Genomic DNA, 115343 nt, shown 5'->3' with positions numbered 1-115343 from the left:
GTACCTCGCCGCGGCCTCCGTGCTCGCCATCACCCCCGGTCCGGGCATCTTCTACGTTGCCGCGCGCACGCTCGCCGGTGGTCGTCGGGAAGGTATCGCTTCCAGCTTCGGCACGGGGTTGGGGGGCATGATCCACGTCCTCGCCGCAAGCTTAGGTGTTTCCGCGATCGTGCTCGAGAGCTCGGAACTGTTCTCCGCATTAAAGCTGTTCGGCGCGGTCTACCTCGTCTGGCTCGGCTTTCGCACCTTTCAAGCCGCCCGCCTCACGGGAGCGACTGGCGGCGATGACGGCGCCGCAGTGGGTCCAGTCGGACCCCGGCGGGCGTTTCGTGAAGGGGTACTGGTCGAGGCGTTCAACCCGAAGACGGCAATCTTCTTCCTCGCCTTCATTCCGCAGTTCGTGAATCCGAGCGCAGGGCTCGTAGCTCTGCAATTCGTGGTGCTTGGCTCCGTGTCCATTGCGCTCAACACGCTCGCCGACATCGTGGTTGCCGTCGTGGCCAGCGGCATTAAAGACGGCGCGGCAGCGCGTCCCGGGTTGATCCGCCGCCTGAGGGAGGCGTCAGGCGGCGCGATGATCGCGCTGGGCGTCGGCCTCGCTCTGGCGAAACACCCTGCTGCCTGACTTTGAATCTGATCGGTTGGGCATCCTTCAGGGTTGGCGGGTACCTTGCGGAAGCAGTTGGATGGCTGCGAGCCAGTTCGGTCATTGCACCTATTCAAGTCATGTCTCAGGAGGCGCGGCACCGCCGTTTGGGTGAACGTCGGCTCATAAATGAGAGAAAAACATAGCGTGAGAGAAACGTGAGTACGACTGCCTCGCCTCGCTCATGCCCATCATTTCGGCCCTCGCGAATCAACGCACGGTAGAAGCCAGTCAGCCGAGAATGACGCCCGTTTCATGGAAGGAAAGCCAAGCCATGCGCCAAGCATCGCCCCGCTTTGCACTCGATTATTTGGCGACGCCCGGACTTGACGTCAGGGCACTTTTCGCTTTTGCCCGCGACCAGGGCCTAACCGATGTCCAGATCCGCAGCCAACCGGGCAGCAATGCTATTGCACGCGGCATGCCGGCGGCGGACGTCCGGTCTGCGGCCGCCGACACAGGCGTTGGGATTATTTCCGTCAATGCCCTCCAGCGCTTCAATGAGTGGACCCCCGCCCGCAGGGCCGAGGCGAGCAAGCTCGCCGATTATGCAGCGGCCTGCGGAGCCAAGACGCTCATGCTGGTGCCGGTCAACGACGGCTCCTGGCCCGCCAATGTCGAGCGCCGCGGCGATCTCCGCGTCGCCTTGAAGGCGCTCAAGCCGATCCTCCAGTCGCGCGGTCTGATCGGTCTCATCGAGCCGCTGGGCTTCCGGACCTGCTCGCTTCGATCGAAGAACGAAGCGGCTAAGGCCATTGCCGCCATTGATGGCCAATCCGTCTTCCGCCTCGTGCACGACACGTTCCACCACACGCTTGCCGGGGAGACGTTCTTCTCCTCCGAGCTGACCGGTCTCGTCCACATTTCAAGCGTGAACGATCCGATCCACTGGATTTACCCGGATCGCGTCCTAGTCGGTTCCGACAATGGCAGCCAGATCCGGGCGCTGCTTGATGGCGGCTATGGGGGGCCCTTCTCATTCGCACCGTTTGTCGACGCAGCCCACCCGCTGGACGACCTCGCAGGCGCACTTGCCGCGAGCATCGCTCTCTTCCGACACGGGCTATTGACGCGAGTGCCGGCGTGAGACGCGGGAGTAAATTAGGGCTGCCTGGGGCGCCTTTTGGCGTCCCCCGGAGAAGTCATTCGAGACGCCTCCTGTAGCAATATCTCTCGCAGCCAGATGCTTGCCGGATCACTGTTGTGAAGGGCGGGCCATTGAAGGGCCTCGGTGAACGTGGGTAGTGGCAGCGGAAGGTCGATGATCCGCAGGGGGAAGGTTTTTTTGAAATGCTGAACCAGCCGGAAGGGCATGGTCGCTATACGAGCTGTGCCTGAGACCATCGGCGGGATCATGCTAAAGGCCTGCACAACGATCTCGACACGTCTCTTGAGACCATGCTCAAGAAAAAACCGTTCCTCGATTGAGGGCTTCAGCGTCCGCCCGAACTTGACCGCAACGTGCCTCATCGACATGTATCTCTCGAATGTAAGCTGCCGTGGCAGCTGCTTGTTCGTGGAGCAGCCCACGCACACGAGCGTCTCGTCGAACAGCGCCGCTCTTGGATGGGCGCTTGACATGAACAATTCTGGAAAAATCAGAAAATCGACGTCACCGCGCCGGAGAAGCTCATCGGGGTCGTCGTCGATAGGCAACAATTCGAAGCTGACGGCGGGTGCTTCGCGTGCAACCCGCTCCACGACCTTTTCAAAAAACACGAGTGTGGCGAAATCGGAAAGAATGATCCTGAAACGGCGATCGGATTGAGCCGGATTAAACGGATCCCAAGAGATAATCGAGCACTGGATGTTCAGCAGTGCGCTGCGAACCGCGGGGGCGAGTGTTTCCGCACGCGGGGTTAGAACACGTTCGCGGCCGCTCGTCGTAAACAGTTCATCGTTGAAATAGTCGCGCAGCCGGGCGACGGCCGCGCTCATGGCCGGCTGACTAAGGTTGATGCTGCTTGCCGCCGCCGTGAGGGTCCGCTCGGTCAGCAGTGCGTCGAGCACGACGAGAAGGTTCAGATCAAGGCCCTTGAAGCGCATCTTTCACTTATCCATAGCGTGGATGCTCGCGATCTAAACAATCGATTTTACCAAACTTCCAGGGCGCTGCATAGATGACCGCACTTGACATGCGCCCGATCACGCCACTGCTTCTGCAGCGTGTGCCGGGAAATGACTTGTAAGTAGCCGATCATGTCGAACTCTCCGCCTTCTTCCAAAAGGCCTATGGGCGACAGGGGCTTTCAGGCGGTTGTAGCTGGGCCGGTGCAGGGCCGAAGGTTCGCGCAATCGGCTCTGATGTGCACGGCGTAGCAGCTCACTAGGACCTGCTGCGCCATTTCTTCACGGTTGGCGAGGTTGATTTCTTGGTAGGCGAGCTCGGATCGTACAGGATGCATCCGGATCTTGAGAGACTCGGAATGAGTCATTCTATCCGCATCATGCGGCCGGTGCTGCAGCAGCGTGGCATTCCATTCGCTTTTGGCATGGTTCGGCACCCGTTGCGAAACCATCTTGAGAGGTTCTGCAGAGACGGCCAGACGACCATAGTGCCGGGCGTTCGCATCGCCACACATGCGACCGCCAATGCGCTCGAGGTTTGCGATCAGGCACTGGGATTTTGTCCGCTCGGTTGCAGCCAATCGGCCCTCCATACCACGCCGCGATCCGCGTGATTTTCGATCCTTTGCACCGCGCTCGCCGTGCCCAGAAACGGCAAGTAGCAACTGCAACAGATAGGCTGGAGTCTGATGCTTGATCACATAAGAGCCGGAGCGAAGGGACGCGGCTCGTGCCCAGCAGGGACAAACAACCGAGACCTAAGCTTTGATTTCGCCAAAGGCATACTCATTACTTTGGTGATAATTGGGCACTTGTTACAATATTTAATCTACCAGGGCACCGACGCTTTCTGGCTGTCGCCGTATTTCAAGTCGATCTACATGTTTCATATGCCTCTATTTATGGCGATAAGCGGATACCTTTCTTCTGGGGCAATTTTGCGAAAATCGTTCACCCAGGGTGTCGGTGAGCGGGCAATGCAGCTACTACTGCCAATGCTATTTTGGTGTACGTTGATTTGGACGTTAAAGTCCGCAGTTATTTTTCCTACGAAGAGTTTGACTGGTACTCTGTTAGATTTGTTGACGGAAGTTATTGGAACTTACTGGTTCATATGGGCCGCATTTATTTCGTTCATTCTGATTAGAGTTCTTACAACGTTCAACCGTCTATCGATGTGGATCATAAGCGCATCTGCAATTGCGGTCGCATTCGCACCCATCACGTTATCAATAACCCCGTTGTTAAAATACACTTACCCATTTTATTGTTTAGGGTTCCTGTTTGCCCAGCCGATCGGATGGCAGAATGGTGTCATCTGGCGTTACAAATCGATTTTTGTTGTCTTATTTTCGATAGCGGCTTTCATATGCTTCCTCGGATGGGGCAAGGAGACTTATGCCTACAACAATCTCGTTTTAATTCATGATGAACAGTCAGCTAAACGAGTTTTTCTGATGTTCTCTGGCTCTTTGGCGGCTTCTGCGGTAGCAATGCAGTCTATGTTCCAATGCTGGAGACTTGTCTATTCGACTAGAGTAGCTCGCTTTGTCGCGGTGCAGCTTGGTCAGAGCACGCTGCTGCTTTACCTGGTCCAGGGTGCCGTGTTTCGCCTCATGGATTTGATACAGTTTGGAGAAGTCTGGAATCTCACGACCAGAATCGCCTTCGCAACTGTGCTTGGAGTGGCGATTGTCGTCATAGCGATGGCAATTCGCAGTATTGCGCGCAACCTCGGATATGTGTCGCGGATCGTTGTCGGAGCGCCGCCGCACCCAAGTCCGCTCAAATCTCAATCTGTAATCGATTAGCCACGTGAAAAATTCGCATCTGTAATCGACATGTTTCATAGCTCCGGACCTATCCGATCGACTGTTGTACCGGTCGGCCATTCGCTCATCGGCCGCGCTATCCCCATAACTACGACGAGCACGTCCTCCACGCGCGCGGGCGGCAGGTCGGGACACAACACCTCTGAGTGGGACCGTAAACGAGCGCCCATAATGGTCACGATGACAAACAACCACGTTACGGACAGATGAGGCATGCGTTTCAAAGGCCTTGATCTGAACCTTCTCGTCGTGCTCGACGCACTGCTGACCGCGCGCAACCTCACGGCGGCGGCAAGCAGCATCAACCTTAGTCAGCCGGCCATGAGCGCGGCCGTCGCCCGGCTGCGCAACTATTTCAACGATGAACTGTTTACGATGAGCGGCCGCGAACGTGTTCTAACCCCGCGTGCGGAAACACTCGCTCCCGCGGTTCGTGGCGCACTCTTGCACATCCAATGCTCGATTATTTCTTGGGATCCGTTTAATCCGGCTCAATCCGATCGCCGCTTCAGGATCATTCTTTCCGATTTCGCCACACTCGTGTTTTTTGAAAAGGTCGTGGAGCGGGTTGCACGCGAAGCACCCGCCGTCAGCTTCGAATTGCGGCCGCTCGACCACGACCCCGATGAGCTTCTCCGGCGCGGTGACGTCGATTTTCTGATTCTTCCGGAATTTTTCATGTCAAGCGCCCATCCAAGAGCGGCGCTGTTCGACGAGACATTCGTGTGCGTGGGCTGCCCCACGAACAAGGAGTTGCCACGGCAGCTTACATTCGAGAGATACGTATCGATGAAGCACATTGCGTTCAGGGTCGGCGGTGCCCAGATGCCCTCCATCGAGGAACAGTTTTTGCTTGAGCATGGTCTCAAGAGACGTGTCGAGATCGTCGTGCAGGCCTTTAGCATGATTCCGCCGATGGTCTCAGGCACAGCTCGTATAGCGACCATGCCCTTCCGGCTGGTTCAGCATTTCAAAAAAACCTTTCCCCTGCGGATCATCGAACTTCCGCGGCCACTACCCACGTTCACCGAGGCCGTCCAATGGCCCACCCTTCACAACAGTGATCCGGCAAGCATCTGGATGCGGCAGATAATGTTGCAGGAGGCATCCCGCATGTGAAGTCGCGGGCACTCCTGGTCTTAGTCTCGATTTACTCAGCGCCTCATACGGGTGCGAACCGGCGTGTAAAATTGGGTCTGACGCAAATTCGATGATTTTGCATGACGCGTGCCACGTGTTTCCCCACGCTGGCAGCCGGCAACACCAAAAACGTGAAGTGGAAGAAGTACTTTTACCGCAAGCTGTGCGAGGCTGAAGGTTTTCGCCATGCGCCGCACCGAATTGCGGGGATCCTGAGCGTGAGATAACTCATCTCGTCGTCCTGCCGAATTCCGGTAAGCCGCCTTACCAAGGGCAGGCGGCGCTTGAGATTCCGCCGCTGGAAAGCCGCCGCGCGGGTCTGTCGACGTTCAATCGCGGCTGGATCACAGTTGGTGAATACAACTACGATATCGCCGAACGATCCTACTATTTCGGGCCGAATCAGAAGCCGCGGGGCATATTCGGCCCCGAGCTTCATGTAAGAGATCAGGCGCGCGATCCGCCCGATGCTCGCCGCAAGACAAAGCTGCATAGACCGCACGCTCTGACGGTTAGCAGCGGCCGTGTGGCCACGTAGCGTGTTCTCGCCTGTTGGAGGATCTTTCAAAATTCAGGTGGTTATACCTACACTGCAGCGACATTGTCGCCGTGCCAGAGCGGTCGACGGCGAGGCGGTCCGGTTCGGCACTCTCTTAGTTTCTCTCGTCGGCACCATCATTCGAAACGCCCCCGCCGGTCGAAATCGACCGGACAACAGCGTCCGATCACCCGGAGACGAGGCCTGCAACCGCCAAAAATCGTGCGTAGGATCGCACAGCGCGGCTGATGATTGCATCTTTCCCGCGCTGCACTGATGGCCTCTCTGTCAGGTGGTCTGAGGTTCGCGCTTCGGGCCGAGCAAGAACACTGTCAGGGCGGCGAGGAACGAGGCAACGGCGCTGTACGCAAGGGCACTGGCGACGCCGGCATTGTCCATCAGCAGTCCGCCGAAAATCGCGCCCGCTGCGATGGCCACCTGGAACGTTGCGGCCATCAGCCCACCGGCGCTTTCGGCCTGTTCGGGAGCGGCGTGCAGCACCATCCATGTCTGCAGTCCCACCGGCACCGCGCCGAAGGCAAAGCCCCATACGGTAACCGCAATCGCCGTGGCCCAAGCCGATGCTCCCAGCGTCAGCAGCGAGACAGTGGCCATCGCTATGAGCAGGGGCGGCAGCGCCGCGGCTGCCTTGAGGCTGTGCTCGGCCAGGAATGCGCCGGCCAAATTGCCGAAGAAGCCGCCGATGCCAAAGGCGAGCAACACGAGCGAGATCGTCTCGATATCAAGCGCGGGAAACTTCTCAAGGAAGGCGCGGATATAGGTGAAGCTGGCGAAATGCCCGGAAGCGACCAACAGGACGACCAAGATCGCGACTTTGATCATCGGATTCTTGGCCACATCCAGCAGACTGCGGAAGCTCGTCACTCCAATCGGAGGCAGCCTCGGAATGGTTATGAGTTGCACTACCAGCGTAACGGCGCCGACGACTGCAGCGATCATGAAGGCGGTTCGCCATCCCCAGATGTCGCCGACATAGGCGCCGATTGGAGCCGCGCAAACGGTAGCGCCGGTAACGCCGGTGAGGATGATCGACATGGCGCGCCGCAGGAGGTGACTTGGAACGAGCCGCATCGCCAGCGCTGCCGAAATCGACCAGAACCCTCCGAGCGCTATGCCGAGCACGACGCGGGCGGCCAGGAGAACCGGCAGCGACCCCGCGACGGCCGATAGAACGTTCGACAGGATCAGCAGCAGCGTCATCGCCCATATGACAATCCTGCGGTCCAGGGGCCTTGTGATGACGGCCATCGTCGGCGCCGAGATCGCCCCCACGATGGCGGTCGTTGTCAGCGCCTGTCCAACTGCACCCTCGGTGATAGAGAGATCATGTGCGAGCGGCGTCAGCACGGAGGCAGGCAGAAACTCTGCCGTCACAAGCCCGAAGGTGCCTAAGGCAAGCGAAATGACTGCACCCCATGCGGGACCAGACCGTTGATCTGGCTGTTCTGGGTCATGCAGAACTCCGTCCATGAAGCCCGTAGCGGATTCGGTCATCAACAGGGTCTCCAGTTTGGATGTGCTGTAAACTCGGGTGGCTGCGTTGACCCGCATTAACGCCAGAAGCGCCATTCCCTGCGGCATTGCACGGACGAGGGGATGTTCATCGCTTCGCGATTTTTTGTGACGGTGCGGCGTGCAAATCGATCGCCCTTTCCTTGGGCCGGACGACGATGTCGTCGTCGGAAAGCACGTCATCTTGCGATTCGTCGGCGATTGTCGCCATGATCCGATGGCGGACAGCTTCGGGGGGACCGCGCGTCGCCACCTTGGGAGGACGCGCTCGCGACGGTGAAAAAATACTTCAGTTCGAACACTTCGCGGGGGGTCTGCATGTATGTGTTCGACGTCACCCGGCTTACCGTCGCCTGATGCACGTTGATCGCGTCGGCGACAGTCCTGAGACCGAGAGGCCGCACTTGGTCGACGCCGTGTTCCAAAAAGGCATCCTCCTGCCGGAGGCGGGTAAGCGACAATTGGGCGAGCGCCACGGCTCCGTCAGTCTCGAACCAGCCATCGCAAATCAGATACCGGAGCAGGGACGTCTGGAGGGGACGTTCGGCGCAAACGTGCACGGTCTCCTTGGGCGCTGGTATGGAACTTCGCGTTTTTGCCAGGGTTCTGTTCATCGCTTTCGACGTGCTTTGATGGGCTCTAACGGATAACAGCAAGCGCTATGCCATTTCATTTGGGGGCACCGAATCGGACTATCTTTTGCCGAAGCCCTGTCGGCTTGAGCAGGGCGCCGTGCCTTGACCGAGACGGCGCGCGCCGCACAATCGCTTGGTCACCCGGACCGCAAAGGTGCTATACTGTCGGAGTAGTCAGAACTTCCGCACCGGCTAGGGAAGACGAAAACCGTTCCGGACGGGCCGAGCCGATGCATTGCCGCACGCCGGCATCGACCGCGTAAGGCTTTGTCTCTAGCGTGTAATTGCGTGCGCAGGCTGCGATCTGCGAAGACGCGGCCGTCGCGCCTACGATCGCGCTGTTGCTGCTCCCCCTGTCGAGGAAGGCCTTTGACACCTTCGAGCTCTTCAGCACGGCGCGCCGGTCTCCACGCCGTGAGGATCGAGTCCGGCTGGGCGTCACGGCGTTTGCATGATTGAGATTCCTTGATTTGCCCCCTCGTGCGCGCCTATCCGAAAACATTGTTGTGTCCCGAAGGCTGACAAGAATGTCGCAAGCGCGACCAAAAGATCGCCACGGCCCACAGGGGCAATTGCGACCAGTGGCCTTCTTCGGAAATCGGGGGAGCAATACCCTTTCCTCGTCGACTTCGGACGCGGCTCAGCCGTGCCCGCCGCGCCGCTAGGAACGACCTAACCTTGGCGGATGGCGGCTGGCCGATCACCCGGGTATGTCCGCGTCGATAAAAGAAAAGCGTCTGGTCTCAGCCAGGCGGACCTCGCGAAGGCCATCGGTATCAATGTGGTCGAATTCCTCGATCACGCCGAGACGATCGGTTTCGCTCCAATGGAACCTGCTGGCGCGGATTCGACCAAGTTCCCAACCGAAAACACACGAAACGCGGCGGCTTCCGACCGCCGATCAATGGGCCAAGGCCCGGTCGCTGTTACCCTCGAATGAGTCCGCCATGCCGAGGCGGCTCGTCGATAGCCGCGGGTTGGCGCCTCTCCGGGGCGCGTTGGCTGCACGTTCCGCCCCTTGGACCCCCTTCCGGCAACAACATCCGGCCGCCAAAGCTCGCCCTTGTCAGTGCTCGATTACCACGCCGAGATGCCTGCTGGGGCTCCCGGTGCACGGGCACATTTATCGATTCGGCACGGTGTTGAGCGCGCGGAACCCGCCGCACGCGTTCCGATCGCTTGTTGTGCTCACCCGATCACGCGACCTGTCCCCACACGTCTTGAGGACCATTCCCCTGCGGCTGGCTCATTGACCTATGGGCGGTTCCAGCCCGCCCGAAACCCTCGCCACCAGCTTTTTTCCCCGCCGCATGACGCGGCTTCCTCGCGCGCGCTTCGCTTCAAAAAAGCTGCCCGCTCGGGTCCTTCGCTGCCGCTGCGGCCCTGCGGGGTTCGGGCGGTCCGGACGCGCCCATCACGGTCCGCCATCGCAGGGGAATGGTCCCCGGCGACAGCAAAAGGAGACAGGAAAATGACCGCGATCGGTTACGTCAACAAGCAGGAAAACGGCAGCTACAAAGGCCAGCTCAGGACACTCAGCGTCCGCGCCGACATCGACATCGTGCCCAATCGGAGCAAGTCCGCCGACAACCATCCCGACTTCCGGGTGCTGACGCAGGGCGTGGAGGTCGGCGCCGGCTGGATCCGAACCGGGGAGACTTCCGGCAACGACTATGTGAGCTTGTCCATCGCCGCACCGGAGTTCGGTCCGCGCAAGCTCTACGCCAATCTCGGCCGCGCCGCCGGCCAAGACGATCAAGACACCTACGCCGTCATCTGGAACCCGGCCGACTGACCGGCCGGCTCAAGCCCTCGCGCCGCAACTCGGCGCGGGGGTTTCCCGCCGACGCTCGCCCGAAGGGGCGGCGAAAACTCCCACCCGACTCTTCGCCCGTCCCCACGACGACCTCGTTCGCCGATCCTCGCGGTCGCTTGTCCGAAGCGAAACGAGGACCATCATGGACGACGAAAACGACCGCGCGGCCCGCGCCAAGAAGGGCAGTCCGTTTCTGAACACCGCGCAGGCTGCCTTCTATATCGGCCTGTCCCAGCGCACCCTGGAAAAGATGCGGCTGACCGGCGGCGGCCCGAAATACCGCAAGCACGGCCGCTATGTCCGCTACCACATCGACGAACTCGACGACTGGTCGAAAGGCCGCCCGCCAGAACCTGGCTCCGACGATGACAAGGGCGGTTCCGGCTCAGCCGACGAGGGAGACCGCTCATGAGCCGGCGGCCTTCCATCCATCTGATCGGCAGCCGTTTGCGGCGCGTTCGGGCGCGCAAGGCAATCGCCATCGCCGCGATTGGCCTGAGCCTGACAGGCTTCACGGCGCTCCCAAAGCCGTCTCCCTTGCTGGTCTGGAACGCCTCGGCTAGCGCGCCGGTCGGTCTCTATCGCGTTGGGTCTGGCACGCCTGCGCGCGGCGATCTTGTGCTCGCCCGCCCGCCTGGCTTCGTTGCCTATCTCGCCGACCAACGCGGCTATCTGCCTCGCAATATACCGCTGGTGAAGCGTCTCGCCGCGCTGCCGGACGAGCATGTCTGCGCCTTTAGTAATGCCATCATCATCGGCGGCGAGATCGTCGCCCGTCGGCTCAAAATCGACACGCAAGGCCGTCCGCTGCCCTGGTGGAACGGCTGCCGAGCGCTCGCCCATGACGAGGTTTTCCTGCTCGGCAACGAGAAAAATCACTCCTTCGACAGTCGATATTTCGGGCCGGTGCCGGCCGAAAACATCATCGGGAGGCTGGTGCCGCTATGGACCGAATGACCCTCCTGATGCTCGGCATGATCGCCGTCGCGCCATGCGCCTGTTCCGCCTCGACCGGCGCTGAGCCAGCCGTCATCTCCCAAAGTCCGCAGCTGCAACGATGGCAGCACTTCGTATCGGAAGCAAGCGCACGCTTCCACATTCCCCAGGCCTGGATTTGCGCCGTCATCGATGCCGAAAGCCGCGGCAAGACCGTCCTCGATGGCCGTCCCATCACCTCCCGCGCCGGCGCCATGGGCCTCATGCAGGTGATGCCCGGCACCTATCAGGAGATGCGCGTCGAGCACGGTCTGGGAGCCGACCCGCACGATCCGCGCGACAACATCTTGGCCGGAACCGCCTATCTCAGCGCCATGTATAAGCGTTTCGGATTCCCCGGCCTGTTTGCCGCCTACAACGCTGGACCCGAGCGCTATCAAGGCCATTTGAAGCTTCGAAGGCCGCTGCCGAAAGAGACCGTTGCCTATCTGAAACAGCTTGAGGCGACGGGGATTTCGGCGGCCGACATGAACGAATTCAAAGGCCAATCCACAACTTCAAAGGGGCGGAACGCTCCCTCCGGACGCTCTTTGTTCTTCCTTCGCGACGGTGTTCGCGCCGGTGAAACGAATGGCGGCCTTTTCGTGCCGCTCGGCAGGGATCGCGCGCGGCCAAGGAAGCACAATGGCTAGCGTTGTTGAGGGCATCCGGGAGGGGCCGGGGACGCTTAAGGCGAGGGGCGCGTAAGGCAAGATAAAGGCACCGCCTCCATGAGGCGGCGAGGCCTTTGTCTGCACATCGTTTTTGCCGGAGGCTGCCGGCGGCGCCAGGAGGGTGGGCCAGCGAGACTCAGGTTTCGCTTGAATTTGCCCGGAGGCTGATATGCAGGACGATGAGTTCAGGCCGAAGCTCGGCAAGATCGGCTCGCGCGGCTCGAATGCAGGCAAGCGCTATGCCGGCCAGGTCAAGGCAGCGATCAACCGAGCCGGCGGCCGCCTCCAGCACGGCGGTCGCTTCACGGGGAGCCGGACAGGCCGCGGCGGGGCGGCGGCCGCGCTGCTCAAGTCACGCGACCGGTATGCCGCCTTCCGGCAGCGGCGGGTGATGGTCAAGGCGCGGATTGTGAAGCTGGCCGGCAAGGGTGCGGACGGGGCGCGTGCGCATCTGCGCTACATCCAGCGCGATGGCGTCACCAGGGAAGGCGAACCCGGCAAACTCTATGGCCCCGGCAGTGATCGCATCGACAGTAAGGCCTTCGTCGATCGCGCGGATAGCGACCGGCATCAATTCCGCTTTATCGTCGCACCGGAAGACGGCATTGAGTATGACGACCTCAAGCCGCTGACGCGGCGGCTCATGGCGCAGATGGAGGAGGATCTCGGCACCAGGCTCGACTGGGTTGCCGTCGACCATTTCAACACCGGCCATCCGCACACCCATATCATTGTCCGCGGCAAGGATGATCGCGGCGAAAACCTCGTCATCGCGCGGGAGTATATTTCGAGCGGCATCCGCGAACGGGCGGCCGAACTGGTGAGCCTCGACCTCGGTCCCCGCACCGACCGCGAGATTGAACAGCGCTTGCGCCAGGAAATGGAGCAGGAACGCTTCACCAGCATCGACCGGCAGCTGCTGCGCATGCGCGATGAGGACCGACTTGTTTCTACGGACGGCCGCGACGCCTTTCGCCAGACGCTGCATCAAGGCCGTCTGCGCAAGCTCGAGCGGATGGGCTTAGCCGAGGAGGTCGACCCGGTCCGCTGGCGCCTGGATGATGAGCTGGAAGCCACGCTGCGCCGCACCGGCGAACGCGGCGACATCATCAAGACCATGCACCGCGAACTGACTGGCAAGGGGCTCGCTCGCAGTGCCGCCGATTACCTTGTCCACGATCGACGTGAAGAGCCCTCCCCACCGGTCGTCGGCCGCCTCGTCGCGCGCGGGCTCGCCGACGAAATCAACGATCGGCATTACCTCATCGTCGACGGCGTTGACGGCAAAAGCCATTGGATAGACATCGGCAAAGGCGAGTTGACAGAACCGACGCCCGACGGCTGCATCGTGCGTGTCACGTCGAGGGATACCAAGCCCAGGCAAGTCGACCGTACAATCGCCGACATCGCTACCGCACACGGCGGCCGTTACAGCGTCGATATGCACCTCAAGCATGATGCGTTCGCCACCGAAAGCTTTGCCGAGACGCATATCCGCCGGCTGGAGGCGATCCGGCGCTCCACCGGCGGCGTGGAGCGCGAGCCGAATGGCACCTGGATCATCGCGCCGGATCATCTCGATCGTGTCGCGGAATACGAGCGCCTGCGGGCCAGGGTCGAGCCTGTGATAGTCGAGAAGCTCTCATCAATGCCGCTGGAACGCCAAGTCAGCTTCGAAGGCGCCACCTGGCTCGACCGGAACCTGGTTGCCGAGAGACCGGAGCCGTTGCGCAACTCAGGCTTCGGGCATGAGGTGCGGGAGGCGCATGCCCGTCGGCGGCAGTGGCTGATCGCGCAAGGCCTCGCGCACGAAGAACAGGACCGGGTCGTCTATCGTGCCAACATGATTTCGATCCTGCGCCAGCGCGAGCTGAACCGTGTCGCCGGCCAGCTGTCGGATCAGCTCGGTCTCTCGTATGCCGAAGCGCAGCCTGGAGAACGAATAGAAGGCACGCTGCGCCGATCGGTCGAGCTTGCCAGCGGCAAATATGCCGTGATCGATAAGTCGCGCGAGTTCACGCTCGTGCCATGGAGGCCGGTGCTTGATCGGTACATCGGAAAGGAGGTGTCCGGGATCATGCGCGGGGAGGGGGTTTCATGGACCATCGGGCGGCAGAGGAGCGGGCCGAGTGTTTCGTGACATGGCTGCACGGAATCTTCGTCCGCGCAGCAGAAAGCGCGCTCCGTCGAGAGCTGCATGGTTAGCCGGCTTACTTAGAGGTATGGATATCGTGACGATTTAAACGGCTGATAATGCAAGATTATCATTCGTTTCGTCGGCATGACAGGTGCAGCGCTTTTTGTCCATTTTTGTTGCTAAAAGCGCCGCCGTGATTCATCGTGCTTTCGATGATTCTGCGCCCCAAATCTCTCTCGCGCCACCCCGGCACGCTTCTTGGCGCGGTAGCCGTTACTCCACCGGTCCCCGTCCCGACTTGGCTGCGCCGGTCCGTCCCTGATGCGCAAGGCCTTGCGGGAAAAGATGTTGACGACGTCGCGTTCGCCGCCGGCGCCGCCATCGCCGCGCTCGATGCTGTGGTCCGCCGGCAGGAGCGGTGGGCCGGCGCCTGGCGGCAGCGGCTGGCGCTTTCGGCCGCCGCGGCAACGGCAAAGCAGGCCGGCCGCGTCGAGGACGAAGCTGCCTTGCGCGATGCCGTATTGCTCACAAGACCGGGCGACAATGTCGGTCCCGCCGGCCTTTTCCTTCTTGCTTGGCGGCGGCTGGCATCTCGCCCAGCGGACGATCTGCTGACGGAGAAAAATGTCGCGGCGGTGCTGGAAGATCTAGGTCTCACGCTCAACGATGAGGCGGTCAGCGATCTGACGGACGATCTGCGACAGCTTGCCGCCAACACCGGCAAGGTCGAAACGCTGGTCGGGGCCTTCGCGGCCGCGGAGCGTTACGGCTTCCGGCGCGTTCTCGGAGCCTGGCTTGCCGATGTCTTGCTCGCGCAGCGGCTAGGCTGGACACATGCAATCCCTTTGTTGGGCGCCGAAGCGACCTTCGTTGTGGGTACGGGCCGGGCGCGTCGACCAGTGACTGCCGCTCTGGCTGCCGGCGCCGAAACGGAAGCCGATTGGGCCAAAAGCCTGCTGGCCGCGCAGGCGCGCGCTGCGCTGCGCGCCATTGATCTTTTCGCCGAACTCGAGCGCCGCGCGGACCGGCTGCTTGCGGTTGCGCCGAAACTCCGGGCCAAGGCGGCGGATAGTGTTGTCGAAAAGCTGCTCTCTGACGACGCGATCGTTGCCTCGGAAAACATCGCTGGCATGAGCGACCGCGGATTGCGCCGCCTGTTCGACCGGCTGGTCGAGCTCGGCGCCGTCCGCGAGCTGTCCGGCCGCGCCACCTTCCGCATCTACGGGCTGTGAAGACAATGGCGGAGAGTGCACGTAGGCGAGGAGGGAGCCGGCCAGATGACCGTCGATCAGCTGACCAGCTGTTTGACCGGGAACTGGATCATCTGCCGCCGGAAGCGCGTTGGCGTGAATGGATGCACCGGGTCGAAGCAACGATCTTCGCCGCTAGCGAGCCGGTCGACCGCGAAATGCTCGCCCGCATCGTCGGGAAAAGCTGCAGCATTGATCTTCTCATCGACGACATCCGCGAGGAGCTGCGCGGCCGCCCTTACGATCTGGTTTCGGTCGCCGGCGGCTGGAAACATTTGACCCGGCCTGCCTATGCAGACGCCATCCGCGCTGCTGTAGGTGGAAATGGGAAGACGGCCGACCTTACGCAGTCGGAGGTTTTGGTGCTGATGTGCATCGGCTACTTCCAGCCGATCACCCGCGCCGAACTGTCGTCTTTCTTCGGCAAGGAGATCAGTCGCGATTTTATTGGTCATCTGCGCGGTGCCGGCCTGATCGCTTCCGGTCCGCGTAGCCCGACGGCGGGCGCGCCCTACACCTATGTGACGACAAAAGAATTCCTGCTGGAGTTCGGGCTCGACACGCTGCGCGACCTGCCGGATTTCGAGGCGCTCGAGGATGCCGGATTGCTGAGCAAGGAGAAGCTGCTGGCGGGCGACATCATGCCAGAGTTTTCAATCCAGCAAAGCGGCGATGTCGAGACAGAAGACTAGCTGCGCAGCCGGCCTGAGGCTGCTGGACGGCCGCATCGCCGTACAACGGCAACATAGGCAACATAAAGGAGGAGTTTCGCATCAATCGAAGATGTGAGACTGCTGCGCTGCGGGGTATGATCAAAGGATGGATTCGCAGCGCATCGAAGATCTAAAGAGGTTTTATTCTGCAATCGACCGGCTCAGCACTTGCCCGGGCGGTGCAAGAACCCTTGCGAGCGGCAGCGGCAGGCTCGACTGGCCACAGCGCGGCGTGTATTTCTTCATGGAGGACGGCGAGGTCCGTTCGGATACCGGAGCGGGTCCGCGCGTCGTCAGGGTCGGCACGCATGCGCTCAGACCGAACTCAGGCACGAAGCTGTGGACGCGCCTTTCGCAGCATCGGGGCCAGGCGCAGAGCGGTGGCGGCAATCACCGCGGATCAATCTTCCGCCTGATCGTCGGGACGGCACTCATCGCCCGCAACGGGCATGCCTGCGCGACCTGGGATGTTGAGAAGTCGGCGAACCCTAAAATCCGGGCGGCCGAGCTTGCGCTCGAACGCGAGGTGAGTCGGTTCATCGGCGCGATGCCGCTCGTGTCGATGGGCGTCAATGACGAGCCGGGACCCGGTAGCCTCCGCGGCTATATCGAGCGCAACGCTATCGCGCTCCTCAGCAACTACGGGAGGCAGGCGGCTGACATGCCATCGGCAGGCTGGCTCGGGCATCATTGCGATAGGGAAAGGGTGAGGAAATCGGGCCTATGGAATTCCAATCACGTCGATGAGATGTATGACCGCAATTTCCTGAGCTGCCTCGAAGACCAGGTGCTGGTGATGGGACAGACTGCATGATCGTCGTGATCCAATGTGCGGCGCGCAAGAGGTCGGATGCTGGATACCTTAGGACCAGCGACGGACGGCGCGTCGTGTTCGTGGCCGACCCCGCGGCGGCGCCTGCTCTGGGCGGCGTGCTGTTTGCGCGGCCTGACGATGTAGCGAAGAGCGGGCGCACATGGCGGGAGGAGCTTGTCGCCTATAATCGGAACCCGAAGGGGAACCCGCTATGTCTGCTGCCGGCGTTCGAACTCTACCAGAACGAAGCCTACCGGAGGCTCGCGGCGAAGGTCGGCGTCTCGAACCTGTTCATCCTGTCGGCGGGATGGGGCCTTATCGCGGCGGCGTTTCTTACGCCCTGCTACGACATCACTTTCACGGCGCATGCGAATGCGTACAAGCGCAGGCGCAAAAGCGAACGCTGTCAGGATTTTTCGATGCTGCCGCAAGGCAAGACGGAGCCGGTCCTATTCTTCGGCGGCAAAGACTACCTTCCGCTGTTCGACCGTCTCACGGGCGGCAACCAGGGACCGCGCATTGTCTTCTACAATTCGGCGAGCGAGCCGCAGATCGGGAACGGGCGAGCCGTGCGGTTCATGACGAGCACCCGGACCAACTGGCACTATGAATGCGTTGACGCGTATCTTTTAGGCGCGCTCGACCGCGAGACTGGAGTTCCGGCATGACTGAGAAGCTCAGTTCGGGCAAACCTGGCAAGTTTACCCCGAAGCGCCGCGCCACCTTCACGCGCCTTGTGCACGAGGGTGGAGAAGTGGGCGAGGCTGTTGTCGCCAAAAACGTCAAGCAAGCGGAAGCGCTCGTTTTCGCAGGGCGGGGTCCCAAGGGCATCGCGGCGCTCAAGAATCCTCTCGCGAGTTACAGAGAGCGCATCAGCGAGAAGGCGGGGTTCAACATCGACGCGAAGGCATTTCCTTTCGAACTCGGCTATGTGTTCGTAACGCTGAAGGCGCAAGGCAAAGGCCTGTCCCACCAGTTGGTGGACGAAGCGATCCGTCTTGCAGCAGGCCGAGGCTTGTTCGCGACAGCACGTACCGACAATGCACGGATGCTGAGCACGCTTGAGAAGGCCGGGTTTGATAGGAAGGGCAAGCCGTATGGCGGGAGAAGCCCCAAGCGCCGGATACAAATTCTCGTCAGACCCGGTGAGAAAAGTGATGAGGCAACTGAACCATAGGCCAGCCGCCATCTCGGACCAGTGCAAACGTTTGCTTCGTGCTGGACCCTGGCTAGCAGGCGCAACGAATTTACGTGGCGACATGTAGATGTCTGGAAATTGCTGACCCGATCCCAGCTAATCCGCTGCCGACATCAATCGGATCGTACACCTGTGATCTCAGAAACGATTGCCTTGACCCGCTGCCACTCGTGCGGGGCCAGTCGCTCCCGAAATGCCTTGTACAGCAGCCCCATTGTATCCTCGATTGCCTGCCCGATCTCCTCGTCGCACGAGTGGGCAGGCACCTTGGCGTAAATTATCTCGAGCCGCCGCTGTAACTCACCGCGCCTCACAGCTAGCGCCTCGAGCGCGTTAATCTCTTCCGGTTCGGCGATCGTGATCGCGGATGCGATCCGTTTCCGAAGCAATGCTGTTTCCTCCATAAGGGGTTCGACAATTGCAGCAGTGGGAGCGTCCTCCACTTCGAGCAGAGCGACCGCTTCACCCAGCGCCGTTAGCGCCTTGGTGATGTTCTCGACGGAAAGCTGATTGGCTTTCGACGTCCGGTAGGCTTGCTTGCCTAGCGGCGTTGCAATCTTCTCATCGAGTTCGTTGCGCATACTCTCCCATGCCTGGTTCTCCTCAAACCCGTCTCGACGGGCGTTCGGAATCGCAGCCCTTGGGTCAACAAAGATCTCGCCGACATACCAGTCGGCGAATCTTGAGTAGGAGGAGCGCGGTGTGTCGACGAGATGTGACTCGGCAAAGATTTCCCGCATGACTTTGGTATCGTCGATTTGAATGTTGCGAATGCGCACACGGATGCCTTTCCAGGGATCCTTGACGGCACCCGATGCACGTTTCCTGCTCGTCCAACCCCACCACCGGCCTGTGGGAGAGACAGGGTAATCGACCCCGGTCATTGGAGCACGTGTGTGCTTCACGGCAAGCGTGTCGACGTAGGGCTTGAAAAGCTCGACTGGCAGTCCCTCGCCGTCCTTCACGAAAAGGCGAATGCTCTCGAGGTTGAAGCCCGCATCCCTTGCTCTCTGCTGGATCTGCTCCGCGAACTGAAATGCGGGGTCGTATGGAAGCGGCGCAACCTGACTAAGGTAGGTTCGCATGGCATCTACGTCCAGGCACTCGTCTGGCGGGTTATAGAGTCCCTCCAGCCGGACCTTAAAATAGTGCTTATTTGTGTCCTCCGCGTCGTGGCGTGTAGCGGTGACGCATTCTGCGAGCGTCTCGGCAGCGTCCTTCTCGTAGGTCCCATCCGGAGACAACTTTGCACGGAGCATCGCGGCGTCGAAGACGACCTTCGTATACTGCTTTTGACCCGGCGCCTTTGTTGTAAAGATCAGCTTGTCACAGAAGACGATGCCGGCGAGTCGGCCAATGCCGCGGAAACCCGCATTGTTGCGGTAGTCTTTGTTAGAGGCGCCGATCGCCGCAAGCACACTTGCAGCGTTCTCCGTCCGGAGGCCGCCGCCATTGTCAAGGATAGTAAGCCCCTTGCGGTCGGCGTCCATCTCCACATCCACACGGGCCTCGTCTGGTTGGATAAGCCCGTCTTCAATGGCTTGGCGAAGCGAATCGAAGCCGTTTTGAACATACTCGCGGATAGCGTTTCGACTCTCTCCATACATTCCGAAGGTCAGAGATTCGATCACGAAGGCCCCAAAGCGCGGCTCGAAGGGGACAATAGTTTCGGTCATTCTAGGTCCTCTCCGTCGGTCAGGTCATCGTTGTCAACGAGATCATCGTCCTCATCCGGCACTTCGTCGGTCTCGCCACCAGGATGTTTCGCGGTTGGCGGGCGGGCTGCGCGTGGAGCTTCGGCCGCTGAAACAGTTTCGACCGGCGCAACACCACCACCCGGATCAACGTCGATCGTGACTTCCGCCACGGGCTGGGCGTCTGCATTGGCCATGGGGGCGTTCTCGGGCAAGGGCTCGTCCTCAACTCGTTTGGGTTGTCTTAAGGGTTCGAACCGATCGACGCCGGTGCTAGAGAGGATGGTCCGCTCCTCGTCTCCTTCTGCATCAACAACTCGTAGTATGGAGAGCGGGATCCCGTGATGACGCCCAATCACTGAGACAAGCTCAGAAACAGTGGCCTTTTTTGCGCCGCCTAACATTTTGGAGAGCGCGAGTTCAGGCTGGATGGGAGGATCGGTAAGTACACCTTGCGGTCCCACGTAGATCTGGCCGACAGCTACGGGAGTTGTTGTGACAGACTCTGAGGCGTCGATGCGGACGTCGATCCAATCCGTGGAGGCGGATGGACGGTAGAGCGCCGGTGATCGCACGCGCTTGAGTTCGCGCGACACAGCGCCGATGGTTCGATCGACACCCTTGTCTACACGCCATTCCAGCAGTTCCTGAAGGAGCTGGCCGACGGGCGTGGCGCGTGCGACCCCTTCCTCGAAGTAGGCGGCCACGAGCATGCCTCCGACGATTGCCGATGCATGAAGTGAATTCACCTTATCGATTCCGTCGAGCAGGCGCCGAGCGAGGGTCGCTGCGGCCGAAGGCCCGAGGTGGGCGTTGTCGTAAAGTCGCTTCGCGAGCACAGTGAGGTCAGCCGGGTCCATTGCCGAGATGCTTTCGGCGGTGAAGCTGTCAATTGTGGCTTCGACTTCCGGCGCTTGGCCCTGGAGATCAGCGATGGTCTTAAGCACCGCCGCCCTATCCTCATCCGCTCGCGCGGCCTTGATTATACGGTTGGCCTCTAAAAGTCCGAGGGTGTCGACGGCATCGCGTTTCGCTGCCCTTTCGGCGATGCCTGGTGGAGGGCGGGTTGCTGCCTCTAGACGCGCAAGATCCATTCCAAACGTGACGGCTGCAAGCCGGCCGAAGCGGTTCTTGTCAGCCAGCCACATCACTCCGCCCATATACAGTTCGTCAAGTAGTATGAGGGCGGCGTTGGCAGTGGTACGCATCTCTAGGGTGAGCATGGGATGCGGGACGGGAACCGGATTCCACCTCCCCCTTAGTCGGCGAAGGTCCTCGGAAGGCTCTCGTTCTAGCCCCGAGGAGAACCAATCCTCCTTCCGGTCACGCGTCAGCACGACGACGGTGGCTGCCGCCCTTGTGCTGGCGTCGGCAATGACGTCCTCCCAGAAAATCAGGTCCCCGAAACGGTTGGTGACCTTATGCCCATCCTCGAAGCCTGGCGGCACCTCGTGGCCGTAGCGTGCACCACCGCGTTGCTTAAGGCTCGCGAATGCATCGAAGGCACGCGTCGCCGCCAATGCATGAGTGTTCATCCATTTGATAACCTCGAAAGCGGCTGCCTCGTAGTTCCAGCCTTGCGCGATCCTCATCGCGCTTTCGACATTTGCGGCCGCGGCTTCAAGGTCGCCGACAAAGGACATCTCTGGCTTGTCTGGCACCAGGGGTCCGTCGGCATATACGCGCATAAGGGATTTTAGGTCCTTCAGAGCTTTCTCGACGGCCGAGCACTTCTCGGCAATCTCGTTGACCTGTGTCTTGCGCTGGTGATGGCGGTAAAACTCGTGGACACTCCACGCCGGGACGTGGATGCGCCCGTTCAGCGTGGACGCCCAGTCAATGAACACCGCGCGCGATGAAGGGCCAACAGCCGCTAACCACATGAGCAGCGAGGTATCTACGTACACATGCGTCTTCGAATCGGCGAGCGCGACCTGCGCACGAGCGATGAAACCCTCAGCCGGTTCGACCTCGACCGGTATCAACATTGGTGCGCACGTTGGCGCGATTGGTAGATCGTCAGCATCCGCCCTCCCCGGCCGCCTTCTGGAAGCACCTCGTCATACGATCGACCAGCTGGCTTTCCAAGTAGAGGGCTGGCGAAAACTCAACGATTGGTTTCGGCTCGACCAGACGCGTCGAGATATTCTAACGCCGGTTGACCTATTTTCGTTAATCGAGGCCGACTTGACAGGTCTTTCCACCGCAGATCACCTTGTCAGCGCCCAGTGTCGTTAGGACACGAGAACGTGGAAGGCAAACAAGAGAACCAAGACATCCTTCGGGTCGAGCTCGACCGAGGGACGTAGCGCCTTCGAACTGGCGCCACCTAACTACTGATCAAGGCGCATCATCATTCGATCAATCAGAGACTTGGCTGCAACCCGATTTGCAGAGCATTCATACACTAGATCAAAAAAGTTCTGGTAAATTGCCCGCTGCTTCGGCGGGAGGCGCATCAGAGGACTGGCTACCGGGGAAAGGTCCTCCATCAGTTCGCCAAGTCGAGCACGAATTCTTCCAATCGCGGCAGCATGCGTATCCGCAGCGTCTTTTAGTATGTCCATGCTCGCTATCTTGGTAAGGCGCAACAGCATCTGATCGGTCAAGAGTGCGAGGCGTTCCCGTTCCGCCGCGCTGACACCGCCTTGGCTGATAACCGACAGCGTGTCCTCGGCTGATTGGGCCTGCAGGTCGAATTCCCGCGCCCATTTTCTGCGTACCGAACTCGTCCGACAGCGCCGAGCAATGTCTCGGGCAGTCGGTGTGAGATGGTTCAACAGATTGTGGTAGTGCGCGTTCTGTTCGAAATGATCACGCCGCCCGTTCGGGACGACCTTCCTGTCGAGCACGTGCACCTCGCCCACAGACCAGACGTTGAACCGCGGTTCCGGAAACAGATCTTCAAGAAGCGTGTGGTCACCGACCTGGACGTTGCCGGCGCGAAGCCGGAGACCTTTCACAAGCGTTCCGGTCGGCACCGCCCCTTCGTACTCGTGATGCAGCACCCAGCCGACGGCCGCGACGACGCCGTCGATGCCGGGTATTTCGATTAGGGTCACATCATCGAAGGTAATATCCGCCTTGTTGTCCAAAACAAATCGATCGCGGTGCGGACGACAAAGCGGCTCTTCGGCGCCGTCGATGCGAATGTCCAACACACCGAGACCCAAATGACGTGAAAGTGCGTCGGTGATTTGCCCGCCGAAACGGAAATCTGGTGAGAACGGCAGGGGAGCGACCTGGCTCAGATAGTCGCCAATCGCCGTCGGGCTCATCAAGCGATCGTTCCGCAGTCTGACAATGCCCCTCATTTCAACTTCGAAAAATCGCTCCGGTGCGTCGGAGATTTCGACGCGTTGCAGCGTGGTCACTTGGCGGATCAGCTCCGCGATACCTGTATCCTCTTCCAATGCGCGCAGAGCTACCTTCAGTTGGCGGCAATCCCAACGCAGTTCGGAAATTTTGGCCTCACCCGGAACGCGCGAACGGAAGATCAGCTCCTGCGCGTATGCGAGCCCTGCGAGCCGGCCTACGCCGCGAAATCCACGGGCCGGTGTCCCACGCTTGGCACTGCCACCAAGTGCGGTCAACTTGCGACCGAATTCCTGGAAAGGAACGCCGCAGCCGTTGTCTCGAATTCGGACCGTCCGGCTACCAGGCTCTACCGAAATCTCGACACGGCCAAGCTCGCTGGCAGCGAGCTGGCCAGCCGCGCGAGCCGCATCGACCGCGTCAGCTGCGTTCTGAATGTATTCGCGGTACACGGTCATAGGGTCGACGTACATCGCGCTCGAGACGAGCTCGAGAACATCCTTGCCGATCACGATCTCCGGCAACTCGTGGCGTTCGGCCGTCCCGCGACTTGTTGACGCCGCCCGGGCGAGCTTGATTGCAGCCGTCGCGTTCATGCGGCGATCCCTTCCTGCGTCTTCGATTTGCAGACCGGCGAGGGCTCCGGTTCTTCATGGTCAAGGCCTGCGTCCTCGACCCGTTCATCCTCCGCCAGACCTGTTTCGGCAGTTGGCTCGCCCCTGGTAAGCTCCTTCTGCTTCGCCCAAATTGCAAACAGTTCGTCTTTAGGCACTGGCACGTAGAAGCGAAGAACCCGCTTCAGTGCCGCCGTTGTGGCCTGCTCCGCCAGCCCCGCAAACTGTCGAGGATCGCACGACGACAGTAACTCCAGCAGCTCGCGTCGTTCATAGCCATCGAGCCTGTTGAACTCGGCCCGGTACGCAGCGAGCCGCTCCTCGGGATCGAAACGTTCGTACCAATCGCGATTGAAGATGAAGTCGTGCGGGAGAGCCAGGATACGCTCGTACTCCTCGAACGTGTTGCCGAAGGCCCGCTTAAAAAAGGTGGGTTCGCCGCTGACGATGCCGTGGGTCGCCTGCAGGATGAGCTGCATCGAGCGGAGCTGGTAACGGGTCCACTTGCTGCCGATGTGACCACGGTCGGGCCGGTCGGTCGGCTGGAAGCGCATTGGAAACGACCAGATGCGTACGCCTAACTCCTCGTTGAGAGTCACGTTGAGCCGCATCCGCTCAAACAAGTCCGCAGGGTTGTCATGGAAGTTATAGAGCATGTAGTTCGAGAGCTCGGTGAGGCCGTATTCGGCGGCGTACCGCACCGCCTGTTCGTACGGCTTCCTCACACCGAGATGGTCAAACGCGATCCTCAGCGGCTTGAGGCAGATGGTCGCCAGTTCGCGCAGGTACATGGGATCCTTGCAGAGGATCCGGGCATCAACACCCTGATTAAAGTCGACCCGGCGCTGGACAGGCACCCGCATCCCTTCGCGCTGGAGCTTGGCGCCTGGCGTGAACCCGAGATCGCGGATTTCGGCGATGATCTCCTTGAAGCGCGGGCTTGCGACGACATTGTTGTCCATAAGGGTCAGGTCCTTCTTCGGACCGTAGAGCGCGTCGATGGCCTTAATGAGCGCCGTCAGTGACTCCGTGTCCCGCTGCGCGCCCTCCAGTTTTGGCACTCCGCAGAAGTGACATTTTCGAATACAGCCGCGGGAGGTGTACGCGAAGTAGGCATCACGAACCGGATACTTGTAGTCGATCTGATCGAGGATGCCGTAGTCGGGGACCAGATCCTCGATCGGGCGGCCACCGGTGTCCTCGGCGTAAAGCTCCTCTGAGAACTCATCCAACTGGAGCGCAACGGCCGGCGGATCCGAAAGCAGCCCTTTGATGAAGCGTATGCCCTGCCAGCGTCTCTCCTCAATGAAGCGCTCGTGCATCAATGAGGCGGCAATCCCGCCGACGAAAACTTTGTCGGCTTGACCGTTGGCAACCTCCAGCGCGAAATCGATCGTCTGCGCAATCTTCGGGTACTCGAAAGAGAAAAGTGTCGTGATGTAAATTCGGTCCCACGCCTGGTTCAGAACTGAGCGATCTTCCCCTTTGATGAATCGGACGCGATCTCGTTTCCCTCGCGGTCCATGATATTGGGCAATTTTCATAAGGCCGAGCGGTGGATACTTATTCTTGTAGCCGGGCTCGATCAGCAGAATATTCTTGTTAGCCATTGACCACCTTATAACGAGCGCGCTTCCGAACTTCGCGAATAAATTCTACCGCCTGCTTGACGCCGCCTTGGCCGCCAAAGCCCTTGAGGGGGCCGGAGGTGGACCAATCGATCGTTCCGGCGAAATCAGAAAGTGCGGTGATGAACGCCCGCTTGTCACATGATCGTCCAGCGTCGCGGCATTCGTTGACAATATCCGCCGCGATGCGAAAAAGCGCATAGACCCCCACACCCTTTGTCAGCATATGCTTGCGTGGACTGGCCCACTCCTGCGGGAGCACCACGCCAACCGCACGCCAGAAATCCAGCACGATACGCAGCGCTTCCTCGACCGAGTCCTTCGAAGACAGTTTGGTCGCCTTCAGGAACGCGTGGATGGCTTGCTGCATCATTCGCAGCGAAACGATCCTTTTCAGTCCGGAGGTCGTCTTGCCGCCTAGGTTCAGGCGCCGATGCCACGGCGAGTCTTCTTGGTTGTTCAGCTTGAATGCAATGAAAAGCTCGGGACGTTCGAGGGCCAGATCCTCGGCAAGTTGTGCTTCGTGGTAGTCGAGCAGACTGGTGCTCAGTCCCTTGGCTTTGCTGTTGATGATGCTGAAGACCTCCATTTCCTCGCGCTCGGAAAGCTCGATAAAGCACATGAATGGGAGGGGAATCGGCAGGTCGCCCAGGTGACCGAGGCGGTGCTGGCAGTCGACCTGTGCCATGATCTTCTGGGCGCCGGCCGAGATCTCCAAGCGAATGCGACCGTCCGGAAGCTCTTCGATCCGCCATTCGTCATTTAAGGCCGGCCGCAGGTTCAGCGTCAGCGGGATCGTCGAACTTTCGGGTTCCTTGATGTAGCGCCGAAAGTCCTGGCTGTGACGGTCGTTGAAAGGACGTTGATACCCGCGGCGGCTATCCTCATCGAGGATGTCGGCAAAGCTCAAGCGATAAAGAACGTCTGCCGGCGCGAAGCCGAGCAACACAGGCCTATGCGCCGATTGGCCTTTCAGGCAGTCGATAACAATAGCGGTTGTCACTGTTCGAATCCGACGACAAATTGCAGTTCCAGACTGCACATTCTGCAGTCTGGAACTGCAGGTCAAGGCGGAATTTTGTCTGCACGGCAACTTTTGCGGGCAATCCAACAAGCCGTTTTGCTATTCCCCCTAAAAGTTCGCTCGCGCTCAGTGCGGAGCAATGTTTTTGGGTCGAGGCTAAGGCACGGATTCGATCAGAGAAAAGGTTCGGCGCGATGCTGCACGATTGCGACAATACGATCCCGAATAAGATCTCCGTTGGGAGCCGCCTCCAGAGGTATAGCAACATGGGGAGCCGAGTCGAAGGTCCGTCGAGCGCAGTTTGCCATCAGTTGCGCGGCACGGGAAACCGGCAGTTCGATCGTCCGCGCAAGCGCGAGAAAATCATCGGGGGTCAAACGGTCGTCCTTGCCATTGAGCTTTAACGCCATCCGGTCGTGTTCGAGGCCCGGGAAAAGCCGGGTGGTTACCGCATCGTAGACGGGGGCGAACCGGACTTGCGTGAAGCCATCGGCGCCGTCTTCGGCAATTTTGAGCAGTGCCAAGTTTTTCAGATGCATGTCGCCATCAGCGATCAGCCAGGCGAAGACAGCACGTTGGAACAGGATTTCTATGTCGGCAACGGGATCGGTGGACAAGGGGCGCAGGCCGCGCGCCATTCGCTCCACGGTGCCATCGTATTTGCGGGCCGCCGGGAGTTCGAGGATCGAGCAGAAATCCTCAAGTGCAATTCGATGGATGTCGTTATGGGAACGGCGAATGTCGAACCGTTCGATCAGTAGGGCAGGTGGCATCTGGTCGGGCATGCGCACGAGGACCGCCTCCGGAACATCGAACGCGGCCTCGCGCGCCAGCATCAGGCAGATCCATTCCACGATGGGCAGGTCGTCAAAACCGCTCGTCCCGGCAGGCTTCAGGATATGGGTGAAAGGCTCGGTGATTGCTGGAACCAGATCACCGTCCTGCCTGAGGCACATCGGCGCCTTGATCTGTACGCCGGACAGCCGCGGTGTGTTTGCGTCCGCGAACAGGCGCGCAAGGTTATCCTGGAAGGTATCCTCGAGAGAACGTCGGGTCGGCCCTTTGTATTGGCCAGTGAAGAGTCCGCCAGCCTGGAAGTGAGCAAGACGCCCCTGCAGAACATCCTGCGGGACAGTTGCCAAGTCGACGGAACCGTCGACGATCGTTATGTTGGACATGTAGCGACGGCTCGTCCGGAGAGTTTCCCGTTCATCGCGATCATCGAGAACGTGTGCTAGCCAGCCTTCCGGAAGCAGCGATTCGATAAAAGGGGGTAGGCTGCCTGGGCGTGTCGGGCGGATCAATGGCGGCTGTCGACCCGCGGCCGCCGTCCAGCGCCATTCCACACCATCATGGATCAGTCGGCCGACAGGTTCCCCGTGCCAAGCTACGACGAGATCAATTTGCGCCCTGTTGACGGGTGCCTGGACCGGTCGAGCCGCGTTGAGAAAGGCTTCTGCGGCTTCGGCCTCGCGAGTCCATCTGTTGGCGCGCGCCAGAGCCCAAATGGCATCGGCCGCAGAGCTTGCATTCCCATACTCTTCGATCAACCGGTCTGCCATGCTTCGGCGCATAGCAGGGTCGATTGCACTTGCATGTTCGCTTCGTAGACGGAAAGCTTCCAGAAAACGCTGGCCGGGTGATGAGGCCGTGATATGGAACTCGCCCATGTCGTCGCCAACGATGACCGGTACCGTCGAGGGGTTGTCAGGCGCCTGGTTCTGTATGATTTCGAGACCCCGGATTCGGCTTCGCTGGTTACGACGCCCACTTAGGAAGAGGCGGCCGTCCACTGTAGGCGCGAGCTGGAATGCACTCGGGCCCGACAAAAAGGCGTGAGGGTAAAGGTAGGCAGCGATGCGGACGGCGTGGTCCATTACCGTCTTGTTTACGTCGTCGTTGGCGTCCACATAGACGCCGCGCAGCAAGCTCACGAGCGAGCCGGCCTGCGCGGCCATATAGGCTCGGTGCCTGTCGAGATTTTCACCGACGAGATGGAGCGGCATGACTTTCCCGTTTTTCAGATACGCGAAAGTTATACCGGATTCGCCCGTCTGTCAGCGAGAATGTTCCTGAAAAGCCCTCAAAGGTCTTATGATCGCGTAAAATCTCATTTCCTGATGGGACAGTTTGCGAATATTCGCGACTTGTGTCATCAAAGAGTGGAAAGGAGAAAGATCGTGGTCCACTCCATCCCAGCCGACGTGCTCAAACATGTTAGAGACGCCAGTGGCATGAGTCAGGCGACTCTCGCACGCGCGATGAACACTGTTCCCAGCGTGCTCTCCAAATTGGAGAAGGCAGATGAGGTCGAGCCGGAAATTGCTGAACGCTATTTGGCCGCAATCGGTACCCAGACCGCGACCGAAGTGAGCGAACACTACGCGCGAAACTGGCTGCGCGCAAAGCCACCATCCTTCCTGCATCCCGACCGAGAGGCGCTTTGGACGATCGATAGGGCCGCCCGAGACCTCCTTGCGTTCCAGGAACAAATGACGGACCCGATTCTGCGCGGACCGATCGATCTGCTTCGGAATGAACTTCAGATAACGGAAGCCTATCTGGACCGTCGTGACCACATTATGGCCTGGGTAGGGGATATCGGCGTCGGAAAAACCATGGCGCTTACCTATGCAGTTGGACTCCTGGTTGGCGATGGCCGCAGCGGACGCCGGCCTGCGTTCCCGGTGGGGCCTGGACGTACCACGGTCTGCGAAACGGCCATACGCGTCGCACCTACATTTGGTGTTCTTGTCGATACCGTTACGGAGGAGGAAGTCGTTAGACTGACGAAACAATTGGTCGCCAGTCTCGTGCCTGGGGCGAGTGGCGGCGGGCTGTCAGCCGAACTAGGCCGTCTGATCCGCAATATGGCTGGCATGAGGCCGGTCAGTCACATGGAAAATGATGAGCCGATTACCAAGGACCCAATCGTTGACCTTCTGAAAGAGGGCCTTGGCATCGACGAGGTTACCGATCGAATTGTGGGCGGAATGAGTCTGGCCGCTCGAAAGGAACGCCAGATGATTCTTCCGGAGGGGCGAGAGGATGGCCTGCTTTGGGTGTCAAATCTGGTATCGGCGATCAATAGTGGTGCGGAACCGCGCTTCAGTATCCCTCGACGCATCACCGTCCTGATGCCTTCGAACAATCTTAGTGCTGATGGTCAGACCCTATCCGTCATCGATACTCGCGGCGTGGAAGGCGTAACCCAGCGTCCTGATATCACCGCGTACGCAGAGGACTCCCGGACTCTCCTAGTACTCTGCACCAAATTCGCAGATGCCCCGAACACGACCGTCCAACGTCATCTTCAGGAATCGCAGGACGCGGCATCCGACGCGGCTGAGCGCTATCGGCAATGCATCCTTGTCTTGCCGCGCGGCGACGAAGCCCTTGAAATGCCTGGCCTTGATGGTCCTGTTATCTCCCGTCAGCAGGGCTACGGCCTTCGGCGCAAGGAGATTGAACAGGCTCTGGCCAATGTGGGCCTACCACCGACACCGGTTAACTTCTTCGATGCAAAAAACGACGACGCCGGCAAGATCTGGACGGCTCTTCGCGGTCAAATCGCTCGCATGCGGGCTGCCTATGCCGCTCGCGGCGTGAATGCGGCAGACGGCGTTCGAAACTTGATCGAGAATGTCGATGTCGTTCGCACGAGCGAAGCACGTCGGGAAATCGAGCAGGATCTGGCGCGCGTCCTGCACGCGGTCGGCGACCTTCCAGAAACAGTACGCCCCGCCTACCAGAACCTCATCGACCAGCTTGCGGTGGGGCATCACAGTTCAATTGCCGCCTCGATCTATCGGCGAGGCGATTGGGAGAATTTCCAGGTTGATCACATCTTGGGTACGGGGGTCCGGGTCGATGCCAATTTGCGTTCGCAAGCTCTCGTGCAACGTATCGAGCACAAGCTGATGGACCTCGAAAGCAAGTATGAGGATCTTGAAGCGATCGGCCAGAATCTGAGGGCACTTCGGGCGCGGCTAAGTGAGAGCCGACAGGAGTTTCTGGCGGCGGCGCGCACCATCGGCCGCGACGCCTATGGTGAACTGTTGTCGGACGCGGATATCTGGACACAGACGGCGGAACGTTACGGCCAAGGGGCCGGGTACAAACGCGACATCACGGCCGCGTGGCGCAATTGGTTTGAAACAACCGAGGGCGTGCGCCAGACGGCATCAAAGGTTAGTGAGCGCCTTCAAGATGCCTGGAGCGTCTGGGTACTCGAACCCCTCATGCGCGCAACGAGAGTTCAGCCTGACAGCGAGCCTGGCGGAGCCTAATTGCCCAACTCCATGCTGACAGCCAAATTCGAATATTGGTAAAACGCGTGACTGTTAGCCGGCGCTGTCACTTGAAGAATCGTCGAAGAGCAGCTGTTTGCGGCCGTCGACGGGCTCTCCCCCAAGGATGTGGCGCTTCACAAGTTCATGCACACGTCTCACATATTCGACCTTGTCCTTCGACAGCGGGCCTTTTTCTGCATGGTGCGTGACGGTGCGCGCCTTGTTGACTTTGCCGATCCACCGGACAAGCGTCGACTTGGCGCCTTTGCCGTAGAAATTGTAGCGATCCTTGAAAAGCTCCCAATTGCTGTCATGAAGCACAATGCCAAGATAGTCGATCAGATACAGATAGCGCCAACGCTCGTGCTCGCCATTGTCGTTGTTATAGTTCTTGTCGGCTTCAATCCGGATTGCCTTTGGCACGCCGGATAGCCACCACGCATCTTTCTCCTCACCAAACTTGGCCTTCAGCGTGGTCAGGACATCGTCGAAAAGAATTTGGTTGATCTCATCGATCATGATGCGAGCCTGTCGGGTTCCCTCGGCATCCTGGTTCTCCAGGTAGCGTTTGACCTCGGGGAGATCGAATGAGGGATCAGCGGTATGGATGATTGCCATCATCTGCAGGGCGTTTTGATCGACGCTGGCAAGCGAGCTGCCGCGGTTGCGAAAGCGGGCGATGTCAGATGGCGACGCATCATGAAAATAGGTGACTACGTGTTGCGCCAGCGGTCTGACGAGCTCGACGATATCGTCGGCTTCAAGCGACACCACGCGCGTTCCGTCGCGCTCGATGAAGACGATGAGCTTGCGGAGAAGAACAAGCAGTGCCCGCAGACCCAGGTTTGTGCAGAGATAGCCGCCCTTGGCATCGCCCAGTGCCCAGTGTTCCGGCACGCCATCCGCAAAAATGGCGAAGTAGCCCGACAAGGTGGAAGTCGCCTTTTTCATCATGGCGGCCGAGTCATCTGACAACGTACCCAGCGGGCCCGGGATCAGCCTGACACTACCCTTCTTGCCACCCGACTTGTGAACCGATCCGAGGAGACTGTTGCCCTCGATGCCATCCGCGAGAGAGGTGAGGGTCAGACACTGGAAATTGTCCTTCTGCTGACCGACTGTGAGTATGCGGTCACGGACCGGTGACTGCTTTTCCTCGTCCAACTTCAGCACGATGCGCGCGCACATCGCGTCCAGCCGCTTGCGGGGGTCCTCATCATCGATGTTGAGCGACGAGATGATTTCATTCACGAGATTGCGCTGAACCTTGACCTGCTGCGTATTGATGTCAACGAACATCTCTATTTCCTGCCGGACCGGCAGGTTCTGGTAAGCCAGAACGGAGACGACGGACCGATCCTCATCGGCATCGCGGCCTGCGTACGCGTAGCCATAGAGCCGATGCTGCCCATCGATGACCCATGCGGACCCGTATTGGCCGGGAAGATCGAGAGTGCCAGTCGCGGTATCTCCGAACGTTTCCTGGCTGTTGAAATTCAGGCCATCGAGCTTAACGTTGACGACGATGTTGGTTGGGAACGTGCCGCCGCGATCGAGATAGGCGCCGATTGATCGGAGCCGCGTAGGCTTCACCATGCGCTGGTACGTCTCGAGGTCTTCGTTGGATGTAGCGCCCATATGACTGATGTACGCGATGCGCAACAGGTCGTGGGGCGACATCAGGAAGCTGTAGAAGGTCGTATTGCCGACTTTGCCGCGGTTCGCCGGGACGCGCGTACGCAGGCCCTCAACTTTTTCACCCTTGAGATAACGGCCGAGAAACTGGTATCGCGCCGCCGATTTCAGAATGCTGGTGAGCTTAAAAAAATACGCGACGTCGGCCTCTGTGATAATCGGCACGCCTGCTGCCGCGGCACGTTGCCGGTCGGCAGTGCGGATGTCGACGTTTCGTGTTGCGATCGCGATTTTGACTTTCAGCTTTGGATCCCGGCCAAACGTCGAATGCACCGCGGTGACGACGTCTTCTCTGATCGCCCCAATCTTGTCGAGCAACTGCTTTACGGACTTGGTTGCAGTATCCTGTGCATGTGTGCATTCGACGACGAAAACCGTCTCATCGTCCTTCGCAAAAACATCGAGCTGCCGCCGTGACCCATCCTTCCCCATGATGTAGAAATTTCGATCAGGGTTTAGCGCCTTGAAGCCCATCCGGTAAAGCAGCGTCCAAACATCATCCTCGAGCTGCCGATCGATAGGCTTGGCACGCTCAAGGCGAAGCGACCGCTTGTTTCGCTTCGCGAGCGTCCACCCGTCCGCCTCTTCTGCCGCAAGCTTCATGTCTAGCGCGGCGGCTGAACCGGCCGACACCGTCTTCTCGTCCACCTTCTTCGCTCGCACGACGGACGCAACGCGCAGTTCGTCATCCGAAACCAACATCCCCAAAGAAGCCGCCATCGTCCTTCCCCGCATGCTTGCCGCATCAGTTTGACGCAAGTAATCCAATCCGACCCACCATTCACGTATTGCAGTAGAGTATCTACAGCACATATGCCCAAATCGTTGCGCTGTCTTTCTCGGCTCAGTAGAAGCGCTCCCACAAAAGTACCTGGAGCCGGCGGCACATGGCGCTCGGACAAAGACCCGCAATGTCGTTCGGCACATCGATCCGGCGCTATCTGGCGAAATTCCGCCGGATCATTTCTGAGGACTCGTCAAAAGAGGTACCCATGCCCGCCCTATTTGAAGACAAGAAAAGGGATAGGACGTCGCCAAAGAAAGCAGGTGAAGACGATTTTGCGTTTTACGACAGCTCAGCTCGCAAGCCTTTTGCCCTTTATCGTCAGCTCGTAAACGGATGGTTGGCGGAGTTCCCGCAAACGGAACAGGCCGACTTGGTCAAACGATTACGCGGCGGTTCGAACGTTCAATATCAAGCGACAATGGCCGAAATTGTTGTTCACGCAGCATTGCGCCGACTCGGGCATAACGTGGAAATTCATCCTTTCTGTCCGCATCCAACACGTAGACCAGACTTCTTGGTCAAGGATGCGAACGGAGGTCCTTTGGCCTTCGTAGAAGTCACGACATTCGGGCCGGACTTGGAGACAGTGGGCCGCGACAACCGTGAGGCAGCAATTTATAATGCTTTGGAAACGGTGAAGCTGCCAGCCGGATGGCTGATGGGTTACAGCGTCGAAAAGCACGGCAAATCATCACCCAGTCTTGGCAAGCTCAGGTCTGAAGTCGAAGCGTGGGGGGCACAGGAGTGTGGCGACAATGTTCAGCACATGCCCAGTCGCATTTTCGACGCTACTGACTGGAAGATCGAACTCACACTTCATGGTGGGTACGACAAGGAGAAGCTGTATGAGCGCAAGATTGCGGCTGCCATGAGCGGTGTGCGATCGGTTGCGCCGCATCTTGACCTCCGCCAGGCCCTTGAGATCAAGGGACAAAGGTACCGAATTTCCGAAACACCGTATCTAATCGTTGTTGCCGACTGCAAAGGATCGATTCCCGTAGGCGACCATGTTGCCGACGCACTGATTGACGCCTTGTTTGGAAGTCCCTGCGTTCATTTTCGCCGCCGGCCCGACGGCGGATTTGATACCGAAAATGACCGGACAAATGACGGCTACTGGGGACGCCACGGCGCTCCGCGCAATCGCAATGTGAGCGCCGTCGTCATATTTCCAGAGCCCAATCTTTGGAAACTGCGCGACGAACGTTGGCAACCACTCATCGCTTACAATCCGTTTGAAGCCAACCCGCTTTCTAGGGGACTGTTGCCGTTGCCTGGCTACGATCTCGATAGCGAAGCAGAATATGTGCGCAAAGGCGGCACGCAGCTTGCGGACATATTAGAACTTCCGGCGGCTTGGCCACCGGACGATTGAATGTTTATACCGCGAACACGATGTTCGCTTTTTGTGCTTCGAAAGTCGCATAAATGGCATTATCGAATTGGGAGTGATGTCCCGAATAATTGGCATCTCCAGTTGCCGCCCGGATAATCATTGGCGACGAACACCTCGAGATGGTCGACACCCTAAGCTTCATCGGTGAATCATATTTAAGCGGCAAGGGATCCTTCCCGAAATCGAGCGGCAGCGCGGGTCTTGCCGGCCGGCCGCATCGACTCGCCACGCCTCCGCTAGATCGAGCGGCGTAGCGCCTCCAACATTGAGTTCGCAGTGCCGCTGTCCTAGCCGGCGAAGATCGTGTTCGTCATCCCCGCGGTTCCGGCGGCGATGCACCCACCGCTGGCCCTCATCTGATGCGCGCTTCGCCCTGCGGACAGCAGACAGCGAAGCCGCCACGGCCGCGAAAATCTCGCAATGTCGGCTCGATTCCAGGTCCCGTCCGCCACTTTTGCGGGGTGATCCGTGCAGGTGCCTGGCGTGGATCGTGCCAACCATCCCCTGACCGCATCATTGCCAGCGTCCTCCTTCAGCCGGCCGAGCCTCGCGACGCCGGATCGATCATAACGATACTCTTCGAAGAACATTCTCTTTGTAGCAAGCGTGACGGTCTGCGCTGTCTTACCGAGTTTCAGCCTTTGCCATCGCCTCCTGTCCTCCCTGCCGCGCGTCACTCTAACCTGCTCTCATCACCTCACCTCACGCGGGAAAGAGTGTCGTTAACGTCATCCTGTGCGGGAAATGTCACAGCGATAAGACAGAACGCAGAAAAGCCGTAGTGGCGTCCTGCCAAGCAACCCTATTGCAGAGTCCACCGGGCCCGCCGGCGACATAATCAAGGAGCTCTCGCATAGGACAAGCCGGTGTTTGGTTCTCCCGGGTCATCTGCGATTTAAATCAAATCTGTCTGTGGATATTGACGATTGCGTGACCCTCACCTCGTAGACGGCTAACGCGGGCGGCAACTGAGAGGGTCATATGACAAGCGATTTTTCCGCCGCGCGAGTGCATCTAGATCGAGCATATCATTACCTGCGAGGCGATGACCCGATCAGCCAGAGAGGGCGCGAAGCCTTGGATCTGCTAATTGAGGCAGTTGCCGTCGAGGAGTTCAAGCAGCCGAGCCAAAACGCGGAGGTGCTAATGTTTCCGATTGGGCGCCGCTTCTGAGGCCGAATATTGCCCGTCAAGGCATGAGCCGAGTCGGCAATCGAATGGGAGTCCGAAGCCTGTCGCCCACAACCTTCTGAATTTCGCTGCGCCTATTGTCATCGGCGGCAGCTATTCCGGAATGGCCGCCGCCCGGCAGTTCCGCCGCGCCCGCGCCAGGTGCCGGGTTGTGGCGGAACGCTTTTTGCCAGCCATTCGCCTGCCTTCCTGTCCCAGGACGGCGTCGATCCGGCCGAGATCACGGAACGGTCGCCTGAGTAGCTTTCGCGCTACGCGACCCCCTGGTACGACGGAACGGCCGAACGGGTGAGAGGAGCCGCGACGGTTTCGGGTCCTACTGGCTGACGGCCCTCCGCGGAGGGCCGTCGAGTCTTTTTCGCTGCCGGCGTTTGAGATGCGCTGCCAAGGGTCAATGAGCTGGCGGAGATATGGGGGAACAGCATTCCACGACCCTGATGTATGGCTGTGAACTCTAACGGGACGGCTCGGCGTGATTGGTGCCGATCCTGCTCGGCTCACCAGGCACCTCGCTTGTCCGAATGAGGAGGTCTTTGCCCTGCGGAGCGAATGCTCATTTTTCCATAATCATTGCATATATCAGTGCTAGGAAGGTCCGAATTGGAAACGAAAACAATGGGGCGAGGCTTATGATGTTGAGCTGTAGCCGAGGCAAATCGCCTGCACAGCTTTTCCGCTATCTATCGGCCAAGTGGCCTGCGGCGTTCAATCCGAAAGCGCCCAGGCCGCTCAAGATCGGCATCCATCATGACATTCGGGTGCTCGACGGCGAACTGTCCGATGATGAATTGAGGAGAGCCCTGCTGGCGTATACCAAGATGGCCAAATACTTGGCGAGACTGGATGCCGGCGCCGCACGGGTCAATCTCGATGGCAAACCGGCCGGCGTGGTCTCGGATGCGGACGCGGCGACCGCCAAGGCTTTGCTTTGCTCCCGCAAGGACAAACAAAAGGGCAAGCAAACGCCGGAGCCAAGGGTAGAGCCTCAAGCGCCACCCAAACCAAAACCGAAGCGAACCGCCGTGTCCAAGGCGAAGAATACGGCCGACAGCCCGACCGGCATAATCGTTGAGACGAAGCGTCGCCGGTCATTCCGAAAGCCGATGACTTGATCGCCGCTGAGCGATAGCTCGCGCCGACCGGGACAGCCCTCAGGGTCGGAGCACATGGCGCCCGCGCCAATCCGAATTGCCGCGATCGCAATGGAGCTGCCGCATTCGCGCGCGAAAAACGGACTGGTCGGTCATCCCTTCTTCGGGATGAACGAAGGCCGGAGGCTATTCCGATGGTCGTTCTGGCTACCGCTGCGACCGTGATATTTCGGGATGGCAGTCAGATCGATGCCGGCCCAGATTGACTGTGGCCATACTGCTGCTCAACCTCCTCTCAGTTGATGACGTTGGAAAGAATGGGAAGCAGATTGGGAAATTCAGCGCGCAGGCCTGACGGCGCCAGCTTCTGCCGGGCGATCGCTTCAGGCGTGGCGGCAGGTGAACCCGAGCAGGCGGCAAAAAGCGACGCCAACGGCGCTCTGGCCATGGCTGTCGAATATTGGCCCTGAATCTCCACGTTGGTGCAGCGTCGCAGCACGCCCTTGATCATCGCGGCGACCTCCGAAGACGAACAGCGCTCGAGTTGCGAGAAAATGCAGGTCGAGCCCTTTTCGACATGCCAGTAGGTCATCACGCCGCGACCGCCATAGCGGACATGCCATTCCGTCATCAGGTTGCCGTCCCAAGCGCCGAACTTCTTGGACTCCGACGCGCAGGCCGTCCCGGCTTCGCCCCAGATGGCGGTGTTGCGGATAGCCAAAGTGTTGCATTGGCAACGCGCCCGCAAGCCGCCTCGAACGCGCCCCTAAGCAAGCACGTGAACCCCTGAGCCAACCTCCTATGGGTCAATAGGGTCAGGTGGCCTGCCATCATTCCAGGACAGGACAACTGACAAAGAAGGTGTCGCCTATCCGACACTCTTCTGTCGTCTTTGTTGGGTCCGCGACACCGGCCTATTTCGCCGAGCTCTTGTCTGGCCTCAGGCTAATCCGCTGAAAAGTAATCACAATGTTTTTCTTCTGCTGGGTCGGCCAAATTGGCACGAGTTTTGAAACTCCTTCGTTGGGAGCCGGGAGCCGCCGACCGACCTTCATTTCGTGGATGACACCGCGATCGATGAAACGGAGAAAGAAAAGCAAAATGTCAAATCCGCATCAGATAGCATTCTATGCAAGGGGCCTCGCCGAAACCGCCCCGTGCCCAAACAGGCTGCCGCCTTGTCGAACCCTTGCGCAGGAAATCTTGATGGCCGGCTGCGACTCAAAAGGCCCACCACACTCGTCTTATCCTGAACTCGAAGGCGCAGGATAAAGTTCTGCATCTCGCCGCGCGTATGCCTAGGCAGTTACACGTTGGCCGATCTTGATAATCGAGTCTGGCTACGCCGCGGAGGACGTCTACATGCCATCGTCATTCGCTGCCCGCAGCGCCTTCCGCCCTTCCATCGCTAGAGAGTGAAGTGCCACCATGTCCGAACAACCCTTGCCGACGCTGCCGATGTGGCGCGTCGACCACATCGAGCCCTCGCCCGAGATGTTGGCGCTACGCGCCAACGGTCCGATCCACCGCGTGCGCTTCCCCTCCGGGCACAAAGGCTGGTGGGTGACAGGCTACGACGAAGCCAAGGCGGCGCTGTCCGACGCGGCGTTCCGGCCGGCGGGAATGCCGCCGGCGGCATTCACCCCGGATTCGGTGATTCTCGGTTCGCCGGGGTGGCTGGTCTCGCATGAGGGGGGCGAGCATGCCCGGTTACGCACGATCGTGGCGCCTGCCTTCAGCAACCGCAGGGTGAAGCTGCTCGCGCAGCAGGTCGAGGCGATCGCCGCGCAGCTGTTCGAGACGCTGGCGGCCCAGCCCCAGCCCGCCGACCTGAAGCGCCACCTCTCCTTTCCGCTGCCGGCCATGGTCATCAGCGCGCTGATGGGCGTGCCTTACGAGGATCACGCCTTTTTCGCCGGGCTGTCCGACGAGGTGATGACGCACCAGCATGAAAGCGGCCCGCGCAGCGCGTCGCGCCTGGCCTGGGAAGAACTGCGCGCCTACATTCGCGGCAAGATGTGGGACAAGCGCCAGGATCCGGGCGACAACCTGCTGACGGATCTGCTCGCGGCGGTCGAGCAGGGCAATGCGACCGAGGAAGAGGCGATCGGCCTGGCGGCGGGGATGCTGGTGGCGGGGCACGAGAGCACCGTCGCGCAGATCGAATTCGGCCTGCTGGCCATGTTCCGCCATCCGCAACAGCGCGAACGCCTAGTCGGCGATCCATCCCTGGTGGACAAGGCGGTGGAGGAAATCCTGCGCATGTACCCGCCGGGCGCGGGCTGGGACGGCATCATGCGCTATCCGAGGACCGACGTGACTATCGCGGGCGTGCATATTCCCGCGGAGAGCAAGGTGCTGGTCGGCCTGCCGGCGACGTCGTTCGATCCGCGCCATTTCGACGACCCGGAAACCTTCGACATCGGACGCGACGAAAATCCGCACCTGACGTTTTCGCACGGGCCGCACTACTGCATCGGCATGGCGCTGGCCAGGCTGGAACTCAAGGTGGTGGTCGGTTCGATCTTCCAGCGCTTTCCCGCGCTGCGCCTGGCCGTGGCGCCCGAAGAACTAAAGTTGCGCAAGGAGATCATCACTGGCGGGTTCGAGGAGTTCCCGGTGCTCTGGTGATGCGCGGACGCCGCCCGGAATCGCGATCTACTCCGCAATTTGCCAACGCGCCTGGCACGCGCCGGTCAGATCAGCCAGCCAACAGGTAACCAAGATGGACGTGCAAGAAACCACGGCAGCATGCCGGGACGCCTTCGCCGAACTTGCGTCGCCAGCGTGTATCCAAGACCCGTATCCGTTCATGCGGTGGTTGCGCGAGCACGATCCGGTGCATCGTGCGGCGTCGGGCCTTTTTCTGTTGAGCCGCCACGCCGACATCTACTGGGCGCTCAAGGCCACGGGCGATGTGTTTCGGGGACCGGCGCCGGGCGAACTGGCGCGCTATTTCCCGCGTGCGGCGACCAGCCTGTCACTCAATCTGCTGGCGTCCACGCTAGCGATGAAGGACCCACCGACGCATACGCGTCTGCGCCGGCTGATCTCGCGCGATTTCACCATGCGCCAGATCGACAACCTGCGGCCGAGCATCGCGCGCATCGTCGCAGCGCGCCTGGACGGCATGGCGCCCGCGCTGGAGCGCGGGGAGGCGGTGGACCTGCATTGGGAATTCGCGCTGGCCTTGCCCATGCTGGTCTTCGCCGAACTGTTCGGCATGCCCCAGGACGACATGTTCGGGCTTGCCGCCGGCATCGGCGCCATTCTGGAAGGCCTGAGCCCACACGCCAGCGATCCCCAGCTCGCCGCGGCGGACGCGGCCAGCGCCAGGGTGCAGGCCTACTTTAGCGACCTCATACAGCGCAAGCGCACCGATCCCTGCAACGACATCGTGTCGATGGTGGTCGGCGTACACGACGACGATGCTGACACGCTGTCGGATGCGGAGTTGATCAGCATGCTGTGGGGCATGCTGCTGGGCGGCTTCGCCACCACTGCTGCAACCATCGACCATGCGGTCCTGGCGATGCTGGCGTATCCCGAACAGCGGCACTGGCTGCAGCGAGACGCCGTGGGGGTGAAGGCATTCGTCGAAGAAGTCTTGCGCTGCGACGCGCCTGCCATGTTCAGCTCCATTCCGCGTATCGCCCAGCGCGACATCGAACTGGGCGGCGTGGTGATCCCGAAGAACGCGGACGTGCGCGTGCTGATCGCGGCCGGCAATCGCGACCCGGACGCCTTCGCCGACCCCGACCGCTTCAATCCCGCGCGGTTCTACGGCACCACTCCTGGCATGTCGACCGACGGGAAGATCATGCTGAGCTTCGGCCACGGCATCCACTTCTGCCTCGGTGCGCAACTGGCCCGGGTGCAGTTGGCCGAGAGCCTGCCGCGGATCCAGGCGCGCTTCCCCACGCTGGCATTGGCCGAGCAGCCGACCCGGGAACCCTCCGCGTTCCTTAGGACGTTCCGCGCGCTGCCGGTGCGGCTGCATGCGCAGGGGGGCTGAGATGCGCGTCGTGATCGATCAGGATCTGTGCGGAACCACCGGGCAGTGCGTGCTGACGCTGCCGGGCACCTTTCGCCAGCGCGAACCGGACGGCGTGGCGGAAGTGTGCGTGGCGACGGTCTCGCAGGCGCTGCACGCCGCCGTGCGGCTCGCGGCCAGCCAGTGCCCGGTCGCCGCTATTCGGGTCATCGAAAGCGAGGCTGGCGATGACGAGCGCGCCAGCGCCGACCCTGCGCCTTCTCCGGCGCAGGCTGAGCGGCATGCCGCGAAAGACCAACGCAACCCAGGAGGACGGTTTGAAGGCAAGGTGGCCGTGGTGACCGGCGCCGGCGCCGGCATCGGCAAGGCATGCGCCCTCGCTATCGCGCGCGAGGGCGGCAGAGTGGTGGTGGCCGACATTGATGGCTCGGCGGCCGTCGCCTGCACCGCGCAGATCGCGGCCGAAGCGGGCCACGCGCTGGCCCTGGCCATGGACATCGCCGATGCGCAGGCGGTGGCAGCGCTGTTCGAGACGGCGGAGCGGCACTTCGGTGGGGTCGACCTGCTGGTGAACAACGCGAGCGCCATGCATCTGACACCGCGCGACCGCCCGATCCTCGACCTGGACCTGGCGGTCTGGGATCAGACCATGGCGACCAATCTGCGCGGCACGCTGCTCTGCTGCCGGGAGGCCATCCCACGAATGATCGCCCGCGGCGGTGGCGCGATCGTCAACATGTCGTCGTGCCAAGGGCTCAGCGGTGACACCGCGCAGACGTCCTACGCCGCGTCGAAGGCGGCGATGAACATGCTATCGACCTCGCTCGCGACCCAGTACGGTCATGCGCAGATCCGCTGCAACGCGGTTGCGCCGGGTCTCATCATGACCGAGCGTCTCCTCGCCAAGCTGGACGAGTGCATGCAACGGCATCTGAGCCGGCACCAGCTCCTGCAGCGCGTCGGCCGCCCCGAGGACGTGGCCGCGCTGGTGGCGTTCCTGCTCTCCGACGATGCTGCGTTCATCACCGGCCAGGTCCTGTGCATCGACGGCGGCATGCTGGCGCATGTGCCGACGTACGCCGACGGTGGCAACAGCCGCGCCGCGCGGCCTGCCGGCGACACCGCCGAAGCGGCCGCGGCGCCGCGCTGCTGATGGACATGCTGCTCAACCCGCTGGACCGTCGGCACCGGCTGCGGGACGACATCCCGGTCGTGCCCGGCGCTTTCCCCCTGGTCGGGCATCTTCCCGCCATCGTCTGCGACCTGCCGCGCCTGCTGCGGCGCGCGGAACGGACGCTGGGCAGCCACTTCTGGCTGGATTTCGGCCCTGCCGGACACCTGATGACCTGCGTGGATCCAGATGCGTTCGCACTGCTCCGGCACAAGGACGTGTCCTCGGCTCTGATCGAAGAGATCGCGCCCGAATTGCTTGGCGGAACGTTGGTCGCCCAGGACGGCGGCGCGCACCGGCAGGCGCGCGACGCGATCAAGGCGGCCTTCCTGCCCAAGGGGCTGACCCAGGCCGGCATCGGCAACCTGTTCGCGCCCGTCATCCAGGCGCGGGTGCAGGCGTGGCGCGACCGCGGCGACGTGACCATCCTGCGCGAGACCGGCGACCTGATGCTCAAGCTCATCTTCAGCCTCATGGGAATCCCAGCGCAGGATTTGCCGGGATGGCATCGCAAATACCGGCAACTGCTGCAGTTGATCGTCGCGCCCCCGGTCGACCTGCCCGGACTCCCCTTGCGGCGCGGCCGCGCCGCCCGCGACTGGATCGACGCGCAGTTGCGCCAGTTCGTCCGCGACGCGCGCGCGCATGCCGCGCGCACTGGGTTGATCAATGACATGGTGAGCGCCTTCGATCGCGGCGACGATGCGCTCTCCGACGACGTCCTGGTCGCCAATATCCGCTTGCTGCTGCTTGCCGGCCACGACACCACCGCCTCGACGATGGCCTGGATGGTGATCGAGCTGGCGCGGCAGCCTGGGCTGTGGGACGCCCTGGTCGAGGAGGCGCAACGCGTGGGCGCGGTGCCGACCCGGCACGCGGACCTGGCGCAGTGTCCGGTCGCCGAGGCGCTGTTCCGCGAGACGCTGCGCGTGCATCCGGCGACCACGCTCCTGCCGCGTCGCGCGCTGCAGGAATTGCAACTCGGCCAACGGCGCATTCCTGCGGGCACCCATCTGTGCATCCCGCTGCTGCATTTGTCGACCTCTGCGCTGCTGCACGAGGCGCCTGATCAGTTCCGCCTGGCACGGTGGCTGCAACGCACGGAGCCGATCCGGCCGGTGGACATGCTGCAGTTCGGTACCGGCCCACACGTCTGCATCGGTTACCACCTGGTATGGCTGGAAATGGTGCAGTTCTGCATCGCCTTGGCACTGACCATGCACAAGGCCGGGGTGCGGCCGCGGTTGCTGAGCGCCGTCGAAAAAGGTCGGCGCTATTTCCCGACAGCACATCCGTCCATGAAAATCCGCATCGGATTCTCATGAGCTGGCATCGCATGCCCCGTGTGGCGAGGCAACTGCGCCGGCGACGCGCGGCAATGCTGCACTCGGCGCGCGCGCTCGGTGCGACGCCGCCAACACCGCGGCGGCTCGGACGCTCGCCGTGGCCGTGCCAGGTACAAGGACATGAACGACATGCAGACCGCTTCTACGCTACACGACGACGCGCAGGCGCGCGGCGCATCCGGCAGGCTGCCGCCGGAGATCTGGATGCAGGACGGCGCAAGGCGGGTCGAACAGGCGCTGGCGCGTCTTCTCTGCGCCGAAGACGACGGTGAGACCGAGCTGATGGCGGCGATGCGCTACGCCACCTTGCATGGCGGAAAGCGCACCCGCGCCTTGCTCTGTCTGGCTACCGGCGCACTGGCCGACACGCCGGCGCACATGCTCGACGATGTCGGCGCCGCCATCGAGATGATGCACGCCTGTACCCTGGTCCACGACGACCTGCCCGCAATGGACGATGACGTGCTTCGCCGCGGCCTTCCGACCGTGCACGTCAAGTTCGGCGAAGCCACTGCGATCCTGGTCGGCGATGCGCTGCAGGCGCACGCCTTCCTGACCCTGGCGAGCCTGGATGCGCCGGGCGACAACCGTATCGCGCTCGTGCGCGAACTGGCGCAGGCGGTGTCCGCCGAGGGTGCCGCAGGCGGGCAGGCCATGGATCTGTCGCTGGTCGGAAAGCACGTCGAGCTGGACAGGATCGTGGCGATGCACCGGATGAAGAGCGGAGCACTAGTGCGCGCGTCCGTTCGCATGGGCGCGCTATGCGCCATCGCGGAGGATGCCGCCCACGCTGCGCTGTACTGTGCGCTCGATCGCTACTCCGCCTGTTTCGGCCTGGCGTTGCAGGTGGTCGACGACATTCTCGACGCGACAGCGGATACCGCGACGTTGGGCAAGACCCCCGGCAAGGACGCGGCGGCGCAGAAGCCGACCTGTGCGTCGATCATGGGGCTGCAGGCAGCGCGCCAGTTGGCGCTGGATCTGTTGCGCGACGCCGGGGAGGCCATCGCCCCGCTGGGAACGCGTGCGGAACGGTTGGCGCAGATGCTGCAGCGGGCCAACGCGTATCTGTTCAAGCACGCGCCATGCGCATGAGCGCGCCCGTCCGCATGGAGTCGCCCCTGTGCCGCTGCGATCGATCGGCCGGCGTGAGCGGTGCATGCTGCACTGTGTCCAAGTCGGCGGCGGCGATCGCAGCGGTTGCCCAGCACAGCCGCGGCGCACGCGGCGCGCTGCGCCCAAGCCTATGCGGTGGACCGGCCCCAGCATGGGGCGCGTCGCCGCGCCGGAGCAGGGCGCCGTCCGGCGCTGCCCGTGCGCCGGGCCGCGACGGGCCTGCGGCGACGTGCGCGGCGTCTGCCCGATCCTGGTTCCCGTCAACTGTCTGCAGAAGGAACATACCGCGTGAACGCGCTGTCCCAACAGATCCTTTCCGAATTGCGCCACCTGCTGATCGAGATGAGCGACGGCGGCAGCGTCGGTCCGTCCGTCTACGACACGGCGCGAGCTCTGCAGTTCCACGGCAACGTCGCCGGTCGGCAGGACGCATACGCGTGGCTCATCGCGCAACAACAGGCCGATGGCGGATGGGGAAGCGCGGACTTCCCGCTGTTCCGCCATGCGCCCACCTGGGCGGCGTTGCTGACATTGCAGCGTGCCGATCCTCTTCCCGGCGCTGCCGACGCAGTCCAGGCTGCAACCCGGTTCCTCGAGCGCCAGCCCGATCCCTACGCGCATTCGGTGCCGGAAGACGCGCCGATCGGCGCGGAGCTGATCCTGCCGCAGTTGTGCGGCGAGGCCGCATCCTTGCTGGGCGGCGTGGGGTTTCCGCGCCACCCGGCGCTGTTGCCGTTGCGGCAGGCGTGCCTTGTCAAGTTGGGGGCGGTGGCGACGTTGCCGAGCGGCCATCCGTTGCTGCACTCCTGGGAAGCCTGGGGAACGTCGCCGACCACCGCATGCCCGGACGACGACGGCAGCATTGGCATCAGTCCGGCGGCCACCGCCGCGTGGCGTGCGCAAGCCGTAACACATGGGAGCACGCCGCAGGTCGGGCGCACCGACGCGTATCTGCAGGCGGCATCGCGGGCGACGCGCAGCGGCATCGAAGGTGTCGTTCCCAACGTCTGGCCGATCAATATATTCGAGCCATGCTGGTCGCTGTACACCCTGCATCTGGCCGGGCTGTTCGCGCATCCCGCGTTCGCCGATGCCGTGCGCGTGATCGTCGCGCAGCTCGACGCCCGCATGGGCGTGCGCGGTCTGGGCCCGGCCTTGCACTTCGCAGCCGATGCCGACGACACCTCCGTTGCGTTGTGCGTCCTGCACCTTGCAGGTCGCGACCCGCCGGTCGATGCGTTGCGCGATTTCGAAATCGGCGAGCTATTCGTCACCTTCCCCGGCGAGCGCAATGCCTCGGTGTCGACTAACATCCATGCCCTGCATGCGTTGCGACTGTTGGGAAAGCCCGCCGCCGGCACCAGCTACTACGTCGAGGCCAATCGCAACCCGCACGGTCTATGGGACAACGAAAAATGGCACGTTTCGTGGCTGTATCCCACCGCGCATGCGGTCGCTGCGCTGGCGCAAGGCAAGCCCCAGTGGCGCGACGAGCGCGCGCTGGCGGCGCTGCTGCAGGCGCAGCGCGATGACGGCGGCTGGGGCGCCGGTCGCGCGTCCTCATTTGAAGAAACCGCCTATGCGCTGTTCGCGTTGCACGTCATGGACGGGAGCGAAGAGCCGACAGGGCGCCGGCGCATCGCGCAGGCGGTGGCGCGTGCGCTGGAGTGGATGCTCGCTCGCCATGTGGCGCATGCATTGCCGCAGACGCCGCTGTGGATCGGCAAGGAACTGTATTGCCCCACCCGGGTCGTGCGCGTGGCCGAACTCGCCGGGTTGTGGCTGGCGCTTCGTTGGGGGCGGCGCGTCCTGGCCGAGGGAGCAGGAGCGGCGCTATGATCCAGACCGAAAGCGCGCTGCAGCAGGTGCTGGAGTGGGGGCGTTCCCTGACAGGGTTCGCCGACGAGCATGCCGTGGAAGCGGTCAGGGGCGGCCAGTACATCCTGCAGCGCATCCACCCGAGCCTGCACGACACCAGCGCCCGCACTGGCCGCGATCCGCAGGACGAAACGCTGATCGTGGCGTTCTATCGCGAACTGGCGCTGCTGTTCTGGCTCGACGATTGCAACGATCTTGGCCTGATCGCGCCGGAGGAACTCGCTGCGGTGGAGCAGGCGCTGGGGCAGGGCGTGCCGTGCGCGCTTCCCGGATTCGAGGGCTGCGCTGTGCTGCGCGCTTCGCTGGCCGCGCTCGCCTACGATCGTCGCGACTATGCTCGGCTGCTCGACGACACCCGGTGCTACTGCGCGGCGCTGCGCGCCGGACACGCGCAGGCGGTAGGGGCGGAACGCTGGTCTTACGCCGAGTACCTGCACAACGGCATCGATTCGATCGCCTACACGAACGTGTTCTGTTGCCTGTCGTTGCTGTGGGGGCTGGACATGGCGACCTTGCGCGCGCGTCCGGCGTTTCGCCAGGTCCTGCGGCTCATCTCCGCGATAGGGCGCCTGCAGAACGATCTGCATGGACGCGACAAGGACAGGTCGGCGGGCGAGGCCGACAACGCGGCGATCCTGCTGCGGCAGCGCTATCCGGCTATGCCTGTGGTGGAGTTCCTCAACGACGAGTTGGCCGGCCATACGCGAATGCTGCACCGGGTGATGGCGGAAGAACGCTTTCCCGCGCCGTGGGGAGCGTTGATCGAGGCCATGGCGGCCATCCGCGCGCAGTACTACCAGACCTCGACCAGCCGCTACCGCAGCGACGCTGCGGGGGGAGGCCAGCGTGCGCCCGCCTGAACGGCGGGATGCGGCTGCGTGCGTGCGCTGCCGTCGGTCCGATCCGATGCAACGCCGTCCCCCGATGCGACGGATGGAGCGAGCATGAGCGATAGCGACAACATCCCGAGCCGGCGCAAGGACGACCATCTGGACATCGTGCTGGATCGGCGAACGGCGCCGGCCACGGTCGCCGCCGGCTGGGAGTACATCCGTTTCGAACACTGCGCATTGCCCGAGTTGGACCTGACGCAGATCGACCTGCGCGCCTCGCTGCTGGGCAAGACCATGCGCGCGCCGCTGCTGATCAGCTCCATGACCGGCGGCGTGCCACGCGCCGAGGCCATCAACCGGCATCTGAGCGAGGCAGCACAAGCCTTGGGGATCGCCATGTGCGTCGGTTCGCAGCGCGTGAGCCTGCAATCCCGCAACTCCCAGGGGCTGACGCGCGCGCTGCGCCGCATGGCCCCAGACATTCCCTTGCTGGCTAATATCGGCGCCGCGCAACTGCGCGAGGCCGACGGCCTGGACCTGGCGCGCCGGGCGGTGGATGCGCTGGAGGCCGATGGACTCATCGTCCATCTCAATGCGCTGCAGGAAGCGGTACAGCCGGAGGGCGACCGCGACTGGCGCGGCGTCCTGGCGCAGATCGCTCGCGCCGCGCGCAGCGTGGACGTGCCGATTGTGGCCAAGGAAGTGGGGTCGGGCCTGTCCGCCTCGGTGGCCTGCGCGCTCGTCAAGGCGGGCGTGGCGGTCATCGATGTCGCCGGCGCCGGCGGCACCAGTTGGGCCGCGGTGGAGGGCGAGCGCGCCCGCGATGCCGCCGACCGTGCAGTGGCGATGGCGTTCGCCGACTGGGGGATTCCGACCCCGGCCAGCGTGCAGGCGGTACGTCGGGCGCTGCCAACTGTGAAGCTGATCGCGTCGGGCGGGATCCGCGACGGCGTCGACGTGGCCAAGGCCATCCGCCTGGGCGCGGACATCGCCGGGCAGGCGGCCGGCGTGCTGCGCGCGGCGACGGTGTCCACCGAGGCGGTTGTCGCGCATTTCGAGATCGTCATCCGCCAGTTGGCCGTTGCCTGCTTCTGCACCGGCTCGGCTGATCTGGCGGCGTTGCGTCAGGCGCGGTTGTTGCCCTCGGCGCATCTGCCCGCCGGTTGATGCCGGCGTCGCCCGCACGTGGCGGCGGGCGCCTAGCAGGCTGCTGAATACCTACGCCAAAGATAGACTACTGATCCACCTTGGCGAGGCGGTTCAATGCGCGGGAGCTCGTGATCACCAGAAGGGAAGTCGATGCCCAGGACGTGGCTTGGTTGGAGACGCTAAGGAACGTCAAACTGACGATTCTTGTAACGTGGTCGGGGATCGACAACGACAGGATCGAACCGGTCTCGTCCCGCATAGCGGAACGATAGCTCCACCGGAAGCATTCGGTTCTGCCACAGCATCGGCCAGGCAAAAATAACTTGCGTTGCGCAGATAAAATGCCCTGATCCTGCCATTCCTCCATGGGCACGTGGGCGGGGAGAAATCTCATACAACTGGCAGCGAAGGGAGGCTCGGCCCAATGAGCGGGGTGGCGCGTGAAGAAGTTAATCCGGTGTCATCGGCAACGTTCGCGCCGCTCGAGAATTCAACTTTCCGTCCGATCTGGATTGCCACACAGGTATCCAGTCTAGGGTGGCTGATTCAAATGGTTGCCATCAGTTGGCTGATGGCGACCATTTCGACATCGGATGTGATGGTCGCCTTGGTGCAGGCTTCGACAACCTTGCCCACATTCCTCCTGTCAATTATCGCCGGCGCCCTAGCGGACAATTACAGCCGCCGCAATCTCATGTTCGCTGGCTGGTGCGTGATAGCATTGTCCTCGACGATGCTGACTGTTCTTGCAGGTCTCGGAATTTTCAATCCATGGATGGTTCTTGCATTCAGCTGTTTGGCCGGAGTAGGCGCCGCTTTCACCGACCCCGCCTGGCACGCGTCGGTTGGCGATATCCTGCGAAAGCGCGATGTTCCGGCCGCCGTCACGCTTATCTCGGTCGGATATAACGCCGTCCGAAGCATCGGCCCCGCTCTCGGTGGCGTCGTCGTTGCTTCCTTTGGCCCTTTGACGGCTTTCGCAGTGGCGACACTTACATATCTGATGCTGCTGTGGACCATAGGGCGCTGCAAATGGCATGTTCGCTCGTCACCGCTGCCGAGTGAACCATTGACCACGGCGATCCATGACGGAGCGCGCTTCACTGCCCTGTCATCCGAAATCAAGGCAGCAATTGCCCGCGGTGCCCTCTTTGGGCTGACGAGCATCTCTATACTAGCGCTCTTGCCTCTCGTCGCCCGCGATCAGCTGGGGGGAGGGCCAGTCGTTTACGGCATCCTGATGGCCGGCTTCGGGACCGGCGCCTTGTTCGCCGGCATCTGCAACAACATTCTGAGACGGAGGCTGTCCCAGGAACGTTTGACGACACTGTCGTGCATCGCCTGTGCGGCTTGTTGTCTATCGCTTGCTTTCACCCCCTCGGTGGCGGTGGCGGCTATCGCGCTGGCGCTCGGCGGCGCGGGCTGGGTCGTGACCTGGACCGGGCTGGACGTAAGCGTCCAGTTGGCGAGTCCAAGGTGGGTCGTTGGTCGCACGCTCTCGATCTATTATGCCCTTTCATCCGGCGGCATCGCGGCTGGCAGCTGGCTGTGGGGTACGGTGGCCGAGAGCTATTCGCTGAGCTCGGCTCTGGAGCTTTCAGGTGGCGCGCTGCTGCTGGTCGCTGGCACCGGCTTCCTGCTGCCCATCCGTCAATGGAAAGATTCCGATCAGGCTCCTCTTGGCTTCGAAACGCCTCAGGTTGCCCTGGATTTGAAGCCCCGAAGCGGGCCGATCGTCGCCAAGATCGAATATTCAATACCCGAAGCAAATGTCGAAGCGTTCCTGGAGCAGATGCGGGAACGGCGGCGAGTACAAAGCGGCGTTGGTGCGCGACACTGGAATCTCCAGCGCGACCTCCAGCAGCCTTCGCGTTGGACAGAAACCTTCCGCACCCCGACCTGGATGGACTACCTTCGCCTGAACCACCGCCTTACGGCAGCCGACAAGGAGTTGGACCAGCGTCTCCTCGCATTGCACCTGGGAGAGCTTCCTCCTCGAACCACGCTTGCGATCGAGCGGCCGACTGGAGCTGGCCGCAAGCGGGACCAATCGATGCGGTTCTTTTTCCGGCGTTGACATCCGTCCAGGCGTCCGCGCTGGTGAGACAGGATGGGTTGGAAACGAGCCAACGCTCTCACCATCCGTTTTGCAGATCGGCTTCGATCCATTCGGGTGGTTGCCGAGCCGGCATACTGGGCGGCTCAGACGTATCCTTGTCGGAGAGATTCCTCGGCACTCGAGCGTCTTGCAGCGCGTTGCGCTCAAGCTCACCGGCACCTGTTCGGTGCGTTCCCAAACAGAGCAATGGCTTTTCGCGCCGCAACCCCGAGGTGGGTAATTCTGGTTTTTGCTGGGTTTAACTCTACGAAATATGAACAGGATCGGCTTCACGGCCCGTCTGGTTCGCACTGGCCACAAAGGAATACACAGATATGGCGACCGGAACAGTGAAGTGGTTACAGCACCAAAGGTTTTGGCTTCATCCAGCCCGATGACGGCGGTCAGGACGTTTTCGTCCATATTTCAGCTGTAGAACGGGCTGGACTTTCAAACCTCGTTGACGGGCAGAAGATCAAGTACGAGATCGAGCAGGACCGCCGTAGCGGCAAGTCCTCCGCAGGTAGTCTCAGCAAGGTAGGCTGATTTTCTCGTCGGACCCGCAGAGCGCGAAGGATAAGTCAAGCCGAAGGTACCATCGTCATTCGCGGGGCGTATCGCGACGGACTCTCTTATACGAGACGATCCTGATGCGTCACGCAAACGGTGAATCACGAACGCTCTCGCCGCAAACCCCTTCCGCCCGGAAATCTGCCCCGGTTACGGCTCTCGGCGTATCCCAGAGTTGGGAGAAGCTTCTGCCAGACTACAACTGTAACCTCATATCGGTTTAGCAGGTCAAGCGTCGGTGGTACCCTGATTGGGTAACTTAACCACTTTGGAGGCCGAGCAATGGATCGCGATAACAAACGGGCACGCGCAGCTGCAAGTTCATCCCAAGACGTGGGGAATCGCAGTACCCTCCGTGACCTTCCATACGGACCATTGACCGATGTTGCAGAACGGCTGGTAAGCGCTAACCCGCGCGATACAGCGCGAAATCTTGGGACCTTCAAAGAACTCGGGAGGCGAGAGCGCATAGCCGTTCGGGGCACTCGAACCGAGCCAGAAACTGACCTCGCGAGATTTGAAACGCGGACCAATCAGCTTGGACGATCAGCCGTCGATCTGGGGGATAAATTGACTGCCGGGTTGGGACACACCTCGGATGAAGTAGCATTGGAGCAATTCAGAGCAGTCAGTAATGTGTCTCATTACCTTCGGCCAGAGACACAAGATAGTATTGTTAATCGCATTGGCAACATGGACCCACCTTCGCAAGCTATCGGAGCGCTTTACGCTGCGCAAAACTTCAGCAAGTTTAACGCTGAAAATAAAGCTCGCATTTTTGATCAGGCCGCTGAATTGGCTACCGATCCGGATGGCCACGTCAGGTCGACAGCATCCAATGCTATGTACGCGATGTATCACCAGTTAGATCCAAATCAACAGGCCCAAGCTCACTCAATTCCCGGCATGCAAGACATCTTGCCGCAGATGCCTCCTCCGCGGCATGCAGCAGAGGAACGCAGTGCGGATCTGGACGCCCACATAGCAGGTATTGGGGCTGCAGTCCGTGATACAGTTGGCCCTCAAACCTCCCACGAACAGCTGCAGCGGGGTGGTCAAGTCGGCCGGGACATAAGCCACTCCTACAATCACGCCCGAGAGGATCTAATGGAGGCTAGGAGAAGCAGAGATCGCACCGGCCGTTGAGGTCTCGGCCATGGCAGTAACGCTTCCTCTCCCGAATTCCGTTCACGGCCTTGCTGTTTCCAATTCCCTGGCCGTCGACGTATCTGCTTAGTGAAACTTTCAAAATCCACGTCTGCCGGGTGGCGCGATGCAAGCATCGCACCACCCGCTGCGGCATCGATCTGTCGAGCGTCGGCATCGCGACCTCGGTTCGGTGTCAAAAGCAAGCGCAGCATCAGCACGGCTAATTCGGCCATGGAACAATGTCTTCTACAAAAACGACGTCCCCCAACATAGCCATTAGCATCGCGTGCTCACTCGCCTTGGGGTTCTGTGCGGCGAGTCTGTACGCAACCTTCCGCCACGGGGGTAGCGGCGAGGCTCTGATGGCGTTTGATGTCCGTGCCTTTTGGTTTGAGACGCCCTTCTATTTGGGTTTCGCAACCCCCGTTTTCTATCAGGGCGCGGCTATCGTGCTCTCGACATCCGCGGTTGTCTTGCTGATTCAGCAGTTCGTATTGCGCCGCAAGCTCGAACACCACGGGACCGCTCGTTGGGCTCGAGTGGATGAAATGCGACGCACGGGATATCTGCGACGATACCGTGGCGTGACAGGGCCGGTCTTCGGGAAGACGAGTGGTCCTTTCTGGCCTGGCTATTACCTGACCAATGGCGAGCAGCCTCACAGCCTCATCGTTGCGCCGACCCGCGCTGGCAAGGGCGTCGGCATAGTCATTCCAACGCTCCTTACATTCAAAGGCTCAGTGATAGCTCTGGACGTCAAGGGGGAGCTCTTTGAGCTCACCTCTAGGGCGCGCAAAGCCGCAGGCCACGAAGTGTTCAAATTCGCGCCGCTGGATTCGGAGCGGCGCACCAACTGCTACAATCCGCTGTTGGACCTTATAGCGCTGCCTCCGCAGCTGCAATTCACCGAAGCCCGCCGCTTGGCCGCAAACCTGATCACGGCCAAGGGGGAGGGGGCGGAAGGTTTCGTCAGCGGCGCGCGAGATATCTTTGTCGCGGGGATCCTTGCCTGCATCGAGCGGGGCACGCCAACAATCGGCGCCGTCTATGATCTGTTCGCTCAGCCGGGGGAGAAGTTTAAGCTCTTCGCGCAGCTCGCCATGGAGACCCGGAACAAAGAGGCACAACGCATCTTCGACGACATGGCGGGGAACGATACAAAAATCCTAACCTCCTACACGTCCGTGCTCGGCGATGGCGGGCTCAACTTGTGGGCGGATCCGGCTGTCAAGGCGGCTACAAGTCGCTCGGACTTTTCGGTCTATGATCTTCGCCGTCGCAGAACGTGCATCTATCTTTGCGTTGGTCCGAACGACCTTGAGGTGATCGCGCCTTTGATACGCTTATTTTTTCAGCAAACCGTTTCAATTCTACAGCGGTCGCTGCCCCGCCAGGACGAAAAGCACGAGGTTCTCTTTCTGCTCGATGAGTTCAAGCACTTGGGGAAGCTGGAGGCGATCGAGACCGCAATTACGACTATCGCGGGCTACAAGGGGCGTTTCATGCTCATCATCCAAAGCCTTTCGGCACTAACGGGGGCTTATGGAGAGGCTGGTAAGCAGAATTTTCTCAGCAATACCGGACTGCAAGTGTTCATGGCCACGGCCGATGACGAGACTCCAACCTACATTTCCAAAGCCATCGGTGAATACACGTTTGAAGCCAAATCGATTTCCTACAGCCAGTCGCGAGCGTTCGACCGGAACATTCAGAATTCGTTTCAAGGTGCGCCGCTGCTGCGTCCCGAACAGGTTCGGCTGCTCAATGACGAGTACGAGATTGTTCTCATCAAAGGTCTGCCGCCATTGCAACTGAGGAAGGTGCGATATTTTTCGGACCGGATCCTTAAACGCATCTTTGAAAGCCAGACAGGCGCCCTCCCGGAGCCGGCACCCTTGATGGAAGCTCATCCAGATGACACTGACGGTTAAGCGCCCGTCTCGCGTATCCGTCCCTCGGCGATCAGAAACTCCACTACAGGTGAACGGCTATGGGAATTTGCATCTCCAAATCCTCCGGATCGACTCGACATGCCACATATGACACGGAAGAGTCGCCGCGAGAATCCACGGCAGCGCTGAGGGTCTCCGTGGGCACGCCTGCCGACAGGTTGCGACGGGGCGGAGATGCGCCTCTGGAGCCACATCAGATCCAGCAGGCCGCCTATCATATGGGAGCGTGTGTCGTCGGTGACGACGTCACCAGCCCGATAAGACTCGCGACAGCGGGGCAAACAGTTCACGACGTTCGCCTGCTGCTCAAGCATGGCCGGGGAAACGTTAAGGTGGACGACATTCCCTCTCACGGCCACAACAGCATCGGATCGTCGGTTGCAATGATGGGAGCAGACGACAACATTAAGGTTGCAGTGGCCGTAGTCATGGGAGCGGCGTGCTGCAATCAGACCGCTCCCCTTTCCGCTATCGTCCACGCCCCACACATGGCGGCCGACGAGCGGAGTACGACCTCTAGTGCTTCCGTGTCAATGAAAGAGATAACCGACGAAAGTGATGAGATCCCAGTCAAGACGGGTCACATTTGGAACGAACTGCGGCGCGGAAGCCGCGACCCGAGGTCGACCGTGGTTATGGATGCCTGGGCCAACGGTCCCGCTGTTCGGTTGAAAGACAGCGCATGGAGCGGAGTGCCGGTCAAGGAAGGTCATTGGTCGATGGACAAAAGCACCGCCGAATTCCTGAAAAACCGTGTTGAGGGGTTGATTCCGTTCGTGCATCCGGACACAAATGAACAGACTGCCAACGATTTGCGCCAGAAGCAAAACGCACCGGTATCGTGGAAAAAATATGCAGAAGTACAAGTGATCTCACCCGAGTTCGCTGATAGTGTACGCAACGCATTGTCCCGTATTCCTGAAGACCAACAAAAGGAAATCGCATCACTGATGATTCAGGGAGCCTACGGAATGGATCCTTCCTCGCGCACGCACCAAGACGCAGTGGAATCAGTTCTGGTGGCCGCCAACCAACTGGACTCGCTGCCCCGGCCACCTGTCGAGCCGCCGGAATTGGCGGTGTATCACCAGTTCGACGCAAATCAACAGGCCCAAGCTCACGCAGTTCCCGGCATGCAAGATATCTTGCCGCACATGCCTCCGCCGCAGCATGCAGTAGAGGAACGGAATGCGAATTTGGACGACCACATAGCAGGTATTGCGGCTTCAGTCCGTGATACAGTAGGCCCGCAAACCTCCCGTCAACAGCTGCGGCGGGGTGGTGAAATCGGGCAGTCCCTAAGTCACCCCTATAATCACGCCCGCGAGGATCTAATGGCTGCCTCCAGAAGCAGAGATCGCTCCGGCCGTTGAGGTCTCGGCCATGGTAAGTGACGGTTTCTCCTCGAATCCCGTTCACGGCCTTGCCAGCCAGGCGCGAACGTTCGATTGGAACATTCAGAATTCGCATCAAGGTGCACCGCTGCTGCGTCCCGAACAGGTTCGGCTGCTCGATGAAGACTACGAGATTGTTCTCATCAAAGGCCTGCCACCATTGCAATTGAGGAAGGTGCGATATTTTTCGGACCGCATCCTTAAACGCATCTTCGAAAGCCAGACAGGCGCCCTCCCGGAGCCGGTACCCTAGACGATAGCGGACGAGGGGCTCTCGGCAGAATCTCAACTCGATGACCCGCTGCGTGAATTGGCGCAGGATTTTTGACGATACAGTTTGATGTGAGGCTAGTGTGGACCCGCGAAATAGTAATCCATCCCGTGTAACAGCTTTGCCGCAGGTGCAGGACGCCGGCTTGGAAGAGGATCAAGCGGTCCAGGCCAGGCAAGTGGGCGTTGAGCAGCACCTTGCCGAGGCCCGGAGGCTGTTCGATCAAGCTGACGAGTCGCCAACAAATCCAGAGGAGCTTCAGCGACTGGACCAGGGGCTCCGCGAAGTGCTTCAGCAATGGCAGGATGAGCAAGCCGCCTCGCCTTCTTTCAGCGCTGAGGTTCCCGAGGCGCTCCGGCCGCTGTTCGATGATCGAGCTCACCAGCCGCCAACCAATGCAGAGGAGCTTCTGCGACTGGAACAGGGGTTCCGCGAAGTGCTTCAGCAGCGGCAGGATGATCAAGCCGCCTCGTCTTCGCTCAGCAACCCAGGGATGCGTGCTGGACCGGAGGACCCCAATAGAAGCGTGTCGGAGGCTTTCGCAACATCTGGGCACGCCGGAGTTCAGGCCGCCGCCCCGCCAGTCTTGGCTGCCAGCCAACAGCAGATCCGGCCCTCGCCGGATGCGCTCGACCAGGGCAACCACCTGCCACCCCAGGGGGGCATCATCAACAATGAACATTCCACACCGCTGTTGCGGCCAGCGGAGAGGCAGAGGGCCGTGGATAGGCCGCAAGCCGTCGCCATTCAGCAGCAGCCGAGCGAAATCGGCAATTCAGGCGGCCGCATGCCGATGCAGCCCCCCATGCAGCAATTGGGTGAATTGCCATTGCAAGGGGTACCGGTTCAAGGGACAGGGTCCGAACACATCGGAAGGCTGCATGCGGGAGCCGCGCCCTCAGCAAGGTCCGAGGCGCCCCCGGCTGCGATCGAGGACTCCATAAACGTTTCGTTCGCCGTCCCCAAAGACTTCTCCCATGGGACTCAACGCGTCCCAGACGCAATGCTCTCTTTCTTGGACCGCCCTGGCCCCTTGCCGGATGCTAGCCAAGCGCGGCAAGCGGGCTTTGAGCAGCACGTGGCCGAGCCGCGCCGAGCCGACCCTTTTGCGAGTGGCGCCCGTGCTTCCCGCTATCACCATCTGTCCGACGAACACCGGGACCTTATTGATAGAGCGATCGCCCACTCCCAGGAAAAATATGGCGAGACCACGGCCCGAAAATACACGTTTGCACTTCGCCGGTTGGCGAATGATCTCAGCGCTCGTGGCCAAGCGACCGATCTAAGAAATCACAAATCCCTGGTCGATCACGTCGGTGCCTTCTTTCCGAAAGACGTTGATATGAAGAGCGCGTTGAAGGCCCTGCGTGCGTATCATGAGCCGGGCTATTCAGCGACTGCTGGCGGCCCTGCTGCCAGCTATCCCCATCTGTCCGCCGAACACCGGGATGTTATTGATAAGGCGATCGACCGCGCTGCGGCTCAGCAAAACCAGAGCGCGGACACGCTGCGAATATACTCGAATGCGCTTCGCCGATTGGCGAATGATCTCGGCGCTCGTGGCCAAGCGACTGATCTAAAAAATCACCAATCCCTGGTCGATCACCTCGATACTTTCTTTCCGAATGACCAGAGCATTAAAACGGCGTTGAACGTCCTACGTGCGTATCATGATCCGGGCTATGCAGCGACTGGCTGGTGGCCAGCGGCGGTGCCTTCAAAGCCAGATGCGCGTATCTTGGAAAAATTAAGCAGTGACAGCGAGTTGGCCTTAAGCACCCGTGTCGTCTATGGTCGTCTTCTTCGCAGATTTTCTGAGCAGCTTGAGAGTCGGGGCCAGACGATCTCTGGGCTGGATCACAATTCGCGGACCGAACTCGCCGAGGCGTTGTTTCCAGGCAACAAGAAACTCCGCTTGGCGCTGCAGCGGGTTCACAATGCGGAGATTCCCGAGGCCTTGCGGCCGCTGTTCGATAATCGAGCTCACAAGCCGCCAACCAATCCAGAGGAGCTTCTGCGACTGGAACAGGAGTTCCGCGAAGTGCTTCAGCAGCGGCAGGATGATCAAGCCGCCTCGTCTTCGCTCAGCAACCCAGGGATGCGTGCTGGACCGGAGGACCCCAATAGAAGCGTGTCGGACGCTTTCGCAACATCTGGGCACGCCGGAGTTCAGGCCGCCGCTCCGCCAGTCTTGGCTGCCAGCCAACAGCAGATCCGGCCCTCGCCGGATGCGCTTGACCAGGGCAACCACCTGCCACCCCAGGGGGACATCATCAACAACGAACATTCCACAGCGCTGTTCCGGCCAGCGAAGAGGCAGAGGGCCCTGAATACGCCGCAAGCCGCCGCCATTCAGCAGCAGCCGCGCGAAATCGGCAATTCAGGCGGCCGCGTGCCGATGCAGCCCCCCATGCGGCAATTGGGTGAATTGCCATTGCAAGGGGTACCGGTTCAAGGGACAGGGTCCGAACACATCGGAAGGCTGCATGCGGAGGCCGCGCCCTCCGCAAGGGCTGAGGCACCCCCCGCTGCCATCGAGAACTCCATAAACGTCTCATTCGCCGTCCCCCAAGGCTTCTCCCATGGGACCCAACGCGTCCCAGACGCGATGCTCTCTTCCTTGAACCGCCCTGGCCCCTTGCCGGATGCTGGCCAAGCGCGGCAAGCGGGTTTTGAGCAGCATGTGGCCGAGCCGCGCCGAGCCGAACCTGTCGCGAGTGGCGCCCGTGCCACCGGCTATCCCCATTTGTCCGACGAACACCGGGACCTTATCGATAAGGCGATCGCCCACGCTGCGGCTCAGCAAAAATATAGCGAGAGCACGGTCCTAAAATACAGGTATGCACTTCGCCGGTTGGCAAATGATCTCGGCGCTCGTGGCCAAGCGACCGATCTAAAAAATCACCAATCCCTGGTCGATCACCTCGATGCTTTCTTTCCGAAAAGCGATGATATGAAGAGCGCGTTGCACGTCCTGCGTGCGTATCATGAGCCGGGCTATTCAGCGTCTGTTGGTGCCCCGGCTAACCGCTATCCCCACTTGTCCGACGAACACCGGGACGTGATTGATAAGGCGATCGCCCATGCTGAGGCTCAGCAACACCATAGCGCGCCGACGCTCCGAATATACTCGTATGCGCTTCGCCGATTGGCGAATGATCTCGGCGCTCGTGGCCAAGCGACTGATCTAAAAAATCACCAATCCCTGGTCGATCACCTCGATACCTTCTTTCCAAAAAACACTGACATAAAGGATATAAGGCCGGCGTTGAACGTCCTGCGTGCGTATCATGAGCCGGGCTATTCAGCGACTGGCCGGTGGCCAGTGGCGGTGCCTTCAAAGGCAGATGCGCATGTCTTAGAACAAGTGACCAGTGACAGCAGCTTGGCCCCAAGCACCCGTGTTGCCTATGGTCGTAGTCTTCGCAGATTTTCTGAGGCGCTTGAGAGGCGGGGCCAGACGATCTCTGGGCTGGATCATGATTCACGGATCAAATTCGCCGAGGCGTTGTTTCCAGGCAACGATTTTCTCCGCTTGGCGCTTGAACGGGTTCGCGATGCGAAGCCTGCGTCAGACAGGATCGTGGCGGACGCTTTGGCAGCGGCCGGCTCTGGGCACGCCGGAGTTGAGGCCGCCGCCCCGCCAGTCTTGGCTGCCAGCCAACAGCAGATCCGGCCCTGGCCGGATGCGCTTGACCAGGGCAACCTCCTGCCACCCGAGCGGTTCATCATCAACAATGAACATTCGACGGCGCCGTTGCGGCCGGCGGAGAGGCAGGGGACTGATAATCCGCAAAGCATCGCCATTCAGCAGCCGCCGAGCGAAGGCGGCCGCGTGCCGATGCAGCCCCCCATGCGGCAGTTGGGTGAATTGCCATTGCAAGGGGTACCGGTTCAAGGGACAGGGTCCGAACACATTGGAAGCCTGCATGCGGGAGCCGCGCCCTCAGCAAGGTCCGAGGCGCCCCCGGCTGCGATCGAGGACTCCATAAACGTTTCGTTCGCCGTCCCCAAAGACTTCTCCCATGGGACTCAACGCGTCCCAGACGCAATGCTCTCTTTCTTGGACCGCCATGGCCTCTTGCCAGATGCGGAAAAGCCGGAATGGCACTTCGATATTAATGGTCACGGCTACACCGCCCGGAGGCCGGAGGGGGGCAACGACGTTTGGCTCCTCCATCGCGGAGCGATAAGGGAAGCTGGAGCGGCAGCAGTACCGGCAAGGGCTCCGGGACCCGCCTTGCCAGCGACCGCCAGGCTCTCAGACACCCATCTCGGGGTTCCGTTGGTCGATCTGACCACCTCCTCCGATGCACACATCGAAGCCCTTCCGTCAGGCTCGTCCAATCTCCCCCGGGGGGCGGTGCTCGGGGCCACCCAACTGCTGGGCGACGAACATATCCAGAGGGATTACGAATTCCTCGAGCAGCAGCTGCAGCAGGCCGATCCAGCGCTCGCCGCCCGGACGCGGCTGGTCGATCCGTCGGTCTCCCATCTGCTGCGCCACATGGAGCAGCAAGACGCGCGAGGCACATTGCAGTCGATTTATAATCGAAACGCCGGCCCATCCGACTTCCTGTTCGTGCCAGTGAACGATGGGGTGGGTATTGACCACGGCACCCATTGGTCGCTGCTCCTCGTAGATCGCCGCGATCCGGAAAGAGCGGTCGCCTATCACTACGACTCCATCCAGCAAAATGAACAGCGATACAACGACGCGCCTGCACGAAAGCTCGCTACAAGACTGGACGCGACCCTGGTAACACCCGACATGGCGCAGCAGAAAAACGCTGTTGACTGCGGCGTCTTCGTGGTGGACGGCACGCGCGAGCTGGTTCGTCGATTGGCGAACGAAGAGCGGCCAGACCAGCAGCTGCCGCTGCACCTCAACTACCTCGTCGCCGATCGGCAGGCGCTGCAAAACCGACTGAGAGAGGGCCGCTTGCCGCACGAGCTTGCCGCAAGCCCCGCCGAAGCTTTGGCAGCAGCCGGGTCGCAGGTGCAACACGCCGCGTTGCAAGAGCAGCAAGCCAGACAGGTCGCGCCAGCGCCGTTGGAACGGCACTTGGGCCAGACGCGCGAGGCCGAGGACAAGCTGACGAGTACACTGCACAGGAGCAACCGCGTGAACAGCGGGGGCGTCATCATCAACACTGAACGTTACACAGCGCCGTTGAGACCGGCGAAAAGGCAGAGGACTGACAATTCGCAAAGCCTCGCCATCGGGCGGCAGCCGAGCGACGCAAACACAACGTCCATCGGCCAAGCCTCCGATCAAGCCCGAGCGGACCTCCTGGCTTCCTTCAGGAGCAGAGAGCGCTCCGACGCTGGGCGTTGAGCTCGACGGCTAAGCAGAACAGCTCTTTTGGCGACGGAGAGGCTGATGCGATCTCCGGACCGGTAGCTCTCGCCGCAATTGATCAGACTGGCACTGTTGGAAGGCGATGTAGGCCTGGAACTCGCCGATCGCCAGCGAGGCGCTGAGACGATCGCCCACCTCAATAAGATCGAGGACGATATCCGCGGCCGACCGGCCGATGAACGCCGTGCGACGCGTCGGGAAAATAGCCGCGCTATTGTCGCCATCTTGAACCTTGGCTGCGTGAAAGCTCGGCCTGATCGGTCAGAAGACCAAGGTCGCCAAGGCAATCCGCTACACGCTCTCACGCTGCGAAGGCCTCTCGCGCTTCGTTGACGACGGTCGCACCGAGATCGACAACAACACCGTCGAGCGCTCAATCCGTCCGCAAGAACGCGCTCTTCGCCGGCTCGAACGGCGGTGCCGAACACTGGGCGGTCATTGCGTCGTTGATCGAAAGCTGCAGGCTCGATGGTGTCGAGTCACTCGGTTATCTCGCCGACGTCCTCACCACCAGGATCGTCAACAGCCATCCCAGCCAGATCGACGAGATGCTGCCTTGGGTCAGACATCCAGGCGCCGAGCTAAGGGCCGCCAGAAAACACCGCCACGCTTCATCAGCCAATCTCCAGAATAGCTCCTGTCACGCGGCCAAGGTGCCTCCGTAGCTAACGTCTACGTCAGCGTTGAAGAAATACCCTGCACCACGGCATGTCTTGACTAGCCTTGGATTGGCCGCATCAGCCTCCAGCTTTCGGCGCAAGCGCAAGATTAGGACATCGATACTTCGATCGTAGACCTCTTCTCCACGCACACGGCTCGCGAGCAAAAGCCGTTCTCTGGATAGGACATTGCGGGGGTTCTCCAGGAACGCGATCAGCAGGTTGAACTCACATGCGGTAAGCTTGACTTCGCCACGCTCCGCACAGATCAGTCGCCGCTGCTTGACGCTGAGCTTCCAGGCTCCGAACCGAAATGAGCGATGATCTTTCGTTCGCGGACTGGAAATGCGCTGGCGTAGCCCTACTCGAATGCGGGCCAAGAACTCGCGCAGCCCGAAAGGCTTGGGAATGAAATCGGTTGCGCCGAGCTCCAGCGCAACGACTTTTTCCGCCTCATCAAGCCGGTCGCCGCTGATCACTATGATGGGTAAATCCGATTTCGTCGCGAGGTTGCGGACGATGGCAAGCCCATCCTCCCGGCCGAGGTTGAGGTCAACAACCACGAGATCGACTGGCTCATGCGATAGAACGTAGTTAAACTGCTTGCTATCGTTGACTGCGGTCACCTTCAAGGCATGCATCATGAGATACTGGGAGATGAGGCGTCGCATTGCGGCATCATCGTCAATGACAAGAACATGTTTCAACGGCTCACCTTCAATCTTGAATCCCCTTGTCTAAAGCTGTTGCCGAGCAACCCTTGGGGCACCGACGCAGGACAGCTGCCCCTTGCTACCACTCGCCGGTGCGTGCGGCCAATGTGAGGCCGTTGCTCGGCCTGGTCTTTTCATCCACAGCGAATTGACCGCATCCAGGCAGCCGGTGGCCACCACACAGCTGCAAGCGCCGGTATGACCCTGCCGAGTGGTCCTTCGCTTATTCGCGAGCTCCGCCGTTGGTGTAGGCCTGCCAACACCACTTGATTACGACGGCACGGACGCCCGGTCGCTTGCCATGTCCTTGCATCTTCTTCGCGTTTCTGGCGCTTGCGGACCTGGATCACCTCGAAATCCTCCCGCTCGTGCGTGCGGCTCCGACGCGGTGGAGCACCGCGGCGGTTGACTGATCGCAGAGGCGGTTGGCCGAAGAACGGCCGTGATTCGCTATAGTGGCCTTGTGCCACCGGTATGTCTCCTGCCCAAGGCAGGTCATTGGGAGGTGGCCGGCGGCGCCAATCCTGTTCCCGGCGATCGGCAGGTCCGGTTACGGTTACGGTTACCTTGCGAGCTAACATTTCTCAGTTGATGCAATACCTTCCTTTTGAGCCTGTCACTGTACTTGTCGAGAGCGCTGTCGGACTGCGTCAATCCGCCTGCGGTTTCTGCCGATGGGACTGTGCGTGACCCACCAGTTCGCGGCGCGGCCGAACAGCTGAACCAGGTCTCGCACCAGGCCGGCTGCGCCGCCACGTCTTCCCAGTTGACCCTCGTCCCCGCGTATTTTGCGCCTCCGACGAGCTTCGCGGACGAACTCGCGGTTTCAACCAATGCCTGAGTATGCAGGGCGCATGGCTGTCTCTTGCAACAACGGCAGCATGCCGCAACATTGGGCAGCTCGGCGCCCTAGTCGGTTCTCGCGTTCGATCGACCCAAGCTTCCGCAGCCTGAGATGAACCCGCCAAGCTCCCCATTTTGTCCTTCGGCCAGGCGCTGACACAAGATTCCATCACCGCCCATGCCAAGTCGCAGTTGACGCTGCAGGAGCAACGGACGGCCGGGGCGGGCAATCCCGCGCAGGAATGGTCCACCACGATGGTCGAGATGTGCCGGCTGATCGCGCCCGCGCAACCCGCGCATGCGCAAGGTGCCCATGCACCCGGACATGAACAAGCTCTTTGCTTCAGTTGAAACCGAAAAGCTGAACTTGAACATCACGCAGTAACAAACCTGCCCGATAAGCGCGTGCCGGACAGGGCCAGAACCGGTCCGGACGCTTGGAAAGGTAGGGGATAGGAATGTTTATTGCAGCTTGGCCGCTGGCCATCGCCCTGTTGACATCCATGTCATTCCCCGCCGAGCCCGCGCCACTTTCGCCCCGTGAATTCCACCGCCTGTCGCGCAAATGCGCTCCCTGGGTTGCGCCGTCCACGCTCGCCGCGATTGCCAAAATTGAAAGTGGCTTTGAAACGCTGGTGGCTCATGACAACACCACAGGTGAGCAGCTTCGCTGGATAGACCGCCTGGAAGCGACGCGGGGCATCAAGAACCGCCTCGAAGCACAACATTCTGTCGATGTCGGATTGATGCAGATAAACAGCAAGAACTTTTCCTTCCTCAATCTCACGCCGGAAAAGGCTTTCGAGCCCTGCGCCTCGCTATCGGCCGCCGCCCACTTGCTTGAAAGCCGGTATGCCGGCGGCACGACTGCTCCGGCGCAGCAACTGGCGCTTCGCCGTGCCATCTCGGCCTACAACACGGGCGACGTCACGCGTGGCTTCACCAACGGTTATGTACGCAAGGTCGAGTCAGCCGCAAAGGACATCTCGAGTCACCCCGAGCCAACCCTGGAGCCGACCGCTCAAGATGCGCCACACCTTGAGGCACCCGGTCGGAAAGCCGTGCCGCCTCTGCTCCAACAGAGCCAACAGGCCAATGGAAAGCAGCCCAAACGAAATTCTTGGGACATCTGGGGCTCGTATGAGTCAAACCGCTCCGGGGCCGATCCCTCCGGTCCGACAGGCAGCCAGGCTGCGGAAGAGCGGGAATCCTCGAACCCGAACAAACTCGTATTCGATTGAACCATGGAGATACAATGATGACGCCACTCAAAATACTTCGTGCGCTTAAAACGCGTGTTCCTTCGCCTTTTTCCATGCTGCGCACGGCGGCTGAATATGTACCGGCCGCTGCTGCAGGCGCCGCGTGGACGGTCTTCTCCATCGGGCCAGCCTCGGCTCAGGTGACCGGAGGGACGGATCCCGCCAAGATGGTCCAGAATATCTGCACCTTCATACTTGGCCCCTTCGGACAATCACTGGCCGTGCTCGGACTCGTGGCCATCGGCATCTCTTGGATGTTCGGTCGTGCTTCACTTGGCTTGGTTGCGGGTGTCGTTGGAGGGATCGTCATCATGTTCGGCGCCAGCTTCCTGGGCAAGGCGCTCATAGGCGGTGGCTGATGAGCGACCGGTTGGAAGTGAGCACCCTCTATGTGGCGGCGACACGCCCCGCACTGTTTCTGGGGGTGCCGCTGACGCTGGCCGGATTGCTGATGATGTTGGCTGGTCTCGTCATCATTGTCCTTCAAAACCCACTTTATGAAATCGTGCTCGTGCCACTCTGGTTCGGGGCACGGCTGGTGGTTGAGCGTGACTATAACGCCGCAAGCGTCGCGCTCCTCTATTTGCAGACTGCCGGCAGAAGCGTGGACGGGCCGGTCTGGGGTGGCGCGAGCGTCAGCGCCAATCCGATCAGAGTGCCGAAACGCGGAAGAGGAATGGTGTAATGTTTGGCGCCAGTGGCCGGACCGAGAGATCTGGCGAGATCTATCTTCCGTATGTCGGTCATCTCAGCGATCAGGTTGTCCTGCTGGAAGACGGATCGATCATGGCCATGGCACACGTGAACGGCCTGCCCTTTGATTTGGAAGACGCAGAGATGCGCAATTCGCGCTGCCGCGCGTTCAACACTCTCTTGCGCAACATCGCGGATGACAATGTCACGCTATACGCTCATCTTGTGCGCAATAACGATGTGCCGGAGCCGGCATCGCGCCAGTTTCAAAGTGCATTTGCTGGCAGTCTGAGCGAGGCCTATGAGCGCCATGTGCTGTCGGGCAAGCTCTTTCGCAACGATCACTTCCTCACTATCGTCGTGTCCCCCCGCACCGCAATCGGCAAGATAGGCTGGCGCATTGCCAAATCCCCCAGACGGAATGACAACGATCTGGCCACACAAATGCGAAGCCTGGAGGACCTCTGGCAGATCATTGCTGGCTCACTCGGCGGTTACGGTCTGCGCCGGTTGGGTATTCGCGAGAAAGGCAACGTGCTCTTCACGGAAATTGGTGAGGCGCTTCGGTTGATAATGACTTGCCGGTTTCTTCCGGTTCCGATGGTTACCGGCTCGCTTGGCGCCTCGATCTACACTGATCGGGTCATCTGCGGGAAGCGGGCGCTTGAGATTCGAAGACCCGGGGATAGCTCCGTGGGATCATTGTTTTCGTTCCGTGAATATCCGGCGACGACGCGGCCAGGCATGCTAAATCCCTTACTGTCCGCCAACTTCCCGCTTGTCCTGAGCCAGAGCTTTTCCTTCCTCACTCGGCCACAAGCTCATGCGAAGCTTAGCCTTAAATCCAGCCAGATGACGAGCGCCGGCGACAAGGCTCTCACCCAGATCAATGAACTTGCCGAGGCAGAGGACGCACTGGCAAGCAACGAGTTCGTCATGGGTTCGCATCATCTGAGCCTGTGCGTCTATGGCGACAGCCTCAATAGCCTTGCAGATCGCGCAGCAAATGCGCGCGCAAGGCTGGCCGACACAGGCGCCGTTATCGTCCAAGAGGGTATCGGCATGGAGGCCGCGTACTGGTCCCAACTCCCGGGGAACAACAGGTGGCGCACGCGCCCCGGGGCGATCACCTCGTACAATTTTGCCGGGCTTGTCTCATTTGAGAACTTCCCCAGCGGTTCCAGCTCCGGCCACTGGGGCAAAGCTGTTGCGCGCTTTCGCACAAACGGTGGAACGTCTTTCGACTACATCCCCCATGAGAATGACGTCGGCATGACGGCGATATTCGGACCCGTCGGCAAAGGCAAGACGACGCTGATGACCTTTATCCTCGCGATGCTTGAGCAAAGCGTGGTCGATCGCAATGGTGCCATCGTCTTTTTCGATAAAGACCGGGGTGGTGAACTGCTGGTGCGAGCCACGGGAGGGACATACCTTGCGTTGCGCAGAGGCGCTCCGAGCGGCTTGGCCCCTCTGCGCGGACTGGACAACACCTCCGCCTCGTTGGACTTTCTGCGCGAATGGCTGATGGCCCTCATCGAGAGTGACGGCCGTGGTCCGATCTCGCCGGAGGAAAGCCGTCGACTGGAACGTGGCATTCTTCGTCAACTTTCGTTCGAACCCGCCATGCGCTCACTTGCGGGCCTGCGCGAATTCCTGCTGCACAGCCCCTCGGAGGGCGCGGGAGCACGGCTGCAGCGGTGGTGTAGAGGGAATGCGCTTGGATGGGCCTTTGACGGCGATGAGGACGAAGTCAGGCTGGATGCCTCCATTACCGGCTTCGACATGACGCAGCTCCTGGAATTTGAGGAGGTTTGTGCGCCGGCCGCCGCATATCTTCTTCACCGCGTGGGCGCTGTTGTCGATGGCCGTCGGTTCGTCATGAGCTGCGACGAATTTCGCTTCTATCTGCTCAACCCGCAGTTCTCGGCTGTTATCGACAAGTTCCTGCTCACCGTCCGCAAGAACAACGGCATGTTGATACTCGCAACGCAGCAGCCTGAACACGTGCTTGAATCGCCCCTCGGAGCCAGTCTCGTTGCACAATGCATGACCAAGATCTTCTACCCATCACCGACGGCCGACCGGGCCGCGTATGTCGATGGCTTGAAGTGCACCACGCAGGAGTTCGAGGCAATCCGCCAGGGAATGGCAATTGGCAGCCGCAAGTTTTTGCTCAAGCGCGAGAGCGGGAGTGTTGTTTGCGAATTCGATCTTGGCCAGATGCGCGAGTATGTAGCCGTACTCTCGGGGCGGGCCAACACCGTGCGCTTTGTCGACCAGCTTCGTGACCAGCACGGAGATGCCCCAAGTGCGTGGCTCAACAAGTTCATGACTCGTTACCACGAAATTCAAGACTGACGGAGGAATATTCATGAGATTTCCCACGCTTGCAGCAACGACGCTTGCCGCTTCCTTTCTACTTAGCGGACAGGCCCGGTCGCAATTTGTCGTCATCGACCCGGCGGTAGTAACACAAGCGGGCTTAACAGCGGTTTCCACCGCGCAGATCCTGATAAAGTCAGCCCAGACGCTCGCTTCCACGATGGAAATGGTGGAGATACTAAGTTCGTCATTCGGTGTCACGGGGCTGCTAAGTTCACTGAACCAAGGAAATCACTACCCGTCGGGCAATCAGCTTGAGAGGCAGATGTTTGAGGGTCAGGCGCCAACTTCGATTAAAGCGCGTGCAATTGCGGACAACCCAAACCGGAAAGTCGACGGCACGGATTCGGAAGCGAAACTGTTACAGGGACAAATCGCTGGTGCCATCAATGCCGCAGCTCTTGCAGCCGACACTCTGGGCGTAATGGACAAGCGCCTTAAGGCCAATGACAACACGCTTGGTCAGCTTTCCCGCTCGGGAAATATTGTGCAGGCCACCGTCACCAACGGTCTGGTCCTCAAGCAGATTCATGATGCGATTATCCAAAATGTCCAGGCCACGAGTCTGCTGACGATGGCCACTGCACAAGCGAGCCTTCACGCCGCAGAGGAGGCCGCGATGCAGCGTCGCGAACGCCAGGACACCGCCAGAATGTTTGAGTAGCGACGCTTAGTTCATCCGGCTCATCTGCGCTGATCAGGGGCAAATAAGGTTCACGCAATGGTTTTCAGAATTCCTGCGCCATTCACGGCCATACACGCGATCTTTCATGGGGCCTTTACGGTGGGGCTGCACAAAGTGATTGGAAACGTCCAAGAGGCGGTCAGTGCGCCTCTGGTTGCGTGCGTCACGCTCTGGATCATAATCCAAGGCTTTCTGGTCATGCGCGGTCAAGTCGACGCGCGCGGAGGTATCTCGCGCGTAGTCACGGTATCGATTGTCGTCGCCCTCATCTTAGGGCAGGCCAACTATCAGCTGTACATTGAATCGGTCTTCGACGACACGATTCCAAAGCTTGCCCACCAGATCAGCGGAAGCACCTTGCCCTTCATCGGTATCCCCCAGAAGCTCGACGTAATGTTCGCTGCAAGTCAGAGTGCCTTTCAGCGGATTGCTTCCGAAATTGGGCCAATGAATCAGCAGGACATACTTGCCTTCCAGGGAGCGCAATGGATTTTGTACGGCTCGCTCTGGACAGCGTTCGAGATCTATGATGCCGTTGGAATTCTGACGAAGGTGCTCCTGGCGATCGGCCCCCTCGTTCTTGTAGGCTATCTTTTTGATCACACTCGAGACATGGCTACCAGATGGATCGGCCAACTGCTCTCATACGGGCTGCTGCTTGTCCTCCTCAACATCGTTGCAACGATAGTTATCGCGGCCGAATCAGTCGCGCTGGGAGTCATGCTTGCGGTGATCAAATACAAGGGTACGACAGCAGCCAAGATCATCGGGCTTTACGAGCTCGATATGCTTTTCCTAGCTGGTGACGCTTTGATCGTCGCGCTTCCGACGATCGCCAGCAGCATAGCCGGCGGTTCTTGGGCAGGTGCGAACCAATCTCTTAGCAGCCTCAATCGCCGCATTGCCAAAACGGCAGGTGGTTAATCAATCGACAAGCGCGGTACCTCAACATGAAATACTATCTACTTTTGTCAATACTGGCTTTGGCGGCCTGCAAGACAACCGATAAGCTTGCGACCTGCACGGGTTCGCCATTCCAACTGAACGTGGGACAATGGGAAACCTCCCCTGAAGATCTTCAAGTCGAATGTGCGAAAGAGCCCAAGTGAAATTTCCTGAACATGCCCTTCTGGTGGAGAGAGAAACGCTAGCCGCCCACTATAAGAAGGTGGAAGCGTTTCAAACTTCACGAGCGAAGTCTGCGCGGCGCCTGTCAAAGGCCCTCATAGCCTTTGCGGCAGCGGCGGTCCTAGGAAATGTTGCGCAGGCATTTACCATCGCTGCCATGGTCCCGTTGGCCAAGCTCGTACCTGTGTTCCTCTGGGTACGCCCGGATGGAACAGTTGACAGCGAAGTGTCAGTCTCTCGACTGCCGGCAACCCAAGAGCGAGCCGTCATAAATGCTTCGCTGTGGGAATATGTACGCCTACGCGAGAGCTACACAGCCGATTCCGCCCAATACGGCTATGACCTCGTATCCAGTTTCAGCGCACCGGCTGTGCGGCAGCAATATCAAGATTTCTTCAATTATCCGAATCCCACCTCGCCGCAAGTCACAGTCGGCAAGCTCGGCAAGCTCGAAGTCGGGCATATTTCCTCAAACGACATCAGTCCGGACGTTCAACAGATCCGATACAAACGCACCCTTTCCATCGATGGGCAGATGCCGCTGGTGACCACCTGGACAGCAACCATCCGCTACGAGCGCCTGACAGATCTGCCTGCCCAATCAAGGCTCACCAATCCGGGAGGTCTACTCGTCACTTCCTATCAAACCTCGGAAGATAGCGTGTCGAACCTGGGTGACGTGCAGCCATGACAAAAAGAGCGTTTCTCGCCCTGGCCTGTTCACTACTCTTAACGCTGGAGGCTTCCGCGGAAGACACCCCGCTTGCCGGCAAGCATGATGCGCGGATGCGCTACTTGGCTTACCGTCCCGACGAAGTGGTGCGCCTGTCGACCGCGGTGGGGGCAACGCTGGTCGTCACATTCGCGGCCAACGAGACCGTCGCAGCCGTGGCCGTTTCCAATAGCAAAGACTTGGCTGCGCTCCCACGCGCCAACTACCTGTTCTTTAAGGCCAGCCGGATCCTGCCGCCGCAGCCGGTCGTCGTTCTGGCCGACAGTGAGTCCGGTACCCGCAGATATGTCTTCAGCATTTCAACGAGAGCGATGCCAAAACTAGATGAGCAGCAACCTGACTTATACTACAGTGTGCAGTTCACTTATCCCGGTGATGAGGCCGCTGCTTTGAGACAGGCAGCAGAAAAGCGCTCGATTCTTGGTCAGGCCCGGGCAAAGGTGCTGCAGGAACAGAGGGTTCAGGATTTGTTGAATCGGCCCGGTACAACTGCCAGTTCCGACGAAAGCAATTTTCACTACGTCGCAAAGGGCGATCGATCGCTGGCGCCGCTGCAGGTTTTCGACAATGGCTTTACCACCGTATTTGGCTTCGCAAGCAATTCCCGTATACCCTCCCTCTACATTATCAATCCCGACGGCAAGGAAGCCGCTGCCAACTTCACAGTCAAAGGCGACTATGTTGAAGTATCCGCAGTCGCCCGGGAATGGCGTCTGAGAGATGGCAATACGGTATTGTCGATTTTCAACAGGGCATATGATCCTGTTGGACAAGCGCCGGGGACCGGTACAGTGAGACCCGACGTGTGGCGCGTTTTGAAAGGCTCGGGCCGATGAATGAAACCGGCCCACAGTCGGGACACGATGTAAATGCATCCGGATCGTTGGTCTCGGAGCCGGCCCGCCGGCATGTTTCGGGATCACAGAAATTGGCCGTCGCCGGTCTTGTTCTCATCTCATCTCTGTCGCTCATCTGGCTCGGAAGTCGTCCCAGCACACAAGACGAACCATCTCAGCCAAACCCGCCAATTTCCCCGAACGCCGAGCCGTTCCGCCCCGTGCCTATTGAGCTTGCTCCCGAACCTCCAGCACCCGCAAAGGCGGCGCAGGCGGCAGATCCTGCGCCATCCACGCCGCAACCCGCGGCAGCTGAACCGCCGCCCGAGGAGTCACCAATTTTCGCCTACAGCAGCAGCAGTCAAAAGCCCGACGTGGCTCAGCGGAGCGAAGACGACCACAAGGATGCTCCCGCGACCGCGGATGAGATTTCGATCGGTGGCGACCTGTCGGGCCGATTGAAGCCAGACATACAGGAGCCGAGCCGGGCCACACTTTTGCCGCACCCTGATCTCGTGATTACTCAGGGAACGATCATTCCTTGCCTTTTGCAAACGGCAGTCGACACAAATTTACCCGGTTATGTGAAGTGCGTCTTACCTAAAGACGTCCGCGGCGCCACCAACAATGTCGTGCTCTTGGATCGTGGGACGACCGTGATTGGCGAGATCCAGCATGGTCTCGAACAGGGGGATGCGCGTGTCTTCGTGCTGTGGACGCGCATCGAAACACCTGACCATGCCCTCGTTTCGATAGCATCGCCGGGCGCTGACGAGCTCGGCCGCTCCGGAGTGCCTGGCACGGTGGATAATCACTTCCGGGAACGCTTTGGCGGAGCAATGCTGATGAGCGTCCTTCAAGGCGCGTTCCAGGCGGCCGGTCAATACGCGGCGAGCTCTGGCGGAGGAAGCGGCATCAACAGCTTCCAGAGCAATGGCGGACAAGCCGTCGAGACGACACTGAGAGCGACGGTCAACATCCCGCCAACCCTGAAGAAAAACCAGGGAGATGCTGTATCCATCTTTGTGGCTCGCGACCTCGATTTCTCGGATGTATACGGTCTCACGGCAACCGTCGTGGCGCCAGCCCCCCAACATCGCCAACGCCGGAGAGACAACAATGCGATCGGAGGCTGACCCTCAATTGCGTTTGCTTCTCGACCCCGTTCTGAAATGGCTTGAGGAGCCGAGGACCGAAGAGGTCGCTATCAACCGGCCTGGGGAAGCGTTTGTGCGACAAGCCGGCGTCTTCACGAAACATCCGCTACCACTAGGTTATAACGATCTGGAGGACATCGCGATTCTCGCTGGAGCGCTGCGCAAGCAAGATGTCGGACCGCAAAGCCCCCTCTGTGCGACTGAGCTGCCGAACGGAGAGCGGCTGCAGATCTGTTTGCCGCCCGCTGTTCCCTCAGGAACAGTAAGCCTGACGATACGGCGTCCTTCAAGTCGTGTGACCGAACTGAAGGAAGTTTCTTCTCGCTACGAATACTCACGCTGGAATCAATGGCGGTCACGAAAACAGCGCCAAGAGCGGCAGGACCAAACTATTCTTCAGCAATACGACGATGGTGACTTGGAGAAGTTTTTGCAAGCGTGTGTTTCGGGACGGCTCACGATGCTGCTTTGCGGACCTACTGGAAGCGGCAAAACGACAATGAGCAAGACTTTGATCAACGCTATACCCCCGCAAGAGAGACTGATAAGTATCGAGGACACGCTGGAGCTTGTAATCCCGCACGAGAACCATGTCCGGTTACTCTATCCGAAGGACCGAGCAGGCGTAGGTGCGGTGACAGCCGAGCAACTGCTGCAAGCGAGCTTGCGCATGCGCCCTGACCGAATATTGCTCGGCGAGATGCGCGATGATGCTGCATGGGCCTACCTTAGCGAAGTCGTCTCCGGCCATGCGGGATCAATATCAACGATCCATGGGGCTGATCCGGTCCAGGGCTTCAAAAAGCTCTTTTCCCTCGTCAAGAGCAGCCCGCAAGGAGCCGCTGTGGAAGATCGAACGCTTCTTGACATGCTGTCGGCTGCCGTTGACGTCATTGTGCCGTTCCACACCCAAGGTGACCTGTACGAGGTGGGAGAGGTATGGCTCGCCGCCGATGCCCGGCGACGGGGAGAGACAGTAGCCGACCTCCTTAACAAGCACTAAGGCTAGAACAACGTCTCGGGATCGATAAGTCCATTATGATGCGACGCGTCGTTTTGTTCTGCTTCGATGTCTTTTGCCAGGCCTTCTCACACTTGCATAGAATGAGCGAGTCGGCGGCATCACGCCATCATCATTATACGAATCGCATGCTCTATTGTCCTGGACGAGACCGGTCTCGCTAGCCGAAGGACGAAGGCCTGATTGTCAGATGTGACCGGCGTGGGGTCGATGTCACCGATGACTATGAAAGGCACCGTCATGATGGCCGGGCATACGGACTCTGCCCGTCCTCGCTCGAGGAAAGGCGTCTTCGCCAAAATCAGCAGGTCAGCTGCCTTCCCGCTCTCGATCCAGCCGCAAAGACTTTCGAAGGTCGCGAAGCCGATCGGCTCATAACCCAGCGCGGCGATATTGTCCTTGTGAATCTCCAACTCTGCTGGATCGGGCTCCACGACTGCAATGATTCCGCCGTTGGCCGGTGATCCGCTGTATGGGCCGAAAGTGACGTCAGCGCTGACTGGCTCCTCCTCGGAGGCTGGCAAGTAGATATCAAAGCGCGTACCTCGGCCAACAACCGAGGTGACGTCTAGGTATCCTGCGAGCGCGCTCACGTGCCTGTCAACTGCAGCAAGACCTAGCCCGGTCCCGCCGACGAGAGAGCGCGTGGTAAAAAAGGGCTCAAAGACATGCGGAAGTATCGAACTTGCGATTCCTGGGCCATCGTCGCTGATGGAGAGGAGAACGTAATCTCCAGGTCTCAAGGTGCCCTGAGCCAGCGGCTTGGTTTGGCACACCTGGGCGCGAGAAACGCTAACCTCGACGCGGCCCTCGTTCAAGACAGCCTCCGACGCGTTCTTGCACAGGTTCATGAGAATCTGCTGCATCTCGGTTGGGCTGCCCTCGACCACCGTTTGCCACTCGTTGATCTTGAAGTTCAACTGAACACCCGCACGAACTGTAACCCGCAGCAATGGCGCAAGATCCATGACAATTTCGGAGACGTTGAAAGGCACTGCAACGCGCTTGCGGTTTCGGCTGAGTGACAAGATCTGGTCAACGATCAGCTTGGCGCGGTGTCCAGCTAAGATGATTTGGTCGATGTGGTTCCGTATTCTGGAGGGGCGACGCACCAGACCTTGGGCAATTTCTGAATATCCGATTATTGCGCCTAAAATATTGTTGAACTCATGTGTGGCGCCGCTTGCGATCGTGCCGACGGTCCTCAGCCTTTCCACCTGCTCCCATCGACTCACCAGAAGGTCGCGTTCGGCATTTACACGTTGCATTTCAAGATGGTTGCTCAAACGCACAATGGCACTGGCAAGAACCCACAGGTCGCCTGCTGAGGGGAGTGAGCGATCTCGTTCAAAAACAAGGATGCAAACCACAGCCTGCTGATCGGAGGCCCTGCAAGCAACAATTTGACAAACACCGGAAGTGTCTAGGGCGGTGCGAACCATTTCCGCCGCCGGAACGACGCGAAACACTGGCCGTCCGGCGCGGACAAGTGAAACGACTTCATCAAGAAGCGCGACGTTCCAGACACGCATGCACGTGTTCGTCACAAAGCACTCGGTATGCCTGCTGAGACTCGGATCCACCTGAGCAAGCGCGCAGTGATCCGCGTCGAAAGCGCGTTGAACAAGTCTAAGCGCTGCTTCCGTTGAAAAGCGCGGCGACCCGTTCTTTGCTTTACTTTCGTTGAAGCGAGCTTCGATCTCACGCATTGCCTCTTCAAGCTCCAGCCGCCTTTCCAACCGGTTCGTCCGCACATGCAGCCTGAAGGCCCGAATGATCGCAAACAAGCAGAGGCATATGGACACCGAGCCAAAGAAAAGTCGTGTGCGCTGCGCTTGCGCGCTGGCCAAGCTGTAGTCTTTCAGATATTCGCGCTCCAGTTCGGCGGCCTTGGCGAACGTGTTAAAGGATGCGATCCGATCGGCTGCGCGGTCCACTCTCGACAACGCGGACAGGATAGCGCGGCCGTTGCGGACAACATCGTGGGTGGCTTGGTCCTGGCTCGGAGGAAGTCGGCTGAGAGACTGATCGATCTGTGATGCGAGGCTGAATCCCGGTAGTCTGGCCGAAAACTGAAGGATCAAATTGGAGAGTTCAAGCCTGTTGGACGGCGCCCCCTCAAGGCGATTAACCGAGCGAGCAAACCGTACGAGAGAGCTTTGCAGAAGCTCATTTTGCGCAGCCGCTGCCGAGATGGCAGCCTCCGTGTTCTCGACGGACTTTTTGAGCTGTGCAAGCAACCTGGAGTGCGCTCCGGAGCTCTCATCGGGCGAAATCTCGGCAAGGCGTTGCAAGTTTGTAACGTTCCTTTGCAATGCTTGGAGGGTAGAATCAACGGGGCGGAAGTCCAATACCATGTCGGTTCGAGCGCGGGCGACATCGCGCTGGAGCAATGCGTAGTTGATCTGAATCGTTCGCAGTTCACTTAGGACCGCCTCGTCGACCTGTGGGTCCTGCCTCTGTATCCCGAACAAGAGCGCAAACGAGGCCGCCAGGGCGATTACAAAAACGTTGTCGGTACTGAGCCTTTTTTCACAACGAAACGGCGTTTGATGCGCGGTGCGCGCCTTGCGAAAGTCCGATCTGAATTCTAGCTCCTCATTGCTTCGGTGTGCGGCCGGATGCTGCTGGAACAGGAAAACCATGTGTACCTCTCCCCTCATAAAGACGGCTTAGACACCGTCGCACTTTGCCCCCGTGGCCCCGCTGACCCTCCGTTGAATTTCGCGGCGATTAGACTTCGACCGTTCTCCGAACTCTGGCCACTCGCGAGCTCGACGCGAACGTGGAAACTGAAGGCACGGCGTTACGGCACGTGAGAAACTGGGCTATCCGTGAATGCTGATTTGATAGTTGTTGAGAAGGGAAGGCACCAATGCCAGGCTGACACCGCGTGACGGATTCAATCGAGATTTGCCTGTTTTCGCGCGGCGAGTCGAACCACGCCGATGTTGAAGGTACCGTTGAGTCTCGTCATAATGACGGCAGGAACCGAATACTCGTGAGCCTTCGTTGCGTCAGTCCGCTCAAGCCATCACGCACGCGGCAGAGCTAACTTCCGGCAAGAGTTTCATAGCTGGGCCAACAAATTGCGCTCTATGCCTGACCAGAGTAAGCAGGACGTACGTACGATCGGCATGATCCCCGAGGAGCGTTCGCACTTCATCTCTTATCCGGTGAAGGATAGCCCATTGAGCAGCTCACCATCGGTTATGAGATCGAGGCGACACACAAGGCGGGCAACCGGTCGCAGTATTCGGAACTGTCTTCCGAGAGATCATGGAGGGACAGACAAGCCGCACGCTGCAGCAGCCTGGGGATGACACCGGTCGGCCAGCCATTATGCCGCTAACCCGCTTGCGATCTCTGTGCATTGTATCTCCTGCGTGCAGCCCCTGCATTAAGCCAGCGTCGACGACCAGAGCCCATGTTCCACCAAACAAGGGTTAGCTTTCAAGAAGCTGATTGAACAAATTGATTGTTTGGATCGCACGCATCCGAACAATGGATGCAGCTAAATGCAGCGGCGGTTTTCGTTAGATGCGAGCGAGCGTCTCTTGGCAAGAACCACCGCGGGGCGCGGGCGAGGTGAGGGGCTGCACGCCAAGCGCGTCGGGACGGTCATCGAGGATCTGCGTGCGGGTTTGCAGCAGAAGATGTGCGCCGATCCTGCTCCACTGCATCTGCCGCTTGTTGGCGACCCGCTTGGAACGGCGTTGACGGTGGCCTTGACGAGGGCCGAAGAGATGCGATCTCCGGACCGCTAACGCTCGCCGTAATTAATCAGGCTGGCACTGTCGGAGGCGATGTAGGCCTGGTGAACTCGCCGATGGCGGTCAGGAACTTGCGCATGTTCGGCTAGCCTGTTTCGAGACCTTCCGCGTCGAATTGCAGGTCGGCGATTTCGTGACGGGCCCGATAGACGTCAACATGCCAGAGATGCCATTTGATCCTGCGCAGAGTTTCGAGCAGGTCCTGTCCGGTCTGCTCGTCCTGGTTTTCGAGCCCTTGCACGAACTGCCGAAGGACCCTGATGCGCACGGTGATATGGAACCAGTCGGCGATTCTTCCCCACCGTCGGTGATGAGGGTGATATCCTGATTGGCTTGGACGGGCTGCTTCTTGAGATGGTCGAGAATGCGCCGTTGCGGCTCGCGATCATAGCCATAGACGAAACCGATGTAGCGCGGAGCACCCTCTTCAGGCAGCGAGCGGCCTACGATCAGCTCGAAATTCTACTTCCGGTCGTTTGGTCGCGGATGAAAGTTCGATGCGGCTGCAGAACGCGTTTGCGATGGCCGCCCATCTTCCCGGCGCTACCGGAGCACGATAACGTTGCGACCATTTCACCACCGAAGAGACCGCAAAGCCAAAGCGCGACCAACCCGATCCAATTCTGCGCCGCCTAACTTCCATCTCGAACGGTGCGCGGAACGCCCGCGCGCCGGGTGCCTAACTAGCAGTGGCACTGGGCATGCCCTGTGCTCGGCTATTCGAGCTTCTCCAATGCCTGCCTAATGTCATCTCCGGCGTCCTCCGGCAACGGCAAAATAGGGCGCGGTGGCTGGACGTGCGCCAGACCGAGGTAGTCGGCGATGACGAACATAACGCGGAAGCTGCCGTAGTGTTTGAACAAGGTCCAGAGCGGCCCGAAAGCGCGGTTCAACCGACTGGACTCCACCGCGTCGCCGGACTGCGCTGCACGCGTCAGCGCAAGCGCCGGGACCGGCAGCAGACCTGCCGCAACGCTGTACCAGGTGTCACATCCGGCAAGCAGGGCATCCGCCGCGCCCCAATCGCCGCTGTATCCGATTGTGAACGTGTCAGGCGTCATCGACCGCAAACGTGCCAGTTCCCCCGCGTAATCGTCATTTGCCGCCAGAGGCATTTTCACCGCGACGATGTTGGACACCTCCGACAGCCGGGCGATCAATGCGTCGCTGAATGTGAAGCGCGTGGTGCTTGGATTGTTATATATGCACAAAGGCAATTCCCCCGCCTCGGCCACCGCGACGAAGTGCTGGAAGACTTCGTCCTCGTTCAGGGGAACGTAGGACATGGGTGCCAGGAGCAGGCCGTCAGCGCCAGCGGATTTGGCATCGCGCGCCAAAGCCTGAGCTTCATCGGTACGCAATGCACCCACACCCACGACAAGAGGCGTTTTGCCGCCGATGCATTCCACGGCAGCCTGAACGGCACGCTTGCGTTCTTCCCTGGTGAGGTAAGCATAACCGCCCGTGCTCCCCAGAAGGCCGATGGAGTCCGCTCCGGCGCGTTGAATACGCTCGAGAAAACGAGCCAGACCCTCGGTGTCGACATGCCCTTCCGCATCGGTTGGCGTAAGGGGGAACGCCGACAGGCCGCGAAACAAAGTCATCATCCATTCCTTTCGAAACTACATACGGGAAAGCAGCATACGCAGCCCGGCGAACGCGAAGAACATCGCCAACAGACTTTCGATCCAGCGGCGGCAGCGGCGATATAGAGCCACCATAGGCGGTGTGGAGAAGACAATGGCGTAGCCGCAGAATATCGTGACACTTAGGATGGCGCAGCCACCCAATATCGCCGCGATGCTTTGCCACGATGAATTCGGGCCGATCCCCAGCGTGACGAGCGCGATCCATGCCAGCACGGATTTTGGGTTCGCCAAATGCATCAAGAGGCCCTTCCTATAGAGCTCACCCCGCGAAAGAGCGACTTGGTCGGTCGATGCGCGCACCGCCAGCTTCTCGTCCGACGTAAGCGCCGACCGTCCCGCCCTGAAGGCGAGGAATAGCAGGTAAAGCCCCCCGAAAACCTGCAGAACGAGCAGTGCCTGGGCGTACCTGGCCAACAGGGCGGAGATGCCGGTGGAGGCCATAAAACCCCAAAAGATCGAGCCACTGACGACGCCGGAGGCAAGCATGAGCGCAGCACCTCTGCCGCGCGCCATCGCAACCCCCATAATGCGCATGTTGCTCGGGCCGGGGCTCCCCGCGGCAATGACATATGCAGCAAAGACGATGAGCAACTGATGGAGATCGACATTCATTCTCTCAGCCCTTGATAATCTCGATCGGATCGATCGCGCCGGATGCCCCGGGCGGCCAGCGATCCGCTCGCTCGACCGGAAACCTCATCCGGCGATGGCAATTTCTTGGCTCGCGATTTTGCAGCCAGGCATCAAGGCATTCAGCCCTCCGACCATGGCATCCGTCGCCTCTGCCAATGCATCGTCCGGCATGGTCTCCAACGCCTCCAGTACGAACCACATCCGGCCTGTTAGGGTCTTCAGGCGGGTTCGAGTGCCCTGTCGCCAGTTCCAGCGTCGGCAGGTGACGCCAATGTCGTCGCGCCAGATGACCTCACCGGGCAAGGGAGGATCGTTGACCGCCTCTCCATTCATCATGGTGTCGAACGTCTCACTCCCGTCAGCGATCGTCAGGTGGGGTCTTCCGACATAGGCGTCAAAATTCTCTCCACCCACCGGGACTGCGTATTTCAGGCTGATGGCGTTGTAGAGATCGACGATCGGGTTGATCGTCGAAAGAGTGCCGTCTTTCAGAACCCGCTTTCTGAGGGCCTGGGCTGAGCACGGCGTACGGTTAGGCTTCGCGCCAAAGACGACGTAGGCGTCGGACCAACTCGCCAGATGAGCTTCTGCCCAAGCCGGGCCATCCGCCAACGCGCAATCGCAGGCTTCACCAAGCAATCGGGGATCGAAACGTCCTTCTCCAGCTGAAGTGGCATCGACGTAGACGCTCACGGCTCTAAATCCCGATGCAATATTCTTAATTCGACCGTCGATGATGGGACCCTCAAACATCCAGGCAACTCCATCAGTTCGAGCGCAAGCAATCCATGACCGGCGCGACCAGTCACGATCGCTTCCCTGACTGCAAGCCAATATTGCAGTTCACTGGTCCAAACTAAACTGCCACTTTTGGAGATTTTAATTGGTCCAGTATAAGGAGGGTTCTCGCAGCACGGGAGCGACGCGTCGAATTTATCAATCCCTGATCAAGCAGATCCAGGCCGGAGTGTACGGGTGTCGGTGACGCCACCCAGTTCTCCGCAAGCAAGCGGCCCACAAGTTCCCATGATCCGGTCATGCTGTTGTGAACCCTAGGGCATTATCGTGATGCCAGCGCCACCATGGTGGCGTCGTACTGTTTGAAACCCCCCGATTGTTACCGCGGTTTTGCTTGACGCGCGCGATGACCTTAGCTGAGGCCTAGGATGAAGCGCCGATTGGAGGGACGGATCGACCGCGCGTTAGATGCGTAAAGCGTCGTAAACCGCTTGATGTCTGCGGTGTCGACCTCGACCGGTTCCATTGCAACCATCCACTCCACGTTTTCGGTGCAGGGCGGAGTCGTTAATGATCCCTCATAGGTCCAGTAGCCGAGCGAGGCTGGCAAAAGCCCGTTGGGATCGAACTCGTCAACTGCCATCTCCTCGCCGGGCCGGGCCGGAAAGACCTTGGCGAGACCGGCAAAGCTGATATTTGTCGCGCCAGGCGTAAGAAGGGCGCTCAGCACACCCAGAGTATCGCTCTTTGTGTCTTTATGGACAAAATGCGCTTCCATCGGGAAGCTCATGCCCGCCACGTGATGCTCGCTCGGCGCGTGGAAATGCAACTGTGCCAGTTGGTAGACGCGATCCCCGCGGGTCAAGGTGCTGCCTTCCGGCATGTTGATTTGAATGGTGTGGCCGTTGTTCACCATCCTGCCGCCGCCCTTGAGCCAACTGATGTCGATGCGCGGTATATCCGCCTTTACCGTGCCGGCGATGTCGATGGGTGACTGCTGCCTGCCCGCCGAACAGGCGAAATTTCTCGTGTCCAGATCGGCCCAATGCTCCGGCCCGACCGAGCCGCCATATCCCCAATGGGCGCTGGCCGCACGCGCGGTCTGGGCGCAGATCGGGCACACGCCCAGCGCGATGAATGCTCTAATCAGGTTACGACGATGCATATTGCCTCGCTCCTTGATGCGAACCTTATGTCCTTGCTTCCAATTGGTGCAGTCAAGGCACAGCCGCAAGGGCGGGCGTAGGTTGAGCCGCGCCACCAGCGTACACGCCAGCCAGTCCTCGTCGAACTGGTAAACTGGAAGAAGCGTCGCCGCCGGCGATCGTTGGAGGCTACGCTCGCCGGTCCGTGGAAATGGCTGGCGACGTGGCTCAGATTCACCGTGCCGCCGCTGATCAGGCCAACAACCAGCACAGCCGGCGTCGCCGGTCCGGCTGTTACTCGGCGGTATGTGGCGCGTAACGTTGAAGCGGGAATGTCGGGCAGGCAGTGCATTGCAAAGGATCCCCTCTTTGGCGAGACGAATTCCTCCATTCCAACTGATTCCCGACCTCTCGGCCACCCACTGTGTAGCCTGCCCGCCACGCTCTCCAAGACCATAAAGGCATGGATAAAACGCGCGAATACGCCTTGGAAAGCAGGTCTCAAAGGGCAAGGGGGCCTTCCATCTGGAAAATGCCAAGCAAAGCTCGCGTTCGGACGATCCATGCGGTTGCCAGGCTGGCTGCCTCCGGTCAGGCGAGATCCGGATCCTTCCGCGAGGATAGCTGTAAACGTCCACAGGCTGCATCGCTGTGCGCTTTGCCCTTCGATGGCGGGAACACAACCCGCACGGAGGCGACGAATGATTCAGCTGATCACACCTGGCCTCTACAGCGAATTCGCAGGCGAGCTCAAAGAGATGCACGGGCTCAGATATCGGGTTTTCAAGGAGAGGCTCGATTGGGAAGTTCAGACCGGAGGCGAAATGGAAACAGACACCTTTGACGACTTGAAGCCTGTCTATCTGCTGCTCAAGGGATCCGATTGGCGAATTCGTGGCTGCGTGCGCCTCTTGCCAACCACTGGGCCGACCATGTTGCGCGACACATTCCCGGCGCTGCTGGGTGAAGCTGTGGCGCCCGCGAGTCCCGACATATGGGAAAGCAGCCGTTTCGCGCTCGATTTGCCCCCATCAACGCCCAAGGCGGCAGGCGGCCTTGCCCAAGCAACCTACGAGCTCTTCGCCGGCATGATCGAATTCGGCTTGGCTAACAATCTCACCCGGATCGTGACGGTGACCGATACGCGTATGGAACGGATCCTTCGCCTCGCAACGTGGCCATTGTCGCGTATCGGAAAGCCGCAGCCCGTCGGCAAAACGGAGGCGGTGGCCGGGTTTCTCGAGATCTCTCACGCCAGCCTGTTGCGCATCCGCTGGAGGGGACGTCTGAATGGGCCGGTACTGTGGCGACCGATTCTCGGCCTGCCGCACGGCCCATGCGGATAGCTAAGACGTGGTGCGTGGCCCCAGGGATCGGAAGAGGGTTTGCTTCTCGTCGCCGAAAGGAGTCATTGCGTCCGGCCTGGAGAAGCAAACCGAGGAATGATGCATGAAGCAGCGTCCGCACAATTGAACGGCGAGATCAAAGAGTGCGCTGGGACTACCCATTCGCACTCGGCCCAAGTATTCCCCGTCTCCTCCGGCCGGCTTGCATGCTATTAACGCAGGTGAGGGCGCCGGCCATGATATGCGCAGCCCGTTGAAGGCGGAAGCGTACGCCCCGGTTCACATCACCCGCATTGGACTGAGGTTTAGTTCATCCATGGCGTGGATGATGGCTATCCCAACAATCAATTTTACCGAACTGACTGGATTCCATTAGAAGAATCTAACTGAGCGCATGCCGGGCGGCGTCCCTCGTCTGCGTCGGCTAAGGCTGCCGGGAAGAATTCGGAGAAGAACATGTGCGGAATTGTTGGCATCGTTGGGCAACAGCCGGTGTCGGAACGCCTGGTCGACGCATTGAAGCGTCTGGAATACCGCGGCTATGACTCGGCCGGCATTGCGACGATCACCGAGGGCACCTTGCACCGCCGGCGCGCGGAGGGCAAGCTCGTCAATCTCGAGAGGAGGCTCAAGGAAGAGCCGCTGGGTGGTACCATCGGCATCGCCCACACCCGCTGGGCAACCCATGGGCCACCGACGGAACGCAATGCACACCCGCACTTCACGGATGGTGTGGCCGTCGTCCATAACGGCATCATCGAGAATTTCGCCGAACTGAAGGACGAATTGGCGGCGACGGGAGCCGAGTTCCAGACCGACACCGACACTGAGGTCCTTGCGCATCTCTTGGCAAGGCACCGCCGGGAGGGCATGAGGCGTGGTGAGGCGGTGCATGCCATGCTGAAAAGCGTCAGGGGTGCCTACGCGCTTGCCATCCTCTTTGAGGATGATCCGTCGACCATCATTGCGGCGCGCAATGGACCACCGCTGGCGATCGGTCACGGCGACGGCGAGATGTTCCTGGGCTCCGACGCGATCGCGCTTGCTCCATTCACGAATGAAATCACCTATCTCATTGACGGTGACTGGGCCGTTGTCGGCAGGACGGGCGCTGATATCTTTGATTACGACGGCCACCCCGTCGCGCGTCCGCGCCAGACCTCCGTGGCCGTGGCCACTCTGGCCAACAAGGGCAGCCATCGCCACTTCATGGAGAAGGAAATCCTCGAGCAGCCCGAGGTCATCGCCGATGCGCTCGGTCATTATATCAATTTCATCGAAAATGGTGCCGATGCGGTTTTTGGCATCGACTTCGCCAAGATCCCGAGCTTGGCGATCTCTGCCTGCGGCACCGCATATCTCGCCGGGCTGATCGGAAAATACTGGTTCGAGCGCTATGCGCGCCTGCCGGTCGAAATAGATGTTGCATCCGAATTCCGCTATCGCGAGATTCCGTTGTCGCCGCAGTCTGCGGCTCTGTTCATTTCACAGTCGGGCGAAACCGCCGATACGCTGGCATCGCTGAGGTACTGCAAGCAGCTTGGGCTGAAAATTGGCGCTGTCGTCAATGCGCGCGAATCGACCATCGCTCGGGAGGCCGATGTGGTCTTTCCGATCCTTGCCGGCCCAGAGATCGGCGTCGCCTCCACCAAGGCCTTCACCTGCCAGCTAGCCGCTCTTGCCGCACTCGCCATCCACGCAGCCAAGGCCCGCGGAACCGTGACCGAAGATGAGGTGCAGGCGCTCGTCGAGAGCCTCACCGAAATGCCGCGCCTCATGAGGCAGGTACTGGACAGCATCCAGCCGGAGATTGAGCTTCTGTCGCGCGAACTGTCAAAGTGTCATCATGTCCTTTATCTCGGCCGTGGCACAAATTTCCCACTGGCGATGGAGGGTGCGCTGAAGCTCAAGGAGATCTCCTACATCCACGCCGAAGGCTATGCGGCGGGTGAATTGAAGCACGGTCCTATCGCATTGATAGACGAGAACATGCCAGTGATCGTCATCGCGCCATATGATCGCTTTTTCGACAAGACCGTCTCCAACATGCAGGAAGTGGCCGCCCGCGGAGGGCGCATTATCCTTATCACCGATGGAAAAGGGGCATCCGCATCGAAACTCGATACGATGCACACGATCGTGCTGCCGGCCACCGACGAGATTATCGCGCCGATGATCTTCTCGCTGCCGATACAGCTTCTTGCGTACCACACGGCGCTCTTCATGGGCACAGATCTCGACCAGCCACGCAACCTGGCAAAATCAGTCACCGTCGAATGATGTTACGCCTTCATTAGTCGCAACGCTCGCCCATTCGGAAAAAACTCCAAGCACTTCAACCGGCGCTCAAGCGCGCCGCTACCGCCTTGCCGTTATTTGCTGGAGCATGCCGTTTAGCGACGATTGGTTATCCCTTTGGCCTCCCCTCACACTGCTTGGCTGTGCCTACGGGCAAACCCGGTCGAGAAAAGCATCGAATACGCAGCAATAGCGCTAACCACAAAGCGATCCTCCTGCCGCATGCGGATAAAACCCTTCGCTGTCCACTACTTCGTCCTCGCTCGATGATTGCGGCTCGCCGCGGTCTTCGTCGGTGAGACGGTTGCCCTTTGACTTTGCCAGGCGGCCAGCTGCGATGTGCGGGCTGTAGGAATCCCGTGTAACCTCGTTCTAGATCTAACGCTCACCGATAGGCCCGGCCAGTCGCAAGAGGACCGGGCGATGATCGGACACTTCCAGGAACCGCTCGATGGTTCGGTCGAGCGCGAGGATCATGAAATAGATTGGGCGAGATAAAGACATGGTCGATCAGCGACTTGAAGGGCGCCTTGACGCAGGTGATTTGCTTGTCCGAAGCATCCTGCGCGGCGAGCGCGGTCAGGCCGGCGGCGGTCAGCGCGGTCTCCGGAAGCCAAGGTTGCATTGAGTCGCCGCCGATTCAGTCGTTATCGAAGCTGGGATACTGGGCGAGTTCGGCGATTGCTTCGGCGATCACGCGCCCACCAATCTGCCGGCGGCCTCCACCGTGTCGCCGGACTGCGCCGCACGCGTCAGCGCAAGCGCCGGGACCGCCAGCAAACCTGCCGCAACGCTTTACCAGCTGTCACTCCCGGCAAGCGGGGCATCGGCGGCGCCCTAATCGCAGCTGTATCCGATTGCAAACGTGTCAGGGCTTATCTGCCGCAGGCGTGGCAGGTCCCCCGCATAATCGTCATTCGCCGCCTGAGGCCACCGAGATGAAGCTCTTCCTCCCGTTAGAATGAACGTTCGAAACGGAGGATGCCGCCGACACTGCTCTTTTTGTTGGCATTAGCCCAGCTAATGGAAGGGTCGACCTTGCCGACGGCGAAGTCGCCGTAGCGGTCGTAGTCGAGTTCGGCTGTAATTGTGAAATCTGCAAGAAACGCATAGGCAACGTTTGCAGCGACACCATAGTTCCTGAGATGATCACCTGAGAGCTGAAGATTCAACGAAGTTGTCTCATTGAGCTTGTAAGTGGCGCCGGCCCAGAAAGCCCAGTTACCGCCCCAACTTTTGTAGAACCCGCGACCATGAGCGTCGATTGCGTTAGTGACGTCATCGTTGAGCTTGCCGCTGGAGCCGTAGCCGAACATTCCGAATAGCGAGAGTTGGTCGGTAACATCGACGTCGATGCGGACCTTGCCGGCGACCGATTCGTAGTTGCTATCATAAGCGACAACGCCGGTGATCGCGCCCCAGTGTTGTGTGTATTTCACTCCGCCGACTAGGTGCGGAACGTAGCTGTCGATGGTGCCGACCAGGCCCGAGCCTTCTTCGAGTGAAACCACAGCCGAAAAGCCGTTACCGGCGTCAAAGTAGTACTGAACCACATTAGTATCGAAGGCGCCGTACGGGATAAGCATCTGATTGAGCACGTCGCCCGCGTAGCCAATAAACATGTCGAAGGCGGACCAGTCCTTGCCAACTCGGAGGCCACCAAGCTGAACCCAGGCGAAAGTCAACGTGATGCCTTGGCTGAAGGCATAGTATCGAGGACTGTCCGAACCGGAATAGGCGGTGTGCTTGCCGTAGGTCATGCGGGTCTCGATGTAGGTCTGCAATGTACCGAGTTCGGTCTCTTGCCCTGTCCAAGTTTTGAATGTGAAGCGCGTGTGGTTTTGCCATATGCCCTGGGCCTCGCCAGTCTTCACATCCGTGGTTCTGGCTTGGTCATACGATACGACATCGCCGAGGCCGATGTCGTAACGGACATAGCCGCCGATGCGCAGGCAGGTCTCGGTGCCGGGGATGTAGTAGTAACCAGCGCCGTAAACGTCGCAGATCTTGACGTATTCAACGGGCTCAGGCTCGGCCAGGACGATGGCGTCGGCGGCTCGGGCACAGGAAACGGCGATCAGGGCCGCAGCTGAGCCGAGCAGGAGGCTCCTGATGTTCATTCTTGATCTCCGTTCAAATATTGAAGAAGGGGACGTCAACGAACGAGCCAGCCCTTCCTGTCCCCAGAATCGAAAACGATTCACATCGCGCTGCGCCTATCGCAGTGTGACACGCGGATCATAATAATTATTCAACAACAGGGGCGATGAAGCTGAAATCATACTTCCACACGATAAGTTGTTGTTCTCATATCACCTGCTTGAAATGCCCGGGGAGGAATCAAACACTTCCGATTCGATCGCCATGATTATCTCCGATAGCTGCGGGCGTACCGTCACAACGGCTTCGAAAATCACCCCGCAAGTGACGTGCCAACCTCACGACCAAGCTACGATTGACACTCAAGTTTGCCGTCGGACCTTGGTTTGCGTTTCCTTTTTTGCTCTGAGGGTCAAGCTGAGCACGAAAAGCAAATGTTCGGACATGGTTCGTCTGTTCGCTTCGCGACAGTATCGTTCAATGGCGATATCTTTTGTTTGTTTTGAGCCTCGACATTGTTGACATCATGCGAGTGCACCGCTCGGTACGTCAGCCGAGATGCCCCACTGATGCCGACATGCCTAGGCGTAAGCGTCCTCGTTAGGGCGAAGGGCCAACCTCGGCGGTGGCGAGGTGCACCAGCTTTCCAGCTAGTCCGGACAAAGTGGTTCGGAAAGGCGGGAAGGTCGAGACGAGCCGTTGTAAGCCCCTCTCTGAATCGGAAGCCGTGCATGGGCCATTTTTGTTTTTACGGAAGCACATGCGAATTCGCTCGATTGTCAGTTGCGAGCGATGCTTGAGTTGCGCTTTACTCCGGCGCTTTGCCGGGCCACAGGAGCGCGATTTGTCGGTGATCATGCGCCTGGCGTAGCGCTACTTTCTAAATTGGTTCATCAGGCTTGCAGCCTTGGCAGGGGCGGACCTGGACGGTCTCCTCGAGCACAATTCCCGCTCTGACAGACGGTGCGCCACAGGCAAAGCCTCGTGCCGGCAATTAATACGACGAACTCATCGAGATGCCAGGTATCGCTACGTGACGCCGTCTTACGCACCAGCCGGCGAGCAAAAGTCTGGTCCCAACGCCGAATCGACTGGTCGGATGGGGCATGCTGCGTTCCATCGGACGCTGAAGGGAGGGGATAGGATAGGATAGTAGCACCAAACGGTGTGCGGGAAAGTCTCGACGGGAAACCCATGGCGCTTGTCGCTGACCAGCGCGTGCTCATACCATCGCTGTCCAGCCAAGGCTGAATGGAGCTATCGCTGCGAAATAATCGGGCCCAAAGCGGACCGGACTGATATAGCGCAAAGACACAGGAGAGCGCAGTGGTAAGGATGGAAGGCAACAACATGGGACGGTAACTGTTGCAGACCACAAAACATCGCGAAGCCCGCCTGCCTTGGTACACCATCTATCCGACTGTCGCGGAGTTCTCTGGGGCGGTCGGCGCCGACGCTTATGAGGAATGGCTCAGGAACCTACCGGCTAACGATCCGGCGTCACTCTACTTGCACGTTCCGTTCTGCCGATCAAAGTGCTGGTATTGCGGCTTCCCCACCACCATCACCCGCCATGATGCGCCGATCGTTAATTATCTGGCGGCGCTGCGTGACGAGATACGTTTGGTCTCGGAGCACGCGCCGCAGGCGCTGCCCGTGAGCGATGTGCATTTCGGCGGCGGAACGCCAACTCTCATGGGGCCAGTTGAGTTCCTCGCCCTGACGGAATTCCTGCGCCGCCACTTTGCGCTTGCGGAAACAGCTACGATCGCCGTCGAGATCGATCCACGCACGTTCACGGCCGATATGGCCGAAGCCTTGCAAGCAGCCGGCGTGAACCGCGCGAGCCTCGGCGTGCAGAGCTTCGATCCCATTGTTCAAAAAGCGATCAACCGGGTCCAGAGTGAGGCGCAGACGGCGGCTGCCGTCGAAATGCTGCGTCGGCATGGAGTGACAAGCATCAACTTCGACCTCATCTTTGGTCTCCCGCATCAAACGGTGCAGTCTTGCGTCGAGACCACGAGGGCGGCGGTCGCCATGCGCCCCAACCGGCTTGCGGTGTTCGGCTACTCGCACATTCCGTCCTTTATTAAGAATCAGCGCCTCATCCAGGAGGCATCGCTTCCGGGCAGCGCTGCCCGCGCCGAACAGGATGCGGCCATTGCCGTGACGCTGATTGCCGCCGGCTACCGAGAGATCGGGCTCGACCATTTCGCCTTGCCGGACGACGATCTCGCGCTGGCACAGAAAACCGGTCGCCTGCGGCGCAACTCGCTGGGCTACTCGGCCGACACCTGCAAAACCCTGATCGGTTTCGGCGCGTCGGCTATCGGGCGTGTCGGCGAGGGCTACGTCCAGAACGAGGTTACACGGGATTCCTACTGCCGGCACATCGCAGCTGGCCGTCTGGCGACGTCAAAGGGCTACCGTCTCACCGAGGAAGACCGCGCGCGAGCCGCAATCATCGAGCGACTAATGTGCGATCTCGAGGCCGATGTGCCGGCAATCTGTGCCGCCCACGGATCTGATCCGATCCATTTTCTCGATTCAGCCGAACGCTTGGCGATGCTTGCCAAGGACGGGATTGTGGACATCGAAAAGGGTTTTGTCCGCGTACGGCGGCAGCATCGCTTTGCGATGCGCGTTGTCGCTGCCGCATTCGACGCTTTTCTCGACCGGGTTGCCCGCTGAGTCAGCCAAATAAGTGTGAGGAGGCCAAGGCGACGCCGAAGCGAAATTTGACGCCCATGCGGTTTCCTTTCTTCGAGGTCACGATTTCACAGCCTTCGCCGGCGTAGCAGGCCTCAAGCGGCTTCCCGCCCTCGAAGAAAGCCACGAACGATCAGTCGCCGACACCTGTGAACAAGCCGTGTGCGACATTGCAATCATCCATTTATTGGCTCAACTGCCCACATGGCCGTGAATGAACTGGATTTGTTGGTTTTCCAGATGGCAGTGGAAAGCGTCCGCTCACTCTGCTTGAGCTTCAATGACAAAGCGGCGGAGATAGCCGCGAGGAGCCGCGGAAACCTGCTTTTCGATGTGCGGATCGATGATGACGCCGAGGTCCAACGGCTCGCAGCCATCCGATATCGAGGCGGGCAGATTGGTGTGCTGGCGTTGGACAGACAAGGCCTTATTAGCCGCTACTGCGTCGTCGACGATACCTTCTCCCGCTTCATTGCACCGTTGGAGAATTGGACCAGCATGCCGGTGTCAATGCAGGCCAAAATCGATGTCACTCACCATGCCGGCCTCTTCCTAGGCGCGTTGCGAAATGCCGGTCATATGCTTGGCAACTAGGGCTGGCGGAACGCATCTGTGGATCTTTGCATCCGCCTGGGCGTTTGAGCCGGCGGCTCATCGAGGTTCTGCAGCGCGCGGATGTGCCACGGCCGGGGTGATAGCCGCCTCTGCCCAACAGATCGCCGGCGAGGGCTTGTCGGACAATGAATGTCGTCAATTCACCGTCCGAGAAATGGTGTCTGGCTCACAAGAAGCACAGCGAATTGAGACTGAAACGCAGTCCAGCTGGGAAACCCAGCGCGAAGGCCGGAAGGTAACTTATCTGCGATAGAGGCAACGGGAAGGCGCCTTCCACTTATAAGGCAGCGCCCAATATGTCGGTACTCGCCTGAGGAATTCCCATGGCGGGCAGGGCTACCTCGCGATCCGATCTCGATAGGCTTGTTGTACCTCAGACCGGACTCGATGTTCAGAATTTCCTCAGCGGCTTGCCCGCACGCCACCGCCGCTCCCCGACCACGTGCTCACGATAGGCACGACCGATAGTCCCCTCCGACTTAGCAGTCCTCGGGAATGCGCGAATATTGATACACCTCGAAGGAGAGCAACGGCGCGCCAAACAGCCTCTCATCGCACCAAGTCGTACATAGGGCGCATTCCTGTTCCGGCCGTCCCGGGCGATGCTCGATCCATCTCTCCAGAACAGCGGAGCAAGCCAGTGACGCCCACGAAGCTTCTGATTGGGCAGATCGCCATTGTGTTCGCCATCGTTCTCCTCGGCGTGTGGGCTGCCACGCAATGGTGCGCTCATATGCTAGCCTTTCAGGAACAACTCGGCGCGCCATGGTTTGTCGCGGCTGGCTGGCCGATCTACGAGCCGTGGAAACTGTTGGAATGGTGGTTCCAATTCGATGCCTATGCGCCCGAGGTATTCGACAAGGCGGGCATGCTTGCGGGCACCAGTGGATTCATGGGCTGTGCCGCTGCGATCGCTGGTTCCCTCTGGCGCGCGCGCCAGCGCGGCTTGGTCACCACCTATGGCTCCTCTCGATGGGCGGCGACGCGGGAGATCGAGAAAGCAGGGCTGTTTCAGCCGGCAGGCGTCTTCCTCGGCAAACTGAAGGACCGGTATCTGCGTCATGACGGGCCTGAGCACGTCATGGCCTTTGCGCCGACACGTTCCGGCAAGGGCGTCGGACTGGTTGTCCCAACCCTTCTCTCCTGGTCCGGCTCGGCCGTCATTCACGACATCAAAGGCGAGAACTGGCAGCTGAGCTCCGGCTGGCGGTCGAGGTTCTCGCATTGCCTTTTGTTCAATCCGACTGATCCGCGATCGGCCCGCTACAACCCGCTGCTGGAGGTACGCAAAGGTTCGGACGAGATTCGCGATGTCCAAAACATCGCCGACATTCTAGTCGATCCGGAAGGCGCGCTGGAGCGGCGGAATCATTGGGAGAAGACCAGTCATTCACTCCTGGTGGGCGCTATCTTGCACGTGCTCTACGCCGAAGAGGAAAAGACTCTTGCCCGCGTCGCCACCTTTCTCTCGGACCCGCAACGCTCGTTTGCCGCGACTTTGCGGCGAATGATGACGACCAACCATCTCGGCGCGGCCAATAAGCCTCAGGTCCATCCCGTCGTGGCCTCGGCGGCACGAGAGGTGTTGAACAAATCGGAGAACGAACGTTCAGGCGTCCTCTCGACCGCCATGTCTTTTCTCGGCCTCTACCGTGATCCGACCGTGGCGGCGGTAACATCGGACTGCGACTGGCGCATTGCCGATCTGATGGATGCGGAGTGGCCGATGTCGCTCTATCTGGTCGTGCCGCCATCGGACATCTCGCGCACCAAGCCCTTGGTGCGACTGATCCTGAACCAGATCGGCAGGCGGCTGACGGAGCGCCTCGAGGGTGACCCAAAGAAGAGCCGCAAGCATCAACTGCTGATGATGCTGGATGAGTTTCCGGCGCTCGGTCGCCTCGACTTCTTTGAGACCGCGCTCGCGTTTATGGCCGGTTACGGAATTCGTGCCTACTTGATCGCGCAATCGTTGAACCAGATCTCCAAAGCGTATGGCGACAACAACGCTATTCTGGACAACTGCCATTTGCGAATTGCCTTTTCCTCCAATGATGAGCGCACGGCCAAGCGAATCTCGGACGCGCTTGGCACGGCCACGGAACTCAGATCCATGCGCAACTATGCGGGCCACCGGCTGGCACCTTGGCTCTCGCATGTCATGGTGAGCCGCCAGGAAACCGCCCGCCCGCTGCTGACACCGGGCGAGGTGATGCAATTGCCGCCCGCGGACGAACTGGTGCTGGTTTCGGGATTGCCCCCCATCCGGGCCAAAAAGCTGCGATACTATGAGGATCACAATTTCACCGAGCGGGTGCTGCCTTCGCCGGTGTTGCGCGACGGACCCTACGCGGACTGCCCGATGTCGCGGCCGGACGATTGGACTGGGCAAGTACGCGGCGTCGACCGTCGTCTTGCGTCCGACGATGAAAGCGCTGGCGCCGCGCATGCGGACGAGGGAGGTGTTCAGCAGCAGCGCCATCCTGGCCTACCCGAAGAACATACCGCCGTCACGCAGGAACCGGACCAGGACGATCTGTCCAGACCCGCAGACGATGATAGCGAGGCGATGGCGGACAAGCGCGTCATGGACCGGATCTCCACCGTCGCAGGTGCCTATGGCATCAACGAGGGAAGGGGCGATGATAAGGATATCGTCCCCGGCTTCTGAACGCTTTCCGCAGCTCGAGCGTATCTCAGCGTAGATAACGGCCGTAAGCAATTTTGGGCATCTCGATAATGCTTGTTCCGCCGCCGGCCCGCCAGCGCCGGCCAGTTGGAACAAGCGCATGAAGCCCCACCGCATTCGTCACCAGTTTCTGCTCGAACCGGAATTGAGCGAGAAGCTGGACAACCTCAGCCGCGATCCCTCGACCACAAAATCCGCGGTCGTCGCGAAGGCCGTAGAAGCTTTCATCGAGCGGCGTGGCGAGAATGAACTCGATCGGCGCTATGGCATGAGGCTGGACCGTCTTTCCCGCGACCTCAGTCACGTCAGGCGCGATGTCGACATGACATTGGAAAGCTTGGCGCTCTTCATCCGCTTTTCGATCACGCTTCATGCCCACACGCCTGTTCCGGACAAGGCGACACAGGCGATTGCTCAGGAGCGTTTCGACAAATTCGTCGAGCAGGTCGGTCGCCAGATCGCATCGGGGAAACGCTCGCTTGGCAAAGACAATGGCGGAGGAGGGGAAGGATGAGCGCTCATCCAGAGGCCGACCACCGACGCCGCGCCATGCTGCGCACCGCCATGGGTCCGACGATCACTGAGGCGCTGGCCGATCCATTGGTCATCGAGGTGATGGTCAATCCCGATGGCGCGCTGCGGCTCGACCGGCTGGGAGAAGGCCGAATCGATACGGCCGTGCATATGCATCCTTCCGAGGCGGAACGCATCATCCGCCTAGTCGCTTCCCACGTGCGTGCCGAGGCGCATGCGGACAATCCGATTGTCAGCGCCGAATTGCCATCGGGCGAACGCTTCGAGGGACTGCTGCCGCCTGTCGTGCTGGCGCCTTGCTTTGCCATCCGCAAACCAGCCGCAAAGCTCTACACGCTGGCCAACTATGTTGCGGATCGCATCATGTTGCCGCTGCAGGCCGATGCGTTGATAAAGGCAGTCCGAGAACGGCGCAACATCCTTGTCGCCGGAGGCACGTCGTCGGGTAAGACGACGCTTGCCAATGCGCTGCTGGCCGAAGTCGCCGAATGCGACGAGCGAGTGATCCTCATCGAGGACACCCGCGAACTGCAATGCGCAGCAAAGGACTGCGTTGCCCTGAGAACCAGGCGGGGCTCGGTCACACTCGCCGATCTCGTGCGCTCGACGCTCCGGCTCCGCCCCGACCGCATCATCGTCGGTGAAGTCAGGGGCGCGGAAGCGCTGGACATGCTCAAGGCATGGAACACCGGGCACCCCGGCGGCATCGCCACGGTTCATGCCAATTCGGCGCGCTCTGCCCTCTATCGCATCGAGCAGCTTGCACAGGAAGCTGTCGTCACCGTGCCGCGCCGCCTCATCGCCGATGCCATCGATCTCATCGTCTTCATCGCGGGGCGCGGCTCGTCGCGCCGCATCGATGCAATCGCTGAGGTCACAGGTCTCGACGGCAGCGGCGACTACGCCGTCACCCCACTCACGCCTCCGCAACTCCAGCAACTCTGAAAGGCCCCCTTATGCGCAAGAAGCTCCGCTTTCTTTCGTTTGCCGCGCTCGCGTTTCTTCTCACAGTTCCGGCGCACGCTGCCGGCTCCGGCATGCCTTGGGAACAGCCGCTGCAGCAGATCCTGGAATCGGTGCAGGGACCGGTCGCCAAAATCGTCGCGGTGATCATCATCATCACCACCGGCCTGACCCTTGCCTTCGGCGATACTGCAGGCGGTTTCCGCCGGCTGATTCAGATCGTCTTCGGCCTGTCGATCGCCTTCGCCGCATCGAGCTTCTTCCTCTCGTTCTTCTCCTTTGGCGGCGGGGCGCTCGTCTGATGGCCGCCGGAGTGCAACATATCGAGGGCTTCGAGGTTCCCGTTCACCGGGCATTGACTGAACCGATCCTGCTTGGCGGCGCGCCGCGGGCGGTGGCGATCCTCAACGGCACGGTGGCTGCGGCCATCGGACTAGGCTTGCAGCAATGGATTGCCGGGCTAGTGCTCTGGCTTGGCGGCCACACGCTCGCGGTCTTTGCCGCAAGGCGCGATCCCGACTTTGCCAGCGTGCTTGTCCGTCACCTTCGCCTGAGGGGATGGCTCGCATGCTGAACCTTTCGGAATATCGCGGCAAGGCCGACCGGCTTGCCGACCATCTGCCCTGGGCAGCACTGGTGGCGCCCGGCATCGTGCTCAACAAGGACGGCAGCGTTCAGCGGACTCTTCGGTTTCGCGGGCCCGATCTGGAAAGCTCGACCGAAGCCGAACTCATCGGCATCTGCGCCCGGGCCAACGATGCGCTTAGACGCCTTGGCTCCGGCTGGACATTGTTTTTCGAGGCCGAGCGCATCGAAGCGCTGGGCTATCCGTCCTCGCGTTTCCCGGACGCGGCGTCATGGCTGGTTGATGAAGAACGGCGTGCTGCCTTCGAAGGCAAGGTCGCGCATTTCGAGAGCCGCTATCACCTGACCTTGCTGTCCATGCCGCCACCGGACGCCCAGGCGCGGGCGGAAAGCGCGCTCGTCGACAAGCATCATTCAGAAGGCGAAAGAGACTGGCGCCAGGAGATGGCGCGGTTCCGTGACGAGACCGACCGTGTGCTGGATCTTCTGTCGGGCTTCATGCCCGAAGTGCGTCCGCTCGATGACGCCGAGACGCTGACATACCTGCACGACACGATCTCGACCCGCCGCCATCCGGTCGCCGTGCCGGAAACGCCAATGTATCTGGACGGCATCCTGGTCGATGTGCCGCTTACCGGCGGCTTGGAGCCGATGCTGGGTGAGCAACATCTTCGCACACTTACCATCCTCGGCTTTCCGAACCTCACCCGGCCCGGAATCCTCGATGCCCTCAATCATCAGGATTTCGCCTATCGCTGGATGACGCGCTTCATTCCGCTCGGCAAGACCGAGGCCACCAAGACGCTGACCCGCTTGCGCCGGCAGTGGTTTGCCAAGCGCAAATCGATCGTCGCAATCCTGCGCGAGGTTGTAAGCAACGAACCCGTTCCGCTCATCGACAGCGACGCCGACAATAAGGCGCTCGACGCCGATGAAGCACTTCAGGCGTTGGGCGGCGATCATGTCGGCTTCGGGTATCTCACTGCAACGGTGACGGTATGGGACGAGGATCGCCAAGCCGCCGCTGAGAAACTTCGCGCGGTCGAGCGCATCATCAATGGGCTCGGGTTCACCACCATCCGCGAAAGCGTCAATGCGGTCGAAGCCTGGCTCGGCTCGCTGCCGGGTCATGTCTATGCCAACGTTCGTCAGCCGCTCGTTCACACGCTGAACCTTGCCCATCTCATGCCGCTTTCCTCGGTGTGGGCCGGTCCTGCGGCGAACGAGCATCTGGCTGAATTCACTGGACGAGAGGCCCCGCCGCTCCTCATCGCCGAAACCAGCGGGTCGACTCCGTTCCGGCTTTCTTCCCATGTCGAAGATGTCGGCCACATGCTGATCGTTGGACCGACCGGCGCCGGAAAATCGGTGCTGCTTGCCCTGATCGCCCTGCAGTTTCGTCGCTATGCCGCCGCGCAGGTCTATGTCTTCGACAAAGGCAATTCGGCGCGCGCGGCAACGCTCGCCATGGGTGGAGAGCATCATGTATTGGGTTCGGACGGTGCGCTTGCCTTCCAGCCACTGCGCAATATCGGTGATCAGGGTAGGCGCAGCTGGGCAGCTGAATGGATCGCCGGCCTGATTGCCCATGAGAACGTCACCCTCACGCCGGAGGTGAAGGAGGCGATCTGGTCGGCGCTCAACAGCCTCGCCACCGCGCCGGCGCAGGAGCGCACGCTGACCGGTCTGTCGGTCCTGCTTCAGTCCAATGCACTGAAGTCCGCCTTAATGCCCTACACGCTCGACGGTCCCTTCGGCCGATTGCTCGATGCCGACGACGATCGGCTGGCCTTGTCGGATGTGCAGTGCTTCGAGACCGAGGAGCTGATGCATAGCCAAAGCGCTGTGCTGCCTGTGCTCACCTATCTCTTCCATCGCCTTGAGGAGCGGTTCGACGGGCGACCGACGCTGCTCATGCTCGATGAGGCCTGGGTCTATCTCGACAATCCGCTTTTTGCTGCCCGCATCCGCGAATGGCTGAAGGTGCTGCGAAAGAAGAACGTATCGGTGATCTTCGCCACGCAGTCGCTTGCCGACATCGCCGGCTCTGCAATAGCGCCGGCGATCATCGAGAGCTGCCCACAGCGCATTTTTCTCCCCAATGATCGTGCCGTGGAACCGCAGGCACGGACTGCCTATGAGCGCTTCGGTCTCAACGACCGGCAGATTGAACTGATCGCCCGGGCCACGCCGAAGCGGCACTACTATTTGCAGTCGCGCTGCGGCAACCGTCTCTTCGAGCTCGGGCTCGGCCCCATCGCGCTTGCACTTTGCGGCGCCTCGGGTCCAGCCGCGCAAAGCCTGATCGACAGGGTCCTGTCCAAGCACGGGCAGGACAGCTTTGTCTTTCGCTTCCTCGGCGCCCGCGGCCTGGATTGGGCGGCCGAGCTTCTCCAGCAATTCCCTCAACCAACCAAGGAGCAATCGTCATGATGCGGCGCCGCTTTCTCTCGGGCCTGATCACCCTTTCGTTGATCGCCAAGCCGATGGCCGACTACGTGCAGCCGGCCTACGCGCTCATCGTGTTCGATCCGTCGAACTACGCACAGAACGTGCTCACGGCGGCGCGCTCGCTGGAGCAGATCAACAACCAGATCCAGTCGCTCCAGAACCAGGCGACCGTGCTGCAGAACATGGCACGCAATCTTCAGAGTCTGGATTTTTCTTCCGTGGGTCAGCTTACCGGCTCGCTCCAACGGATCGACGGTCTGATGGACCAGGCGAGTGGCCTGAGCTTTGATCTCAACAAGCTTCAGGACCAGTGGCGTAATCAATATCCGGAAAGCTACGACGCCACGATCAAGGTCAGCGATGTGGCGAGCGCCGCACGTGACCGCTGGCAAAGCGCAATGCAGGCATTCTGTCAGACCATGGGTGTCCAGTCGCAGATCGTCGAGAATGTTCGCGGTGATGGTGACCTGCTTGCCGATCTCGTCAACCGCAGCCAAGGCGCGGCCGGTGCGCTTCAGGCAAGTCAGGCCACTAACCAGCTCCTTGCGCTTTCGACCAAGCAGCAGATGCAGATCCAGACGCTGCTCGCAACGCAGTTCCGCGCTGAGGCCGAGGATGCGGCGCGCAAGGCGCAGTCCGAGGAGGCCGCGCGCGAGACAACAAAGCGCTTCCTCGGCACAGGCAGGGCCTATCCCGGCAACTGATCACCAATCTCTGACGACGAGGAAGGCGGCATGAACGACCTTGGGGTCATTGATCGCTTCATGGAGACCTTCATCCGCTACATCGATAGCGGGTTCGGTCTGCTCTCGGGCGATGTCGCCTTCCTTACCACGACCCTGATCGGCATCGACGTCACACTTGCCGGCCTCGCCTGGGCATTCGGCGGCGAACCCAACATATTCGGCCGGCTCATCCGCAAAGTGCTCTATGTCGGCGTCTTTGCCTTCATCTTGAATAACTTCAAGAACCTCGCCGACATCATTTATCGGTCCTTTGCCGGTCTCGGCATCAATGCGTCATCCGGCAACCTATCTGCCGACAATCTCCTGCATCCGGGCCGCATTGCCGCAACCGGTTTCGAGGGCGCCTGGCCGCTTCTCGATCAGGCAAGCCAGCTTCTCGGCTTCCCAGAAATCTTCGGCAACGCGCTCACCATCTTCGTGCTGCTCGTGGCCTGGTTCCTGGTCATCATCGCCTTCTTCATCCTCTCCATCCAACTCTTCATCACCATCCTCGAATTCAAACTCACCACTCTGGCCGGATTCATTCTTGTGCCCTTCGCGCTTTGGAACCGGTCCGCGTTTCTCGCCGAGCGCGTGCTCGGCAATGTCATCTCGTCGGGCATCAAGGTGATGGTGTTGGCCGTCATCATCGGCATCGGCTCCACGCTCTTTGGCGAGTTCGCTTCCGCGCTGCAAGGCAAGGAGCCGGATCTGGCCGCCGCCATGTCACAGGTCCTGGGCGCCTTGGCGCTCCTTGGTCTCGGCATTTTCGGACCTGGGATAGCCTCCGGTCTTGTCTCGGGCGCGCCGCAGCTTGGCGCGGGCGCCGCACTTGGAACCACGGCAGCCGCAGCCGGTGCATCGCTCGTTGCCGCAGGCGCAGCATTTGCCGGCGCGCGCATGGCAACCGGCAGCGGTCTCACCGCACTCCGTGCCGGCACGACCATGGGGTCAGCGGCTTCTACGGCCTGGCAGATGGGGCGCGCAACATCGCCCGAGTCCGGCCTGCCCGGTGTAGCTGCTGGAATGCATGGTGTGACCAGCGCCGCCGGCGGCGCCGCAATGCGGGCGGCACGATCTGCCGCAGGAGGCTTCGGGCGCAGCGTTGATGCCGGGCGCGAAGCTGCCTGGACCGCGACCGGTGGTGCGCCGACCGCATCCATGACCGGAAGCCCTACTGGTCCGGTCGCTGATGCCGCGCCCGGCTGGGCCAGGCGCCTGCGTTCCGAACAGACAGCCCGTGCCCACCGTCACGCCGCCATGCAGGCCGTCCGTGAAGGCGACAGGCCGGGAGGCAGCGCCAATCCCTCTCTCAACGACAAGGACGACTAAATGCTATTCAAGCGACCCATTCAACGTTACGGCAAGACGCCCGAGCCGGTCACGCCGTATCAGAAGGCCGCGCAGCTCTGGGACGAGCGCATAGGCTCATCTCGAGTGCAGGCCCGCAACTGGCGGTTCATGGCTCTTGGCTGTCTGACCTTGGCGGCCGGACTTTCCGGCGGACTCGTGTGGCAGTCGATCCAGAGCCGCGTCGTGCCTTACGTCGTCGAGGTCGACGGCTTCGGCGAGGCACGCGCCGTTGCACCGGCAATCCGGGACTACGAGCCCTCCGATGCCCAGATCGCGTGGCATCTCGGCCGCTTCATTCAGAATGTCCGTTCCGTTTCCACCGATCCGGTGCTGGTGCGGCAGAACTGGCTTTCGGCCTATGACTTCGCCACCGACCGCGCGGCGCTCTTTCTCAACGAGTACGCCAAGGCGAACGATCCTTTCGGCCAGATCGGCACACGCAGCGTGTCGGTGCAAGTGACCAGCGTGGTCAGGGCTTCCGACAGCTCGTTCCAGGTCAAATGGGCCGAGCAGGTTTTTGAGCGCGGCAGCCTTGCCAGCACGACGCGCTGGACCGCGATCCTCACCATCGTGATCCGCCCGCCAAGCAATACTGACCAACTGCGCAACAACCCGCTCGGCGTCTTCATCAACGCCATCGACTGGTCGCGCGAGCTCGACAGTGCTGCGCCGACGTCCGTTTCCCCAAAAGGAGTCCACCAATGAAGAATAGAATGTCGCCGGTCCGTGCCGTGCTGATCCTGTCGGCCTCTACAGCGGTCCTCTCCGCCTGCGCGTCGAAGCCGGTACCGCCGCCTGAGATTTACTATGATGCTGCCGATTTCAAACCAGCCGCAATCGAGAAGCCGCCGGAGAAGCCGGTCAAGATAGTCGAGGTGCCAAAGCCGCTGCCGCTACCCGGTCAGTTACAGCCCAATCCGGGCAGGGTGGCCGAAGACAAGCGCTCTCCTGAAGAACGGGTCTCCGATGCCAATAAAGCAGCGACGCAGCAACCCACCAGGTATGGGTACATGAATGCGGTTCAGGTCTATCCATTCGCCGATGGCGCGCTCTATCAGCTCTACGCCGCACCGGAGCGCGTTACCGATATCGCACTCCAGCCGGGCGAGAAGCTAACAGCCGTGTCGGCCGGCGACACGGTGCGTTGGGTGATCGGCGATACCGTCAGCGGCACCGGTGACAATCAGCGCACCCATGTGCTGGTAAAACCCTTCGCGCCGGGGCTTACCACCAATCTGGTGATCACCACAGAACGACGCACCTACCATTTGCAGCTTCAAAGCACCGAGAAAACCTCAATGGCGGCGATCTCCTGGAGCTATAGCGAGGACCAGATCATCGCGCTACGCCAGCGCAACGCTCAAGCCGAGGCTGCCATGCCGGTAGCTTCGAATGTGGCGCTCGAGAATATCCGCTTCCGGTATTCAATCACCGGCGACACACCACCCTGGAGGCCGATGCGCGCTTTCGACGATGGCAGCAAGGTCTATATCGAATTCCCCCGTCGCATTGATCAGGGTGAAGCGCCTCCTCTCTTCATCGTCGGCGCCGATGGCAATGACCAGCTCGTCAACTTCCGTATGCGCGGCAACTATTACATCGTCGATCGCCTCTTTGCTGCCGCCGAACTGCGCCTCGGCGCCAAACAGCAGCAAGTGGTGCGCATCACCAGGACTGACGGCCGGCAACCGCCGCGGCGGATTCCGCTCTTTGCGCGGCCCAGCAGGTGAGGGGAGCGCTCATGACCGATACTTCCCGATCCGATGCGCCGCCGAAACTCGATCCCGAGCAGCTGCAATTGCGAGCCTCGCCCCGCCGCGCTGTCCGATTCAGGCGCGGTCTGATCGTCGCCATCGCTGCAGTCGGATCCGGTGCCATTCTGGGCGTCACGATGATGGCGCTTCAAGGACCGGCATGGCGTATCAAGCACCAGGCAGAGGACCGCTATAACACCGAGCGCAAGCCACCCGCCGAGGGACTAGAAGCGCTTCCCAAGGACTATTCCGGGATCATGCCGAAGGCCCCTGTGCTCGGACCGCCACTGCCCGGCGACCTCGGTCGCCCCATCCTTGAACGCCAACGTCAGCTCGGCATCGCGCCAGGGCAGGATATCTCCGCCGAGGAGCAGCGCCTTGCCCAGCAAGCAATTGAGGCGCGCGAGTCGCAAGTCTTGTTCCGGATCGACAATCGACCCAGACAGACAGATGTCGCCGGCGGCGGGCCGAGTGCGCAGCAGCCGTCTGAGGCGCTTCCGCAATCCGGAGCGACGCGCGTGTCAGCTTCCGTTGCCCCAGCCGAGGGTGACCAGAACAACCAACAGCGCAAGCTCGATTTTATCAGTCAGCGAAACACAAGCGGGATCTACAATCAGCACGCGCTGCAGACGCCGGCCTCGCCCTACCAACTGATGGCCGGCAGCGTGATCGCGGCCAGTCTCGTCACCGGCATAAATTCCGACTTGCCTGGCCTTGTCGTCGCGCAGGTCACCGAGAATGTGCACGACACAGTCACCGGCAGCATTGTGCTCATTCCGCAAGGCTCACGCCTCATCGGCACTTATGACAGCGTCGTGGCTTTTGGGCAGAGGCGCGCATTGCTGGTCTGGCAGCGAATAATCCTGCCCGACGGTTCCTCGATCGAAATCGACAATCTGCCAGCGACGGATACTGCCGGCTATGCCGGGCTTGAAGACAAGGTCGATTTTCACACCTGGCAGCTGATCAAGGGAGTTGCTCTAGCGACGCTACTGGGCGTTGGTACCGAGTTGAGCTTTGGGGAAAACGAAAGCGACCTAGTTAAGGCGATCCGGGAATCCACTCAGCAAAACATCAGTCAAGCCGGCCAGCGCATCACCGAAAAAAACCTGAATATTCAACCCACCATTATCGTCCGCCCCGGTTGGCCCCTACGCGTGATTGTACACAAGGATCTTGTGCTGCGCCCATACCCGACTTGAACAGGAGTAATCATGGCAGATCTGAAACTTGGAAAGCTTCCAGACCGGACACCTTCGAAGATGACCATCACCGTTAGCGCGGACCTGAACCAAGCACTCAAGGACTATGCGGCGCTTTACCGCCAGACCTATGGCGAGTCTGAAACGGTAGCGGAACTCATACCGTTCATGCTGGCAGGGTTTCTGGAAGGTGACAGAGCGTTTGCCAAGGCCAGAAAGGAAAGCTTGCCTGCCGCCGGCATGTCAGAGAAATCGCGACGCATGTCAGGTTCAGATTCCGAGTAATCGAAGCATAAAGTTGGTCAATTGGCGCAGCCGCCCGGGTGCCTAATTTCCCGGCGGTCGCGGCCTACCGATCCGTCATGTAAGGCCTATGCGCGAACTTCGAGCAGCTGGAGGTCAAGTAAGTGCCGGGGCGGCCCGGAAACCGCGAACAAGGCGCAGGGCGTGCTAGCCGCACTCATGCATGGTTTCAGACACGTGGGAACGCCGTGTGGTTGTTACTCAGAATGAGCTCATCTCAAAGGGGTATTCAAGAGCCGCAGCGCTGAGTAGCGGAAGCCGCAATGGGGTGCGTCGCTGACATTCAGTGAAAGACTGGGCCGAACAATCCAACCTGCTTTAAGTGGAGCCCTGCCTGCAGGGTTCCGGCGGGTCCCAGCCCTCTGCCATGCGACCCCCTTTGGGAAATACCCGTGTCGTCACACCATCGTAAAGTGGCGTCATATGCACTATCGAATTGTTAGCTGCTGGTTTCGGGGATTTTGAGGAGGTTCGCGATCGACTGAAGACGGTGACGTTCGTCTGTGGCACTCAGACTGCCACTGAGTGCCTGGCCGTTCCACTTTCGAAATATTTGTCGAACTTCGCTGCAATGCTCCTTACAAAGGGACGACTTTCCGCCGATACGACGTAACTGTCACCTTGGAGTTCAAGCGGTCGAGCAGGGTCGCCAATGGCGATGGAGCTTGCTTGGAAAAGAAGCTTTTGTCCGGCTTCCCCGAAGCGTTCCACCAGATCGGCTGCTGAAAAGCCGAAATCGCACATCAAGCGCTCGATGATCCAGCCGCGAACACGGTCATCTTCGGAAAACGCGATGCCGCGGACCGTGGCCAGATGTCCCCCCTCGACCATGCGTCCATATTCGGCTGTCGACGGCATGTTCTGCGAATAGCCCTGTCGAAACCGGCTGATCGATGACGGCCCGAGCCCGATCAGTGTTTCGCAGCGATCCTCGGTGTAGCCCTGGAAATTGCGGCGGATTGTTCCCGCGCGAGCCGAGACTGCAAGCGCATCATCCGGCTTGGCGAAATGGTCTATTCCAATCGCCTCGTATCCGGCGCCCATGATCAGACGGGCGGCAATTTGCCACTGAGCGAACCGTTCGGCCGGACCTGGCAACCATGCCTCGTCGATCATAGTCTGATGCTTCTTGAACCAAGGCACATGCGCGTAGCCGAACAGCGCCATCCGGTCCGGCTCCAGAGTCAGCGCCTGCGCCACGGTGGAACAGACGCTCTCCCTGGTCTGATGCGGCAGGCCGTAAAGCAAATCGAGGTTCACGGACCCTACGCCGCGAGAGCGAATGCCGTCGACAACCGCCTTGGTCTGCAAAAAGCTCTGCTCGCGGTTGATCGCCTTCTGCACCTTCGGATCGAAATCCTGAACGCCGAGGCTCGCCCGCGCCATGCCGATCTCGGCAAGTGTATCAAGGCGGGCTTCGTCCATGTCGTTGGGTTCGATTTCGACGCTGATCTTCGCATCGGCAAGAAAATCGAAGCTATCCCGCAGGACAGTTCCCAAGGCTATCATATCCTCGGGCTTCAGCATGGTCGGCGAGCCGCCGCCGAAATGCACGGCGCGGACATGGGCCTTGCCGCCGACAAGACCGGCGACAGTCGCGATCTCCGCGTGAAGCGAGCGGAGATACGAAGCCACCGGCTCGTAGCGGCGGGTCTGCTTTGTATGGCACGCACAGAACCAGCACAGCCGGTCGCAATAAGGGATGTGCAGGTAGAGCGAGACCTCGTCACCGCTTTCGAGCGCCTTCAACCAGCTTCGATAGACATCAGCGTCGACGCCAGGATGGAAATGCGGCGCGGTCGGGTAACTGGTATAACGCGGGACGTTCTCGCCAAGCCTGGCAGCTAAATTCGGTCTCATTTGGTGGTCCGCCGTTTTTGCCTCGCCGAAGTCTGGACGCGTCGAAGAGCCAATGCCCTGATTTCGGTCAGCCTCCAGCACGGACAAACTGCCGCAAGGATTTCTCTGCCATCGCTTGCTATCCTGCCGAAACTTGGGATCGGTAGCGCGAGCGTAATGACAGTACGGCAAGACATTCACAGCTCCGGCATTCCCGTTCTTTGCCTGTCTTGCGCAGCACGACATCGCGGCGTCTGCGGTGCGCTCGATCCAAACCATTTGGTTGGGCTCGCCAAAACTTCGTCGCGGCACAAGCTCGAGCCGGGGGTCGAACTGATCGCCGACGCCGAGGCCGTCGACAGCTATTCAAACTTGCTTTCAGGCGTTGTGAAGCTGACGAAGTGCCTTTCGGACGGCCGCCAGCAGATTGTCGGTCTTCGGTTCGCACCGGATTTTCTGGGACGGCCCTTCAAGGTGAAAAGCACGATCAATGTGGAAGCGGCAACCTCCGTCTCGCTGTGCTCGTTTCCGAAGGCGGCCGTTGAACGGATAATAAAGGAATCACCGGGACTCGAGCATCGCCTGCTCAAGCAGACGCTGGACGAACTCGACGAGGCACTTGAATGGATGGTGACTCTCGGGCGCAAGACCGCACCGGAGAAGGTGGCGAGCTTTCTCCTCATGATCGCCCGGAATATGGATTCCAGTATCGACCCGGCGGCTGGGTCGGCATGCTTCGATCTGCCGCTGACACGTGCCGACATCTCTGATTTCCTTGGACTGACGAACGAGACCGTGAGCCGCCAGCTTACGCGATTGCGGGCTGACGACGTGATCCGGATCGAGAACAAACGCCATGTAACGGTCGACAGCATGAGCCGGCTGGAGCAGCACTGCGGCGGCCGAGGCGCGCGGCAACCGGCCTTTGAATGAGACCTAAGCGTCGGGGCCTTCGTCGCTTATTACGATCCGCGGCAGGACATGCTCGCGTTCGAAAGCGATGTGTCGCCGCAAGCCTTCGAAGAAGCCGCGTAGCATGAATCCGACAGCTTCCGCGCTCTCTATCGGATCACCATGACCGATCGCTAGGAGCGTTTCGGCCACCTCGCCAGCGAAGCATTGATCCTCAAGGTGCTCGATGCGCAACCGGCTGGTAGAGGCAAGTTTGGCCTCGGCCGGAGTCAAGTGCGCCTCATACGCAGGGAAAATCACCCTCTCCTCAAACCCATGAATGTCACGGAGCAGCGGAACGATCTTCTTGGCCGTTCCAAGACATTTGAGGCGGTCGACGTTCGGCAGTGCATCGGCAATGCTTTCCAGCGAGAAGCAGAGCTCCAGCTTTTCCCGATGGGCAAGCTTCATGACCTCGCCCGGAATCGCCTCTGTGCCGACCTGGCGCGAGAAAGCCGCACTTGTCCATGAGCGGGTTGGCCCGTGCTGCGTTTCCTTGTTCAAATCGCCACCTTCTGATTGCACCGAACTCGATGCTGCCCGAAGCAAAATCGTGCGGCTCTGACATGGATCAGGGCGAGCAGGCGGCAACTACGGAATTAATGCACCGCGGATTTGGCGTCCGCGCATTGGAATCCTGGTCGGGGACATGTCATGAAATTCGGCACGGAGATCGTCGTTCTAAGCCTGTTTGCTTTTGCGGCCCTGGTGGCTGCCGGCTTCGGCGTAGAAGGACCTTTTCGCCAGCATATGGGGGTTTTGTTCTTCGCCGTGGCTGGCTTTACCGCGATCCTGCTGCGCAACACAGATTTCAAGCCGGCGGCTCCGATCGACACCTCCGCCTACATGGATGGCCCGATCCGCTACGGAGCCATTGCAACGGTATTCTGGGGCGTCGTCGGCATGCTCGTCGGTGTGATCATTGCCCTGCAGCTGGCATACCCTCACCTCAACATCCAACCCTGGTTCAATTTCGGCCGGCTGCGGCCGCTGCACACATCCGGCGTCGTCTTCGCCTTCGGCGGCAACGCTTTGCTTTGCACGTCTCTCTATGTCGTGCAGCGCACGTGCCGCGCCCGGCTGTTTGGCGGCAAACTGGCCTGGTTTGTGTTCTGGGGTTACCAGCTGTTCATCGTCATGGCCGCGACCGGCTACCTGCTCGGCATCACCGAAGCCCGCGAATACGCCGAACCCGAATGGTATGTGGATCTCTGGCTGACCATCGTCTGGGTCGCCTATCTCATCCTGTTCCTCGGCACGATCCTGAAGCGCAAGGAACCGCATATCTACGTCGCCAACTGGTTCTACCTGTCCTTCATCGTGACAATCGCGATGCTGCATGTGGTCAACAATCTGTCGATGCCGGCGTCGTTCCTGGGCTCGAAGAGCTACTCCGCCTTCTCCGGCGTCCAGGACGCCTTGACGCAATGGTGGTATGGCCACAACGCCGTCGGTTTCTTCCTCACCGCCGGGTTCCTCGGCATGATGTATTATTTCGTGCCCAAGCAGGCGAACCGGCCGGTCTATTCCTACCGCCTGTCGATCGTCCACTTCTGGGCGATCATCTTTCTCTACATCTGGGCCGGCCCGCACCACCTGCATTACACCGCCTTACCCGACTGGGCGCAGACGCTCGGCATGGCGTTCTCGATCATGCTGTGGATGCCCTCATGGGGCGGTATGATCAATGGCCTGATGACGCTGTCTGGCGCCTGGGACAAGCTGCGCACCGATCCGATCATCCGCATGATGGTGATGGCAGTCGCCTTCTACGGCATGTCGACCTTCGAAGGTCCGATTATGTCGATCAAGACGGTCAATTCGCTGTCGCACTACACGGACTGGACCATCGGCCATGTCCATTCCGGCGCGCTCGGCTGGGTTGGCATGATCTCGTTCGGCGCAATCTACTACATGGTGCCGAAACTGTGGAACCGTGAACGTCTCTATTCGCTGCGGCTCGTCACCTGGCACTTCTGGCTGGCGACGCTCGGAATCGTCGTCTACGCCGCGGTGATGTGGGTTTCCGGCATCATGCAGGGCCTGATGTGGCGCGAATACGACGAGCAGGGTTTCCTCGTCTACTCCTTCGCCGAAACCGTCGCCGCCATGCATCCCTTCTACGTCATGCGTGCCATCGGCGGTGCGATGTACCTCACCGGCGCCCTGCTCATGGCCTGGAACGTGACCATGACCATTCTTGGCCACCAGCGCGAAGAGCAACCAATGCCAGGTTCCGAGCCCGCCCTCCGGCCTGCCGAATAGGGAGCCAGACAATGGGCTTGATGGACAAACACGCGATCATCGAGAAGAACGCCACGCTTCTTCTCGTTGGCTCTCTTCTTGTCGTGACCGTCGGCGGCATCGTCGAGATTGCGCCGCTTTTCTATCTCGACAACACGATCGAGAAAGTCGAAGGCATGCGGCCCTACTCGCCACTGGAACTCGCCGGACGCAACATCTATGTGCGCGAGGGCTGCTACCTCTGCCACAGCCAGATGATCAGGCCTTTCCGGGACGAGGTCGAGCGCTACGGCCACTACAGCCTGGCCGCCGAGTCCATGTACGACCACCCCTTCCAGTGGGGCTCGAAGCGCACCGGCCCTGACCTTGCACGAGTCGGCAACCGCTATTCCAACGAATGGCACGTTCAGCACCTTATGGATCCACGTTCGGTGGTGCCGGAATCTATCATGCCTCGCTATGCCTTCCTGAAGGACGCTCCGATCGAGGTGAAGGACTTCTCGACGCATCTGGTTGCGAACGCGCGTGTTGGCGTCCCGTACTCCGATGACATGATCGCGCACGCCAATGCCGATCTGATGGCCCAGGCCGACCCGAATGCCGATGCCTCCGGCGTCGAGAAACGCTATCCGAAAGCCAAAGTCGGTGATCTGGACGGCAATCCGCAGCAGGTGACCGAGATGGATGCCCTCGTCGCCTATCTGCAAATGCTGGGAACACTGGTCGATTTCAAGACCTATGACGATGCAGCCGGCTACCGCTGAGGGGGACGCAATGAGCTATAATTTGATGCGGGAATTCGCGGACAGCTGGGGTCTGCTTGCCATGGCGCTCTTCTTCGTCGGCTGCATTGCCTTTGCCTTGCGTCCCGGCGGCAAAACACAGGCCGATCAAGCCGCCCAGATTCCACTCAAGGACGACTGATCATGAGCAGCGAGCATATCGATGAAGTCTCGGGCATCTCAACGACCGGTCATGAATGGGACGGGATAAGGGAGCTCAACAACCCATTGCCCCGATGGTGGGTGATAACCTTCTACATCACCGTCGCTTGGGCGGTGGCTTATACAATTGCGTATCCGGCTTGGCCGATGCTGTCTTCCGCGACCAAGGGTGTGCTTGGCTATTCCAGCCGCAACGCTGTCAAGATTGAGCTGGCGGCTGCCGAAGCCGCCAAGGGCAAATATGTCGCGGCCATCCAGCAGAAGACCGTATCCGAGATTGCAGCCGACGACGCGCTGCGTGAATTCGCGGTAGCGGCCGGCGGAGCTACCTTCAAGGTCAATTGCGTGCAATGCCACGGCTCGGGCGCCCAAGGGTCGAAGGGATTTCCAAACCTGAACGACGATGACTGGCTGTGGGGCGGCACGACCGAGCAGATCCAGCAAACGATCGCGCACGGCATCCGTTTCGCATCCGACCCGGATACTCGGCAGTCGGAAATGCCCCCCTTCGGTGACATCATCACGCCCGAACAGATCGCACAGGTCGGCGCCTATGTCGCCAGCCTCTCGGGCAAGGTCCAGGATGCAAGTCTTATCGAGCCCGGCGCCAAGGTATTCGCGGAAAACTGCGTCGCCTGTCATGGCGATAATGCGAAAGGCAACAAAGAGCTCGGCGCGCCCAATCTGACCGATGCGATCTGGCTCTACGCACCCGGCGAGACAGCCATCGCCGTCCAAGTCCGCGCGCCGAAGCACGGTGTCATGCCGGCCTGGATCGGGCGTCTCGGCGAGACCAAGGTTAAGGAACTTGCGGTTTATGTCCATTCGCTTGGCGGCGGAGAATAGGAACGGAAGCCTATTCTCGGCCCTCCCCGCCAAGCGACGGGGCCCGGCACGAGTCGGGCCCCGACACCATTCCGGCATGCGGCGATTGACCTGCAGCAAGGCGGCGCGGCCCACACGGCGAAGCGGGCTCACTGCAGACCGGACGTCTGTCGAAGCAGTCCGTCGCACAACGATGTCATAGGCCGCGCGCGAGTGGAGATGCACGTGCTGGATAAAACGCAGATGGAGCGGCTCGAGGCAAAAGCGGTCAACTCCGCCAAGACACGACAGCCGCTCTATGCTCCGCGCAAGAAAATCTTCCCTAAACGCGCCTCGGGCAGCTTTCGCCGCTTCAAATGGCTGGTGATGGCGGTCACGCTGGGCATCTATTATCTGATGCCCTGGTTGCGCTGGGATCGAGGTCCGTTTGCTCCTGATCAGGCCGTGCTGATCGATCTTGCCAACCGCCGTTTCTACGTCTTCTTCATCGAGATATGGCCGCAGGAATTCTACTATGTCGCCGGCCTTTTGATGATGGCCGGCATCGGCCTCTTCCTGATCACGTCCACCGTCGGCCGCGCCTGGTGCGGCTATACCTGCCCGCAGACGGTATGGGTCGATCTTTTCCTAGTTGTCGAGCGGGCGATCGAAGGCGATCGCAACGCTCGCATGAAGCTCGACGCCGGCCGCTGGACCGCGCGCAAACTGGTGCTGCGTGTGTCGAAACACGCCATCTGGCTGGTCATAGCGGCAGCTACCGGCGGCGCCTGGATCCTCTATTTAGCCGATGCGCCGACGCTGATCGGCGACGTATTCAACGGCACCGCCGCTTCGGTCGCCTACGTCACCATCGCGGTGCTGACGGCCACCACCTACACATTCGGCGGGCTGATGCGCGAGCAAGTCTGCACCTACATGTGCCCGTGGCCGCGCATCCAGGCTGCCATGCTCGACGAGAATTCGCTCACTGTGACCTACAATGACTGGCGTGGCGAACCTCGTTCGCGGCACGCCAAGAAGGTCCAGGCTGCGGGGCAGCCGGTCGGTGACTGCGTCGACTGCAATGCCTGTGTCGCAGTCTGCCCGATGGGGATCGACATTCGCGACGGCCAGCAACTCGAATGCATCACTTGCGCGCTGTGCCTTAATGCCTGCGACGGCGTCATGAACAAGCTCGGCAAGGAGCGCGGGCTGATCTCCTATGCGACGCTGTCCGACTACAACGCCAACATGGCGGTGGCGACCGCAGGCGGCTCCGGTCCCGTGAACCCTTCACTCGTCAGAACGGCCGACAGCACATTCTCCGCCAGGTTGGCGCATTTCCATATTCGCAAGATCTTCCGGCCGAGGACCTTCTTCTACATGGGCGCGTGGACGGCGGTCGGGCTTGCCTTGATCTATTCGCTGCTGACGCGCGACCGACTCGAGATCAACGTCCTGCACGACCGCAATCCGCAATTCGTGACCCTGTCCGACGGCTCGATCCGCAACGGTTACACCGTCAAGCTGCTTAACATGATCCCCGAGCCAAGGACGATCGTCGTCACGATGCAGGGCTTGCAGGGAGCCGAAATGAGCGTCGTCGGCAGTGATCTGCCGGCAGCTCGCTTCTTCGCCATCGCGGTCCAACCCGACCGGCTGAACATGCTCAAGGTCTTCGTGCGCCAGCCAGCGGGTGAGGTTCGGCACGCTGCACAAACCTTCAAGTTCCGCGTCGAGGACAGAGCGAGCTTCGAATCGGACGAATACACCGCCACCTTCAACGCCCCGGAGATCGCCAGATGAGCACCAATACGCAAAAGACGCGTGAGTTCACCGGCAGGCACATGCTGCTCACCATTCTCGGCTTTTTCGGCGTGATCATCGCGGTCAATCTCACGATGGCGACACTCGCCAGCACGAGCTGGACCGGCCTTGTCGTCGAGAACACCTATGTGGCCAGCCAGCAATTCAACCGAAAGGCCGAGGAAGGGCGCGCGCAGGCGGCACTCGGCTGGACCGGCAAACTGACGATCGCTCGGGGTGAGGTCCGCTACAGCTTGAGCGATACCACCGGCAAGCCGGTCCCCTTGCATGGCGTCAAGATACTGTTTCGTCATCCCGCCTACGAGGCTGGGGACAAGGCCGTCACTCTCGCCCTCGTCTCGGACCAGGAATTTGCCGCGCAGCACTTGCCAAGGGATGGCGTCTGGATCGTCGAAGTCGACGCCGATGCCGGTCTGACAGAGCCCTATCGCGACGTTCGCCGGATCATGATTTCGCAAGGAGCGCTGCAATGAGCTGTTGTGCACCCAGCGCGGAACTGGCGCTGGATCTGACCAGTACCACATCGGTCCTGCCGTCTAGCCAGGAGATCAGGTTGGCGAGCCGATCGCTTGGCGACAATCTTTGGCAGACCGACCTTTCAGTGCCGACGGTTCACTGCGCGGCCTGCATCCAGGCCATCGAGACGGCTCTCGGAAGGCTCGATCGCGTCGAAGGCGCTCGTGTCAACCTGTCGACGAAACGGGTCGCGATCCGGTGGCGTGGGGACTCTGTGCCTCCGTTTGTCGCCGCGCTGGGACGGCTGGGCTTTCAGGCGCACCTGTTCGAAGCCGACGCTGATAAGAAGGACAAGACGCTTGCCGAGTTGATCCGCGCCGTCGCTGTTGCCGGCTTCGCGGCAGGCAACATCATGCTGCTTTCGGTCTCGGTCTGGTCCGGCGCCGAAGGTGCAACCCGCGACTTGTTTCACTGGGTCTCCGCATTGATCGCCATCCCGGCGCTCGCCTTCGCCGGCGGCATCTTCTTCCGCTCGGCCTGGAATGCACTGCGCCACGGCCGCATGAACATGGACGTGCCGATCGCGGTTGGGGTGTCGCTCGCTTATGCCATGAGCCTCTATGAGACGATCAACCATGGCGACCATGCCTATTTTGACGCGTCGGTATCACTGCTGTTTTTCCTTTTGATCGGCAGGACCCTCGATCACGTGATGCGCGAACGTGCCCGCACCGCGGTGAAAGGCCTGTCTCAGCTGGCCGCGCGTGGCGCCATGGTGCAGCGCGGCGACGGCGCGCGCGACTATCTGCCGGTCGGCGAGATCGAACCAGGCATGCGGTTGTTGATCGCAGCCGGTGAAAGAATCCCCGTCGACGGCAAGATCATTCAGGGGGCGTCGGATCTCGACTGCTCACTGGCCTCAGGCGAAAGCACGCCAAAAAACGTGGCCCCGGGCGCAGCAGTACAGGCCGGCGTGCTCAATCTTACCGGCCCGCTGACGATCGAGGCGACGGCTGCCGCCAAGGATTCGTTCCTCGCCGAAATGGTTCGACTGATGGAAGCCGCCGAGGGCGGTCGTGCCCGCTATCGTCGTATCGCCGACCGCGTGTCGGCACTCTATGCGCCCGTGGTTCATCTCACCGCGTTGGTAACATTCCTGGGCTGGATGGCGGCGACCGGCGACTGGCACCGGGCGATGACGATCGCCATCGCTGTTCTCATCATCACGTGTCCGTGCGCGCTTGGCCTCGCGGTGCCGATCGTACAGGTGGTCGCCGCACGGCGCCTGTTCGAGAACGGCATCATGGTCAAGGACGGTTCGGCCATGGAACGCCTGGCGACGATTGATATAGCGGTGTTCGACAAGACCGGAACGCTCACGCTTGGCCAGCCCCGGCTCGTCAACGCGTCATCGATCGATCCCGCCATGCTGGCAGTTGCAGCCGACCTGGCAGCGCACTCGCGGCATCCGTTTTCAAAGGCCATAGCCGGTTTTGCCACGCCTGGCGGGCAACACAAATTCCGTGCCGTCACCGAGCATCCGGGATTTGGAATCGAAGCAACTGACGCCGGAAATACCTGGCGGCTGGGTCGACGCGGATGGGCTGGATGGAAGGCTCGAACCGGCGGCGAAGGCAAACATGGCTACGGCGGAACGGTTCTCACGAAGAACGGGATGATTGTCGCTTCCTTCGCTTTCGAGGATGCGTTGCGGGCCGATGCCGGGAGCGTCATGGCGCAATTGAACGATGCAGGGGTCTCGGTCGAAATGCTGTCGGGCGATACCGCGGACGTCTGTGGCGATGTCGCAAGAATATTGGGCATCGACCGTTTTGTTCCGGCGCTGCCGCCATCCGGGAAGGTTGAGCGGATCGAAATGCTGACCAAGGCCGGCCACAAGGTCCTGATGGTGGGCGACGGACTCAACGACACACCAGCGCTGGGCGCGGCGCACGTCTCGATCGCTCCCGCCACCGCCGCCGATATTGGCCGCAACGCGGCCGATTTCGTGTTTCTGCGTGAAAGCCTTTCGGCAGTACCCCTTGCGCTGGACGTCTCGCGGAAGGCAGGGCGGTTGATGCGCCAGAACATAGCCATCGCGATCATCTACAACGCCGTTGCCGTGCCGATCGCCATCTTCGGCCACGTCACGCCGTTGATCGCGGCGGTGGCGATGTCCGCCTCATCGCTGCTGGTGATCGGAAACGGGCTGAGGCTGCAGGGCTTTATGCTCGCCGAGCTGACGAGGGCTTCTTCGGCAACGCATTCTGGCATTCACCCATCAGCGCGGTCATCATGACGATACTCGTCTACCTCATGCCAGTCGCCCTATTTCTTGGCGCACTGGGGCTGACTGGCTTTCTGTGGGCATTGAAGAGTGGCCAATATGAGGATCTTGACGGAGCCGCTGAGCGCATCCTCCGGGACGACAAGCCGGAACGCTGAGCCAGACCGCTGTTCCCGACGCTGTGCTGACGCCGACTCGGAATAACGAATGAAGCTCCACAACCAATTAAGCCGCTTGACGTAGATTTGTGAAAAGCCCCTGTCCCTCGAAGGACTGCGTCGCCGGTTCCGCCCCAACATAGACGCGGCCAATGTCATAACGTACGCAAAGCTGATGTTCATGTTCACGATAGGTGCGGACACGGGGTTGCAGTTACACTTGGTTGGGTTCAACTGCAGGTTTCGTGCTCTCAATTTCGTTCCAGATAATCGGCCCACCAACTGCATCATACTGACGCGCTTTTCCCAGTGCTCCGCCCTGGCGTAAGCGCGCCGAACGTCGTTCTTTTCAATATGGGCCAGCTGTCTCTCTTGCGTCTGGATGCCACTTGCCGCATTCATTCAACAGAGTTGATGCCGTTGCTCGGGAACCGTGAGCCGTTGCTTCTTTCTTGCTGTAACCCATGCGACGCAGGGCGGCGTTAAGGGTATTGTCGGAAATCGGACGAGAACCCGATCGCGCAGTTGGAAACAGCAGCGCCTCGCCCTCGGAAATGTCTCTGAGATCGGTCAGGATTTTGATGGCCTGCCTCGAAAGTGCAACGCGGCGCGGCCGCCGCATTTTCTTGCCTGCTTCCGGGATGGTCCACACCGAGCCTTTGAAGTCGAACTCTTCCCATCCGGCGGCTCGCAACTCGCCCGGGCGGGGAAACAGTAGGCGCAGTTATGCGACGCTAAGTTTCCGGAAATAGCTTAGGAAACAGTTCGTCCAACGTGTCGACCGGGAAGCGTAGCGATACCGGTCCTTTCGGGGTATCGGACGCAAGCAGGCCAAGCTCGAGCACCTCGGTAAACACGCGGCGGGCCGTACGTTCCGGCAAGCCAGCGATACGTGAGGCCTCACCGCGATCGAACTCGCCGCGCAGAAGCGCCTCTTCGAGCAGCCGGAAAGCTTCCGGCTTCAGGTCGTAGCGTTGAACGAACCGCTGCAGGCGCCGGGCAAGTTGGTTCAAATCGAACAGGCTGGACATGAAACTGACCTGGTCGATGCATACGCGTAGAAACCATAAGGTAAAATCTGCCAGCGCCCGCATAGAAAGATTACCGCGGCCGTCGCGATCGCCTTGGCGTGGCATGTCGGCGTGATCCATCATGCGTTTATAGTCGCCGCGGCT

87 protein-coding genes and 10 pseudogenes (2 of these 97 running past the window's edge) are annotated in these 115343 nt (G+C 60.4%); 73 read left to right on the top strand and 24 right to left on the bottom strand.

The genetic code is table 11. The features are described from left to right. Both SLT36_RS24960 and SLT36_RS24955 read left to right on the top strand, forming a co-directional pair. Positions 1–625, top strand: the 3' portion of a protein-coding gene (locus SLT36_RS24960; protein WP_143974537.1) for a LysE family translocator. It extends 26 nt beyond the left edge of the window; the window shows 625 of its 651 coding nt (coding positions 27–651); its start codon lies beyond the left edge, outside the window; its stop codon occupies positions 623–625. A gap of 295 nt (positions 626–920) precedes the next feature. Beyond that, the gene (locus tag SLT36_RS24955) at positions 921–1733 is read left to right on the top strand and encodes a TIM barrel protein (protein ID WP_161633554.1); all 813 of its coding nucleotides are present in this window, start codon (positions 921–923) and stop codon (positions 1731–1733) included. A gap of 14 nt (positions 1734–1747) precedes the next feature. Here SLT36_RS24955 and SLT36_RS24950 read toward each other — a convergent pair whose 3' ends face one another. Next, the gene (locus SLT36_RS24950) at positions 1748–2692 is read right to left on the bottom strand and encodes a LysR family transcriptional regulator (RefSeq protein WP_097574720.1); all 945 of its coding nucleotides are present in this window, start codon (positions 2690–2692) and stop codon (positions 1748–1750) included. Between the two features lie 206 nt (positions 2693–2898). Here SLT36_RS24950 and SLT36_RS24945 point away from each other — a divergent pair. Both SLT36_RS24945 and nolL read left to right on the top strand, forming a co-directional pair. After that, positions 2899–3327: pseudogene (locus SLT36_RS24945) on the top strand (acyltransferase); the annotation flags it as partial. A gap of 75 nt (positions 3328–3402) precedes the next feature. Then, positions 3403–4524 (top strand): nodulation factor fucose acetyltransferase NolL, encoded by a 1122-nt coding sequence (gene nolL, locus SLT36_RS24940; protein WP_432284819.1) that lies wholly within the window; start codon positions 3403–3405, stop codon positions 4522–4524. 35 nt (positions 4525–4559) lie between these two features. On the opposite strand, the gene SLT36_RS24935 is transcribed toward nolL, so the two are convergent. Then, entirely contained in the window at positions 4560–4715 is a 156-nt protein-coding gene (locus SLT36_RS24935) for a hypothetical protein (protein WP_272481108.1), read from the bottom strand. A 43-nt stretch (positions 4716–4758) separates the two neighbouring features. Here SLT36_RS24935 and SLT36_RS24930 point away from each other — a divergent pair, with 43 nt between their 5' ends. Together SLT36_RS24930 and SLT36_RS24925 are read left to right on the top strand one after the other, a co-directional pair. Then, positions 4759–5664 carry a LysR family transcriptional regulator gene (locus SLT36_RS24930; RefSeq protein WP_027056367.1) on the top strand — a complete coding sequence of 302 codons (906 nt, stop codon included), beginning with the start codon at positions 4759–4761 and terminating at the stop codon, positions 5662–5664. Positions 5665–5774: 110 nt separating this feature from the next. Continuing rightward, positions 5775–5890 (top strand): annotated as a pseudogene (locus SLT36_RS24925) (nitrogen fixation protein NifQ); the annotation flags it as partial. Positions 5891–6511: 621 nt separating this feature from the next. On the opposite strand, the gene SLT36_RS24920 reads toward SLT36_RS24925, so the two are convergent. Next, positions 6512–7738 (bottom strand): MFS transporter, encoded by a 1227-nt coding sequence (locus SLT36_RS24920; protein ID WP_027056366.1) that lies wholly within the window; start codon positions 7736–7738, stop codon positions 6512–6514. 56 nt (positions 7739–7794) lie between these two features. Continuing rightward, positions 7795–8370 (bottom strand): annotated as a pseudogene (locus SLT36_RS24915) (hypothetical protein). A 1492-nt stretch (positions 8371–9862) separates the two neighbouring features. Here SLT36_RS24915 and SLT36_RS24910 point away from each other — a divergent pair. The 10 genes from SLT36_RS24910 to SLT36_RS24865 all read left to right on the top strand — a co-directional run bounded on the left by SLT36_RS24910 (position 9863) and on the right by SLT36_RS24865 (position 17947). Continuing rightward, a complete protein-coding gene (locus tag SLT36_RS24910) occupies positions 9863–10186 on the top strand; it encodes a DUF736 domain-containing protein (RefSeq protein ID WP_006328923.1) in 324 nt (107 codons plus the stop codon). 163 nt (positions 10187–10349) lie between these two features. After that, the gene (locus SLT36_RS24905) at positions 10350–10619 is read left to right on the top strand and encodes a helix-turn-helix transcriptional regulator (RefSeq protein WP_069091175.1); all 270 of its coding nucleotides are present in this window, start codon (positions 10350–10352) and stop codon (positions 10617–10619) included. After that, positions 10616–11164 carry a S26 family signal peptidase gene (locus tag SLT36_RS24900; RefSeq protein WP_027056363.1) on the top strand — a complete coding sequence of 183 codons (549 nt, stop codon included), beginning with the start codon at positions 10616–10618 and terminating at the stop codon, positions 11162–11164. Before SLT36_RS24905 ends, SLT36_RS24900 begins: the two co-directional genes overlap by 4 nt. Then, the gene (locus tag SLT36_RS24895) at positions 11152–11835 is read left to right on the top strand and encodes a lytic transglycosylase domain-containing protein (protein ID WP_109671992.1); all 684 of its coding nucleotides are present in this window, start codon (positions 11152–11154) and stop codon (positions 11833–11835) included. The genes SLT36_RS24900 and SLT36_RS24895 overlap by 13 nt, the downstream gene beginning before the upstream one ends. Positions 11836–12025: 190 nt before the next feature. Continuing rightward, on the top strand, positions 12026–13996 hold the full coding sequence (rlxS, locus tag SLT36_RS24890; RefSeq protein ID WP_027056361.1) for a relaxase/mobilization nuclease RlxS: 1971 nt from the start codon (positions 12026–12028) through the stop codon (positions 13994–13996). A gap of 209 nt (positions 13997–14205) precedes the next feature. Then, entirely contained in the window at positions 14206–15225 is a 1020-nt protein-coding gene (locus SLT36_RS24885; protein ID WP_143974441.1) for a DUF1403 family protein, read from the top strand. 5 nt (positions 15226–15230) lie between these two features. Next, positions 15231–15935 (top strand): SMC-Scp complex subunit ScpB, encoded by a 705-nt coding sequence (scpB, locus tag SLT36_RS24880; protein ID WP_143974442.1) that lies wholly within the window; start codon positions 15231–15233, stop codon positions 15933–15935. A gap of 127 nt (positions 15936–16062) precedes the next feature. Continuing rightward, positions 16063–16770 carry a hypothetical protein gene (locus SLT36_RS24875; protein ID WP_143974444.1) on the top strand — a complete coding sequence of 236 codons (708 nt, stop codon included), beginning with the start codon at positions 16063–16065 and terminating at the stop codon, positions 16768–16770. Further along, positions 16767–17438, top strand: coding sequence for a hypothetical protein (locus tag SLT36_RS24870; protein ID WP_143974446.1), 672 nt, complete (start codon positions 16767–16769; stop codon positions 17436–17438). Before SLT36_RS24875 ends, SLT36_RS24870 begins: the two co-directional genes overlap by 4 nt. Beyond that, the gene (locus tag SLT36_RS24865; RefSeq protein ID WP_143974447.1) at positions 17435–17947 is read left to right on the top strand and encodes a GNAT family N-acetyltransferase; all 513 of its coding nucleotides are present in this window, start codon (positions 17435–17437) and stop codon (positions 17945–17947) included. The genes SLT36_RS24870 and SLT36_RS24865 overlap by 4 nt, the downstream gene beginning before the upstream one ends. A gap of 134 nt (positions 17948–18081) precedes the next feature. On the opposite strand, the gene SLT36_RS24860 is transcribed toward SLT36_RS24865, so the two are convergent. The 6 genes from SLT36_RS24860 to SLT36_RS24835 all read right to left on the bottom strand — a co-directional run bounded on the left by SLT36_RS24860 (position 18082) and on the right by SLT36_RS24835 (position 28249). Continuing rightward, positions 18082–19644: an ATP-binding protein gene (locus SLT36_RS24860; protein WP_143974449.1), complete on the bottom strand. Its 1563-nt coding sequence runs from the start codon at positions 19642–19644 to the stop codon at positions 18082–18084. Further along, positions 19641–21650: a PIN-like domain-containing protein gene (locus tag SLT36_RS24855; RefSeq protein WP_143974451.1), complete on the bottom strand. Its 2010-nt coding sequence runs from the start codon at positions 21648–21650 to the stop codon at positions 19641–19643. Before SLT36_RS24855 ends, SLT36_RS24860 begins: the two co-directional genes overlap by 4 nt. Before the next feature lie 345 nt (positions 21651–21995). After that, positions 21996–23573, bottom strand: coding sequence for an ATP-binding protein (locus SLT36_RS24850; protein WP_143974452.1), 1578 nt, complete (start codon positions 23571–23573; stop codon positions 21996–21998). After that, positions 23570–25201, bottom strand: a complete 1632-nt coding sequence (locus SLT36_RS24845; RefSeq protein WP_143974454.1) for a radical SAM protein — start codon at positions 25199–25201, stop codon at positions 23570–23572. Before SLT36_RS24845 ends, SLT36_RS24850 begins: the two co-directional genes overlap by 4 nt. After that, positions 25194–26222, bottom strand: a complete 1029-nt coding sequence (locus tag SLT36_RS24840; protein WP_143974455.1) for a DGQHR domain-containing protein — start codon at positions 26220–26222, stop codon at positions 25194–25196. Before SLT36_RS24840 ends, SLT36_RS24845 begins: the two co-directional genes overlap by 8 nt. 194 nt (positions 26223–26416) lie before the next feature. Continuing rightward, entirely contained in the window at positions 26417–28249 is a 1833-nt protein-coding gene (locus SLT36_RS24835) for a type II toxin-antitoxin system HipA family toxin (RefSeq protein ID WP_143974457.1), read from the bottom strand. Here SLT36_RS24835 and SLT36_RS24830 point away from each other — a divergent pair. Beyond that, complete coding sequence (locus tag SLT36_RS24830) at positions 28211–30532, top strand: helix-turn-helix domain-containing protein (protein ID WP_143974459.1); 2322 nt, start codon at positions 28211–28213, stop codon at positions 30530–30532. The genes SLT36_RS24835 and SLT36_RS24830 overlap by 39 nt on opposite strands. A 54-nt stretch (positions 30533–30586) precedes the next feature. Here the strand turns inward: SLT36_RS24830 and SLT36_RS24825 are convergent, their stop codons facing one another. Continuing rightward, positions 30587–32950: a DGQHR domain-containing protein gene (locus SLT36_RS24825; protein ID WP_167514571.1), complete on the bottom strand. Its 2364-nt coding sequence runs from the start codon at positions 32948–32950 to the stop codon at positions 30587–30589. Between the two features lie 167 nt (positions 32951–33117). On the opposite strand from SLT36_RS24825, the gene SLT36_RS24820 reads away from it, so the two are divergent. The 3 genes from SLT36_RS24820 to SLT36_RS24810 all read left to right on the top strand — a co-directional run bounded on the left by SLT36_RS24820 (position 33118) and on the right by SLT36_RS24810 (position 36716). Beyond that, positions 33118–34392, top strand: coding sequence for a hypothetical protein (locus SLT36_RS24820; RefSeq protein ID WP_167514572.1), 1275 nt, complete (start codon positions 33118–33120; stop codon positions 34390–34392). Between the two features lie 1002 nt (positions 34393–35394). Next, positions 35395–35586 (top strand): hypothetical protein, encoded by a 192-nt coding sequence (locus tag SLT36_RS24815; RefSeq protein ID WP_109671438.1) that lies wholly within the window; start codon positions 35395–35397, stop codon positions 35584–35586. 647 nt (positions 35587–36233) lie between these two features. Then, on the top strand, positions 36234–36716 hold the full coding sequence (locus SLT36_RS24810; RefSeq protein WP_006329076.1) for a ProQ/FINO family protein: 483 nt from the start codon (positions 36234–36236) through the stop codon (positions 36714–36716). Positions 36717–36993: 277 nt separating this feature from the next. On the opposite strand, the pseudogene SLT36_RS24805 reads toward SLT36_RS24810, so the two are convergent. Continuing rightward, positions 36994–37401 (bottom strand): annotated as a pseudogene (locus SLT36_RS24805) (Tn3 family transposase); the annotation flags it as partial. A 722-nt stretch (positions 37402–38123) separates the two neighbouring features. Here SLT36_RS24805 and SLT36_RS24800 point away from each other — a divergent pair. From SLT36_RS24800 to SLT36_RS24725, 16 genes and pseudogenes are all read left to right on the top strand, one after another. Beyond that, the gene (locus SLT36_RS24800) at positions 38124–39326 is read left to right on the top strand and encodes a cytochrome P450 (protein ID WP_432284818.1); all 1203 of its coding nucleotides are present in this window, start codon (positions 38124–38126) and stop codon (positions 39324–39326) included. Positions 39327–39420: 94 nt separating this feature from the next. Then, entirely contained in the window at positions 39421–40710 is a 1290-nt protein-coding gene (locus SLT36_RS24795) for a cytochrome P450 (RefSeq protein ID WP_432284817.1), read from the top strand. A gap of 1 nt (position 40711) precedes the next feature. Further along, a pseudogene (locus SLT36_RS24790) lies at positions 40712–40999 on the top strand (ferredoxin); the annotation flags it as partial. An 18-nt stretch (positions 41000–41017) separates the two neighbouring features. Continuing rightward, entirely contained in the window at positions 41018–41842 is an 825-nt protein-coding gene (locus SLT36_RS24785; protein WP_342780254.1) for an SDR family oxidoreductase, read from the top strand. Continuing rightward, a complete protein-coding gene (locus SLT36_RS24780) occupies positions 41842–43185 on the top strand; it encodes a cytochrome P450 (RefSeq protein ID WP_143976589.1) in 1344 nt (447 codons plus the stop codon). Before SLT36_RS24785 ends, SLT36_RS24780 begins: the two co-directional genes overlap by 1 nt. A 150-nt stretch (positions 43186–43335) precedes the next feature. Beyond that, a complete protein-coding gene (locus tag SLT36_RS24775) occupies positions 43336–44301 on the top strand; it encodes a polyprenyl synthetase family protein (RefSeq protein WP_097572437.1) in 966 nt (321 codons plus the stop codon). A 309-nt stretch (positions 44302–44610) separates the two neighbouring features. Beyond that, complete coding sequence (locus SLT36_RS24770) at positions 44611–46161, top strand: hypothetical protein (RefSeq protein ID WP_143976592.1); 1551 nt, start codon at positions 44611–44613, stop codon at positions 46159–46161. Continuing rightward, on the top strand, positions 46158–47060 hold the full coding sequence (locus SLT36_RS24765) for a terpene synthase family protein (RefSeq protein ID WP_143976588.1): 903 nt from the start codon (positions 46158–46160) through the stop codon (positions 47058–47060). Before SLT36_RS24770 ends, SLT36_RS24765 begins: the two co-directional genes overlap by 4 nt. 84 nt (positions 47061–47144) lie before the next feature. After that, positions 47145–48200 (top strand): type 2 isopentenyl-diphosphate Delta-isomerase, encoded by a 1056-nt coding sequence (gene fni / locus SLT36_RS24760; protein WP_006329110.1) that lies wholly within the window; start codon positions 47145–47147, stop codon positions 48198–48200. Positions 48201–48606: 406 nt separating this feature from the next. Further along, the gene (locus tag SLT36_RS24755; protein ID WP_027033423.1) at positions 48607–50259 is read left to right on the top strand and encodes an MFS transporter; all 1653 of its coding nucleotides are present in this window, start codon (positions 48607–48609) and stop codon (positions 50257–50259) included. A gap of 356 nt (positions 50260–50615) precedes the next feature. Continuing rightward, positions 50616–50826 (top strand): annotated as a pseudogene (locus SLT36_RS24750) (cold-shock protein). Between the two features lie 1412 nt (positions 50827–52238). Further along, complete coding sequence (gene virD4 / locus SLT36_RS24745; RefSeq protein ID WP_027056329.1) at positions 52239–53930, top strand: type IV secretion system ATPase VirD4; 1692 nt, start codon at positions 52239–52241, stop codon at positions 53928–53930. A gap of 353 nt (positions 53931–54283) precedes the next feature. Beyond that, a complete protein-coding gene (locus SLT36_RS24740) occupies positions 54284–55324 on the top strand; it encodes a type III secretion protein (RefSeq protein WP_246135852.1) in 1041 nt (346 codons plus the stop codon). Positions 55325–55379: 55 nt separating this feature from the next. After that, positions 55380–55598 (top strand): annotated as a pseudogene (locus SLT36_RS24735) (type IV secretory system conjugative DNA transfer family protein); the annotation flags it as partial. A gap of 139 nt (positions 55599–55737) precedes the next feature. Beyond that, a complete protein-coding gene (locus tag SLT36_RS24730; protein ID WP_432284816.1) occupies positions 55738–60954 on the top strand; it encodes a Ulp1 family isopeptidase in 5217 nt (1738 codons plus the stop codon). 121 nt (positions 60955–61075) lie between these two features. Then, positions 61076–61643, top strand: a pseudogene (locus tag SLT36_RS24725) (IS66 family transposase); the annotation flags it as partial. Here SLT36_RS24725 and SLT36_RS24720 read toward each other — a convergent pair. Then, positions 61619–62344, bottom strand: coding sequence for a response regulator (locus tag SLT36_RS24720; RefSeq protein WP_027033428.1), 726 nt, complete (start codon positions 62342–62344; stop codon positions 61619–61621). The pseudogene SLT36_RS24725 and the gene SLT36_RS24720 overlap by 25 nt on opposite strands. A 984-nt stretch (positions 62345–63328) precedes the next feature. Here SLT36_RS24720 and SLT36_RS24715 point away from each other — a divergent pair. From SLT36_RS24715 to virB11, 12 genes are all read left to right on the top strand, one after another. After that, positions 63329–63544, top strand: coding sequence for a hypothetical protein (locus SLT36_RS24715; protein ID WP_133117143.1), 216 nt, complete (start codon positions 63329–63331; stop codon positions 63542–63544). A 107-nt stretch (positions 63545–63651) separates the two neighbouring features. Then, positions 63652–64434, top strand: a complete 783-nt coding sequence (locus tag SLT36_RS24710) for a type IV secretion system lytic transglycosylase VirB1 (RefSeq protein WP_027056324.1) — start codon at positions 63652–63654, stop codon at positions 64432–64434. A 74-nt stretch (positions 64435–64508) separates the two neighbouring features. Then, positions 64509–64814 carry a pilin major subunit VirB2 gene (gene virB2, locus SLT36_RS24705; protein ID WP_245436993.1) on the top strand — a complete coding sequence of 102 codons (306 nt, stop codon included), beginning with the start codon at positions 64509–64511 and terminating at the stop codon, positions 64812–64814. Beyond that, complete coding sequence (locus SLT36_RS24700) at positions 64814–65140, top strand: type IV secretion system protein VirB3 (RefSeq protein ID WP_019856520.1); 327 nt, start codon at positions 64814–64816, stop codon at positions 65138–65140. Before virB2 ends, SLT36_RS24700 begins: the two co-directional genes overlap by 1 nt. Continuing rightward, a complete protein-coding gene (locus tag SLT36_RS24695; RefSeq protein ID WP_027056322.1) occupies positions 65140–67509 on the top strand; it encodes a VirB4 family type IV secretion/conjugal transfer ATPase in 2370 nt (789 codons plus the stop codon). The genes SLT36_RS24700 and SLT36_RS24695 overlap by 1 nt, the downstream gene beginning before the upstream one ends. Before the next feature lie 13 nt (positions 67510–67522). Continuing rightward, positions 67523–68197, top strand: coding sequence for a type IV secretion system protein VirB5 (locus tag SLT36_RS24690; RefSeq protein WP_027056321.1), 675 nt, complete (start codon positions 67523–67525; stop codon positions 68195–68197). A 57-nt stretch (positions 68198–68254) separates the two neighbouring features. Next, positions 68255–69142, top strand: a complete 888-nt coding sequence (locus SLT36_RS24685; RefSeq protein ID WP_027056320.1) for a type IV secretion system protein — start codon at positions 68255–68257, stop codon at positions 69140–69142. 26 nt (positions 69143–69168) lie between these two features. Beyond that, positions 69169–69327 carry a type IV secretion system lipoprotein VirB7 gene (locus SLT36_RS24680; RefSeq protein WP_080680416.1) on the top strand — a complete coding sequence of 53 codons (159 nt, stop codon included), beginning with the start codon at positions 69169–69171 and terminating at the stop codon, positions 69325–69327. Next, a complete protein-coding gene (locus SLT36_RS24675; RefSeq protein WP_027033433.1) occupies positions 69324–70037 on the top strand; it encodes a type IV secretion system protein VirB8 in 714 nt (237 codons plus the stop codon). Before SLT36_RS24680 ends, SLT36_RS24675 begins: the two co-directional genes overlap by 4 nt. After that, positions 70034–70915, top strand: a complete 882-nt coding sequence (locus tag SLT36_RS24670; protein WP_027056319.1) for a TrbG/VirB9 family P-type conjugative transfer protein — start codon at positions 70034–70036, stop codon at positions 70913–70915. Before SLT36_RS24675 ends, SLT36_RS24670 begins: the two co-directional genes overlap by 4 nt. Further along, on the top strand, positions 70912–72051 hold the full coding sequence (gene virB10 / locus SLT36_RS24665; RefSeq protein ID WP_027056318.1) for a type IV secretion system protein VirB10: 1140 nt from the start codon (positions 70912–70914) through the stop codon (positions 72049–72051). Before SLT36_RS24670 ends, virB10 begins: the two co-directional genes overlap by 4 nt. Continuing rightward, positions 72035–73075 (top strand): P-type DNA transfer ATPase VirB11, encoded by a 1041-nt coding sequence (virB11, locus tag SLT36_RS24660; protein WP_027056317.1) that lies wholly within the window; start codon positions 72035–72037, stop codon positions 73073–73075. Before virB10 ends, virB11 begins: the two co-directional genes overlap by 17 nt. A 119-nt stretch (positions 73076–73194) precedes the next feature. Here the strand turns inward: virB11 and SLT36_RS24655 are convergent, their stop codons facing one another. The 6 genes and pseudogenes from SLT36_RS24655 to SLT36_RS24630 all read right to left on the bottom strand — a co-directional run bounded on the left by SLT36_RS24655 (position 73195) and on the right by SLT36_RS24630 (position 81051). Further along, positions 73195–75738 (bottom strand): two-component system VirA-like sensor kinase, encoded by a 2544-nt coding sequence (locus SLT36_RS24655; RefSeq protein ID WP_143977248.1) that lies wholly within the window; start codon positions 75736–75738, stop codon positions 73195–73197. Positions 75739–76716: 978 nt separating this feature from the next. Continuing rightward, positions 76717–77328 (bottom strand): annotated as a pseudogene (locus tag SLT36_RS24650) (ISKra4 family transposase); the annotation flags it as partial. A 254-nt stretch (positions 77329–77582) separates the two neighbouring features. Then, a complete protein-coding gene (locus SLT36_RS24645) occupies positions 77583–78470 on the bottom strand; it encodes a dihydrodipicolinate synthase family protein (protein WP_027056313.1) in 888 nt (295 codons plus the stop codon). 18 nt (positions 78471–78488) lie between these two features. Then, positions 78489–79127 carry a LysE family translocator gene (locus SLT36_RS24640; RefSeq protein WP_027056312.1) on the bottom strand — a complete coding sequence of 213 codons (639 nt, stop codon included), beginning with the start codon at positions 79125–79127 and terminating at the stop codon, positions 78489–78491. A gap of 84 nt (positions 79128–79211) precedes the next feature. Further along, positions 79212–79901, bottom strand: a complete 690-nt coding sequence (locus tag SLT36_RS24635) for a B3/B4 domain-containing protein (protein WP_097572440.1) — start codon at positions 79899–79901, stop codon at positions 79212–79214. Between the two features lie 397 nt (positions 79902–80298). Further along, positions 80299–81051: a carbonic anhydrase gene (locus SLT36_RS24630; protein ID WP_027056310.1), complete on the bottom strand. Its 753-nt coding sequence runs from the start codon at positions 81049–81051 to the stop codon at positions 80299–80301. A gap of 681 nt (positions 81052–81732) precedes the next feature. Here SLT36_RS24630 and SLT36_RS24625 point away from each other — a divergent pair. Together SLT36_RS24625 and glmS are read left to right on the top strand one after the other, a co-directional pair. Next, entirely contained in the window at positions 81733–82377 is a 645-nt protein-coding gene (locus SLT36_RS24625; RefSeq protein WP_006329186.1) for an acyl-homoserine-lactone synthase, read from the top strand. Between the two features lie 456 nt (positions 82378–82833). After that, on the top strand, positions 82834–84657 hold the full coding sequence (gene glmS / locus SLT36_RS24620) for a glutamine--fructose-6-phosphate transaminase (isomerizing) (protein ID WP_143977247.1): 1824 nt from the start codon (positions 82834–82836) through the stop codon (positions 84655–84657). Positions 84658–85631: 974 nt separating this feature from the next. On the opposite strand, the gene SLT36_RS24615 is transcribed toward glmS, so the two are convergent. Beyond that, positions 85632–86795 carry a porin gene (locus tag SLT36_RS24615; protein WP_167514784.1) on the bottom strand — a complete coding sequence of 388 codons (1164 nt, stop codon included), beginning with the start codon at positions 86793–86795 and terminating at the stop codon, positions 85632–85634. 1345 nt (positions 86796–88140) lie between these two features. Here SLT36_RS24615 and hemN (SLT36_RS24610) point away from each other — a divergent pair. The 14 genes from hemN (SLT36_RS24610) (at position 88141) to SLT36_RS24545 (ending at position 102640) form a co-directional block, all read left to right on the top strand. After that, positions 88141–89466 carry an oxygen-independent coproporphyrinogen III oxidase gene (gene hemN, locus SLT36_RS24610; protein WP_143977246.1) on the top strand — a complete coding sequence of 442 codons (1326 nt, stop codon included), beginning with the start codon at positions 88141–88143 and terminating at the stop codon, positions 89464–89466. Between the two features lie 222 nt (positions 89467–89688). Continuing rightward, a complete protein-coding gene (locus tag SLT36_RS24605) occupies positions 89689–90078 on the top strand; it encodes a hypothetical protein (RefSeq protein ID WP_027056303.1) in 390 nt (129 codons plus the stop codon). Positions 90079–90739: 661 nt separating this feature from the next. Next, the gene (locus SLT36_RS24600) at positions 90740–92770 is read left to right on the top strand and encodes a conjugal transfer protein TraG (protein ID WP_097572446.1); all 2031 of its coding nucleotides are present in this window, start codon (positions 90740–90742) and stop codon (positions 92768–92770) included. Between the two features lie 118 nt (positions 92771–92888). Then, positions 92889–93302, top strand: coding sequence for a CopG family transcriptional regulator (locus SLT36_RS24595; RefSeq protein ID WP_027033450.1), 414 nt, complete (start codon positions 92889–92891; stop codon positions 93300–93302). Continuing rightward, the gene (trbB, locus tag SLT36_RS24590) at positions 93299–94267 is read left to right on the top strand and encodes a P-type conjugative transfer ATPase TrbB (RefSeq protein WP_069091251.1); all 969 of its coding nucleotides are present in this window, start codon (positions 93299–93301) and stop codon (positions 94265–94267) included. Before SLT36_RS24595 ends, trbB begins: the two co-directional genes overlap by 4 nt. 11 nt (positions 94268–94278) lie before the next feature. Continuing rightward, positions 94279–94587, top strand: coding sequence for a TrbC/VirB2 family protein (locus SLT36_RS24585; RefSeq protein WP_010914020.1), 309 nt, complete (start codon positions 94279–94281; stop codon positions 94585–94587). Further along, positions 94587–94859, top strand: coding sequence for a VirB3 family type IV secretion system protein (locus SLT36_RS24580; RefSeq protein WP_006329217.1), 273 nt, complete (start codon positions 94587–94589; stop codon positions 94857–94859). Before SLT36_RS24585 ends, SLT36_RS24580 begins: the two co-directional genes overlap by 1 nt. Beyond that, positions 94853–97303: a conjugal transfer protein TrbE gene (gene trbE / locus SLT36_RS24575; protein ID WP_143977245.1), complete on the top strand. Its 2451-nt coding sequence runs from the start codon at positions 94853–94855 to the stop codon at positions 97301–97303. Before SLT36_RS24580 ends, trbE begins: the two co-directional genes overlap by 7 nt. After that, positions 97300–98025, top strand: coding sequence for a P-type conjugative transfer protein TrbJ (trbJ, locus tag SLT36_RS24570; protein WP_432284815.1), 726 nt, complete (start codon positions 97300–97302; stop codon positions 98023–98025). Before trbE ends, trbJ begins: the two co-directional genes overlap by 4 nt. 30 nt (positions 98026–98055) lie before the next feature. Further along, complete coding sequence (gene trbL / locus SLT36_RS24565) at positions 98056–99378, top strand: P-type conjugative transfer protein TrbL (protein ID WP_006329225.1); 1323 nt, start codon at positions 98056–98058, stop codon at positions 99376–99378. After that, positions 99379–100104 carry a conjugal transfer protein TrbF gene (gene trbF / locus SLT36_RS24560; RefSeq protein ID WP_109671454.1) on the top strand — a complete coding sequence of 242 codons (726 nt, stop codon included), beginning with the start codon at positions 99379–99381 and terminating at the stop codon, positions 100102–100104. It begins immediately after the preceding gene. Positions 100105–100112: 8 nt separating this feature from the next. Next, positions 100113–101129: a P-type conjugative transfer protein TrbG gene (gene trbG, locus SLT36_RS24555; protein WP_167514785.1), complete on the top strand. Its 1017-nt coding sequence runs from the start codon at positions 100113–100115 to the stop codon at positions 101127–101129. Positions 101130–101140: 11 nt separating this feature from the next. Then, positions 101141–102355 (top strand): TrbI/VirB10 family protein, encoded by a 1215-nt coding sequence (locus tag SLT36_RS24550; RefSeq protein ID WP_143977242.1) that lies wholly within the window; start codon positions 101141–101143, stop codon positions 102353–102355. Between the two features lie 12 nt (positions 102356–102367). After that, on the top strand, positions 102368–102640 hold the full coding sequence (locus SLT36_RS24545; RefSeq protein ID WP_143977241.1) for a DUF2274 domain-containing protein: 273 nt from the start codon (positions 102368–102370) through the stop codon (positions 102638–102640). A 528-nt stretch (positions 102641–103168) separates the two neighbouring features. Here SLT36_RS24545 and hemN (SLT36_RS24540) read toward each other — a convergent pair. After that, positions 103169–104518, bottom strand: a complete 1350-nt coding sequence (hemN, locus tag SLT36_RS24540) for an oxygen-independent coproporphyrinogen III oxidase (RefSeq protein ID WP_143977249.1) — start codon at positions 104516–104518, stop codon at positions 103169–103171. Between the two features lie 156 nt (positions 104519–104674). On the opposite strand from hemN (SLT36_RS24540), the gene SLT36_RS24535 reads away from it, so the two are divergent. Beyond that, complete coding sequence (locus tag SLT36_RS24535; RefSeq protein ID WP_143977240.1) at positions 104675–105430, top strand: Crp/Fnr family transcriptional regulator; 756 nt, start codon at positions 104675–104677, stop codon at positions 105428–105430. Between the two features lie 3 nt (positions 105431–105433). Here SLT36_RS24535 and SLT36_RS24530 read toward each other — a convergent pair whose 3' ends face one another. After that, complete coding sequence (locus SLT36_RS24530; RefSeq protein WP_019856553.1) at positions 105434–105973, bottom strand: hemerythrin domain-containing protein; 540 nt, start codon at positions 105971–105973, stop codon at positions 105434–105436. 129 nt (positions 105974–106102) lie between these two features. Between SLT36_RS24530 and ccoN the strand changes: the two genes are divergently transcribed. The 8 genes from ccoN to ccoS all read left to right on the top strand — a co-directional run bounded on the left by ccoN (position 106103) and on the right by ccoS (position 114168). Continuing rightward, positions 106103–107713, top strand: coding sequence for a cytochrome-c oxidase, cbb3-type subunit I (gene ccoN, locus SLT36_RS24525; protein ID WP_097572454.1), 1611 nt, complete (start codon positions 106103–106105; stop codon positions 107711–107713). A gap of 11 nt (positions 107714–107724) precedes the next feature. Then, positions 107725–108456 (top strand): cytochrome-c oxidase, cbb3-type subunit II, encoded by a 732-nt coding sequence (gene ccoO / locus SLT36_RS24520; RefSeq protein WP_006329238.1) that lies wholly within the window; start codon positions 107725–107727, stop codon positions 108454–108456. A gap of 10 nt (positions 108457–108466) precedes the next feature. Then, positions 108467–108616 (top strand): CcoQ/FixQ family Cbb3-type cytochrome c oxidase assembly chaperone, encoded by a 150-nt coding sequence (locus SLT36_RS24515; RefSeq protein ID WP_027033462.1) that lies wholly within the window; start codon positions 108467–108469, stop codon positions 108614–108616. 2 nt (positions 108617–108618) lie between these two features. Then, complete coding sequence (gene ccoP / locus SLT36_RS24510) at positions 108619–109482, top strand: cytochrome-c oxidase, cbb3-type subunit III (protein ID WP_019856557.1); 864 nt, start codon at positions 108619–108621, stop codon at positions 109480–109482. Between the two features lie 198 nt (positions 109483–109680). Beyond that, positions 109681–111246, top strand: a complete 1566-nt coding sequence (gene ccoG / locus SLT36_RS24505) for a cytochrome c oxidase accessory protein CcoG (protein WP_109671461.1) — start codon at positions 109681–109683, stop codon at positions 111244–111246. Next, on the top strand, positions 111243–111740 hold the full coding sequence (locus SLT36_RS24500; protein WP_006329246.1) for a FixH family protein: 498 nt from the start codon (positions 111243–111245) through the stop codon (positions 111738–111740). The genes ccoG and SLT36_RS24500 overlap by 4 nt, the downstream gene beginning before the upstream one ends. Next, positions 111737–114022 (top strand): cation-translocating P-type ATPase, encoded by a 2286-nt coding sequence (locus tag SLT36_RS24495; RefSeq protein WP_143977239.1) that lies wholly within the window; start codon positions 111737–111739, stop codon positions 114020–114022. The genes SLT36_RS24500 and SLT36_RS24495 overlap by 4 nt, the downstream gene beginning before the upstream one ends. After that, entirely contained in the window at positions 114019–114168 is a 150-nt protein-coding gene (gene ccoS, locus SLT36_RS24490) for a cbb3-type cytochrome oxidase assembly protein CcoS (protein ID WP_006329249.1), read from the top strand. The genes SLT36_RS24495 and ccoS overlap by 4 nt, the downstream gene beginning before the upstream one ends. 251 nt (positions 114169–114419) lie before the next feature. On the opposite strand, the pseudogene SLT36_RS24485 reads toward ccoS, so the two are convergent. Together SLT36_RS24485 and SLT36_RS24480 are read right to left on the bottom strand one after the other, a co-directional pair. Beyond that, a pseudogene (locus SLT36_RS24485) lies at positions 114420–114892 on the bottom strand (tyrosine-type recombinase/integrase); the annotation flags it as partial. A gap of 10 nt (positions 114893–114902) precedes the next feature. Further along, positions 114903–115343 carry the final stretch of a Fic family protein gene (locus SLT36_RS24480; protein WP_006329252.1) on the bottom strand. It continues 747 nt past the right edge of the window, so 441 of the gene's 1188 nt are visible here — the last part of the coding sequence; the start codon falls outside the window, past its right edge; its stop codon occupies positions 114903–114905.

The organism is Aminobacter sp. BA135, assembly GCF_050859125.1.
GTDB classification, from domain to species: domain Bacteria; phylum Pseudomonadota; class Alphaproteobacteria; order Rhizobiales; family Rhizobiaceae; genus Aminobacter; species Aminobacter ciceronei.
This window is presented reverse-complemented; position numbering and strand designations above follow the sequence as displayed.

Bases quoted from the DNA above. Each gene is read 5' to 3' on its own strand.
- SLT36_RS24900 (WP_027056363.1), top strand. From the start codon at position 10,616: ATGAGCCGGCGGCCTTCCATCCATCTGATCGGCAGCCGTTTGCGGCGC.
- SLT36_RS24820 (WP_167514572.1), top strand. From the start codon at position 33,118: ATGGCGCTCGGACAAAGACCCGCAATGTCGTTCGGCACATCGATCCGG.
- SLT36_RS24865 (WP_143974447.1), top strand. From the start codon at position 17,435: ATGACTGAGAAGCTCAGTTCGGGCAAACCTGGCAAGTTTACCCCGAAG.
- trbF (WP_109671454.1), top strand. From the start codon at position 99,379: ATGCTATTCAAGCGACCCATTCAACGTTACGGCAAGACGCCCGAGCCG.
- glmS (WP_143977247.1), top strand. From the start codon at position 82,834: ATGTGCGGAATTGTTGGCATCGTTGGGCAACAGCCGGTGTCGGAACGC.
- SLT36_RS24755 (WP_027033423.1), top strand. From the start codon at position 48,607: ATGAGCGGGGTGGCGCGTGAAGAAGTTAATCCGGTGTCATCGGCAACG.
- SLT36_RS24545 (WP_143977241.1), top strand. From the start codon at position 102,368: ATGGCAGATCTGAAACTTGGAAAGCTTCCAGACCGGACACCTTCGAAG.
- scpB (WP_143974442.1), top strand. From the start codon at position 15,231: ATGGCGGAGAGTGCACGTAGGCGAGGAGGGAGCCGGCCAGATGACCGT.
- SLT36_RS24640 (WP_027056312.1), bottom strand. From the start codon at position 79,127: ATGAATGTCGATCTCCATCAGTTGCTCATCGTCTTTGCTGCATATGTC.
- SLT36_RS24815 (WP_109671438.1), top strand. From the start codon at position 35,395: ATGACAAGCGATTTTTCCGCCGCGCGAGTGCATCTAGATCGAGCATAT.
- SLT36_RS24615 (WP_167514784.1), bottom strand. From the start codon at position 86,795: ATGAACATCAGGAGCCTCCTGCTCGGCTCAGCTGCGGCCCTGATCGCC.
- ccoS (WP_006329249.1), top strand. From the start codon at position 114,019: ATGACGATACTCGTCTACCTCATGCCAGTCGCCCTATTTCTTGGCGCA.
- SLT36_RS24595 (WP_027033450.1), top strand. From the start codon at position 92,889: ATGAAGCCCCACCGCATTCGTCACCAGTTTCTGCTCGAACCGGAATTG.
- SLT36_RS24870 (WP_143974446.1), top strand. From the start codon at position 16,767: ATGATCGTCGTGATCCAATGTGCGGCGCGCAAGAGGTCGGATGCTGGA.
- virB2 (WP_245436993.1), top strand. From the start codon at position 64,509: ATGCTGCGCACGGCGGCTGAATATGTACCGGCCGCTGCTGCAGGCGCC.
- SLT36_RS24795 (WP_432284817.1), top strand. From the start codon at position 39,421: ATGGACGTGCAAGAAACCACGGCAGCATGCCGGGACGCCTTCGCCGAA.
- SLT36_RS24855 (WP_143974451.1), bottom strand. From the start codon at position 21,650: ATGTTGATACCGGTCGAGGTCGAACCGGCTGAGGGTTTCATCGCTCGT.
- SLT36_RS24585 (WP_010914020.1), top strand. From the start codon at position 94,279: ATGCGCAAGAAGCTCCGCTTTCTTTCGTTTGCCGCGCTCGCGTTTCTT.
- ccoO (WP_006329238.1), top strand. From the start codon at position 107,725: ATGGGCTTGATGGACAAACACGCGATCATCGAGAAGAACGCCACGCTT.
- SLT36_RS24685 (WP_027056320.1), top strand. From the start codon at position 68,255: ATGGTTTTCAGAATTCCTGCGCCATTCACGGCCATACACGCGATCTTT.
- trbB (WP_069091251.1), top strand. From the start codon at position 93,299: ATGAGCGCTCATCCAGAGGCCGACCACCGACGCCGCGCCATGCTGCGC.
- trbE (WP_143977245.1), top strand. From the start codon at position 94,853: ATGCTGAACCTTTCGGAATATCGCGGCAAGGCCGACCGGCTTGCCGAC.
- SLT36_RS24895 (WP_109671992.1), top strand. From the start codon at position 11,152: ATGGACCGAATGACCCTCCTGATGCTCGGCATGATCGCCGTCGCGCCA.
- ccoP (WP_019856557.1), top strand. From the start codon at position 108,619: ATGAGCAGCGAGCATATCGATGAAGTCTCGGGCATCTCAACGACCGGT.
- SLT36_RS24935 (WP_272481108.1), bottom strand. From the start codon at position 4,715: ATGGGCGCTCGTTTACGGTCCCACTCAGAGGTGTTGTGTCCCGACCTG.
- SLT36_RS24850 (WP_143974452.1), bottom strand. From the start codon at position 23,573: ATGAACGCGACGGCTGCAATCAAGCTCGCCCGGGCGGCGTCAACAAGT.
- SLT36_RS24500 (WP_006329246.1), top strand. From the start codon at position 111,243: ATGAGCACCAATACGCAAAAGACGCGTGAGTTCACCGGCAGGCACATG.
- SLT36_RS24875 (WP_143974444.1), top strand. From the start codon at position 16,063: ATGGATTCGCAGCGCATCGAAGATCTAAAGAGGTTTTATTCTGCAATC.
- SLT36_RS24695 (WP_027056322.1), top strand. From the start codon at position 65,140: ATGTTTGGCGCCAGTGGCCGGACCGAGAGATCTGGCGAGATCTATCTT.
- SLT36_RS24845 (WP_143974454.1), bottom strand. From the start codon at position 25,201: ATGGCTAACAAGAATATTCTGCTGATCGAGCCCGGCTACAAGAATAAG.
- SLT36_RS24680 (WP_080680416.1), top strand. From the start codon at position 69,169: ATGAAATACTATCTACTTTTGTCAATACTGGCTTTGGCGGCCTGCAAG.
- SLT36_RS24605 (WP_027056303.1), top strand. From the start codon at position 89,689: ATGGCCGTGAATGAACTGGATTTGTTGGTTTTCCAGATGGCAGTGGAA.
- SLT36_RS24635 (WP_097572440.1), bottom strand. From the start codon at position 79,901: ATGTTTGAGGGTCCCATCATCGACGGTCGAATTAAGAATATTGCATCG.
- hemN (WP_143977249.1), bottom strand. From the start codon at position 104,518: ATGAGACCGAATTTAGCTGCCAGGCTTGGCGAGAACGTCCCGCGTTAT.
- SLT36_RS24670 (WP_027056319.1), top strand. From the start codon at position 70,034: ATGACAAAAAGAGCGTTTCTCGCCCTGGCCTGTTCACTACTCTTAACG.
- trbL (WP_006329225.1), top strand. From the start codon at position 98,056: ATGAACGACCTTGGGGTCATTGATCGCTTCATGGAGACCTTCATCCGC.
- SLT36_RS24765 (WP_143976588.1), top strand. From the start codon at position 46,158: ATGATCCAGACCGAAAGCGCGCTGCAGCAGGTGCTGGAGTGGGGGCGT.
- fni (WP_006329110.1), top strand. From the start codon at position 47,145: ATGAGCGATAGCGACAACATCCCGAGCCGGCGCAAGGACGACCATCTG.
- SLT36_RS24920 (WP_027056366.1), bottom strand. From the start codon at position 7,738: ATGACCGAATCCGCTACGGGCTTCATGGACGGAGTTCTGCATGACCCA.
- SLT36_RS24645 (WP_027056313.1), bottom strand. From the start codon at position 78,470: ATGACTTTGTTTCGCGGCCTGTCGGCGTTCCCCCTTACGCCAACCGAT.
- SLT36_RS24860 (WP_143974449.1), bottom strand. From the start codon at position 19,644: ATGACCGAAACTATTGTCCCCTTCGAGCCGCGCTTTGGGGCCTTCGTG.
- SLT36_RS24780 (WP_143976589.1), top strand. From the start codon at position 41,842: ATGGACATGCTGCTCAACCCGCTGGACCGTCGGCACCGGCTGCGGGAC.
- nolL (WP_432284819.1), top strand. From the start codon at position 3,403: ATGCTTGATCACATAAGAGCCGGAGCGAAGGGACGCGGCTCGTGCCCA.
- SLT36_RS24710 (WP_027056324.1), top strand. From the start codon at position 63,652: ATGTTTATTGCAGCTTGGCCGCTGGCCATCGCCCTGTTGACATCCATG.
- virB11 (WP_027056317.1), top strand. From the start codon at position 72,035: ATGCGATCGGAGGCTGACCCTCAATTGCGTTTGCTTCTCGACCCCGTT.
- rlxS (WP_027056361.1), top strand. From the start codon at position 12,026: ATGCAGGACGATGAGTTCAGGCCGAAGCTCGGCAAGATCGGCTCGCGC.
- SLT36_RS24835 (WP_143974457.1), bottom strand. From the start codon at position 28,249: ATGCCGCTCCATCTCGTCGGTGAAAATCTCGACAGGCACCGAGCCTAT.
- ccoG (WP_109671461.1), top strand. From the start codon at position 109,681: ATGCACGTGCTGGATAAAACGCAGATGGAGCGGCTCGAGGCAAAAGCG.
- SLT36_RS24950 (WP_097574720.1), bottom strand. From the start codon at position 2,692: ATGCGCTTCAAGGGCCTTGATCTGAACCTTCTCGTCGTGCTCGACGCA.
- SLT36_RS24825 (WP_167514571.1), bottom strand. From the start codon at position 32,950: ATGGCGGCTTCTTTGGGGATGTTGGTTTCGGATGACGAACTGCGCGTT.
- trbJ (WP_432284815.1), top strand. From the start codon at position 97,300: ATGATGCGGCGCCGCTTTCTCTCGGGCCTGATCACCCTTTCGTTGATC.
- trbG (WP_167514785.1), top strand. From the start codon at position 100,113: ATGTCGCCGGTCCGTGCCGTGCTGATCCTGTCGGCCTCTACAGCGGTC.
- SLT36_RS24955 (WP_161633554.1), top strand. From the start codon at position 921: ATGCGCCAAGCATCGCCCCGCTTTGCACTCGATTATTTGGCGACGCCC.
- SLT36_RS24930 (WP_027056367.1), top strand. From the start codon at position 4,759: ATGCGTTTCAAAGGCCTTGATCTGAACCTTCTCGTCGTGCTCGACGCA.
- SLT36_RS24550 (WP_143977242.1), top strand. From the start codon at position 101,141: ATGACCGATACTTCCCGATCCGATGCGCCGCCGAAACTCGATCCCGAG.
- SLT36_RS24885 (WP_143974441.1), top strand. From the start codon at position 14,206: ATGATTCTGCGCCCCAAATCTCTCTCGCGCCACCCCGGCACGCTTCTT.
- SLT36_RS24515 (WP_027033462.1), top strand. From the start codon at position 108,467: ATGAGCTATAATTTGATGCGGGAATTCGCGGACAGCTGGGGTCTGCTT.
- SLT36_RS24810 (WP_006329076.1), top strand. From the start codon at position 36,234: ATGATGTTGAGCTGTAGCCGAGGCAAATCGCCTGCACAGCTTTTCCGC.
- SLT36_RS24495 (WP_143977239.1), top strand. From the start codon at position 111,737: ATGAGCTGTTGTGCACCCAGCGCGGAACTGGCGCTGGATCTGACCAGT.
- SLT36_RS24800 (WP_432284818.1), top strand. From the start codon at position 38,124: ATGTCCGAACAACCCTTGCCGACGCTGCCGATGTGGCGCGTCGACCAC.
- ccoN (WP_097572454.1), top strand. From the start codon at position 106,103: ATGAAATTCGGCACGGAGATCGTCGTTCTAAGCCTGTTTGCTTTTGCG.
- SLT36_RS24910 (WP_006328923.1), top strand. From the start codon at position 9,863: ATGACCGCGATCGGTTACGTCAACAAGCAGGAAAACGGCAGCTACAAA.
- virB10 (WP_027056318.1), top strand. From the start codon at position 70,912: ATGAATGAAACCGGCCCACAGTCGGGACACGATGTAAATGCATCCGGA.
- SLT36_RS24655 (WP_143977248.1), bottom strand. From the start codon at position 75,738: ATGGTTTTCCTGTTCCAGCAGCATCCGGCCGCACACCGAAGCAATGAG.
- SLT36_RS24625 (WP_006329186.1), top strand. From the start codon at position 81,733: ATGATTCAGCTGATCACACCTGGCCTCTACAGCGAATTCGCAGGCGAG.
- SLT36_RS24630 (WP_027056310.1), bottom strand. From the start codon at position 81,051: ATGCATCGTCGTAACCTGATTAGAGCATTCATCGCGCTGGGCGTGTGC.
- SLT36_RS24580 (WP_006329217.1), top strand. From the start codon at position 94,587: ATGGCCGCCGGAGTGCAACATATCGAGGGCTTCGAGGTTCCCGTTCAC.
- SLT36_RS24690 (WP_027056321.1), top strand. From the start codon at position 67,523: ATGAGATTTCCCACGCTTGCAGCAACGACGCTTGCCGCTTCCTTTCTA.
- SLT36_RS24535 (WP_143977240.1), top strand. From the start codon at position 104,675: ATGACAGTACGGCAAGACATTCACAGCTCCGGCATTCCCGTTCTTTGC.
- virD4 (WP_027056329.1), top strand. From the start codon at position 52,239: ATGTCTTCTACAAAAACGACGTCCCCCAACATAGCCATTAGCATCGCG.
- SLT36_RS24775 (WP_097572437.1), top strand. From the start codon at position 43,336: ATGCAGACCGCTTCTACGCTACACGACGACGCGCAGGCGCGCGGCGCA.
- SLT36_RS24700 (WP_019856520.1), top strand. From the start codon at position 64,814: ATGAGCGACCGGTTGGAAGTGAGCACCCTCTATGTGGCGGCGACACGC.
- SLT36_RS24905 (WP_069091175.1), top strand. From the start codon at position 10,350: ATGGACGACGAAAACGACCGCGCGGCCCGCGCCAAGAAGGGCAGTCCG.